This window comes from Tamlana sedimenti (assembly GCF_038148895.1).
Taxonomy (GTDB): Bacteria; Bacteroidota; Bacteroidia; order Flavobacteriales; family Flavobacteriaceae; genus Tamlana.
Genome location: NZ_JBBVGQ010000001.1, coordinates 1,325,726 through 1,438,132, shown reverse-complemented (window position 1 = coordinate 1,438,132; position 112,407 = coordinate 1,325,726). Strand labels below are relative to the sequence as shown.

The window sequence follows — 112,407 nt, the reverse complement described above, 5'->3', positions numbered from 1 at the left end:
TAGTCCATAGGATGTTCGCAATGGTCAAAAATCAAAAATTATATGATTTTAATTTGCAAATGTCATAGATATCATTGTGGTTTTGTGCCACACCAAAATAAAAGTATAAATAAAACGGCTGAATTTCGGCGGAAGAATCTTGCGGATGATTCCACAACGAAATCATAGCCGAGACCGTTAGCAGCAATTTGAACTGACCTATAAAGAATGAAATACTTCATAACATTAATATTACTCATTACAATTTTGACTTACGGACAAATAATGGAAACTGAATTTCCTCTTGTACTGAATTTTGCATTGGTTGTTTCAATTTTGCTAACAACAGTTCTTTGGGAATATTCTGTTCTGAATAAAAACTATGAATCCGACTTTAAAATGCGAAGTCAAAGAAAGGTAATTGGCATATTTGAATTAATAAACGCAATTGCTTGGACATTGTTACTGTCTTTTAGCAATGACAGTTATAAAGATGTAATATTCTTAATTTTAATATTTTGGACATTTCCAGTAACTGAATTGATGATGTGGCTCATTTACAAAAAGAAAAAACCATTTACACTTTTCATCAAAGACAATGAACTAATTTTAAATAAACGTTGGAATCAAAAACGGAATCTGACTGAACTCACTCAAATCCAATTTGACCGATTTAGTAAAAATTTAAAACTTGATTTCAAATCAAAATCTGGAATTTCAATAAAAACAACGGAATACAAAACTGACGAAATTAAAACTCTATTAGGAATTTTAATTGAGAAATCTGAAAATGAAGTTTTCATTCCGAATAATTATGAACCGAAAATAAAAAACAGCTGCTAACAAAGTGTATAATTAATTGCGGCTGAATTTCCTCACCGGAAATTCAATCTTATTAATTATCTTTTCACAACATCGGAAAAGAACTCGCGTCCTTTTCCCGCAAAAAATCATACACAAATACGTTAGGTGTCATTTGAATGAAACATTTTGCAAACATCATATTACTGCTTCTGATTTTAACTTCTTGCCAAAACAAAAAGGAGAATAACGGAATTGCCAAAACTGAACTAAAAGAACAAATCAGTGAACCGTATTCGAACATAATCCTTTTTGACAATTTTGACAATGAATTAATTCTTGACACTATTTCAGAAAGAAGGGAATCGCAATTTTCACCAGTTTATATTGGACAAATAATGGATTCAATTGAATTATGCTATAAAACTTCAAAAATCGGACATAGAATTGAGGATGTTGATTGGGGAAAATATAGAAGTCCAAAGGCAACCGACTTAAATATATTCATTGACACAACAAAAACAATCGGATTTCCAATGTGGATTTGGGAATATTATAAAGCACCTGAACATCGCGCAAATAAAAAGTCATATCCTATCTTTATTAAAAACCAAAGTTCTGACACTTTGAGTATCGGATTTGGAGATGTATTACCTATGCTGACAGAAGCACAAGACTCGATTGGAAATTGGAAACAAGTTGAGAGACAATTTATATATGATTGTGGAACAGGTTTGACTGAATTCTATCTTCCACCAAATCAAATTGCAATTTCTGCTTTGAGACAAAACTATGGAACGAATAAAACAAAATTTAGAGTACGATTTCGACTTGGAGAAAACGAAATTTACTCGAACGAAATAAACGGAAAAATCAATAACTGAATAAAAAAAACGCCACCTAACAATGGCTATAAGTAATTGCTTGCTCTCGCCTACTTCTGAAAATCCTCGCGGATTTTCAGTTTGGTGTGTACTTGCAAAGTTAAGTGCTAAACCAAGCAACTACTCATAGCCTAGACCGGTGGCAATAATTTGGAAATGATTCGAATTTGGTGTATATTTACATCAAATTATTAGATTATGTCGAGACAAAGTATATCATTTACAAAGCCGAACGATGAATGGCTAAAATCCCAAGTGGACAATAAAGAGTATTCAAGCAAAAGCGAGTTAGTTAACGATTTGATTAGACAAGCCCGAAAACAGCAAGTTCAAATTGACTGGATTCGAGCTAAAATTGAAAAAGCTGAAAATAGCGGATTTACGAATGACAGTAAAGAAAATATTTTAGCTCAATCAAAGTCTTTGCTAAATGGCTAAATACAAATTGACAAATGAAGCGAAAAATGACTTGATACGGATTCATCATTACGGAGTTGAAAAATTTGGAATGGCTCAAGCTGACAAATATTTCGAATCGTTTTTTGAATATTTCGACATTATTGCCGAGCGACCTTTTTCATTTGAATCGGTTGACTATATAAAAAAGGGATATAGACGATGCGTATGTGGTGTTGATAGTATTTATTATAAAATTAACGAAAACATTGTCGAAATAATAGCAATCGTCGGAAGACAAGATTTGATTGAAAAATTATAATTGAATAATAAAAAACTGTTTGTAACAATGGCTAGAGTAATTGCTTGTTCTCGCGTACTTCTTAAAATCCTTGCGGATTTTCACGCAACGAAACCAGAGCCAAACCGCAAACACCATCCTGCAGTATATAACTTTGCCTATGATTCATTGCGTTCGCGATAAAATCGCTCTATGGGTTGTTTAAGGCCATTCTAGGCATGATAAGAATTTTCAATTACTTTTTAAGTTCCAGTTTTTCGGCAAAGTAATCGCAAAAATCTTTCATTGTGGCCGTCATTTTTTCATCTTGCGTGGCGCGGTTAAAGGTGTCGCTCATGGCCACCAAGGTTTGATGGAAAAACACCTTCATTTCATCAACCGGCATATCTTTGGTCCATAAATCTATGCGCAAGGTTTCTTGTGCTTTGGCATCCCAAACGGCCAACATCATGGCCTTGGCCTCTTCATTGGTTATACCGCCATCTTGAGCCGTCCAATGTAATTTTTCAGGCACACGGTTTTCATCCAATTCAACGCTAAGCTCTATTTTTGAAGTTGTATTTTTTGCCATTATTTACGAGGTTTAAATTTTGAGTTGTTAAAAATGTCTTCGCTGCTTTTAATCAGCATATCCTTAAAGGACACATCATTGTTTTCCATGTAAGCACGTACAATTTGCCAACCTATGTATTGCCCTAATCGCCCTGGCGAATCAGTATCTATTTCTTCCAAATAAAACTTGGTAAATGGCGCAGGATTTATAAATCGGCCAGGAAGCTGGGCATCTGTGCTGTATAACATTTCGCGCTCAACAAAATAACGCCAAATATAGCTTTCGTTGGCTATGGCCCAATCCATTTCGGCATTGCTGTACCCTATTTTTTCGGCATCGGTTTTGAACGGGATGACCTTGTCTTTAAAATAAAGGAGTTTACCGGTGTAAACCATTTCATCCAGCAAGCTTTTTCTTTTGGGTTGAAAAGTGAATTTCTCGGCATAGGCATTGGCCAAATCAACAGCAATTTGCTCCTTTTTCAAATCTGCTCTTAAATATTTTGGAATGGCACCGTAAAACTCATGGTCGCTTCCCAAATATGAATCTAAGGCAATCACCACGATGGTATCGGTTACTATAACCCTATTTCTGTAATCTACATCGTTGGTTACGGTAATAACTCTTGGCTCACTAAACTCTGGAAAATAATATTTTAAATGGTTGAACAACGATTCAATTTCAACTTTGGTGTCCTTAAAATCAGCAAAAGCCTTTTTGGTCTCATTGAATAACTGCATTTGCAATGTATCTGCCTTTTTTGCCAACCAAAACGAGTCTGTGAATGTTTCGGAAAACATGAATGGGTAGTCCGCTTTTAATTTGGGAAGGCTTTGGGCATCTACTTCGGCAAAAAGTCTATCGAAGCGTTCTATTTTAACTTGGGTGTTTATTTTGGCTATTTCATGTTCCGTGGCACTATCATTTTTACAGGAATTTAAGACTAGCCCGAGCAACAGAACATATAAAACAGATTTCATGCAAAACTTAAACGTCATAAATTTTTATAAATTGAGCGTATAGGTTATTTTTGTTTGCAAAGGTACTATTCTTAGAATTAAATTCATTCAACATGCAAACAGAAAAAGTTGTAGATTTTATTGTAAAATGGCTTAAAGATTATGCCACAAATGCAGGTGTAAATGGTTTTGTAATTGGTGTTTCGGGTGGTATCGATTCCGCTGTTACTTCTGCCCTATGTGCCAAAACGGGAATGCCTCTTTTATGTTTAGAAATGCCCATTCATCAGGCTCCGACACAGGTTAGCAGGGCCATGAACCATATTGATTGGTTAAAATCCAACTTTGAAAAAGTAAGCATGACACAGGTTAACCTAACCCCTGTTTTTGATAGTTTAATTGATGCTTTACCCGATGTTGACAACGAAGAAGACCGTTTTATGTCGTTAGCAAATACACGTGCTAGATTGCGCATGACCTCTCTATATTATTTTGCTGCCCTGGAAGGACTTTTGGTTGCTGGCACTGGCAATAAAGTTGAAGATTTTGGCGTTGGCTTTTACACAAAATATGGTGATGGCGGTGTGGATTTAAGCCCGATTGCCGATTTGCTTAAAACCGAAGTTTATGAAGTGGCCAAATTTTTAGGGATAAACCAAGAAATTATTGATGCAGCCCCTACTGATGGCCTTTGGGGCGACGACAGAACTGATGAAGATCAAATTGGGGCATCCTATCCAGAACTTGAGTGGGCCATGAAAATGGATGGTGAAGGAAAAAAAGCAGATGATTTTGAAGGCCGCCAAAAAGAAGTCTTCAAAATTTACAAGCGTTTTAATAATGCCAATAAACACAAGATGATTCCTATACCTGTTTGCGAAATTCCCAACAAATTTAAGTAATTGTTGTAGGATGCTTAAAAAAGTATTACATTTATGGCAAGCTTATTCTCTCAACCCTACTATCTCTCAAAATAGTTTAAAAAAAAGCTTTTCATTATGATTAAATTATTAATAGCAGACAACCACCCAATTACGAGGAAGGGACTAGAGGTTCTTTTTTCGGCGACTCCCAACATAAAAGTTGTTGGAAGTCTTGACAATGGCGAAGCCATTTTAGAATTTTTAAAGAAAAATCAGGTAGACATTGTTTTAACCGAAGCTGATTTGCCAAAACTTAACGGCTTAACATTGCTTCGTTATTTGAAGAATGACTTTCCTGATGTTAAAACCATTATTTTAAGTGCACAACCCGAGGAAGTTTATGCCATTAACGCCATTAAAGCCGGTGCCAACGGATACATAAACAAATCGGAAAACGTCATCACCATAAGTGAGGCCATCAGTAAAGTACACGATGGAGGCATTTACTTAAGTAACGATTTAACCCAACAGTTGGCTTTTGGAACAAGAGTTAACAAAGGGGGCACTTTTTACAAGAAACTTTCTACCCGTGAGGCCGAAGTATTAAAACTTCTTACCATTGGTAAAAAGAACAAGGAAATTTCAAAAGAACTAGACATTAACGAAAAAACTGTTAGTACCTACAAAGCGCGTTTAATGCGCAAATTAAAGGTTACTAACTTAGTAGATTTAGTAAATCAGGCTAAATTAAGCAAAGAGGTATCATAATACCCTGTTTAATTTTCTAGAGAGAAGCATTTTAAGACCCGAATAGTCCTTTACTTCTTCAAGTACATCTCTATTCGAGTCTTTTTTATTTTGTAGCGTTTCTTCCTGAAACCCCTTTACCTTTTGATCTATTAAAAAGCAGCGTAAACTCAAAATGGTTTCGCTAACCAGTTGGGCCACGGTATTTGTTTTTTCCTTAGGGAAAATATTCATCCTGTTCCAGTTATCTAATGAATAACGCTCATCTTCCATTAAAATAGTAGTTATCTCGTTGGCCATATCTTGGTCAACTGAATTAATAAAGGTTTTTAAATCAAACTCAGTATCCTGGCTCAACCTATCTATAATCGTGTAATACAAGGTTTTAAACTGTGGATTTGAAAATTCCATTTCGTCGTCTTGCAAATCCAGATATATTTTTTCAAACACTTTAGCTTGGTGGATTACGGGCTCTAAAACCAATTCGCTCTTTTCATTTTCCTTATAAACAAAATCTTCAAAATCTTCTGTTCTATTTCCATAAAGCAATAAGACTTCAATAATTTTTCTTTCCAGCACATATTGCACATCAACCTTTTTTACGGGCTGTTGGTGTTTGATGACTTCAAAAGCTTTATGCTCGCTTTGGTACTTTTTATTTTCTTCTTGAAATTCCTTTTTATTGATTTGCGCCAAAGTACTGAATAGGACATCTTCACTTATATCCATAATCCTGGCACATTCCTGCACATAAATTTCCTTTTTTATACGGTCTGGAATTTTAGAAATACTGTTAACGATATCCCTTACCGTCTCTGCCTTTTTTATAGGGTCGTTCTTTGATTCCTCATACAATACTGAAGCCTTAAACTGAATAAAGTCTTTGGCATTTTCAGTTAAATACAAAGTGAGTTCTTCAAGCGTATTTTGTTTTGCAAAACTATCTGGGTCTTCACCTTCAGGAAATGAACAGACCTTAACGTTCATGCCTTGCTCCAAAATCAAATCGATACCTCGCAATGAGGCCCTCATGCCTGCAGCGTCGCCATCAAAAAGCACGGTAATGTTTTTGGTGAGCCTATTTATTAACCGAATTTGCTCCGAAGTCAATGCCGTACCCGAAGACGACACCACATTTTTTATTCCTGTTTGGTGAAACTGGATAACATCAGTATACCCTTCAACCAAATAACAATTATCTTCTTTGGCAATACTTTGCTTGGCATGGTAAATACCGTAAAGTACCTTGCTTTTGTGGTAAATATCACTCTCTGGGGAATTCACATACTTAGCCGCCTTTTTGTCGTTGATTAAAATACGACCACCAAAGCCCAAAACACGGCCACTCATACTTTTTATCGGGAACATAACACGACCCTTAAAACGGTCAAAACGCTTATCGTCCTTTACGATAGTGAGTCCTGTTTTTTCTAAATAATCGATATTATAACCTTGCTTTAAGGCTTCATCTGTAAAGGCCTGCCACTCGTTCAATGAATAACCTAAATCAAACTTTTTAATGGTTTCTTCGGTAAAACCACGTTCTTTAAAATAACTCAAACCTATGGATTTGCCCTGATCGGTTTTGTGCAATATCTTTTGAAAATAGCTATTGGCAAATTCACTTACTAAATAAAGGCTTTCGCGTTCGTCGGCCTTTTCTTTTTGCTCTGAGGTTTGCTCCGTTTCCTCCAATTCAATATTGTACTTCTTGGCCAAATACCTAATAGCTTCAGGGTACGTAAAATGCTCGTGTTCCATTAAAAACGAAACCGAAGTGCCCCCCTTGCCTGTTGAGAAGTCTTTCCAAATCTGCTTCACCGGAGACACCATAAAGCTTGGTGTACGCTCGTCACTAAACGGACTTAAACCTTTAAAGTTGCTACCGGCTTTTTTAAGTTGAACAAAATCACCAATAACCTCCTCAACCCTGGCGGTTTCAAATACTTGGTCTATGGATGATTGTGATATCAAATTATTTGTTTTGGTAAAAAAGAAGTTTGATTATTCAAATTTAATCCCCCTCATTAATATGATCAGAAATGCACGTAAAAGTAATATATTTTATAAATTTATAAAGCCCTATGAGACTAAACGTATAATTTAGTTGAAAATCTTCCACATGACATTAATCATGTTTTTTCTTGACCGCTTAAAGTAACTTATGCCTGTTTTTTAAAACCAACTACAGTTAACTCAAAATTAAAACATTTATGGAAGCACAAGCTAAAACATCCAACTGGTTAAGAATTATATTGGGATTATTTCTAATTATATATGCATTAAACCAATTTGTTCATTTTATACCGTTCACTTACGGCGACATGCCCGAAAACACGAGACATTTTATTGATGCCGTTGCCCACTATTTACCCTTTTTATACATCTTTGAAATTTTAATTGGACTATTATTGATTATTAACAAATGGACGCCTTTTATTTTAATTGTGTTGTTTCCGTTAACTATTTCATTCTTGGTCTTTAACATATCCAATAACGACTTAATTAAAATTTGGCCAGCAGTGATTGTAGCCTTTTTAAATGTATTGTTATTGTTAAATTACAAGAAAAAATACCAGCCTTTGTTTAGCTAAAAGTTTAAAACAAACATAAAACCCTCTTTTTTTTTTAAGAACTAAATGGCCGCTTTCATATTTGGGAGTGGCCATTTTATTTTGTTATAAATGCAGGCTAATCTTCTTTTTTGGAATTTTATAATTATTTACATCTTAAGTCAATAAAATCATATTATAGATTTTGAATCATTTATAATTATCCTTGAAAAATCCACGCCTAAAATTAATTTATAATAGAATTTTTATTATATTTTAAAGATTAATGAATTTTATTCAAGTAAAAGCCGAATTGATTGAATTTGCATTAGCAATTTATTAAATTTGATAAGATATTATTAGTCTATGGAAAACAACACTCTTTTCTCATCTTATGATAAGCTTCCTAAAACGTGGGACGAAATGTACAATGACGAAGCTAAATGCAGAACTCAATACGAAGGCTTTGTAAAATATCTTGAAGGCACCACCGCCGAAAAACTCACAAAAAAGGAAGACTTATCCAAACAATTATTCATGAACCAAGGGGTAACCTTTACGGTTTATAGCGATAACGAGGGCATTGAAAAAATATTCCCTTTTGATATTGTTCCAAGAATTATTACTGCCAAAGAGTGGACTAAAATTGAAATGGGCATCAAGCAACGATTAAAAGCGTTAAACCTTTTTATAAAAGACATATACCACGATCAATTCATTATAAACGACGGCATTATTCCTGCCGATTTAATATACTCTTGCCCTTATTTCTTAAGGGAAATGAAAGGTGTAAAAGTCCCCTACGATGTTTACGTCCATATTTCTGGGGTTGATCTTATTCGAAACAACGATGGTGAGTTCTATGTACTTGAAGATAATTTAAGGACACCTTCTGGGGTTAGCTACATGCTAGAAAACCGTGAAATTTCAAAACGTTTATTTCCAGGTATTTTACCAAAAAGTAAAGTTCGCTCAGTTTCTGAATACCCAAATATGTTGTACAAAAAGCTCAAGGAACTTTCCGATAAAGCGAATCCAAATATTGTTCTTTTAACCCCCGGCATTTATAATTCTGCATATTACGAACATACTACTCTAGCAAGGTTAATGGGTATTGAATTGGTAGAAGGCACAGACTTGGTTGTAAAAAACCATATTGTTTACATGAAAACCACCAATGGTTTGCAACAAGTAGATGTAATTTACAGACGCGTTGATGACGATTTCTTAGATCCATTAGAATTTAATGCGAAAAGTGTTTTAGGTGTTGCTGGTATTATGGCCGCTTACAGAAAAGGAAATGTTAACATTGTTAACGCGCCGGGCACTGGTATAGCTGACGACAAAGCCATTTATACGTTTGTACCCGATATGATAAAATATTACCTTCAGGAAGAGCCTATCTTAAAAAATATTGAGACGTACCAGTTGGGAAAACCTGAAGATTTAGAATATGTTACCAAGAACGTTAGAGATATGGTAATTAAAAAAACCGATGGCAGTGGTGGTTACGGAATGTTAATGGGTCATGAAGCCTCAGATAAAGAAATAAAAGAGTATCTTGACAACGTAAAAAAGAAACCTGAAAACTTTATTGCCCAACCCATTTTAAAACTTTCTACGGCCCCATGTTATATTGATGGCAAACTATCTCCTAGATGTATTGACTTAAGGCCTTTTGCCCTATCTGGAAGAGATGGAATTGACATTTGCCCCGGTGGTTTAACAAGGGTCGCTCTTAAAAAGGGATCTTTGGTGGTTAACAGTTCACAAGGTGGTGGCAGTAAAGATACTTGGGTAATAGATTAAAACGCATAACTAGTAATAAGTAAAATAATATATGTTAAGTAGAGTAGCAAATAACCTAATTTGGTTAGAAAGGTACATGGAACGCGGAAATGGAATTTTAGGTTTACTCAAGGTAAATTTTTATGCCAACCAAGACTCACCAGAGTTGTTCTCTTGGTCACCGATTATTAGAAGTTTTACCCCCTATGACAATGAATTTTACACCGAAGACCCTCTAGAATGCATAGAATTTATGGTGTTCAATACCGAAAACTCAAACTCTATTTTAAACATTGTAACCAGGGCTAGAGAAAATGCAAGAAGTGTACAAGAGCATATTTCAAGAGAACTTTGGTTATGCATAAACAGCTATTATTTATATCTTACGAACAAAAATTTACCAAAAAAATTAAGGGAAGAAGACCCAGTACAATTTCTTGAAGATTTAAGACGGTTTCATTTAATTTTTAATGGTACTAGTGATATTACGCAAGAGCGAGGACCTTCTTATTATTTTATGAACGTTGGTAAATTCTTGGAAAGGGTTATGTTAATTTCAGATTTTACAGCTTTAAAACTCCAGGAAATTGCCAATACTTCCGATAGTTTAGAAAAAAGCTTTTATTGGAAAAATTTGCTTTTATCCATTGGCGGATATCAACTTTATTTAAAAACGCACAAATCGTCTTTCAATGAAGATCACGTTATCCAAATGGTCTTTCAAGACAGGCTATTTCCAAGATCCGTTTATTACTGTATTGAAAAGTTAAACAGACATATTAATAGGCTTATTGAAGCAGGACAACTTGAAAGGAATAATTTAGAATTTTTATTGGGGAAATTGGAGAGCCAAATAAAATACACCACCATAGAAAACATAAATAACATTGGATTGGGCAATTTTATTGATGGCATAAAAGAAGACATCAGAAACATATCGCAAAACATTAACGCGGTGTACTTTTCCCAAACATAATTAAATACCGTCATGGCTACTTTTTTTATAAAACACATTACAAAATACACCTATTCCGATAAGGTTATAGATGGTGCTACATTTATAAGATTGCACCCAGTTAACGATGCCTTTCAAAAGGTGAACTCGCACTTTCTCTCCATTACCAATAACCCATTTATTGAAACATTTTATGATTTTTTCAATAATAGGGTAGGCACCTTTATGGTTACTGAACCTCATTATGAACTTAATATAATTTCTGAAATTGAAGTAGAAACCAGAGGCAGGTTATTCCCTGATGGTTCTGTTGATAATGAAAGTCAATGGGAAAATTTAGAATCCATCAAAAACAATGTAGAATTCATTGATTTTTTAAGACATAGACCATTTGAGGGAAGTCAAGAAGTTTCTGAACTTATTAAATCAAAAAAATTGAAATCGAAATCACCATATCAAGCAGCGTTGGAACTCTGCGAATATGTTTACGAAAACTTCGCTTATAAAAAAGGGATAACAAATGTAAAGAGTGAACTAGATGAAATTTGGAAATTGAAGGCAGGTGTTTGTCAAGACTTCACCAACATTTTGTTGCAAATGGTAAGGATGTTAGGCATCCCAGCAAGATACGTTAGTGGATACATTTGTACCACTGATGAAATGACTCGAGGGGATGGTGCCACTCATGCTTGGATTGAAGCCTATATTCCGTTTTATGGTTGGTTGGGTATAGACCCAACAAATAATGCCATTGCCGATGAAAACCACGTAAAATTGGCTATCGGAAGAAACTATAATGATTGCTCGCCAGTAAAGGGTGTATTTAAAGGTAATGCTGAATCAAAACTGGAGGTTTCTGTTGAAGTTAGAACCGAGAAATACCAAACAACTAACAAACCACCAGTAAATGCTAGTTTAGATAACAGCAACAGTTTTCAACGTAATTTGGAATTGAGGCAAAAACATCAACACCAGCAACAACAGCAATAACATATTGTTACTTTTTCCTATCAATAACATAATTCACCATAAGTTTTAGTGAATTCTTGTGTGCTGAATCTGGGTAACTTTCCAAAATTTTTAGTGCCTCTTCTTGAAATTGCTTCATCTTGGCAATGGCATATTCCAAACCGCCATTATTTTTAACAAATGCAATTACTTCTTTTACCCGTTTTGAATCTTTGTTGTGATTTTTAATGGAGTTAATTAGCCAACTTTTCTCCTTTTTTGATACTTGGTTGAGTACATAGATTAAGGGCAAAGTCATTTTTTGCTCTTTGATGTCTATACCCGTTGGTTTTCCTATTTGTGTATCACCATAGTCAAATAAATCATCCTTAATTTGAAAAGCCATACCTATAAGCTCTCCAAACTTACGCATAGTCTCTACATGGTTTGAATCTGGCTTTACCGAGGCAGCACCCAAACTGCAGCAAGCGGCTATTAATGTTGCGGTTTTCTGACGGATGATTTCATAATAAACACCTTCTGTGATATCAAGTTTCCTGGCTTTTTCAATTTGCAGCAATTCGCCCTCACTCATTTCCCGAACGGCAATTGATATAATTTTAAGCAAGTCGAAATCATTATTATCAATGGACAACAACAAGCCTTTGGACAACAAATAATCACCAATTAAAACCGCAATTTTATTTTTCCAAAGGGCATTTACCGAAAAGAAACCTCTGCGCCTGTTACTATCGTCAACCACATCATCATGTACCAAAGTAGCCGTGTGTATCAACTCAATAACTGAAGCACCGCGGTAAGTACGCTCACTAACCTCACCATTGGACACCATTTTGGCCACCAAAAACACAAACATAGGCCGCATTTGCTTGCCCTTTCGGTTTACTATGTAATGGGTAATTCTATTGAGCAAAGCCACTTTGCTGGACATTGAAAGTTGGAACTTTTGCTCAAAAAGATCCATCTCAAAGGCTATGGGCTGTTTTATTTGCTCTACTATTTTCATTGGAAACCCAAAGATAATATTTCAGATGAAACCATCATCTTTAGAAATAAAAATCTAATCAACTTTTGTTGGCCAATTGCCCGCATGCAGCATCAATGTCCTTGCCCCGGCTTCGACGCACAGTAACCGTAATATTGTTCGCCTCAAGAACACTTATGTACATATCCAATGCTTTGGAATTGGCCTGTTGAAACTCACCATCATCAATGGGGTTGTATTCAATAAGATTGACTTTGCTAGGGGCGAATTTACAGAATTCCACCAAGGCGTCTACGTCTTTTCTTTTGTCGTTTATGCCATCCCAAACAACATATTCATAGGTTATTCTGTTTTTGGTTTTGGCATACCAATATTGTAAAGCTTCACGTAAGTCACTTAAAGGAAAGGTCGCATTGAACGGCATAATGGAAGTGCGCACCTCATCAATAGCCGAATGAAGTGAAACGGCCAACTTAAATTTAACCTCATCATCAGCCATTTTTTTTATCATTTTTGGTACACCTGAAGTAGAGACTACAATACGCTTTGGCGACATACCCAAACCTTCGGGTGAGGTAATTTTGTCAATGGCTTTAATAACATTATTATAATTCATAAGCGGTTCGCCCATGCCCATGAACACAATATTGCTTAACGGCCTATTGTGATACAGTCTACTTTCATTATCTATGGCAACAACTTGATCGTATATTTCATCAGGATTTAAATTGCGCATACGCTTTAAACGCGCTGTGGCACAGAACTTACAATCTAAACTACAGCCAACCTGACTCGATACACACGCCGTTGTTCTGGTAGGAGTAGGTATTAAAACAGATTCCACAATTAAATCGTCGTGCAAGCGCACTGCATTTTTTATGGTACCGTCATGGCTACGCTGCATGGTATCAACCTTAATATGATTGATTACAAAATTGTCCTCCAACATTTGGCGTGTTTCTTTTGAAATATTGGTCATATCCTCAAAAGTGTGAGCAGATTTTTGCCACAGCCACTCGTAAACTTGATTGCCGCGAAATGCTTTATCGCCTTGCTTTACAAAAAAATCACGTAACTGTTCTTTGGTAAGTGCCCTTATGTCTTTTTTGTTGGTTTCCATAGATGTGCAAAAATAATGAATCGATTTACGATTTACGATTTTTGATTACGAATTATGATTCATTCAAACTCTGATGCTTACTTAGACCATCCCAATTTGAATGTGGTAACTCAAAGCCCGCGTTAGTGATTGAAGCAGGCTACAGTGTAGCGCGTAAAGCCCGACCCGCAGGGTAACGCCCAAGAAAAAAGCCTTGAACTAACAAGGCCTTAAATTTTTTACAAAATCAGCATGGCATCGCCATAACTGTAAAACTTATACTTTTCTTTGATAGCCTCTTCGTAGGCACGTTTTATAAAATCGTGACCTGCAAAAGCAGACACCATCATTAAAAGCGTGGATTTTGGCGTGTGGAAATTGGTAATCATGCAATTAGCAATGCTGAAATCGTACGGAGGGAAGATAAATTTATTGGTCCAACCATCAACTTCATTTAGCATTCCGTTTGAAGATACTGCGCTTTCAATGGCACGCATAGCTGTTGTACCCACGGCACAAACACGTTTCTTGTTTTTGATTCCTTTGTTAACTATTTCTACCGCCTTTGCATCAATTTTTAGCTCTTCGCTATCCATTTTATGCTTAGACAAATCTTCAACCTCAACTGGATTAAACGTACCTAGACCAACATGTAAGGTCACCTCTGCAAAGTTGACGCCTTTAATCTCCAAACGCTTCAAAAGATGTTTTGAAAAGTGCAGTCCGGCTGTTGGCGCGGCTACTGCCCCTTCGTGCTTTGCGAAAATGGTTTGGTAGCGGTCCTCATCCTCTGGTTCAACATTTCTTTTAATATATTTAGGAAGCGGTGTTTCACCAAGTTCATTTAATTTTAAACGGAACTCACGGTACGAACCATCATATAAAAAACGTAAGGTACGTCCGCGCGAGGTAGTATTATCAATGACCTCAGCAACCAAAGTGTCGTCATCACCAAAATATAACTTATTGCCAATTCTTATTTTACGGGCAGGATCTACCAAAACATCCCAGAGACGTTGCTCTTGATTGAGCTCCCTCAACAAAAACACCTCTATTCTTGCACCTGTTTTTTCTTTGTTACCGTACAATCTAGCAGGAAAAACCTTGGTGTTGTTTAAGATTAGAACATCGTCTTCATTAAAGTAGTCAATTAAATCTTTAAACATTTTATGTTCAATGGTTTGTTTTTTTCTGTCCAATACCATTAAACGAGATTCATCTCTGTTTTCCGCTGGATATTCTGCTAATAATTCGTTCGGTAAATCGAATCCGAAGTGTGATAATTTCATCTATTTATTTTTATTTAATTTTTGCAAAGTTGCAAATATACAATCTCAAAACAGGGGTTGTCAAGTAAATGGGTGATTATTATTTGGTTAATTGAAATCCGATGGATTTTAGATCATCCCAAAACGTTGGATAGGATTTTGAAACCACCATGGCGTCTTCTATGATAATGTTGGTTTTTAATGCCAAAGGTGCGAATGCCATGGCCATTCTGTGATCGTTATAAGTAGTTATTGAAACCATTTCCTTGATATTTGTTGAGGCCGAAAGGTGTAATGATTTATCGGTAATTTCAACTTGACCACCTAACTTTTTAATTTCGGTTTTTAAAGCAACCAATCTGTCCGTTTCCTTAATTTTTAGGGTGTGAAGACCCGTTAAATCACATTTTATTCCTAAGGCGAAACAGGTCACAGCAATGGTTTGGGCAATATCAGGCGCATTTTTCAAGTCTAAAGTTAAAGGTTCGAGATTTTTATTCACCTTTTTTAAGGTTACTGAATTTCCCTTAAATACCGTTGAAACGCCAAAATGTTTATAAATATCAACCAAACAAGAATCTCCCTGCAACGAGTTTTCTTTGTAGGAAGATAATGTTATTTCTGTTCCTGCAGGGCATAATGCCACAATGCTAAAGTAATATGATGCTGACGACCAATCGGATTCCACTGTCAATGTTTTTGGTTGAAGGTTTCCAGTGGATGGTTTTACAGTTATTTTATTATTTTGAAAATGATTTTCAACACCAATTTCATCCAATAAACTTAAGGTCATTTTTATATAGGGCACTGAAGTGATTTCACCTTCAAGGGTCAGTTCCAATCCATTTTCAAGTCTTGAAGCAATCAATAATAAAGCCGAAATATATTGACTGCTCACATTTGCCTTTAGCGAGACTTTATGTTTGGTCAATTTTTTTCCCTGAATTCTTATTGGTGGAAAGCCTTCATTTTCTTCGTAACTAATATCTACGCCAAGATCGGTTAATGCATCAACTAAAATTTTGATAGGGCGTTCTTTCATCCGTTTTGAACCGGTAAGTATGGTTTCCCTTCCCTCTTGAATAGAAAAATATGCCGTTAAAAAACGCATGGCTGTACCCGCATGATGGATATCAACCACTTTCTCAGAAGATGCCAAAGCCTTGGTCATTAATTCGCTATCGTCTGAATTTGAAACATTTTCAAGTTTAAATTCTGGATAGAGTGCCTGCAACAGCAATAACCTGTTCGATTCACTTTTTGAACCCGTTATTGTGATTTCAGATTGACGACTAGTGATTTGCGATTTATGAAGCGTAAAATTCATTGTAAAAAATTAAAATGTTTGATACCCAACACCGTCGAGCACAAAAAAAGCGCTTCTTAAAAAGAAGCGCCCAAAGATACTTATAATTTATTTTAATTTTTCGTTATTGTGGTGCCTATCGTGGTCTCGTTTTGCTTTCTTGTCCATTCTCTTATCAAAAGCTTCCTGCAAATTTACATTGGTTTGGTTGGCCAAACACAAAACGACAAAAAGCACATCTGCCAATTCTTCACCAAGGTCTTTGTTTTTATCGCTTTCCTTTTCGCTCTGCTCACCATATCTGCGAGCAATAATTCGCGCAACCTCACCGACCTCTTCGGTTAATTGTGCCATATTGGTGAGTTCATTAAAATAGCGAACACCGTGGTCTTTAATCCAATCATCAACTATTTTTTGAGCGTTTTTTATGTCCATTATACTTTTGTTAAAACTATTTGTTCTGATTCTTTTTCTACGAGTTTGCTAAAATAAGCTTTTAAAGCATCATAATAAATAGGGGATATAATGGCTTCATTAATTTCAGTATCTACTATAATTTGAATATTAGTCCCTCTAGCCTCCAAATTATATTTAAAGCCCCCTAAGTTTTCAGGCAATACCATAGCAGCGGGCTCGGGGATCGATTCTACTTTGTATCCCTCAGGCAAATTCACAATTACCATGTATTTAATGCTGGACGGATAACTAAAATCAATAGGAAATTCTCGCTTTTCTAACTTAAAGGGGTTCTCTTTTGACCTTAAAAAGAATAGTGGTGAAAAATATATTTTGTCGTCTATGACGTCTGCCTGACTTTCAATTGAAAATTTGTAGGACTCCATAACTGGTTTTGACAAATCATTTTCATTTTTAACCGAAAATTCTTCAATCTCCATACCACCATACTTATTTTCAAGATCCTCAAGGTACTGATCATGGTCGGTTTCAAGGTATCTTTTTCTATATGTCATAGCGTGATGATTGGTCTTTATAGACCTTATACTTCCTTCTAATCCGCCTACACTCGTCAAATTGACCATCATAGTCAATTTATCCTGCGATTTTTGTTTGGGGTATAAATTGATCGTTGATGAAGACTTATCTTCTCTAACAATTCTTCCTTCCCAATTTAAGGTTCTTAAAGGCAATACATTGGGTGTTCCATACTCATTTGTGGCATCTAATAAAATTACACCTTCTGGGGATTCAATGGCTGCAATAACATAATTATAGCCATCTAATGTTGGAAACAACGGTATTCCATTATTTCGTGTACTTATTAAAACAGGATTGGCATTTAAGCCAACATAGCGCAACATAGCTGTTAGCATGAGGTTTATTTCAGCTACATTGCCAGTTTTTGTTTGATAGGCTTTCTTTACTCCATCATCAGTATATTTCCCATAATACCTGTTCCATTTTACCTTCGATTTCACAAAATGATAAATCAATGCCGCTTTTTCCATAGGATTTGAAACGGATGCTACAAGCGCATCAACCTCATCTTCAAAATATCCTGTTTTTTCCAATTCGTTCCCAAAGGCAGAACTATCATAAATGGTTTTAACTACATCTTCCCAAGTGGTTGAATAATATTTGAAAGGTGACTGAGGAAAGCTTGTATACGATAATTCATATTTAACAGCAGAACGATAATTATCGATGTTATTTACAAAAGGCTCATCTTTTAATGCAGGTACGTCCTTAAAAGTATAATATGTTGAATACTTTACAAAATCCACAGATGTATTGGTGTAGGTTGTTATTGTGGGTCCACTTAGACCTGCACCGCTCATACCGCCTCCACCTCTCACTTTATCACTGAAAAGAATTTTACCCGAGCCTCTTTCCTGTCTTGGAGTTACCCTAAGAAATCCCTTTGGATTTATCTTAAAATTGAAATATTCTGGTGTTTCAAACACAGCATAAAGCTCCTTTACCGGTATGGCATGTTGAAATTCAAAGTTTTCTACATTCCAATAAAATGGTGAGTTAATCGTATATTTAAACTCAATAACACTTCCCTCCTTCAAATTGGGCATGGTAAACTTTTGTTGATTTCTATATTTGGACTCTTGTGTTTCAAATACCCCGTCCTTTTCCAACTTGGTTTCAACAATTTTGTCATCATCTAAATTGTAGGTATAGGCCTTTAATCCAACAACCTCTTCATTTTCATTATTGCTTACATGTAAATTGATGCTTTTTGTTGCATAACCAAAACCCTCTTTAGTATATATTTTTATTCGCTGATGTACATCTGTTTCTATATAAAATCCTTGACCCTGCCTGTACTCAATATGTGTTCTGCGGTATTTGTACAAATAGGCTGCTGAGGCAGAAGAATCTAACGGGCTAATCTTTTCCATTAGTTCTTCCTTTGAAACCTTACCAAATTTGTAGTTTTGACCATTTGAAATAAACGAAACAGAGAGCGATAGCAATAAAATTCTAATTTTCATATGAGGTATTTTTATAGTTGGGTTTTTATTAGTGCAATTTTTGAATTATCATACCGAGATACATCTTTGAAAAAAGACCTGAAGTCTTCATAGTCTTCTTTAGGAAATTCTCCGTCATTAACAACCCATTTTCTTTTGTAAACCACCGTACTGTCATTTTGTTTGATGAATTCAGCTTTATAGATACCAAATTTATTTTCGACCAAAATGTTCTTGGGCAAAGATTCTACTTCATAATCTAAAGGCAATGTAATCTTTACGTCGTCCTCATAAATAAAACCCCTTTTGATTTTTAATGGATATTTTCTGGTCTTATACCGATCTGGCACATGTGTGTTCCTATTCAATGCATTTACTGTTAGTAACATTCTATTCCCGGCCTTTTTTGTATAATTTGAAGCGTGAAAATCTATACTTTCCTTAAAGGCAATGTTTGTTTTATCATTTTTTAGGGTCATTTTATCAATTGTTACCGTATTAATGTACTTCCATCTCTTTTTATAATGTAAATCTAAATCGCGCTCTGCCTGAGTTTCCAACCAATACTTATCATCATATTGAATACCTTTTGAAATAATATTAGCTTTTGCATCAATGAATCCATCACTTGAAATGATATACTCCCCTTTAATATGTTGTGTATTCTCTTCTGTAGAATATTTTTTGGTGTGCTCAATTTTACCTCCCTCTGGGGTTATAACCAAAACATCTCTATCGTCCGTAAAATCTCCAATAAAACCAAATGGTAGCTTTTGACTGGTGCACTCCAACCAGATATTTTCTTCTGGGCTCGGTATATTTAGAATAACATGGTTTCCTTGCATTGCAGCAAAGTCACTCTCCAAACTTCTTTGAGAACTTCCTGCATAAACCACCGTATAGTTAGACTCTACGCCTACCGCCATTAATAGGGCACGTGTATAATTAGTTAAAGCCTTGCAGTCACCATAACCTAACCTGTCAACTTCAGAGGCATTAAAAGGCTTCCATCCACCAATACCGACCTGAACACTTATATACCTAACTTTATCCTGAACATACTGATAAATTTTCTTGGCCTTATCGATATCATTTGATTCATTCTTTACTAAATCCTTCACTGAATTTATTGTGCTTTCGGGCAAATCATAAGTGTTCGCAATCAAATCGCGGTACATCCAATGTCCAAAACTGTTCCAATCCATGACTTCAGCTGCAACACCTTCTAAAGTAAATTGCTGCGATGCAAATAATACTTTTGGGGCAATATCAAAAACTGGCGGGCTATAATCTTCAGGTTTAAATGCCTCAAGGTTTTTAACCCTGTACTTAATTTGTCCTTGGGCTTCTTCCTTTTGTATGTCGCAACCTTCCAAATTCTTTTCCTTTTTTCTTATAGTTATAGACTCTGGAAAACTAATGCTGTATGAGCTGCTTTCAACTCCAACATATGAATCTGTTAAAGGATTGAATGACGGAATAAAGGCAGTATTTTCTGTTGATGTTTCACAGACAAATTCAATAGTGTATGGGTACGAAATTGGAGTATATTCTAAATATTTAACCCTAGAATCAGAATACAGTGTACCACCGTCAACAGCACTTTCATCCTTAAAATCCTTCTTTTTAATTTTTTTAATAAGCGCACCATACTGATTATAAACCAAGGCCTCGAGTGTTATTATTTTTATATTATTATCATAATGCACGTAGGCATCAACATTGCTATTTCCCTTTTTATTTAAAACGGTAACTATACGTTTTCTTTTAACAAGCATTTCATCGGTAGATGTTAAACTGATTTCCGTATCATAAGATCTTACAACCGCGTTTGCATATTCATCCAGTTTTGCTGGAATGGTTAAACTCGAATAATAATTGTTTTGGGAAAATCCTTTAAGAAGAACAAAAAGAAGTAAAAACTTAAGTAGGTATTTTGCTTGCATAAGTTGGCTTTAGAGCTAAAAAAATAAAGGTAAATAAGAAATACTTTTACAAAGATGAGATTTGTCATGTTTGTAACCTACACCTTATTTCTTCATTTTAAAGTAAAAAAATCTTACGAGAAATATAAGAAAACAAGGGAATAAAATATATTTAATTTCGCTAAAAAGCACTTTTATCCCCCAACTGGAAAAAAATCGGCTTACCCCTAACGGTGAAACCTTGATTTCCCTAAAGGGAAAAAAGTAACGCTCGTTGCTAAATGGAATAAAAAAACCAACACCCCGACCGCCTGAAGTCATGGCATCCAAAATTCCATGCGATAAAGTCGATAAAAAAATGACCAAAAACCAAATGGACTTATACTTTCGTCCAACAGTAAACATTAATAACAGTGCCCATAAAATTGCAAAAAGGATGGAATGTGTAAACCCACGATGCCCAAATGGGTGTTCATAAGGCACACCTAACTTAAAAGCCAAAACATCAATATCTGGAAGGATAGTTGAAATAATAGCAGCAATGAGCAACCACTTAGTATTTTTTGAATCCAGTACTTTTGTAAGTGTAAAGCCAACGGCACCATGTCCAAAAATCGACGCCATTATTCCTTGTTTTTCGAGTCAATTATTATAGTAACTGGACCATCATTGAGCAACTCCACTTTCATGTCGGCGCCAAATTCCCCAGTTTGTACTTTCTTGTTTAAATCGGCCTCAAGTTGTTCTACAAAACGTTTATACAAAGGAATGGCAACATCTGGTTTGGCAGCTTTAATGTAACTTGGTCTATTTCCTTTTTTGGTTGATGCATGTAATGTAAATTGGCTTACCACGATGGCATCGGCATCAACATCGTTTATGGAGTTGTTCATTACCCCATTATCATCACCAAAAACACGCAGATTTGCTATTTTATTTGATAGCCATTTGATATCTTCTTGAGTATCATCATCAACAATACCCAACAAAATCAAAAGTCCCTTTTCAATGGAAGCCACTTTTGAACCATCAATTGTTACGCTTGCTTTTGAAACTCTTTGAACGACTACTTTCATTTTCTTAAATTTCGAGGGAACTTCTTTTAATTGAATACTGTTGCCTCAAACAGATTAAGGACTTTCCCAATTATCTGTTCTATAATTTTCATCCTCACCTTCTAAAATTTGCAAGTAACTTCGGTATCTTGAATATTCAACTTCGCCATCCTCCAAGGCCTGTTTTACACCGCATTTTGGCTCATTAACATGCAGACAATTGTTGAACTTACAATCTTGCTTTAATGCAAAAAACTCGGGAAAATAGTCACCAACCTCTTCCTTATCCATGTCTACAATGCCAAAACCTTTTATTCCCGGCGTGTCGATTATTTTAGCCCCAAAACTTAAATCGAACATTTCAGCGAAGGTAGTTGTATGTTGCCCTTGCATATGAAGTGATGAAATTTCCTTTGTCTTTAAATTTAAATCGGGTTCAATGGCATTTACCAAAGTTGATTTTCCAACGCCGGAATGACCAGAAAACATACTCACCTTATCATGCATTAACGCCTTAACCTTATCTACGTTTTTTCCCGATTTGGCCGAAACCCCAATACATTCATACCCAATTTTACGGTATACATGTGCCAAATAGCGAACCTCATTTAAGGTATCCTCATCATACGCATCTATTTTATTGAACAGGAGAATGGTTTTAACGGAATATGCTTCGGCTGTTACCAAAAACCGGTCAATAAAACTGGTTAGTGTTGGTGGATTATTTATGGTAATCATCAAAAAAACCTGATCTAAATTCGCAGCAATTATATGTGTTTGCTTAGAAAGGTTTACTGATTTACGGACAATGTAATTGGCACGATCGTGAATGTTATATATGATGCCAGACTCTTGGTTATTGTCGGTTTCAATTTCAAAATCAACCACATCACCAACGGCTATCGGGTTTGTACTTTTTATACCTTTAATTCTAAACCTCCCTTTTATACGGCATTCATAAGTATGCCCCAAATCGGTTTTTACTGTGTACCAACTTCCTGTAGATTTATAAACGCGTCCTGTCATTTAAAACAATAATAATGCAAATTAACAACATTTCAGTATAAGAAAAAGTTTATCTTAGGTGCTTAATCTTAAAAAAAGTCAACAACATGAAAAAAATTTTAATTGTATTAAGCATTACTTTATTTGCCTTTATTGAAACCAATGCACAGGTGGAATATAAGGTTGTAACCAGTGTAGAATCGATTGTTCCTAATGGACTTGGACGTTCAAGACTGATTAGCGCCAATGAGAAAAAAGATTACAAAGAATTTACCACCACCCAAACTGAGGATGATAATACCAGAAATAAATCAGACAGAAGCGAGATAAGGGTTAAAGATTTTGATGAAACTAAATTACTCAACTTTTACAACCTTGGCGGTATTCGTTTTCAAAACATTGCTGCTAACGATGCTTTAATAGAATCAAAAATCAATACCATGATTGAAGAAGGATGGGAACTAGCCTTTGTTACCAGTGCCGTTGAAAGTGAGGCCGGAAAAGGTGACGGTCAAGGTATATTCATTACACGTTTCATTTTTAAAAGAAATAAGCAATAACCTACAATTAATTAAAATAAAAAAGCCCCGCAATTGCAGGGCTTTTTTATGATGTTAACCATTAATAATCTTTTCTTGATGATTAATAGATTCTTGGTGAATAGCTTTGAACATTTTTAAAATAAACTCTTCACTCAATCCGTGTTGTTCACCCTCTAAAACCATTTTCCCTAAAATCTCGTTCCAACGTTTTGATTGCAAAACAGCCACGTTTTTTTGCTTTTTAAGTTCCCCAATACCATCAGCAGCCTTCATACGTTTACCCAGTAAATCAATAATTTGATTATCAACCACATCAATCTGAGCCCTTAAGGTACCAAGTGCCTTATTATAAGCTGCTTCAGAATCGGTTTCTTTTCTAATTTTCAAATCTTTCATAATTTGCACCAAGGTTTTTGGAGTTACTTGTTGTGCGGCATCACTCCACGCATTATCTGGATCGTAATGGGTCTCAATCATCAAGCCGTCGAAGTTCAAATCTAAAGCAGTTTGCGACACATCAAAAATCATATCCCTTTTACCAGTAATGTGGGAAGGATCGTTAATTAAAGGTATATCTGGAAATTTATTTTGAAACTCAATAGCCAATTGCCATTCTGGGTTGTTTCTATATTTAGTCTTTTCATATGTTGAAAATCCTCTGTGGATGGCACCAATATTTTTCACACCTGAAGCATAAATTCTTTCAATACCACCCAACCATAAAGAAAGGTCTGGGTTTACTGGATTTTTAATCAAAACAGGTTTTTCTGTTCCTTCAAGTGCATCTGCTATTTCTTGCATGATGAAAGGGCTTACGGTAGAACGCGCCCCAATCCACAACATATCAATATCATGTTCTAAAGCCAATTTTACATGGGCCGCATTGGCAACTTCGGTACATACTTTCATACCTGTTTCTGCCTTTACTTTTTGCAACCATTTTAAACCTAAAGCTCCAACGCCCTCAAACATTCCCGGGCGTGTTCTTGGTTTCCAAATACCTGCTCTAAAGTAATTTACATCAGTGTCCTTTAGCTCGTGGGCTATTTTTAAAACTTGATCTTCGGTTTCCGCACTACATGGTCCTGCAACAACTAACGGGTGATCTAAATTTAAATCATCCAACCATGCTCTCATTTCTTTTTTGTTTTCCATAATTTTACTCTTAACTAATTCCTTTTAAAATATCTTTTATGTAATTGGTATCTTTCATCTCATTGAAAATGCCTTCAAAATCATCTCGTTTCATCATGTCTTTAAAATGCGTGAGGTTTGAAATGTATTCTTCAAGCGTTTCAATAACGTTGCTTTTGTTTTGTTTAAAAATGGGCGTCCACATTTCGGGCGAACTTTTTGCCAAACGGACGGTTGAGGCAAATCCACTGCCAGCCATATCAAAAATGTCGCGCTCATTTTTTTCCTTTTCAATAACCGTTTTGCCCAACATGAACGAACTTATATGCGATAAATGAGATACGTATGCAATATGCTTATCGTGCGCTTCCGGATTCATATAGCGAATGCGCATGCCTATATCGGCAAACAATTTCAATGCTTTTTCTTGAAGTTTAAAGGTTGTTTTCTCCACCTCACAAACAATATTGGTTTTACCTACAAACAAACCGCTCATGGCAGCACTTGGCCCAGAATGTTCTGTACCTGCTATAGGGTGCATGGCCAAAAAGTTTCTTCGTTTTGGATGGTTTTCAACAGCTTTACAAATATCCAGTTTTGTAGAACCTGCATCAACAACCAATGCCGTGTCTGGTATTTTATCCAAAATAGTGGGCAATAGCTTTACAGTGGCATCAACTGGAATGGAAACAATAACCAAATCGGCATGGGCAATATCATCCAAGGTAGCCTTTTTGTCAATTAAATTGAGCGCCAAAGCTTCATCAAGGGTGGTTTCCTTTCTACTAATACCATGAATTACAACCTCAGGGTTATTATTCTTGATATCGATAGCCAAGCTACCGCCAATCAATCCAACTCCTATTGCATATATATTTTTCATCTTTACTTTACTCGTTCAATGGCTTCCTCTAAAGCCTCGGTTGATGCACATAACGAAAACCTGATATAACCCTCACCTTTACTGCCAAAAATGGTCCCTGGTGTGATAAAAATATGGTTCTCCTGCAATACTAAATCTATAAACTCTTCAGACTTAATGAATTCTGGCAATTTAGCCCAAACAAAAAGTCCAGAAGCATTTTTATCGTAGGTACAGTTTAAAGCATCAGCCAACTGCCAAACCAATTGGCGGCGTTCTTGGTACACATTGTTTAAGGTTGCAAACCACATGGTGGAGCAATTTAAGGCTTCAACGGCACCTTTTTGAATGCCGAAAAACATACCCGAGTCCATATTACTTTTTACTTTTAAAATATTGCTGATATGGGTGCTGTCTCCAACAACCATACCCACACGCCAACCTGCCATATTGAAGGTTTTACTCAAAGAATTAAGCTCCAAACACACCTCTTTTGCGCCTTCAACATTTAAAATACTTTTTGGTTCATTGTTTAAAATGAAACTATACGGGTTATCGTTAACAATTAAAATGTTGTGTTTTTTGCCAAAGGCCACAAGTTCCTCAAAAACATATTTTGTGGGTTTCGCGCCTGTTGGCATATGTGGATAATTTACCCACATAAGCTTGACTTTGCTTAAATCCAATTTTTCAAGTTCGTCGAAATTTGGCATCCAATTATTGGCTTCATCCAATTCGTATAAAATACCTTTTGCGCCCACCAATTTAGTCACCGATTGGTATGTTGGATACCCTGGATTGGGTATTAAAACCTCATCACCTTCATTAAGGTAAGCCATCGAAATGTGCATGATGCCTTCCTTGCTTCCCATTAGTGGCAATATTTCTGTTGCAGGACTTAAACTCACAGAAAAATGCGCTTTATAAAACTTGGCCATAGCTTCCCTAAGCTCCGGTAAACCCTGATAACTTTGGTACTTATGCGCATTTGGGTTTTGAAAGCTGGCCGAAATAGCTTCTACTACTTTTTGTGGTGGTTGCAAATCAGGGCTACCAATACCTAAATTGATAACAGGCTTGCCATCGGCAATCATCGAATTAACTTCTCTCAATTTTTTTGAGAAGTAGTATTCTTCAACGGTATTTAATCTGTTTGCTACTTGAATCATAGCTTTGCATTTTTATATTCCCCTAAAACCTTAAAGCCATCGGCCATAATATCAATCAACGATTTGGCTTTTTTAAAATCGCTGTATTCTTCAAAAGTAACATCAACAAAAAAAGCATATTTCCAAGGTTTTTCAATAATTGGCAAAGATTGAATTTTGGTTAAATTCAACTTGCAATCACTCATTACGTTCAAAATAGCCGCCAAACTACCACGTTTGTGGTTCGCTTCAAATTTCACCGAAGCTTTGTTTATTTGGTCTTCAGGCACCTCAGAATTTACCCGTTTTACGATAACAAATCGGGTTTCGTTATGTTTGATGGTTTGTATGCTGTGCGCCAAAATATCCAGTTCAAAAATTTCAGCAGCTGTAGCACTGGCAATGGCTCCAATACCTTTTAGCTTTTTTAGATGGATACGCTCTGCAACCTCAGCAGTATCTTTATCTTCAACCAATTTTATATGCGGAAAGTCCCTAAAAAACTCCTTACACTGCAAAAGTGCCATAGGGTGTGAATAGACTTCTTTTATATCATCAATGGTTTGGTTTGGCCATGCCATTAAATTATGCTGAATATCTAAATAATGCTCGCCTACAATGTGCAAACCATATTTATCAATTAAAGCATAATTTGGAATTATAGAACCTGCAATAGAATTTTCTAAAGCCATTACAGCCGCATCACTCTCTTTTGTAATTAAGGCTTCAACCACTCTATCAAATGTTAGGCAATCGATACAATCAACCGGTTTTTCAAAAAATTGCTGCGACACAATATGATGAAAAGACCCCTTAATACCTTGTATGGCTACTGTTTTAATCAAAGTTTTACTTTAGTTTTCTTTAAATCCCTTTTTCAATTGACTTCAACCACTTGTTGACAAAAAAAAGTCCCGATTTTCATCGAGACCCATACTTTTAATTTATGTTTATAAATTATACATACAACGCCTCGTTTCTTCCGCTAAAAAAGAAATAGTTGTTAAAATATGTATAATAAACTGTCGTTGTCATAATTACGGCGCTAAAGTAAATATTATTTTAAGAAATAAAAACACAATAAAATCTTTTTTTCACTTTTTTTAAAAGTTTTAAAGATTTTCAAGTAAATCCAACTTTACATTAGATAATCATTATTTTTGAAGAAAGTATTTTAAATATGTCCATAGAAGTAACAAGTGTTTCAAAGCTTTACGGAAAACAAAAAGCGCTAAACAATGTTTCCTTTAAGGTTGAAAAGCCTGAAATTGTTGGCTTTTTAGGACCCAATGGTGCCGGAAAGTCCACAATGATGAAAATTTTAACCACCTATTTAAATGCTGATAACGGCAATGCCAAGGTAAATGGATTTGACGTAACCATCAGTAACAAAGAAGTACAGCAAAGCGTTGGCTATTTGCCAGAACACAATCCACTTTATTTAGACATGTACATTAAAGAATATCTGTCGTTCAACGCAAATATTTACAATATAAATAAACACCGAATTGATGAGGTAATTGAACTTACGGGCTTAACACCTGAGGCCCACAAAAAAATAAGTCAACTTTCTAAAGGTTACAGACAGCGTGTTGGCTTGGCCAATGCCCTTTTGCACGACCCTGAGGTTTTAATTTTGGATGAGCCAACAACGGGTTTAGACCCCAACCAATTAATAGACATCAGAAATCTGATAAAAAATATTGGCAAGACCAAAACTGTTTTTCTATCAACCCACATTATGCAAGAAGTTGAAGCCATGTGCGACCGTGTTATCATCATCAACAAGGGTGAAATTGTTGCAGACAAAAAATTAAAAGACCTTAGGGATGAAAAAGAACAAGTGGTGGTGGTTGAGTTCGATTATCGTGTTGAAGATGCCTTTTTGTTGAAATTGCCTAAAGCCAAAAGTGTTGTTAACACTTTTGGCTTTGTTTATGAAATAACTTTTAAAACCTCTGAAGACATGCGCTCCTATGTCTTTGATTTTGCGCATGACAATAAGTTGAAAATACTTCAACTCAATCAAAAAAATGCAAGTTTAGAATCACTTTTTAGAGATTTAACATCTATTTAAAATCTAATTTTTTTAAAGATGACAATTGTCATCTTTATAACAGATATATGACAGTAATTTTGCCCAAAATATTTAAAAACCAAGAAAGGCTTTCGCTTTACAATTAACCTGTAATCGATTACCTTTGTAGCAAAATAAAATTAAAAATGAGTAAGGGAATTTACGTCGCCACACTAGAACCAAATAGCGGAAAATCTATTGTTGTGCTTGGCTTAATGCGTATGCTTTTGGGTAAAACTGCCAAAGTGGGTTATTTTAGACCCATAATTGAAGACACCGCAGATGGAGAGATGGACAACCACATAAATACGGTTGTTACCCATTTTGAAATCGATATTAATTATAAAAAAACATTTGCTTTCACAAGAAATGAAGTTTTAGACCTCTACAACAAAGGTAAGTCTGGGGATGTTATAGACCATATAATAAAGAAATATAAATACCTAGAGGAGCGCTTTGATATTGTTCTGGTGGAAGGAACCGATTTTTCGCATGAAAACTCAAGTTTAGAATTGGATATAAACATCCTTATTTCAAAAAACTTAGGACTTCCTGTTATTATAGTTACCCAAGGCGACGGTAAAGAACTTGCAGAAGTTGTTGACAATGTTCAATTGGCACACGATACGTACAAAGGTGAGGTAGATGTACTTTCCATCATGACCAATAAGATTAATCCTGAAGATATTTCTGCATTAAAACCTTTATTAAAATCGCGGATACAGGATGGTACAGATGTTACTGTCATTCCAAAAATCAAAAGTTTGGCAAATCCCACATTTAAAGAAATCGTAAAAGCACTTGATGCCAATATTCTTTTTGGAAAAGACTTGATTAATAACCAAACTGAAAATTTTAGTGTGGGTGCTATGCAACTCCGTAATTACTTAACACATCTTAAGGAAAATGCTTTGGTCATTACACCGGGAGACAGGGCAGATATTATTTTAGGAGCCCTTCAAGCCCATATTTCAAAAAATTACCCAAAAGTATCGGGCATTGTTTTAACTGGTGGACTCATTCCAGAAGACCCTATATTGAAGTTGATTGAAGGTTTATCTAATATTGTGCCTATTATAAGTGTGAAAGGCGGAACATTTTCTGTGACTAATGACATCGGCAAAATAAAGTCTAAAATTTATGCTGAAAACACAGAAAAGATTACTACCTCTATAGCCACATTTGAAAAACATGTTAATACAGAGAAATTAGCGAACGACTTAATCACTTTTAAATCAGAAATATTCACACCAAGAATGTTTCAATACAACCTGTTGCAACGTGCCTTAAAAAACAAAAAGCATATTGTATTGCCCGAAGGTTATGACGAAAGAGTTTTAAGAGCGGCAGCCCGATTAATTGATGCCCATGTGGTTGATTTAACGTTAATTGGTGAGGAAGAAAAAATTAAAGAGCAAATATCCAAATTTGATATTCCTTTAAATCTTGATGAAGTAAATATTGTTTTCCCAACCAAGTCACCTTATTTTGAAGACTATGTGAATACTTTTTACGAGCTTCGAAAACACAAAAACGTGAATTTGGATATGGCTCGAGATGCTATGGCAGATGTATCTTACTTTGCAACCATGATGATTTACAAGGGCCATGCCGATGGTATGGTTTCTGGTGCTCTGCATACCACCGCACACACCTTACGACCAGCGTTACAATTTATTAAAACTAAACCTGGTGTAAATATTGTGTCTTCGGTATTTTTCATGTGCTTAGAAGACCGCGTTTCTATTTTTGGCGACTGCGCTATAAACCCGAACCCAAATGCAGAACAATTGGCAGAAATCGCCATTTCATCAGCGCAAACAGCTAAAAACTTTGGTGTTGAACCTAAAGTAGCTATGTTATCATATTCTTCAGGCGCTTCAGGAAAAGGCGAGGATGTAGACAAGGTTAGAAAAGCAACAGAAATTGCAAAAACCATGGCTCCAGATTTAAAAATTGAAGGGCCTATCCAATATGATGCTGCCGTTGATAAGCGAATTGGAAAAAGCAAACTTCCAGATTCTGAGGTTGCCGGACAAGCAAGTGTATTGATTTTCCCAGACCTAAATACAGGAAACAATACCTACAAAGCTGTACAACGTGAAACGGGTGCCTTAGCCATTGGCCCTATGCTTCAAGGACTGAACAAACCCGTAAACGATTTAAGCCGTGGCTGCACCGCGGACGATATTTATAGCACCGTAATTATAACCGCTATTCAAGCTCAAGAACTTTAATATGCAAGTACTCGTTTTAAATTCAGGAAGTTCCTCCTTAAAATTTCAATTATTTTCTATGCCAGACCAAACCATTCTTTGTTCTGGACAAATAGAACGAATTGGTTTTAATGACTCCATATTTAAGTTTAAAAACCAAAAAGAATCCATTGAGTTTGAAACTCCAATTTTAAACCATAAGGCTGGCTTAAAATTGGTGTCGCAAAACTTATTGGACAAAAATATTGGCGTTATTACAACCCCTGAAGAAATAAACATAGTTGGGCATCGTGTGGTTCATGGTGGAAGCTCTTTTAGCAACACTACCGAAATAACCAAAACTGTTAAGGAAAAAATTAAAGCTCTAATTCCCTTGGCACCATTGCATAATCCTGCCAATTTAGAAGGTATTGAAGTGGCCGAAGATATTTTTCCCAGTGCAAAACAGGTGGCTGTTTTCGATACGGCATTTCACCAATCTATTCCAGAGCACGCTTATAAATATGCTATTCCCAACGAATTTTTAACCGAAAACAAAATTCGTTTATATGGTTTTCATGGCACCAGCCACAAATATGTTTCGGAAAAAGCTATTGAGTTTTTAGGAAAAACGGAATCGAAAATTATTACCATTCACTTGGGCAATGGTTGTAGTATGACCGCGATAAAAAATGGTGAAAGTATAGACCACTCTCTTGGTTTTTCGCCACTTGCAGGACTTATTATGGGTACGCGCTCTGGGGATATTGACCCTTCCATTATCTTTCATTTAAAAGACAAATTGGGCTATTCGCTAAAAGAAATCAATAATATATTGAACAAAAAAAGCGGCATGCTTGGGCTAACAGGCTACAGCGATTTAAGAGATATTGAAATTATGGCCGCCAAAGGAAACAAAGATTGCCAACTTGCGCTGCACATGAATGCATATAGAATTAAAAAATATATTGGAAGTTATGCTGCCATTTTAAACGGATTGGATGCGATTGTATTTACCGCAGGCATTGGTGAAAATTCAACTTTAATGCGCCAATTGGTTTGCGAAAACATGGACTTTTTAGGCATTGATTTAGATATTGAAGAAAACAAAATACGCTCAAAAGGCTTGCATGAAATTAACACTAAGGAATCTAAAGTAAAAATATTGGTGATACCTACAAATGAAGAATTGGAAATAGCCAAGCAATCGGTCGCCTTATTCAAAAATTAACTGACCTCTATAAACTTCTTCAACATTTACCAAAGGTGGCTTGTTGGCAGAAATAACATTGCCCAATCCTAAAATTTTGCCTTTAATTTCTTGTTGCGGATTAACAATCATATCATTGGAACTCCTGTTCCAAACGTTCACTTTTTGCACGATTAAACCACGCCCTTCAAATCTACAATTCCCATTTGAAAAAGTAATATTTAGATTATCGGTTTGCCCTTCAATATAGGCTATTGAAAGATTATTGAAAGTGACGTTCAACGTTTCATTATTTATTTTTAACCTAAAATCACCGACCGTATAGGCTTCCGGCATATTAAAATCTTCGGATAAAATAGTTAGGCTTGGAAAGGTTAATATTCCATCCGAGCTAACATCATACTGCGTGGAACTTCTTATTTCAACAAGATTAGCAGCAGTGACATACACTTTTGTTAATCCGTAATCTCTAACATAATTACAGGTGTTATTATCTGTTAGCACCAACCTGCCACCAATAACTTCAACCAAAACATCATTCATCAAATTCTCACCGGTCTGCACCACTACCTTCTGTTCACCCCCCTCTTTAATGATTAACTCAATGTCTCTATTTACCAAGATTTTATCAAAAGCAGCAACAGAGATTTCTTGTTGAACTATGTCTCCTGTATTTTGAAAGCAATCATTGGCTTTTTCGCTATCGCAAGCAAAAAACAAAACGCATGATATCGTGATAATTATTTTCCTCATAACCTTACTCCTATTCCAAATTCAACACCTTCCGCCCTTGCGCCATGAGACTTAAGGGTCAGCGCCCCAAACCATTTTTCAGAAAAATAGCGCTTAAGTCCAATTCTGATATAAGTTCTTCCCTCAAACTCAAAAGGATAGTATAGATAGTACCCGTATTGGCTAATAAGGGAGGTTTTACTAATAAAGAGTTCATGCCCGGCAAAAATCCCTACACGCTTATAATCTTCATCTCCAGAAACGCCTTTTTCGGGAAATGCGACACTTTCATAATAAATCAATTCCTTTAAAAAATTCGAAAAGAATACATCTGCACCAATATGCAAAGCACTTGTTTTATTGATGCGTTTATCGGCATAAGCCGACGCAACATACATGGCAAACTGGCCACTACCAATATAATCACTTTCGTTAATGCCACTTCTAAAAACCAGATTATATTTTATCGGCTCAGAGAACTGCTGATTCGCTTTTTTATCCAGCGTATGTTGGTATTCAATATTGTTGTCATCTAAATTATAATTCAGTCCAACATTAAAGGTAATTGAATTGGTTCCATTGTTGGGCGATTTAACATTGGCATTGGAATAATGAATAAGCGACAAGCCTGTTTGCAAACCAATTCTATCAAAAATATGCTCTTTTTTAAAATTAAGCATAACATAGGTACTGCTCATGAACTTAGTGCCAAAAGCGACATTTTTTACATTGTTTTCACGATTGAACGGATGTGTATTATAAGCCAAACCTTGACCAATACGAAACATTAAATTCCGTTTTAAAAAGTAAAAATTATAGTGTGCGTAAAGTCCATAATTATTGCCCAAAACATCATTCTTCAGGTTCTGATAAGCAAATGAAACACCATAATCTGGATAATTGAAACGCTGTTCCCAATCCTCAAAACCATAGGTTTTTTTGTTCCAACTAATGATAGTTCCCTCTGGATGGCCTTGTATTAAATGTAAAATCTCTGTGTTGTGAAGCGCGATATTTCCTCGGAAGTAATTAACGTCAACGTAAGACGAATGCGTTTTATCTTGAGCTAAAATAAAATTGAAGCATAACAATAAAACACAACTATAAAGTAACTTCATGATGGGGATTTCTATCCGCAAATGTAACGCAATATTTAAAACAACTTTGATGCTATTGCTTTAATATTATCGCTTTTGCCCATAGAATAGTAATGCAAAAAGGGCACTCCTGCCTCTTTTAACTCCTTTGATTGTTGAATGGCAAACTCAATGCCTACTTGCCTAACCGCTTTATTGTCTTTACAATCCTCAACAGCATCAATTAGGTCTTGGGGCAAATCTATTTTAAAAACTTGTGGCAAAATTTGTAAATGACGCTTTACGGCAATAGGCTTAATTCCGGGTATAATGGGAACTGTAATGCCAATCTCCCGTGCTTGGTCTACAAAGTCAAAATATTTTTTATTATCAAAAAACATTTGTGTAACCACATAATCTGCACCTGCATCAACCTTTGCTTTAAGTCGTCTTAAATCTGTAACTAAAGATGGCGCTTCCATGTGTTTTTCAGGATAGCCAGCAACACCAATACAAAAATCGTAATTGTGCTCTATCTCTACATCATCATGCAAATATTTCCCATTATTTAAATTCACTATTTGCTCCACCAATTCACTTGCATAGGCATTTCCACCTTTTGTTGGCACAAAATAAGGTTCATCTTTTCTCGCATCACCGCGTAATGCCACCACATTGTCAATGCCCAGATAGTGGCAATCTACCAAAACATACTCTGTTTCCTCTTTGGTAAAACCACCGCAAAGTAAATGTGGAATAGCGTCAACCTTGTATTTATGCATAATAGAAGCACAAATACCAACCGTTCCAGGTCTCATTCTAGTAATGCGTTTATCTAAAAGACCATTGCCCTTATCAACATAAACATATTCTTCCCTAGACGTTGTAACATCAATAAAAGGTGGATTAAACTCCATTAACGGATCGATGTTATCGTATAAATCCTGAATGTTTTTCCCTTTTTGAGGTGGTATTACCTCAAAGGAAAACAATGTTTTTCCTTTAGCTTGTTTTATGTGGTCTGTTACTTTCATTCCCTAAATCCCCAAAGGGGACTTTTTATTAATCACTATTTTTATTCTTTGGGCGTTACTACAAGGGTCGCGCTTTTCGTTACATGTCCTCGCTAGTGCCTCACTGTGGGCTTTACACTACAATCACTAACGCAAATTAAAGCAATAACATTTTAACAGCATCATAGTCTTCCTCATACTCTCAATAAATCCATCTGCCATCCGTATAATCTGTTAAAATATATTTTTCACTAACAGATTTAATTCTAGAAACAGCAACTAGTTTTTTAGAAAAAGTTGCAGAATACACATGTTCCAACTTTTCTTTGCCTTTATTGTCGTATCCATGAGATATCACATAACTGCCTAATGTTAATTCTATAAATTTTTGCCTCATTTTATGAATCTGCAATTACCGGATGCAACCACTTTTTGGCCTTTTCTTTATCAATGCCTTTACGCTTTGCATAATCCGTTACTTGGTCATCTGTGATTTTGCCCAACCCAAAATATTTTGCTTCTGGGTTTGCAAAATAATACCCCGAAACAGCAGCGGCAGGCCACATAGCCAAACTTTCTGTTAATTTAACTCCTATGATTTTTTCGACATCAAGCAACTCCCAAATAGTTTCCTTTTCCAAATGATCCGGACAAGCGGGATAACCAGGCGCAGGACGAATGCCTTTGTAACTTTCTTTTATCAGTTCGTCGTTACTCAAATCTTCATTTTCGGCATAACCCCAATGCTTAGTTCGTATTTGTTTGTGCAGATATTCAGCAAAGGCTTCGGCAAATCTATCAGCAATGGCTTGAGTCATAATGGCGTTATAATCGTCATGTTGCTCTTTGAAACTTTCGGCCAATTCTTGCGCTCCAAATATGGCCACACAAAAGGCGCCAATATAATCTGTTTTTCCTGTTTCCTGAGGTGCAATAAAATCGGCCAGTGCTATATTTGGAATGCCTTCACGCTTGCTTAATTGTTGTCTTAAGGTTCTAAAAACGGCAATTTCCTCACCTTTTTTCTTAACAGAAATATCATCTTCATTAATGCTATTGGCTTCAAACAAACCAAAAACGGCCTTTGGTTTCAATGACTGTTTTGCAATAATGTCTTTAACCATGTCTTGGGCATCAGCGTACAATTGGGTGGCATGTTCACCAACCTTTTCATCTTTTAAAATGTCTGGAAATTTACCGTGTAAATCCCAACTTCTAAAAAACGGACTCCAATCAATGTAAGGTTCCAATTCCTTTAAGCTTAGTTGCTTGAGCATTTGAACACCCATTTCTTTTGGTTTTACAATTTCGACTTTTTTCCAATCGATTTTATATTTTCTTTTTCTAGCTTCCTCGAATGAAATATACAATTTCTCCTTGCCACGCTTTAAAAACTTGGTTCGGAATTCATCATAATCCCGTTTTAAATCAGCCACATATTCTTTTGATGTTTTCTTGTTGAGTAAATCGCCAACAACGGTTACTGCTCTGGACGCATCATTGACATGAACCACAGCATTTTCGTACTGTGTATCGATTTTAACCGCGGTATGCGCTTTTGAGGTTGTTGCCCCACCAATAAGCAACGGGATTTCGAAATTTTGACGTTGCATTTCTTTAGCCAAATACACCATTTCATCAAGTGATGGCGTAATTAAACCTGACAATCCAATGGCATCCACTCGTTCTTTTATAGCTGTTTCTATAATTTTTTCAGGTGGCACCATAACACCTAAATCTACAATTTCGTAATTGTTACAAGCCAATACAACACTTACAATATTTTTACCAATATCGTGCACATCGCCCTTTACGGTCGCCATTAATATTTTACCAACCGGTTCAGCATCTTCCGATTTTTCAGCCTCGATAAACGGGTTAAGATACGCCACAGCTTTCTTCATCACACGAGCCGATTTCACCACTTGTGGTAAAAACATTTTTCCAGCACCGAATAAATCGCCTACAACGTTCATACCCGTCATTAAATGGCCTTCAATAACTTCTATTGGTGTATCGGCTTTTTGCCTAGCTTCCTCAACATCTTCAATGATAAATGCATCGATACCTTTAACCAATGCATGGGTAATTCTATCTTGAAGCGGATTTTCCCGCCAAGATAAATCAACCGTTTTTTCAACTTTTGTGCCTTTAACAGTTTCGGCAAATTCCAATAACCGTTCGGTGGCATCTTCACGCCTATCTAAAATCACATCTTCAACATGCTCCAATAAATCCTTTGGAATATCGTCGTAAACCTCCAACATGGTTGGGTTTACAATACCCATGTTCATACCCGCTTGAATGGCGTGGTATAAAAACACAGAATGCATGGCTTCGCGCACGGTATTGTTCCCTCTAAACGAAAACGATACATTACTAACCCCGCCACTAACACTAGCATTTTCTAGATTTTGGCGCACCCAACGGGTAGCTTCAATAAAATCGATGGCATTTCTGCGGTGTTCCTCCATACCTGTGGCCACCGGAAAAACATTCAAATCGAAGATGATATCTTCGGAAGGAAAGCCAACTTTGTTGACCAAAATATCATATGAACGTTTGGCGATTTCAATACGGCGTTCGTAGTTATCGGCTTGCCCCACTTCATCAAAAGCCATGACTATTACCGCTGCTCCATATCGTTTTATCCGTTTGGCTTCCCAAATAAATTTTTCTTCGCCTTCTTTAAGTGAAATGGAATTAACCACACATTTTCCTTGCACCACTTGAAGACCCGCTTCAATGATGTCCCATTTTGAACTATCAATCATGATGGGCACACGGCAAATATCAGGTTCGGCTGCAATTAAATTCAAAAAACGAACCATGGCTTCCTTTCCATCAATGAGCCCATCGTCCATATTGATGTCTATAATCTGCGCACCACCATCTACCTGATGACGAGCAACATCTAGGGCTTCATCAAACTTTTCTTCTTTAATGAGTCGAAGAAACATTCGAGAACCCGCAACATTGGTACGTTCTCCGATATTAATGAAGTTACTGTTTTCATTCAGAATTAGTGGTTCTAACCCTGATAGTTTCATGTATTTGGTTTGCTTAACTTTCATCAACTTTACTCATGTGATGCTGTAACTAGTTCAGCATGACGACGTGGTTTATATTTTGCTGCAATATTTGCAATGACTTTTATATGCTCTGGTGTTGTACCACAGCAACCGCCAATAATGTTTATTAAATTCTTTTTTAGATATTCTTCTATTTGCTCGCCCATTTCTTCAGGAGATTCATCATACTCGCCAAAAGCATTAGGCAAACCGGCATTTGGATGCGCAGAAATGGCGAAATCGGTTTTGTTGGCAATAGCCTCCAAATGTGGTTGCAATAAATTGGCCCCCAAAGCACAGTTAAACCCTACCGACAACAATGGAATGTGTGATACAGAAATTAAAAATGCTTCTGCCGTTTGCCCTGATAAAGTTCTGCCCGAAGCATCGGTAATGGTGCCACTTAACATGATGGGGATATCTATGCTTCGCTCTTCTTTTACCTCTTCAATAGCGAACAAAGCCGCTTTGGCGTTAAGGGTGTCAAATACCGTTTCGACCAATAAAATATCCACACCACCGTCAACCAACGCCTCAACTTGTTGTTTGTACGCCAAACGCAATTCGTCAAAAGTCACGGCTCTATAGCCAGGGTCGTTTACATCGGGCGACATACTTGCCGTACGGTTTGTTGGCCCTATTGAACCTGCCACAAAACGTGGTTTGTTAGGTTCTTTTTTGGTAAATTCATCCGCAACTTCTCTAGCCAATTTTGCCGATTGAAAATTAAGTTCATAAACTAAATCTTCCATTTGATAATCAGCCATAGCTATGGTTGTTCCTGAAAACGTGTTGGTCTCCACAATATCGGAACCAGCTTCAAAATACTTGGCATGAACCGCTTTTATGGCTTCCGGTTGCGTGATGGACAGCAAATCGTTATTGCCCTGCAATGGCGTTGGGTAATCCTTAAAACGCTCGCCTCTAAAATCCTCTTCGGTGAATTTATAACGCTGAAGCATGGTTCCCATAGCGCCATCCAGCACCAAAATCCGGTCTTTTAAAGCTTCTTTAATATTTGCCATTTTTATTTCTTTTAAAATCTTGCAGCATAAATCTGCGGTGCAGCTCTAAAAATCTGCATGTTACATATTATCAAGAAAAGTTGGGAAACACTTTCCGTTATCTTTCCTAAACTTTTAGCATTTTCACTAAAAGAACCTGAAACAAGTTCAGGTCTAGGTAGAATTTAGCACCTTCTTTAAAGCTAAAGGGTTGCCAAGGTTTCAACGGGTCTATTCCCTCTGCCTTTCTTGATAACATTTGGTACATTAATGAACATATTTACGCTTTCGCGGAAATAAAGCACAAAAGTAGTGACTATATTTTTGTTTTCCTATTTAATTTGAAAACTCTCCAGTTTGGAATTTATTCAAACAATGTTGATGATAAATACCTGTCGCCACGGTCGCAAATAATGGCCACAATTACACCTTCGTCAATTTGGTTTGCTATTTGTAAGGCGCAATATACAGAGCCACCGCTACTCATACCTGCAAAAACACCTTCTTCTTTGGCCAACCTAATTGTTGTGGCTTTAGCATCAGCCTCAGTTACTTCTATAACTTGGTCTACTTTTTTTCTATCAAAAAACTTAGGAACATATTCTTCAGGCCACTTTCTAATACCCGGAATTCTAGAATCATCATCAGGCTGTGCCCCAACAATAGTTACTTCTTTATTTTGTTCTTTCAAATAGGTTGAAACGCCCATTATGGTTCCTGTGGTTCCCATGGCTGACACAAAATGCGTTATTTTGCCGTTGGTAGCCTTCCAAATTTCCGGACCTGTGGTTTTATAGTGGGCTTTCCAGTTATCATCATTTTCAAACTGGTTTAACAATGTATAGCCTTTTTCATCACGAAGCTTAAATGCTAAATCACGCGAACCTTCAATACCAACATTTGCAGGTGTTAAAATAACTTCAGCGCCATAAGCCCTCATGGTCTTTACCCGTTCTTCGGTGGAATTCTCGGGCATAATCAATACCATATTCAAGCCTAAAAGTTTAGAAATAAATGCCAATGCAATACCTGTATTTCCGCTTGTTGCTTCAACCAAGGTGCCGCCTTTTTTGATGTCACCTCGTTTTAAGGCTTCATAAATCATATTAAAAGCGGGGCGATCTTTTACGCTCCCACCGGGATTGTTGCCTTCTAATTTTAGAAACAACCTCACCCCTTTTTTATTTATGAGATGCGTTGCTTCTACTAACGGCGTATTGCCTATTTGTCCGAGGATGCTATTTTCGAATTCCATTCTTTTTCGGTCTGATTTTTATTTCGGTTTGATAGGTTACTAATGAATTTTCAGGAACAGATTGTGTTATCCAAACGTTGGCGCCAATAACGCTGTTTGCACCAATAGAAATATCGCCTCCCAAAATAGTTGCATTTGCGTATATGCATACATTATCCTCAATAGTTGGATGACGCTTGGTTGATGCCAAACTTTTTGCCACGGAAATACCTCCCAAGGTGACCCCTTGATAAATTTTTACGTTTTTGCCAATTATTGAGGTTTCACCAATAACAATACCCGTACCGTGGTCAATGTAAAACGAGTCGCCAATGGTTGCGCCTGGGTGAATATCAATACCTGTAATTCCGTGGATGTATTCACTCATCATCCTTGGTAAAATATAAACGCCCAATTGATGAAGCGCATGGCTCAACCTATAAATTGAAATGGCATAAAACCCAGGATAAGCCAAATAAATTTCCTCCAAACTATGCGAAGCTGGGTCATTTTTTTCAAAAGCTATGGCATCTAAATCCAATTTCTTCCTGATGTTGGGCAAATCGGCCTTAAATTGTTGCCAAATGCTTTCGCTGTTTTCAATATTAAGTTTTGAAAGTATCTGGTAAAAAGTATTTTCTAAATATTCTTCTTGTTCTAATTCCTGTTGGCAATCAAACAAGGAATAAAACAACCTTTTCGTGAACGTCTTAACGGTATCTTTTAAACAAACATTATAACTTTTCATTACGTTAAATGGCTAAAATTTTGATTTCATAAAAGTAAAATTTATCCGTTTAAATCCTACTTATTTAAACATTAAATCCTGTAAGGTTTCCAAAGAAACCCTACAGGATCGATTATATATAAAAGCTTAGTTTAGTTAATAGCCTGTACAACCGCTTTAGGAGCTTCTTTTCTTGATCCATCAAAACCATCAATACCACTAACTGTTGTGTATTTTAATACATATTTTTTGCCTGGGTTGATGATTCTGTAAGCCGCTTGGCACATTAAAGTTGCCTCGTGGAATCCGCAAAGAATCAGTTTTAACTTTTCAGGGTATGTATTTACATCGCCAATGGCAAAAATACCAGGTATATTGGTTTGATAGTTTAATGAGTTATCCACTTTAATAGCATTTTTCTCAATTTCCAATCCCCAATTGGCAATAGGGCCTAATTTTGGTGACAACCCAAATAACGGAATAAAGTGGTCGGTTTCAATTCGAGAAGCTTCGCCATCCCTAACATAGGTCACAGCTTCCAATTTACCTTCACCATGTAGTTCGGTTACCTCAGCAGGTGTAATTAAATTGATTTTACCTTCTTGGGTCAAGTCCCTAACTTTTTCAACAGAGTCTAAAGCTCCTCTAAATTCATTTCTTCGGTGTATTAAAGTAACTTCGGAAGCGACATCGGCCAAAAAGATACTCCAATCCAATGCAGAGTCACCACCTCCAGAAATAACGACACGCTTGTTTCTGTAAAATTCTGGATCTTTAATAATGTATTCCACACCATTATCTTCAAAATCTTCAATTCCGTCAATTCCAGGTTTTCTAGGTTCAAACGAGCCTAATCCACCCGCAATGGCAACCACTGGTGCATGATGCTTTGTGCCTTTATTGGTTGTAACGATAAAAGAACCATCGTCTTGTTTTTCAATAGTTTCGGCACGCTCACCCAATGTAAATCCGGGCTCAAACTGCTTGCCTTGTTCCAACAAGTTTCTTGTTAAATCGCCTGCCAATATTTCTGGAAACCCGGGTATATCGTAAATTGGTTTTTTAGGATAAATCTCAGAACATTGCCCTCCAGGTTGTGGCAGTGCATCAATTAAATGACACTTAAGCTTTAGCAAACCTGCCTCGAAAACTGCAAATAATCCTGTTGGTCCTGCTCCTATTATTAGTATATCTGTTTTAATCATTTTTAAGATTCTTTTTCTCAATTAATCCTTTGGTGAATTCGTTCAGCGTTTCCACTTTCTCCTCGAAATCTCCTTTTATTGTTTTTCTATATTCATTTAAATTTTTTACTAAATCGTCCACATTTTCAGGGATGACATCCTCAAAAAACTGGCGTAAACGTTTAGCCGTTGTTGGTGATTTTCCATTGGTTGAAATAGCCACTTTTACGTTGCCTTTGGTTACGATACCGCCCATATAAAAATCACAATATGGCGGATTATCGGCTACATTAACCAAAATGCTCTTTTTTCGGCAATGCTTGTGAACCTTGATATTCACCTTAGGAATATCGGTCGTTGCAACAACAATATGCTTTCCTTTTAAGTACTTTTTTTTGTACTTCTTTTTTATCAGCTTGACATTGCCTTGTTTAGCCAACGAAACTGTCCCTTCCCGAAACATAGGAGCTACCATGGTTACGTGCGCATCTGGACTTGACTTTAAAAGGAATGTCAATTTTTCCTCCGCCACATTACCACCACCAACTATAAGAACGTTTAAGCTTTTAGCTTTTAGAAAAATGGGATATAAATTATTGCGTTCCATAATTTATTCCTTGGTCACTTCAGCACAAATGGAACTTAATACAGCTCTCTCCTTCACCACATCGCCAATAACAATAATTGCTGGTGAAGACAACTGCTTTTCAACAACAATCCCCTGAATTGTATTGATAGTACCTATACCAACATTTTCATCGTCTCTCGTTCCGTTTTGAATGATGGCAATAGGTGTATCTTGTTTGTTTTCTTCGGAAAAAATCCTAACAATATCATCCAATTTGTGCATGCCCATTAAAATGACAATCGTTGCGGTTGATTTTGCCGCCAAAGCAATATCATTGGACAGTTGATGTGCTTTGGTAGTTGCTGTAACCACCCAAAAACTTTCTGAAATGCCTCGCTTTGTCAACGGAATACCCTGATATGCTGGCACTGCCACCGATGATGATATACCAGGAACCACAAAGGTTTCCAGACCAAATGGCCTTACATAATCAATTTCCTCGGCACCACGCCCAAAAATAAACGGGTCACCACCTTTTAAACGAACTACATGCCCTTTTTCCTTGGCCTTGGAAACAATCAATTCATTAATTTGCTCTTGCTGAAATGCATAGCACCCCTTGCGCTTCCCCACAAAAATAAACTCAGCATCTTCTGAAGCATATTTTAAAAGAGATTCGTTAATAAGTGCATCATACAGGATAACATCAGCCGATTCAATAGCCTTAATTGCCTTAAGGGTAATCAAATCTTCATCACCTGGACCAGCGCCTACAACGGTTAATTTTGGGGTTTTAATACTCATACCTTATTAATTAAACAGCTTGCCTTTTTATAGTTTGGGCTTCTCTGTACGCCTTAACTTCTTCTAAAAACTGGTTTGCCGCTTTTATATATTTTGTTGCAAAATCTTCCGTAGGTGCAAATTTATTAATTTGATATATCAATTCAGAAAAAGAACTACCTAAATCAATCTTACCGGACTTCACAAACAACTCATCAAACTGGCTAATAATTCCCGAATGCGTGTTTGTTGATTTGTTTTCGGCCAACAATAGCGCTTTCGCGGAATTTACTAAAGAGCTGTACGCATGGTAAATAGCACTTGAATATACTTTATTTTCTAGTGATTCTTTAGCATTTTCAATTTTTTCTTCACTTTCAAAAAATAGTGTCGCAATCAAATCTATAACTACACCAGCACATTCGCCAATACCAATTTCCTTTACATATTCTTCTTTAGCACCCCAATCGATAAAATCATCTTGGGTTAAATTGGTAACATCTTGAAGGTCATTCAACAAATCGTAGAAATAGCGTTCTCCCGTTACCTTGTAATACTCAATAAATGATTTCCCGGTCGCATTTGCTTCAAAATCATTTAAAATTCTACGTAAAGCTTCTGGACCACGTTTACTCGGTACTTTCACTACTTTATCGGCAAACTGGCCGTTACCGTCCTTTAAATTACCGCCACCTAATAACACTTGCAGAGCAGGAGCAACCAATTTGTCTGGCGTCCGAACTGACATACCTTGAAAACCAATATTGGCCATGTTATGTTGTCCGCAAGCATTCATACATCCGCTAATTTTGATTACAACATCGTCATTCTTTAAATATTGTGGGTATTCAGCTTTAATAACGCGTTCCAACTCATCTGCAATACCTGTACTGCTAGCGATACCCAAGTTACAGGTATCTGTACCTGGACAGGCTGTAATATCAACGGCTTTGTTATAACCTGCTTCTACGAAACCTAATTTTTCCAATTCGGTGTAGAAAAATGGCACCAATTCTTCCTTAACAAAAGGAATGACAATATTTTGGCGCAACGACAAACGTATCTCTCCGGCGGCATATTTCTCAACCAAATCAGCCAATAACCTTGCTTTATCTGTATAAAAGTCTCCTAAAAGCACTTTTATACCTATGGCTACATAACCTTCCTGTTTTTGGGGAATCAAATTGGTTGACTTCCAAGTTTCAAAGGCTTTGTCGTCGTTAATTTTAACTGAAGGAATGCTTTTAAGGTTTATTGGTTTAGAGGCCTCATATGAATCTGCATCAATAGCTACAGACTTAAACTCAACAGCATGCTGTTCAGCGGCGACTAACTCTTTAAAAGCCTCTAAACCAATATCCTTAATCAAGAATTTCATACGTGCTTTGGCGCGACTTTTACGTTCTCCATGACGATCGAAAATCCTTAAAACACCTTCCATGATTGGAATAATCTTATTCGTCTCTACAAAATCATAAAGTACATCGGCATGTCGTGGTTGGGAACCCAGACCACCACCAATCATCACTTTGAAACCGCGAACACCATCTTTAATTTTGGCAATAAAACCAAGGTCGTGCATATATGACAACCCAGTATCTTCATCCGATGATGAAAAAGACACCTTAAACTTTCTTCCCATTTCTTGACAAATGGGATTTCTTAAGAAAAACTTATAAAGTGCATCAGCGTATGGCGATACATCAAAGGCTTCATTAACATCAATTCCTGCTGTTTCACTTGCCGTTACGTTTCTAACCGTGTTACCACAAGCTTCTCGCAAGGTTACATCATCACGCTCCAATTCTGCCCACAATTCTGGGGTTCTGTTTAAATCCACATAGTGGATTTGGATATCTTGACGTGTTGTGATGTGCAAACGTCCACGGGAATATTCATCCGAAACATCAGAAATTCTTCGTAATTGATTGCTCTTTACTTTTCCGTACGGCAATTTTATACGAATCATTTGTACGCCTTCTTGACGCTGACCGTAAACCCCACGTGCTAAACGTAGACTCCTGAATTTTTCTTCATCTATATTGCCGTTGTTGAAGAGCTCAATTTTTTTAGCTAATTCAATGATGTCCCTTTCAACAACTGGATTTTCTATTTCTGTTCTAAAACTCTGCATTTTCTTTTTTTATTGAATGAATCCTGCACCAACGGTATTGTTGGATTGTGGATCGATTATGATAAACGACCCATTAGTTCTATGATTTTTAAATTGATCATAGAAAATAGGTTTGTTTAATTTAAAGGTTACCGAAGCAATATCGTTAACCCCTAAACTGGTGACGCCTTTTTCAAACCCAGAATAATCTGGATGAATTTTGTGATTGATTCTGTCAACCTTTGCCAACACCTTATTAATTCCATGCTGAACAATGTATTTGCCACCGGTTGTTAATTCATCTGAATCCATCCAACACACGTTGGCTGTAAACTGCTTATCGATGGTGGGCAAATCATTTTCCTTAACAATCATATCACCACGGCTTACGTTGATATCATTTTCTAGAGTAATGGTAACTGAAGAACGTCTTGATGCCGTTTCGTACTTTTCATCATAGAAATAAATCTCCTTTATCTTAGATCTGGTTTTAGATGGCAACACAATAATATCGTCACCAACACTTAAATTTCCACCATATACTTTTCCTGCATAGCCTCTAAAATCATGAAACTCTTCAGTTTTTGGGCGAATAACATATTGTACTGGAAAACGAGGTGTACCTACATTAAAAATGTCCGCCTTATCCAATTTCTCCAAATGCTCCAACAAAGCCTCGCCTTTGTACCAAGGCATTTTATTAGAAAGGTGAACAACATTATCTCCTTTTAAGGCACTTACAGGAATAAAGGTGATTTTTTGGTCTTGGTAATCGCGTTTGCTCATCAACTCCTCAAAATCGGCTTTAATTTTATTGTAAACTTCTTCCGAATAATCCACCAAATCCATTTTGTTGATGGCTACTACAACATCTTTAATCCTCAATAAATTATTGATAAAGAAATGACGGTTGGTTTGCTCAATTACGCCTTTACGTGCATCAATCAAAATGATAGATGCTTGCGACGTTGAAGCTCCTGTCACCATGTTTCTTGTATACTCCACATGGCCTGGAGTATCTGCTATAATATAGCTTTTCTTTCCGGTTGAAAAATAAATATGGGCCACATCAATAGTGATTCCTTGTTCTCTTTCGGCTACTAAACCATCAGTTGCCAATGAGAAATCCAAATAATCGTAACCACGTTGTTTACTGGTTTTTTCAATAGCCTCTAATTTATCTGTAGTCAATGATTTTGTATCGTAAAGAATACGCCCAATCAACGTACTTTTTCCATCATCTACACTTCCCGCTGTTGCAATTTTTAATACTTCCATTTATTTTTTTGCTTAATGCTTTAAGCTTCTCGCTCAAGCAATCTAACTTTATCTTATAATTGACTTTTGACTAAAAGTACCCTTGTTGTTTACGTTTTTCCATGGCTGCCTCAGAGCGTTTATCGTCAATTCGGGCACCGCGTTCTGAAATTGTTGAATCTCTGATTTCCTCTACAACTTTTGAAATTGTTGAAGCTTCAGATAATACAGCTGCTGTACAACTCATATCACCAACGGTTCTAAAACGCACCATTTCCTCAATAACTTCTTCATGATCGTCTCTGTACACGACCTCATCATCTACAGACCAAATCAAACCATCTCTCAAGAATACCTTACGCTTATGCGCGAAATAAATAGATGGTATTTCAATGTTTTCTTTTTCTATATAAGACCAAACATCCAACTCCGTCCAGTTTGAAATTGGGAACACACGTACATTTTGTCCGTGTTCTATTTGACCGTTCAACATATCGAACAATTCTGGGCGTTGGTTTTTTTCATCCCATTGGCCAAAATCATCTCGTACTGAAAAGATTCGTTCCTTGGCCCTTGCTTTTTCTTCATCACGACGTGCGCCTCCAATACATGCATCAAATTTGAATTCTTCAATGGCATCCAAAAGTGTCGTAGTTTGCAATTGGTTTCTACTAGCGTATCTACCTGATTCTTCTTTTACTTTTCCTTGGTCTATGGAATCTTGAACGTTACGAACAATTAACTCCAATCCTAATTCTTCAACCAATCGATCCCTGAACTCTATGGTTTCAGGAAAGTTATGTCCCGTATCAATGTGCATTAAAGGAAACGGCACCTTTGCAGGGTAAAATGCCTTTACGGCCAATCTTACCAAGGTGATGGAATCTTTTCCTCCTGAAAACAGCAACACCGGTTTTTCAAACTGTGCCGCCACTTCTCTCATAATATAAATCGCTTCGTTTTCTAGCGAGTTGATATGTGATGTATCTTTCTTCATAATCTTATTTTTAAGCGTGCAAACCACACTCTCTATTCTCTAATGCTTTAGTTGGATCAAAATATTTAAATTCGTTTGGTAAATTATTTTCTTCTAAATAGCTATCTAGTTTTTCATCGGACCAATAATAAAACGGACTCACTTTTAGAACATCATCTTTGCTTAAACTGAAAATACCAATGCTATCTCTAAAAGCAGTTTGGCCTTGGCGTAAATTGGTGAACCACACTTTAGGCTTGTGTTCTTCCATAGCTCTTTTGAACGGCTCAAGTTTTACTTGCTCCGTGAAAAGCGCATGCTCTGGAGCATCAATGCTCGGAATGCCCATAACCACGTCACGATGTGCAGCCGTTTGTTTTGGAACATATAAAAAGATATTCAAATCTAAATCTTTGATTACCTGCTCTGCATGTCTGTATGTTTGTGGTGTGTTATAACCGGTATCGCACCAAACCACAGGAATTTTAGATTCAACTGAACTTACGGCATGTAAAATTGCCGCCTCGTAAGGCCTGAAATTGGTGGTTACAACAGCCTCATCATTAAGCTCAAATGCTTTTTTTATAATATCAGCGGGTGCAGCATCTTTAAATGCTTCGTTTAATTCTTTTATTTGATTTTCTGTAAACATCTTAATCTCTATTTATTTTCCCCATTTTATGGTATTCCAAACACGTTCATGGAAAAAATACAATACCATTTTTGTTATTAATTCTATACCTCCAATTGAAAACGCCAAATCCAATTTCCCAGTAATAACCCAAGAAATCAATATGGTATCTAAAGTTCCAATGGTTCTCCAGCTTAAAGATTTCACTACACTTCTAATTGGTTTTTCGCTAGTGCGGTCTTCTTTGTAGGAAGCCTTTTCTTTATCTTTTAATAACATTTGTCCAATCATTTGTCTTAGAATTATATTATTCCTACCAATTTAATAGGAATTACAAAAGTAATACTTTTTTTTAGATGACAAATAGTATTTACCACTTTTTAGAATAATGGAATAATTTTAAGATAAACGGAAGAAAATCAGCAATAATTGCCAATTATTTTGTGAAATCTTTATCAGTTTTCTTTTGATAAATCTTCTAAAGTTGTGTTTCTGAATACATTTAGTGTGCTATCGCGTACTTCAATCATTAACTTGTGCACACTGCATGCGTTCTCATCTGGGCAGTCATCGCACTTTTCGTAATAATTTAAACTCACGCAAGGCACCATGGCAATTGGGCCCTCAAGAACACGCATGACTTCGGTCATTAAAATTGCGGACGGTTCTTTTCGTAGATAGTAGCCCCCATGCTTTCCTTTCTTAGAGCCTAGAATACCCGCTTTTCGCAAGGTTAATAGGATGCTTTCCAAAAACTTTTGGGGTATTCTTTCGTTTTGGGCAATTTCACCAACCTGCACCGGGTCTTCCCCTTCTTGCCTCGCAATAAAGGTTAGCGCTTTTAGGCCGTATTTAGTTTTTTTAGATAGCATGGTGCTAATATAGGTAATTTAGTTTTTTTGATAACGAAGTAATTTTAGATAGTTTAACACTTCATAAGTTGTTCAAAAAATTAGCAAAACAAAATTCAAATAATAAAAAAAATGAGTTAAGACTTATTATCTTGCAAATACAAATTTTGATTAAAAATTAAAAATGTTAAACGAGAAAACAGTATTAGAAAATATTGACGGAATTCGTTTGCCTCTTCAAAATTTGTGCGTTACCCAAAAGGGTCGGGCTTTGCGTTACAATCTTTTTGCTCGTTCCTCACAAAAAGGATTTCCTCTTCAATCCCTAACGCAAAAACTCGCAGCATAATGAATGATAAGTTAAAAAATATGACTAGAGAAGATTTTATGGATTTCTTTCGTGATGATGAAAAGTTAAGCACACTTTCAACTGATGATAGGATTGAAATATTTCTACAAATACTTCCAGGTGGTTCAGATATTACAGAAGACCTTTTAAACGAGTTAATCTGTGACTATCAAGTAACTAATTTAGAAGTAAGTCAAGTTAAATAATGGCAAAGTCAAATAATTGGACAAGAGAACAAACTATTGTAGCATTTAATGTTTACTGTAAAATTCCATTTAAAAACAGTAGTAAAACACATCCAACGATAATAAAATATGCCAACATCATAGGTCGCTCACCTTCCGCTTTAAATATGAAGGTTGGTAATTTTGGAAGATTAGACCCTGAATTACAAAAAAGAGGAATTACAGGTCTTGCAAATGGCAGCAAATTAGAAGAAGTTATTTGGGATGAATTTCACGGTAATTGGGATGATTTGGCTTATGAAAGCGAAAAATTAATTTCTGAATTTCAAAACAAAACCATACTTGAAACCAATGAAATTGACCTAACAGATTTTCCAGAGGGAAAAGATGTTGAGCGTCTTGTTAAAACAAGAGTAAACCAAAACTTTTTTCGTTCTTCAGTTTTATCTTCTTATTATCAAAAATGTTGTATAACAGGTATCAATATTTCAGATTTTTTAGTTGCAAGTCATATAATTCCTTGGCGAACAAACAAAGAAGAAAGAATGAACCCAAGAAATGGTTTGTGTTTAAATTCTATTCACGACCAAGCATTTGATAAAGGATTTTTAACCATAACTTCTGATTATGAGGTTAAAATTTCTGATGCAATCTTTGAACATAAAGAAAATGAATCAATTGCAGATTTTTTTCTGAAATATAATAAACAAAAAATCTCACTTCCCGATAAATTCTTGCCTTCGCAAGAGTTCCTTAAATATCATTCTGACAATATCTTTCGCGGATAAGTTGCGTGAGGGATAGTAGTGGAAAGCCCACAGCGAGTTACGAGCGAGGACTTGTAGCGTATAGCCCGACCCTTGTGGTCACGCCCAAATATTTAAAGAAAAGGCTCTTTACCTTTTAAATGCAATTAAACAAAGTACAGAAAGAACTTTTTCGGTTCCTGTAATCGAAGAGTTTATGCAGTCTATTAACTGTATCTCTTTAAAAGCAAATTCTTCCGCAAAAACAGATATTACCATTGTTGTTCACGACCAAAGAACAAATCAACAACCAACTTTAGGATTTAGTATAAAATCGCAACTTGGAAGTCCTTCTACGCTATTAAATGCAGGTAAAACGACCAATTTCATTTACGAAATTAACTTTACGCATTTAACAAGAGACGAGATTGACCAAATAAATTCCATTGACACAAGGAGTAAGATAATGGACAGAATTACTCAAATTCAAAGTAAAGGTGGAATATTTGAGTTTGTGAAAACAGAGAGGCAAATATTTTCAAATAACCTTGTGCTTATTGATAGTTTGCTTCCTCAAATTTTGTCGGAAATAGTTTTTGATTTCTATACAACAGAATTTTCACATTTAACTGATTTAGTCAACCTGACAGCAAAGAAAAACCCATTAGAATTTGACATTGAGAATGAACATAAATTTTACGAATATAAAATCAAGCGTTTTTTAACAGATGTTGCACTTGGAATGATGCCCTCGCAAGTTTGGACTGGAAAATACGATGCTACAGGCGGATATTTAATTGTTAAAGAAAATGGAGATGTTTTGTGCTATCACATATACAACCGAAATGAATTTGAGGACTATCTGTTAAATAACACAAAACTTGATACTGCAAGTTCTTCCCGACACGGATTTGGAGAAATTTATGAGAAAAACGGACAGTTACTTTTCAAATTAAATTTACAAATCCGATTCATAAAATAGTTAACCCAACAATCTCTCAAAATCCGCAACTTATATTTTCAGTTTGGCTTCAAAAACAGTAATTGCTTTTCCTTTAATTTCAACTTGATTGCCCAAATTGGAAACACTGACCTGCCCCTGCCTTTTTGAAACTTGTAGTGAAAACATATCCTTTTTACCTAATTTTTTAGACCACAATGGGGTTAAGGCACAATAGGCTGAGCCCGTAACAGGGTCTTCGTTTATCCCCAATGAAGGCGCAAAACACCGAACTACAAAATCAACGTTTTCAAGTTTGCTTTTAGAAGTTATCATTAAATGCCCCAATCCATTGGTTTTCATCAACTCAAAATTTGGATTGGCGTTTTCAATATCACTTTTATCTTCAGAAATGGCAACAATCCAATTATAGTCACTTGCATAAACTTCAATGGGCTCAAAACCCACAATATTCTTAAAATTATCAGGCATGGCTATTTTGTTTAATGAATACCTTGGGAACACCATAGCCATTAAATCGCTATTCTTTGTAATCGTTAAATCGCCACCTTTAGCTTTAAAGTTTATGGACTCATCTTCACTCTTTATACCCAATTGATACATGACATGTGCAGAAGCCAAGGTAGCATGACCACAAAGCGGCATTTCGGTTGTTGGTGTAAAATACCGAATGTTAAAACCTTTATTGCTCGGCGTAACAAATGCTGTTTCAGACAAATTCATTTCGGTTGCCACATGTTGCATCAATTCGTCCGAAAACGAATCATCAACAATCATAACCCCTGCTGGATTTCCTTTAAATGCTTCATCTGTAAAAGCATCAACCTGATATATGGTTTTATTATCAACCACTTTTTAATGTTTTTAGTTTAAAGCTTGCTTTAAATCAGAAATAATATCATCTACATGCTCCAGCCCTACCGAAATGCGCACCATACCATCTGTAATTCCCACTGCTGCTTTTACCTCATCTTCAACCTTAGCATGTGTTGTACTGGCGGGATGGGTTACAATAGTTCTGGTATCGCCTAAGTTAGCAGACAATGAGCACATTTTTATGCTATCAAAAAAAGACCTTCCACCTTCAATTCCACCTTCAACCTCAAAAGCCACAATATTTCCACCAAGGCGCATCTGCTTCTTGGCAACTTCATATTTAGGATGCGACTTTAAAAATGGGTATTTAACCCATAACACTTTTGGATGGGCTTCTAAAAAGGTTGCAATCTTTAGTGCATTTTCACAGTGTTTTTCAACCCTAACGGCCAGAGTTTCCAGAGATTTTGATAATACCCAAGCGTTAAAAGGACTCATGGCTGGACCCGTAAGTCTTGAAAACAAATAAATCTCTCGAACCAATTCCTTGTTACCAACTGTTATTCCACCAAGCACACGGCCTTGCCCGTCCATTAATTTTGTTGCTGAATGAATCACTAAATCGGCGCCATGCTTAATAGGGTTTTGTAAATACGGCGTAGCAAAGCAATTATCTATCACCAACAACAAACCATGTTTTTTACAGATGGCGCTTAAATATTCCAAATCCAAAACATCCACCCCAGGATTTGTTGGGGTTTCGGCATAAATAAACTTGGTATTGGGTTGAATTAAATCCTCAACGGTTTCAACTTCATTTACATTAAAATAGGAGCACTCAATATTCCATTTTGGAAAATACTTGGTGAACAAACCATGTGTGGCCCCAAAAACAGAACTGCATGAAACTACATGATCGCCAGCGTCCAACAAGGTGGCAAAAGTTGAAAACACAGCGGCCATACCACTAGAAAAGGCGAAACCTGCTTCAGCTCCTTCCATAGCGCATACTTTGTCTACAAATTCGTTGACATTAGGATTGCTATAACGGCTGTACAAATCGCGTTGTTTTTCTTCAGCAAATGACGCCCGCATTTCTTCAGCATCATCAAAAACAAACCCCGATGTTAAATATAAGGGTACGGAATGTTCTGAAAACTGTGTCGTTTCCGACTGCGTTCGTATGGCTTCTGTTTCGAAATGTTTTTTCTCTTCTTTCATTTTATCTTCTTTAGGTTTCGACTGCGCTCAACCTGACTTTAATTTATATGTTTAGACAACCTTAAAATATCACCAAAAACTCCTCTTGCGGTTACCTCGGCTCCAGCTCCAGCGCCTTGAATGACAATGGGTTGCTCACCATAACTTTCTGTGAATATTTCAAAAATGGCGTCGCTTCCTTTTACATGGCCAAGGGTACTATCTTCTGGAATAGACACCAATTTCACTTCCAAATTTCCTTTGTCTTGTGATAAATCGCCCGACAAATCGCCGACATATCTTAAAACATGACCTGGTTTTTGGTTGTTCTTTATGTTTTGATACTGTTCATCCAACACATTCAGCTGGCTTAAAAAAGACTCCACCGAAATATCCCGATAAGCTTCAGGAATTAAATTTAACACCTTAACATCCTCAAATTCATTTTGCAAATCTAACTCTCTCGCAAGAATTAAAAGCTTTCTGGCCACATCATTTCCTGAGAAATCTTCTCGCGGATCGGGCTCTGTAAAACCTTTATCAATGGTTTCCTGAATAATTTCACTGAACGGTTTATTTCTAACGGAAAAATTATTGAACAAATAGCTTAAAGTCCCTGAGAAAACCCCTCGAATTCTGGTGATGTTTTCACCCGATTCGTGCAACAACTTAATGGTATCAATCAACGGTAAACCTGCACCAACTGTAGTTTCATACAAATATTGCTTATTATGCTCCTTCAAATGCACCCTCAAATCTTGGTAAAAATCATGTGAAATGGTATTGGCAATTTTGTTGGACGACACCAAATCAAAACCAGCTTCAACCAACGGCACATAATTTTGATAGAATGTTGAACTTGCCGTATTGTCCACCGCTATTAAGTTTTCCAAATGATGGTTTTTGGCAAAGGTTATGATGTCATTTACAGAAAGATTGTTATTGACCTCGGCAATATCCTTTTTCCAGTTCTTGGTGATTCCATTTTTGTTTAAAAGCACCTGTTTTGAATTGGCAATGGCAAAAATATTTAAATTGATACCTCTACGCTTTTCTATATCATCTTTCGATTTTAAAACCTGATTTATTAAAGCTCCGCCTACACCACCATGACCAAAAATGGCAATGTTTATCTTTTTGGAAATACCAAATACTTCCCCGTGAATAACATTAACGGCTTTGTGCAGCTGCGCTTTTTTAACCACCAAACTCACGTTTTTACCTGTTACCGTATTATTGAAAAGCAACGGTGTTATTTGGTTTTTTATAAGCGCATTGAATGGCTTGTGGAACGAGCTCAGTTCAATACCAACAATAGAAATGACCGCAACATCATCAACCACGTCAATTTTATTGACATCTTGAGAATAAAAATCACGTTCGAATTCACGTTCCAAAGCAATAACAGCCTGTGTTGCCTGATCGGCATTGATAATCAGTCCTATGCCTCGTTCCGAAGAGCCTTGCGACACAATACTCACGCTGATGCCGTGGTTACTCAAGGCACCAAAAATCCTGGCATCAACACCAATTTTACCAAGTAATCCGCGACCTTCCAAATTCAATAATGCTACATTATTTAAAACAGATAACGAGGTTACTTCCTTTGTACTAGGCTTTGCAGTAATCAAAGTACCTTCATCATTAGGATTAAAGGTGTTTAAAATGCGAAGGTTGATGTTTTTTTCAACCAAAGGTATTATGGTTTTGGCATGCAATACCGAAGTACCAAAGTTTGCCAATTCGTTGGCCTCGCTGTAAGACAGTTCTCTTATTTGTTGTGCATCGGCAACCAAATCTGGGTCGGCTGTGTAAATACCATTAACGTGCGTATAATTCTGCAATTCTTCGGCATCCAAAAAATTAGCGATTAAAGCTGCCGTATAATTGCTGCCATTTCTACCTAAAGTAGTGGTTTCATTTTTAAGATTGGACGCAATAAAACCAGTTATAATATTTACAAAATCTTTATTGGCCTTAAAATACGCTTGGGTATTTTCCTTTGACAGTTTAGATAAAGGTTGGGCGTTACCAAAAGCTTCATCTGTTTTTATCAAGGCTCTGGTATCGGTTGCTTTGGCCTTGATACCACGGTCCTTCAGCATGTGGGTTATGAGCTTTACAGCCAACAATTCGCCTTGTGCCAAAATGTTATCCTTGGTTTTTTTACTGTAATCGCGCAATAAGCTTACCCCTTCAAAAAGCTTTTCCAAAATTGAAAATTCCTCGGTAAAATCTACCGTTTTTGAAGGCTCATTTTGGTATGCTTTGAACGCTTCAAAATCATCTTGATAAGGCTCTCCTTTAATTGCCTTGTTCAGAATAGACTCTAAATCATCCGTTGCCGAGCCTCTTGCCGAAATAACCACACTAATGCGTTCTCCTGCATTTACTTTATCTTCTATAATTGAAAGCACAGTCTCCAAACCTTCTCCGTTTGCCAAAGACTTGCCTCCAAATTTTAATACTTTCATTCTTTTTCTTTTTGAATCTGGCACAAAAATGCCCTCAATAATTTTTTCCAGTTGTTCATACTCCATTAAAAAAGCGTCGTGACCGTGTACTGAGTGTATTTCGTTATAGGTAACATTGGGGTTGGTTAGCGCCAATTGTTTATGGGTTTCGCGGTTCTCTTCTGCGGTGAAAAACAAATCGGAATCCACTCCAATGATATGAATATTGCCCTTAATGTTATCCAATACATTAAAATCGTTTGTTCTGCCTTTGGTAACATCAATGGTTTTTAACAATTGATTCATTAATTTATACGCCGAAAGCTGAAAACGCTCTTGCAACTTTTTGCCATGGTGAAGCAACCAACTCTCCACATTAAAAATCTCTAAATCATCATTTTTTGAACGCTGAAAACGTTCCTTGAAAGACTCAGGCGTCCTGTAGCACAACATGGCGTGCATTCTGGCATCGTGCACTGGATTTTTGGAATTCAACAGAAACTGTTCCTGAATCTGACAATTGGCAATAAGCCAGTCGGTTGATTTCCAATCGGTAGCCACCGTAATTAAATGCTCGGTAAAATCAGGTTTATTTACCGCCATTTCCCAAGCTATGCCACCACCCAAAGATCCGCCGATAGCTGCAAAAATTCTTTCAATATTCAATATTTGAAGCCCTTGTAAAAACAAATTAGCCACATCCCTTGCAACAAAATCCTTGTAATTTTTAATAACAAAACCATCATAACCATTTCCGGGCACATTAAATGCCAAAATGGTGTACAACTTGGTATCGATTACTTTGCCATCGCCAATTAAATCTTTCCACCAGCCATCTTCACCAGCAACATTGCTATTTCCTGTAAGCGCATGGTTAACCAAAACCACTGGAGCACTCCCTAAAACTTGACCAAAAACTTGATAGCTTAAATTAATTTCAGGTATAGCTGCACCACTTTCGGTGGTGTAATTTTTAATGGTTATATGTTGAAGCTCGTTGTTCAAAATATGTTTATCGTTTTAAATATTTAATGCACAAAATTAACCCATATAAGCATAACCTTATAATTCTTGGGCAACTTAATAGAAGGATGTTAAAAAGAAATTTAAAAATTACATGGTGTAATTTCGGTTTGTTATCTATCCAAAAAATATTCTAAACACAGGTTAGAATTGGGTAGAATTTAGCACCTTCTTTAAAGATAAAGGGTTGCTAAGGCTTCAAAGGGTCTAATCCCTCCACCTTTCTTGATAACATTTTCAATAAGTCTTTGAACTTTGTGAATGCAAATATTCGTTCAGAAAAATTTAATATCCAAATTTTTTGGTGAAAATTTTGCCTCTAAGGAAATACCATTACTTCTCATGGCGCCTTTCATGAAACTTGTTTCTGATGACCAAACCAATGGGTCTATTTTGAATTTTGGATTCCAGCCATGAAATAATATCCAAATATAAAAATGCTCTACTTTGATAAGGATCATTTTCAAATTCCTTTAATTTTTTATGAAGTTTTATAAATTCATTTTTAACCTCATGCGGATAAATATCTCCCAAACCACGTAAAAACTTTATGAACTCTTTCTGCACTTCGTACAAATCTTCCATTTTAATTAAAAACTTGTATGTGCTTCTAATTAAGACATCTAAGTTGTAATCCAACCCTGCTTCATAATGCGCCACGAGATTTAAAATACGAGAAAAACACAGCAAATCTTCGCGCATTTGTAGAGATTTGTTGCTTATAATTTTATCTAAAAACTGAATGCACTTTTTGTTTTCGCCAGCGCCAAAATACATGCTGGCAATTTTGTAATAAAACACCATGATATGGTGCTCATCAATTCGGTTTTTGTAGTTCTTCAAACGGTCTAAAACCTCATCAATTAATGGCAACCCTTCTTCAAAACTTCCCTCTATAAAATGTAAATTGAACTTATTGTTGTAAACAAACAGAAAAGCTAAACTTTCGTTATTATCATCTAACGGGAACCATTTTTTCTTTGTTATTTCTTCTAATCGGTTAAGCGAAAACTTAAATTTTTCGTGCTGCCTTAAATAAAACAAAGCCTCCAACAAATAATGGTTGCCCCTTAAAAAAAATACAGGATTTAAAACAATCATATCTTTATTTTCATAAAAAAGATCAACCCATTTTGAGGCATATTTGTAACAAGACAAAAAATCTACGGTTAAAAAGCTATACCACAAATATGATTTGTAAAGCCAAAGTTTTTCCCTAAATCCAAGCTTATTGATATCGTACTTTGGAAGTCGGTCATTAAAATATTTGGTTATTATTTTATGTTCATCGTCATTTTTAACATAACCCGTTTTTAAAAATAACCCGTACAACTGAAGAGATAAATTTGAAAGTTTACTGGCCAAAACATTTTGCTGGCTCAGCTCTTTAGCCTGAATGGAAAGTTCGTCCGCCCGGTTACTTAAACTTCTAGTAATATACTGAGATTCAATAACTTTCTCAAGCTCCACAATTTCATATGCCACGTTTTTCTCTTCATTTGAAATAGCTAAGTTTTTTGCCTTATCCAAAATCTTCAAACTTTGTTTATACAACCCTTTATGGTAAAGAATAGTTGCAAAATCCAATTGCTCCCGAATCTGGATTCTAACATTTTGATGTGATGGGTTTAAGCGCAAACTGATTAAAATCTGTTTGTACAAGTGTGCTTTCAGATTAGAGAGTTGCTGCTTCTTAACAATTCCCTTTTTAAGGATTACGCCCTCGTCATAAACTGAAAGTTTATCAAGAATATTAAAAAGTGTCAAGAATTTTGAGTCTTCGTTCACCCCCAATCTTCCGACATAAAGTTTAAATTGTCGTTTTTCAGATTTTGACAACGATTTCACTAAAACAAACAGGTTATCTTTTTGTTCTTTTGTCATAGTTATATAACAGGTTGTAATATATTTATTATCAATACTTTAAGCAGATTATTAGTGCGTTTAACATCGTAAAAAATAGATATGGAATTCCATTTTTAAAAAACCAAAATATACATTCGTATCACAAAAAGAAAATTTATTTAAATAAATGTCTGATAATAAAGTCCAAATTTTTGACACTACTCTCAGAGATGGTGAGCAAGTTCCTGGCTGTAAGTTAAATACTGAACAAAAATTGGTCATCGCAGAACAGCTTGACCTGTTGGGTGTTGACATCATTGAAGCTGGTTTTCCAGTATCTAGCCCTGGTGATTTCAAATCTGTTGAAGCCATTTCAAAAATAGTAAAAAATGCTACGGTTTGTGGTTTAACACGATCTGTAGAAAACGATATAAAAGTTGCGGCCGAAGCTTTAAAATATGCTAAGATACCAAGGATTCATACAGGTATTGGCACTTCAGATTCGCACATACAGCACAAATTCAAATCCAATAGGGAAGCTATTATTGAACGTGCTGTTAACGCCGTTACCTACGCGAAATCGTTTGTAGAAGATGTTGAGTTTTATGCGGAAGATGCCGGTAGAACCGACAACGAATATTTAGCACGTGTTTGTGAAGCCGTAATTAAGGCAGGAGCAACGGTTTTAAACATTCCTGATACAACTGGTTATTGCTTACCAAGTGAATATGGAGCCAAAATAAAATACCTAAAGGAAAATGTAAAGGGTATTGAAAAAGCTATTCTATCCTGCCATTGCCATAACGATTTAGGCTTGGCAACTGCAAATTCCATTGCAGGTGTTATAAACGGGGCACGCCAAATTGAGTGTACCATTAATGGAATTGGCGAACGTGCCGGTAATACTGCTTTGGAAGAAGTGGTTATGATTTTAAGACAACATCCTTACTTGAATTTAGATACCAACATCAAATCTGAAATGCTTTATGGCATTAGTCATTTGGTATCGGACAGCATGGGTATTTACACCCAACCTAACAAAGCCATTGTTGGAGCCAATGCGTTTGCCCACAGTTCAGGAATACACCAAGACGGTGTGATAAAGAATCGTGAAACTTACGAAATTATTGACCCAAAGGACGTTGGTGTTACAGAATCAGCGATTGTTTTAACGGCTAGAAGTGGTAGAGCAGCTTTGGCTTATAGAGCAAAAAATATTGGTTATGAGTTAACAAAACTTCAGTTGGACGAAATCTATGCTAACTTTTTAGATTTTGCCGACAATAAAAAGGAAGTTGATGATAACGATATCCATTACATTATAGAAAACAGTAAAGTTTATAAAGAGATTACCTCTGCTTAATAAAATATGAAACATCCATAACTGAAAATTTGACAACACAAAAGCAGGATAGAATGGATGTTACATGTGACAATTAAAAGAGCAAAAAAAAACGAACACATGAAATTAAATATTGCCGTTTTACCTGGTGATGGCATTGGTCCAGAAGTTATAGCACAAGCCGTAAAGGTCTTGAAAGCTATTGCTATGGAATTCAATCATGTATTTACGTTTCAAAAAGCTTTGGTTGGCGCTAGTGCCATTGATAAAACGGGTACGGCGTTACCAAAAGAAACTATTGATATCTGCAAAAAAGCAGACGCTGTTTTGTTCGGAGCCATTGGAAAAACATCTTTTGACTTAGACCCTAATGCCAAAATACGTCCAGAACAGGGCCTTTTGGGTATTCGAAAGGAATTGGGTCTTTACACAAATATTAGACCCATAATAGCTTACGATGATCTATTGGGCAAATCTTCGTTAAAAGTAAAACAGATTAAAGACACCAATATTCTCATTTACCGCGAACTTACAGGCGGTATTTATTTTGGAGACAGAAGCTTAAGTGAAGATGGCAATACAGCGTCAGATGTTTGCACCTATCACCGTTTTGAAATAGAACGCATTGCTCATCAAGCATTTAAAGCGGCGCAATCTAGAAGAAAAAAACTAACCTTGGTTGATAAAGCAAACGTCTTGGAAAGTTCTAGACTTTGGAGACGTATTGTACAAGAAATTGCTCCGCAATACCCAGATGTAAAGGTAAACTACATTTATATTGACAATGCTGCCATGGAGCTCATCATCAGACCAAGACAATTTGATGTGATTTTAACCGAAAATATGTTTGGAGACATCCTCTCTGAAGAAGCCAGCGTTATTGTTGGTTCCATTGGTTTGTTGGCATCGGCTTCAATCGGAGATAATCATGCTATGTTTGAGCCTATTCATGGTGCTTATACCAAAGCAGCCAATAAGGGCATTGCCAACCCGATAGCCTCTATTCTTTCAGCTGCCATGTTGTTGGATCATTTTGGGTTGGACGAAGAAGCTTCTTTGGTAAGGGAAGGTGTAGACAAATCACTGAAACTTCATATTACGACACCAGATTTAAACAACAAATACGACAACATAAGCACCACTAAAGTGGGCGATTTTATTGAAGATTTTATCAATAATCCAGACGAGACCAATCTAAACTTTACTAACATACATTTAGGGCAATCCACAATTATTTAATTATTTGAGTTAGTCGCCAACAAATTAAACTTAACATTTTGGAGTCCTTAAAAGCGCATTTAACCATTGCGCTTTTTTAATGGAAAAAATTTAGTTGACTTCCAAAAAGCCCAAATACGTCTTTTACTCATTTAATTTAGTCAAACTTTGTATCTTTCATCCTCCAAAACTAAAAAAGCACATTATGGAAATTCTTGGGATAGATATTGGTGGTTCAGGAATGAAAGGAGCCATTATAAACTCCGAAACCGGGGATTTGATAACAGAACGCTTTCGGATTCCAACACCTTCTTCCCGAAAACCCAAGGCTATGGCCAAAACGTTTAAAGAAATTGTTGCACATTTTAACTATAAAGGTGCTGTGGGTTGCGGATTTCCATCCATCATAAAAAAAGGTATTTGTAAAGCCCCAGGAAACCTACACGAAAGTTGGGTAGGCGTAAATGCCGAAACCTTGTTTTCTGAAGCTTGTGGTTTACCCGTTACCGTTATCAATGACGCCGATGCCGCTGGTTATGCAGTAATGAATTATGGCATTGGAAAAGACAAAACAGGCTTGGTTATTATGGTAACTATAGGCACGGGATTGGGCAGTGGCGTATTCTTCAATGGCGAATTAATTCCGAATTTTGAATTGGGACAAATTCCTTACCGGAAGTATGAAAAAATAGAGCACTATGCCGCTGCATCCATTAAGGAACGAAAAGATTTAAGCTTTAAAAAATGGGGCAAACGGTTTAATATTTTTTTAGAGTTGATTGAAACTATTTTTTGCCCTGACCATATTATTTTAGGTGGTGGCACATCAAAAGATTTTGATGAATTTAAAAAATGGATAAAAATTGACACACCCGTTATTCCAGCTGAACTAGGCAACCATGCCGGTTTAATTGGCGCAGCGGTCGCCACTATGCATCCTCAAGTAAAAAATTAAGTCTCAATTGGGAAACTTAGCTCGAATTTTATCCAAACACAAATTATGGATACTGCCCGCATGTGTATGCTTTTTTGAAGTATCGGGCACATACGTACCATCTTGAACTTGTCCACCAATTTTCTGGTAAGCTTCCCTGAAGGTTTGACCTTCTTCAACTAAAGTATTGATGTTATCAACAGTAAAAAGATACTTGTATTTATCGTCGTTGATATCTACATCCTTTACAATTATTTGCTGAATTGAATAATTGAAAATATCCAGAATATCCTTTATTTCCTCAAAAGCGGCAATCATGTTTTCTTTTAGCAGTTGAAAATCCCGATGGTAGCCACTTGGTAAATTATTGGTAATTAGAACCATTTCTGTTTGCAAAGCTTGAATTTTATTGCACTTACCTCGAATAAGTTCAAAAACATCCGGATTCTTTTTATGCGGCATAATGCTACTTCCTGTGGTCAATTCATCTGGAAAAGAAATAAACCCGAAATTTTGGCTCATATACAAACAAACATCCATGGCAAAACGTGCCATCGTATTGGCCAAACTACCTAATGCCGCCGAAATGGTACGTTCGTTTTTACCACGACCCATTTGGGCCGCCACCACGTTGTATTTTAGGGTTTCAAAGCCCATTTCTTTGGTGGTTAGTTCTCTATCTATTGGGAAAGAGCTACCGTAACCCGCTGCCGAACCCAAGGGGTTTTGGTCGACCGTTTTTATGGCTGCATTCAATAAAAACACATCATCAACCATGAGTTCTGCGTACGCTGAAAACCATAAACCAAATGACGATGGCATGGCCACTTGTAAATGCGTGTAACCAGGCAATACCTTGTCCTTATAAGTTTCAGCTTGACTTAAAAGAGTGTCAAAAAGGGTTTTTACTTTTTCTTTTACCAATGCCAAATTCTCCTTATAATATAATTGGCATGCTACTAAAACCTGGTCGTTTCTGGAACGCGCGGTATGAATTTTTTTTCCGACATCACCCAAAGTTTTGGTGAGTTCGAATTCTATTTTGGAATGCACATCTTCAAACTGGGCATCGATAACAAAAGTGCCCTCTTCAATTTTCTTCTCTAGATTTTTTAATCCGCGTAACAACTCAACCAACTCTTGCGCTGTTAAAATACCAACTTTTTGAAGCATTTTGGCATGAGCTCTCGAAGCGATAACATCGTATTTTGCAATATGAATGTCTATTTCCCTATCGTTGCCAACTGTAAATTGTTCTATTTTTTTATCAATTGATATGCCTTTATCCCAGAGTTTCATTTATTATATTTTTGTCATTCCCGCGAAGGCGGGAATCTTTTAATTATTACTTCTTTGCTGATTCCTGACTTCGCAGGAATGACCAAATCGCTAAACGATTACCCGATTTAACAATTCCACATAAATTTGTATTCCTTCTTCTATTTCGCTTATAAAAATGTATTCATCTGCCGAGTGTGACCGTGTGCTGTTGCCCGGACCGAGCTTTAACGATGGGCAACTCAACACTGCTTGGTCTGACAATGTTGGCGATCCATAAGTTGTTCTTCCCAAAGCAATACCCGCTTTAACCAAATCGTGGTCCATCGGAATAGACGATGAATTTAATCGCAAACTACGTGGTGTAATTTTTGTACATGGTGATTTCCTCTGTAAAATTTCGGCGATTTCAGCATTGGTATAAGCATCGTTTACACGCACATCAATCACTAAATCTACGTCCGCTGGCACCACATTATGTTGTGAGCCTGCTTTAATTTGGGTTACCGTCATTTTTACATCCCCCAAGGCTTCAGAGGTTTTTTCAAACTTAAAATCCTTAAACCATTGCAATACTTCAATGGTGTTGTAAATGCAGTTATCGTCATTGGGATGCGCTGCATGACTTGGCGTTCCTTCAACTTTGGCATCAAAAACCACAAGGCCTTTTTCAGCCACAGCTAGATTCATCAAAGTTGGCTCCCCAACAATGGCAACATCAACCTTTGGAATTACGGAAAGCATACTGTTCAATCCATTCGGGCCACTGCTTTCTTCTTCCGCTGAAGCAACCAAAACCAGATTATATTTTAAATCCCTTTTATCATAAAAATAGGTGAATGTTGCTATTAACGACACCAAGCAACCGCCTGCATCGTTACTTCCCAAACCATATAATTTACCATCTTCAACGATGGCTTTGAACGGGTCCTTTGTGTAGGCACTATTTGGTTTTACAGTATCGTGATGTGAGTTTAAAAGTAGGGTTGGCTTGCTTTTGTCAAAGTCTGTATTGACCGCCCAAACGTTGTTTTTGTTGCGCTTATAGTCAATATTATAACGCTTCATCCAAGCTTCAATATATGATGCCGTTTTATCTTCTTCTGATGAAAAAGACTGCGTTTCTATTAATTGTTTTAATAGAGAAATCGCATCGTTTGTTAAATTTTCTAACGTCATCTTATAAAGTTATTCTCGTAAAATTGTCATTTTCTTTGGTCAACATATTGGTGTTGCCCATATTGATTGTTTTTACGCCATTTTTTATGGCATCAAAACAGTTTTCCAATTTAGGAAGCATACCATCTGCAATAATTCCTTCATCCAATAATTGCTGATATGCTTTTGAATCGATATGTTTTACCACTGAATTTTTATCGTTGATATCTTTTAAGACACCATTCAATTCAAAACAATAATAAATGGATGTGTTATATAAATGGCTCATACCAATAGCAACCTGAGAGGTTATTGTATCTGCATTCGTGTTTAACAACTGACCATTGCCGTCGTGGGTTATGGCACAAAAAACAGGGGTGAAATCGGCTTGAATTAATTTATCTATGGAATTATAAGCCACTTCTTTTACATCGCCAACAAAGCCAAAATCGACTTCCTTAACCGGACGTTTTTCAGATTTAATGCTGTTAATATCGGCTCCCGTCAAACCAATGGCATTGGTGTTTAAGGCTTGAAGTTTTGCCACCATATTTTTGTTTACCAAGCCACCGTAAACCATGGTGATGACCTCCAAAGTTTCGGCATCGGTAACACGTCTACCATTTACCATTTTAGACTCAATACCCAATTTTGAAGCAATGGCTGTAGCTCGTTTTCCGCCACCATGCACCAATATTTTCTTGCCATCCAAATTTGAAAACAATTCTAAGAAGTTATTTAAAGCATTTTCGTCTTCAATGATGTTTCCTCCTATTTTTACTATGGATAGTTTTTCCATTTTTATACTGTTAGACTCTAGCTTTTAGCTTTAGCATCAAAATGCCATTTGCTAAAGGCCAATAGCCAATTATAAATCTTCCAATATTTTTTTAAGCACTAATTGTGCTGCGTAGGTTCTATTATTAGCCTGTTGAATGACCAAAGAGCTATCACTGTCCAACACCGCATCTTCTACAATTACATTTCGTCTTACGGGAAGGCAATGCAAAAATTTTGCATTACCCAATTTTTCTTTGGTAATCATCCAATTGGGGTCGGTATTCAATACTTTTCCGTAGTCTTCATAACTGCTCCAGTTTTTCACATACACAAAATCAGCATCTCTAAAGGCCTCATATTGATTGTGCAAAATAGGCGTACTACCTGTAATTTCAGGATTCAAACTGTAACCTTTGGGGTTGGTAATTACAAATTCTACATCCATTTTTTGCATGGCCTGTGTAAAGCTATTGGCAACCGCATGAGGCAGTGCCTTAATATGCGGTGCCCAACTTAAAACCACTTTTGGCTTTTTAGTTTTGGCATGCTCTGAAATGGTAATAGCGTCGGTTAAACCCTGTAATGGATGGCCCGTAGCACTTTCCATATTTACAATCGGTACTGAGGCGAATTTTTTAAACGAGGTTAACACCTGTTCGCTTTCATCCTTTTCCTTATCAATTAACGTTGGAAAAGCGCGAACAGCAATAACATCACAATATTGTGAAACAACGGCAGCAGCTTCTTTTATATGTTCTGCCGTATTACCATTCATAACGATTCCGTCACCAAATTCTATTCCCCAAGCATCGCCCGAAACATTCATCACAATAGGATTCATCCCTAAGTTTAAAGCTGCCTTTTGGGTGCTCAAACGCGTACGCAAACTGGAGTTGAAAAACAACAAACCTAGTGTTTTGTTCTTTCCCAATTCAATATGGTTTAACGGATTTTCCTTTAATTGTTTAGCTTCCTCAATCCATGAATTGATATTATCTATATCGTGTATGGAGGTGTAATGTTTCATTTTATTTAATATTTTTTAAATGCCGAAGTAAAGCTTAGACTATGCTTAGCCTTATAATACAGCATGACCACTTATGTCATTTTATTTTGGTAAACGGCACTTTATTTTCTAAAGAGTTAAGTATGAAATCATCTTTCAACCCGTTTACAATCCATGTTTCAATGTTGGCATCTTTAGCTACTTCAGCTGCCTCAATTTTTGACTGCATGCCTCCGCTGCCGTGCGATGACTTAGAATCGACTACTTGCCTCATCAATTCATCAAAATCATCAACCAATTCTATAGTTTTAGACTCACCGTTTTCCATAGATTCCTTGGTGTAAATACCGTTGGTATTTGTGGCAATTATGAACAAATCTGCTTTTAGCAACGATGCTGTTAAAGCCCCCAATTTATCGTTGTCACCAAACTTAATCTCGTCGGTAGCCACGGTATCATTTTCATTGATAATAGGAATATAATTATTGTTGACCAACACATTTATGGTATTAACAATATTTTTTCGGCTTTCCTTCTTTTCAAAATCGGAATACGACAACAAACACTGTGAGGTCAACAAACCATATTCCCTGAAAATTTCTTGATAAATTCTGATTAAATGTGGTTGGCCAATTGAAGCCAGTGCCTGTTTTACAAAAACTTCTTTTTGCTTACTTTCCAATTTCACAAATTGTTTAGCCACCGCAATAGCCCCAGAACTTACAATAACAAACTCACAGGTGTCTTGAAGTTGCGCTATTTGATTGGCAATATCTTCAATTTTCCCTCGGGAAATGTTATTGGTTTCTTTTGTAAGCGTATTGGAACCAACTTTTAGTAATATGCGTTTCTTTTTCTGCATCCCTACCTTATTTGTCCGCTACCGTAAACGTACCACTTGTTTGTTACCAAATGCTGCAAACCTATTGGCCCGCGTTGGTGCAATTTATCTGTACTGATTGCCAATTCCCCTCCCAAACCTAGTTGACCACCATCCGTAAAACGAGTTGATGCATTGTGGTAAACCGCAGCGGTATCTACGTTTTCCATAAAGGATTTAGCCTCAGCTTCATTGGTTGTAATGATCGATGAAGAATGCCCACCAGAATATTTATTTATCATGGCAATGGCTTCTTCTGTTGAAGCAATTTCACCAATAACGATTTTATAATCCAAAAACTCTTCAGACCAAATAGATTCTGAAGGAATTAAAGCCACATCATCAAATTTTGAAACTGCCCCATCACCCAAAATTTCAACATTGTGTTCTTTCAATTTTGAAATCAAATTCTTGATGAATGTTTCTTTATTGGGAAGGTATTTATCAATTAAAACCTTATCTAAAGCATTACACGCTGAAATTTTTGCCGTTTTAGCATTGATAATAACTTGCAATGCAATATCCAAATCGGCTTCTTTTTCAACAAAAACAAAGTTGTTTCCCCGACCGCTAATTATGACTGGACAGGTAGCATGTTCTTTTACAAAAGCGATCAAACGCTCACCACCACGAGGCACAATTAAATCAACTTGTTGTGTTGGTTTTTCAAGAAAAGCTTGGGTTTCTGTCCTGTTGAACTGCAAATATTCCACCCATTCTGTTGATGCCCCTTCTTCCTTTAAAGCCTCATGCCACAAGTCGACAATTTTTAAATTTGAATTTGTGGATTCCTTTCCGCCTTTCAATAAAATTTTATTTCCAGATTTGAATGCAATTCCAGCAGCTTCAACCGTTACATCTGGTCGCGATTCATAAATAATTAAAACCGTGCCGAAGGAAGCCGTTTTGTTATAAACTTGCATACCGTTGTCATGTTTAAAACTGAAGCGCTCCACGCCAACGGGGTCGTCTTGCGAAGCTAGATGAGTCACAGCTTTAATCATTTCGTCAACTTTTGCATCATCAACCTTCAAACGGTCGTACATAGAAATATCTTCGCCTTTGTAGGCTTCTAAATCCCCTTTGTTTATTTCTATTATTTGTTTTCTCTCACGCTCCAAAAGTTCGGCCATTTTAAGCAATACGGCATTTCTGGATTCTATTTTTAGTAAGGTATTCATTCTTTAATTTTCTGTTTACTTTGGCTGCTAACTAGCAACTTCAGCGGTCTTCTCCATTTCCTCCAACACATCGATTAACGCTTCAAAAAAGTGGTTGATGTGGTCCTTTTTAATGGTTAAAGGAGGTAATATTCTAAGCAATTTTTTGTTTGATGCACCACCCGTAAAAATATGCTGTTCGTAAATTAATTTTTTTCTTAGCGCACCAACTTCAAAATCAAATTCCAACCCGAGCATCAACCCTCTTCCTTTTATATTTTTTATCTGCGGAATTGTTTTGGCCAACTTTATAAAATATTCGGACATGGCATTTACATTATCCATCAAGTTTTCATTTTTAATAGCATCCAAAACGGCTATTCCAGCAGCACAAGCCAAATGGTTTCCTCCAAAGGTAGTTCCGAGCATACCGTATTTGGCTTCAATACTTGGGTGAATCAAAATCCCGCCAATTGGAAATCCGTTGCCCATACCTTTTGCTATGGAAATAATATCTGGCGTGACATTGTAATGCTGAAACGCAAAGAATTTTCCTGAACGCCCATAACCCGATTGAACTTCATCAGCTATAAACATAGTGTTGTTTGCTTTACATAAGGCATAAACCTGCTCGAAGAAATCTGCCGTGCCTTGGTCCAATCCGCCAACACCTTGAATAAATTCCACAATAACTGCACAAACATCACCTTTTTCAAGTTCGGCCTTAACGCCTAAAACATCATTCAATTCTAAAATAGTGACCTTTTGCTGTGCGTTTAATGGTGCAATGATATTTGGGTTGTCGGTTGCGGCCACAGCAGCTGATGTTCTTCCATGAAAACCATTTTTAAAGGCTACAACACGCGATTTGCCTGTTTTAAACGAAGCTAATTTTAAGGCATTTTCATTGGCTTCTGCACCTGAATTGCACAAAAACAATTCATAATCTTTGCAGCCTGAAAGAGCCTCAAGTTTATCAGCCAACTCCACTTGTAACGGATTTTGAATGGCATTGGAATAAAACCCAAGTTGGGCAACCTGATATGAAATTGCCTTAACATATTTTGGATGTGCATGACCAATTGAAATTACGGCATGCCCTCCGTACAAATCTAAATACTCGGTTCCTGTATTATCATAAACATAAATGCCCTTGGCAGAAGCTGGGGTTACATCATACAACGGATAAACATCAAATAACGGCATTTTAGTTCTATTTTAATTGATTAATTTTTTCATATGAAGCCACAATACCTTGAATCAAAGCAGAGCTTAACCCTTGGTGCTCCATAGCATTTAAACCTTCAATAGTACAACCACTTGGCGTTGTTACTCGGTCGATTTCTTGCTCAGGATGTCTTCCTGATTCTAAGAGTAAACTTGCTGCACCGTAACATGTTTGTGTGGCCAATTCATGGGCTTCATGGGCTTCAAACCCCAATTGAATAGCGCCTTGTGTTGTTGCCCTTACCAAACGCATCCAAAATGCGATACCACTTGCGCAAATTACTGTTGAAGCTTGAATCAATTCTTCTGGAATAACCAATGTTTTTCCCAATTGATTGAAAATATCTTGTGCTAAAGACACTTTATCTTGAGCCACATTATTTGCCGCAATACAAGTCATGGATTTACCAATGGAAATCGCCGTATTTGGCATCACACGAATAATATTTTTATCGCTTCCAATAATGCTTTCAATACGAGGAATTTCCACGCCTGCTGCCACTGAGATAATAATGTGTTTATCGGTTATTTTTGGCAACACACTTTCTAAAACCTTGTCGATATGTTTTGGCTGTAGCGCAAAAATCACCATATCAGAATGTTCTACGGCGAGGTCATTATCGTTGGTTACGGTAACATTTTCCAATGTTGCATAGGCATCCACATTGGTCGTGTTCTTGTCGCTCAAATACAACGAGGTGAACGAATTGTTTTTAATAAGCCCTTTTGCTATTGAACTTCCTAAATTACCTGTTCCTATTATGGCTATTTTCATGATTAATTTGTGGTTTTTGGTTTCTGGTTATTAGAAATACGTTGCTTTTAAATGTAAACCTGTTGTTTCTTCCAAACCAAAAATTAAGTTCATATTTTGTATTGCCTGTCCTGAAGCACCTTTCAATAAGTTATCAATTATACTAGTTATTAACAATTTGCCCTTATGCTTATGCAAATGAATTAAGCATTTATTGGTATTCACTACTTGTTTTAGATGCAAAAAATCATCAGCAACGAATGTGAATTTGGCATCTTCGTAAAACGTATTATACATGTCTTTGCCCTCTTCAACAGTACCTTCAAAATCAGTATAAACCGTTGCAAAAATTCCTCTTGAAAAATTTCCTCTATTCGGCATGAACAAGATATCTGATTTAAAACCATTCTGTAATTGCTTTACCGATTGGTTGATTTCACCTAAATGTTGATGCGTAAAGGGTTTGTAATAAGAAAAATTATTATCCCTCCATGGAAAATGTGATGTTTCGGACAATGATGTGCCTGCACCCGTAGCTCCTGTAACGGCATTAATGTGAACGTCGTTATTTAACAAACCTTTGTTTGCCAATGGCAATAACGCCAACTGAATTGCCGTTGCAAAACATCCAGGATTAGCAACGTAATTTGCTTTTTTAATAGTTTCTCGTTGTAATTCTGGTAAGCCGTAAATAAAGGTTTTGCCTTCAAATAATTTATCAGCTTCCAGTCTGAAGTCATTACCTAAATCAATGATTTTTGTATTATCTGAAAATTTATTCGTCGATAAAAACTTAACCGAATTTCCGTGCCCCAAACACAAAAACAATACATCAACATTTGGGTTTACGGCATCTGTGAACTTCAAATCCAAATCTCCTTCTAAATCTTGATGGATTTCGCTAATCTTGTTTCCTGCATTGGACGTGCTGTACACAAAGTTTATTTCAGTCTTTGGATGATTAATCAATAATCTAATCAATTCACCTGCCGTGTAACCTGCACCTCCAATTATCCCTACCTGAATCTGTTTCATTTTTGTAGTTTTTTCAACCTATCTGATGAGATGCTGAAACAAGGCTTCGACTGCGCTCAGCCTGACAGTTCAGCATGACAACGAAAGTTGATTTTAATTTGAATTTACCTGTTGATATATTTTATTTTGGTTGCCAAAGATTTTTATAAATCCTTTGGCTTCATCGGCTGTCCAACCTTTATTTTCTTCACCGTAACTTCCGAACTTAGCACTCATTAAATCGTGTTCTGAAGAAATACCATCCAATGAGAAGTGATAAGGTTTCAATGTAACCGTAACATCGCCAGAAACTTTATCTTGACTACTTTGTAAATAGGCTTCCATATCACGCATCACAGGATCTAAATATTGCCCTTCATGCAAATGCATACCATAAAAACTGGCAATATATTCCTTGTGTTGCAATTGCCATTTGGTTAGCGTATGCTTCTCCAAAAGATGGTGTGCTTTTATTGTTATCAACGCAGCTGCAGCCTCAAAACCAACGCGACCTTTTATACCAACAATGGTATCGCCAACATGAATATCCCTGCCAATAGCATAGGCAGAAGCTAAATTATTAAGTACTTCAATATTTATTTCTGGAGCATTCTCAATGCCATTTACAGCAACCAACTCACCTTTTTCAAAAGTTAATTTTACCTTTTCATCTTCGGTATGTTTTAACTGTGATGGATATGCTTCATTAGGCAACGGTTTATTTGAAGTCAATGTTTCCGAACCGCCAACACTAGTTCCCCAAAGTCCTTTATTAATAGAATATTTAGCCTTTTCCCAAGACATATCTATACCGTTCGCTTTTAGATAATCAATCTCCTGCTGCCTAGTTAATTTTTCATCTCTAATTGGCGTTATAATCTTGATGTTTGGCGCCAAAGTCTGAAAAATCATATCAAAACGCACTTGATCATTACCAGCACCGGTACTACCATGGGCAATATATTCTGCATCAATACTTTTTGCATATTCTATAATTTCAATAGCTTGAATAATACGTTCTGCACTTACCGATAATGGATACGTATTGTTCTTCAATACATTTCCAAAGATTAAATATTTTACTACTTTTTGATAAAAGGTCGCAACGGCATCAACATTTTTATATGTTGAAACGCCCATTTTGTATGCGTTGCTTTCTATGCGGTCTATCTCAGATTTTGTAAACCCTCCCGTATTAACACTTACCGCATGCACATCGTATTCTTTTGATAAACTTACGGCACAATACGATGTATCCAATCCTCCACTATAAGCTATGACTAATTTTTTCTTCATTTTAAATTCTTTGTCATTTTCACAAACTCGAAAATGTATTACTCTTTATTTTTTTCTTTATTAAGAAACATGGTTTCTTTAATGTGCTTTAATCTTTTGAAAACCTTTTCCTTTATGATTTTGTGAACTCCTTTGGCTTTTGGGTCGTACAACATTCCCGTACACAAACACATCTTTCGGTTGGTTCGGGTTAAAACATCATAGTTTTTACAGGTTTGGCAACCGTCCCAAAAAGTCGGATCATCTGTTAATTCAGAAAATGGCACGGGTTTATAGCCCAAATCACTGTTCATTTTCATCACCGCCAATCCGGTAGTAATACTGAACACTTTTGCATCAGGAAATTTATTTCTTGAATGCTCAAAAACTTTGTGCTTTATTTTCTTGGCAAGACCCACACCACGATAATCTGGATGCACAATTAAACCTGAATTGGCCACAAACTTACCATGACCCCATTTTTCGATGTAACAAAACCCTGCAAATTTATCGCCATCTAAAGCGATAACGGCATTGCCATTCTCCATTTTTGTGGCGATATATTCAGGAGTGCGTCTGGCAATACCTGTACCTCTTACGGCTGCAGACTCTGCAATGGTTTCGCAAATTATTTCGGCGTATTTTATATGTGATTTATTGGCTATAACAACCTTCATTTCCTAGTTTCTGTTGAGTTTTCAATTTATTTTATTTTTCCTTTGGTTGAACTGGACACACCTAATTCAATAAAATTAAACATACCCTTACGGGCGACGGGGAAAATCACGGCGTATAGACTTGTGGCTAATTAGCAAATTAACTGTATTTTTAAAAGGTATGAAAATATTTTTGGACACTATGAAAAAAATTAAAATTACGTTTTGGGTTTAGCTAATAACAATTAGATGCGGCGATTGCGCACGGGCAAACCGGATGTAGAACAACGTATTTTAGTTTTTAATGTTTTCATGATGTAAAATTATAATTTTATTTGTTAAAAATAACTATTGCACAACCACTTTTTCAATAAAATTATTAATAATAAAGCTTTACAACCCTTTGGGTTGCAATATTTCATCCTTTTTTTATTTTATTTAAACGATTCAACAAGGCCCTACTAATTTCTTGCTTGCTCAACAAGTTTTTAATCTACAATAAACTTACCACGCATAAGCGCATAATGTCCCGGAAAACTGCATAAAAACTCGTAAGTTCCTGCCTCGGGCGCATCAAATTCAATGGACGTTACCTGTCCACCTCCAATCATGTTGGTATGCACTAAAACCTCATCTGAACCCTTTGGAATGTAATTGTTTTCTTTTTGGGTTGCTGCTTTATTGCCGAATGCGACTAAGTCCGTTCCCTGTTTTAGCAAAACAAAATTATGTCCCATCACATTAACATCTAATTTTCCAATATGACGTAAAGTTAATTTCACTTTTTGTCCTGCTTTCACCTTAATCTCTTTTAGGTTAAATTGCATGGCATCATTTCCTATGATAACAATATTGGCAATATTATCGTTTTGTTTCACTTCTAATTCAGAAGAACTTGTTTTCTCATAAGAAAAACCCTCTTTCTCTTTCTTCTCCTTACCTCCACAATTCAATAATAGCAAACCAAAAAAGAATATAAGTAGCTTAAAATTAATAGTTTTCATTTTTATTTATGTTTTATTTTTAAACCTGTATTCAGTTTACAGTATATAATCAGTACTTATAAAATTGGATGTTTTATGCTCCAAAAGCTCGGTTAAAATGGCGTTATTATACGCATTGTCTTTAGAGGCCACAAAAGTTCTTATGGAAAATGAGCGCAACGCATCGTGCACACTAAGTGTACCAAATGCAGAATCCTTTCTTCCTGTAAACGGATAAACATCCGGCCCGCGTTGGCAAGAGCTGTTTAAATTTACACGACATACTAAATTTACCAAAGTATCTATAAGTGGCGATAAAGTTTGAATGTTTTTGCCGAACAAACTAACCTGCTGTCCGTAATTAGACTCTGCCATATCGTTTAGAGGCTCTTCAATATCTGAAAAGGAAAGCACCGGAATTACAGGTCCAAATTGTTCTTCTTGAAAAACACGCATGTCTTTGCTAACTGGGTACAAAACCGCAGGGAAAATAAAATTCTCCGAAATTTCGCCACCTTTTTCATTTAAAACCTTGGCGCCTTTATTAACAGCATCATCTATTAATTCTTGAATGTAAGCTGGTTTATCTTCCTCTGGAAGCGGAGTTAATTTAACACCTTCTTCCCAAGGGTTTCCAAATTTCATCCGGTCTACTTTATAGGAAAATCGTCTATTGAATTCTTCCACAACAGATTCGTGAACGTATAAAACTTTTAATGCTGTACAACGCTGCCCGTTAAAAGAAAGGGTTCCTGTGATGCATTCTTCAACCGCCAAATCCAAATCTGCATCTGGCAATACAATGGCTGGGTTTTTGGCTTCCAATCCTAAAACCATGCGTAGTCTGTTTCCTTTAGGATGTTGCGCCTGAAGAGCATTGGCCGACTTGCTATTTCCAATTAAAGCCAGTACATCTATTTTTCCAGATTTCATGATTGGTGTTGCCAAAACACGACCACGACCGTAAATAATGTTTACCACTCCTTTTGGGAAGCTGTTTTGAAATGCCTCTAATAAAGGTGAAATAAGTAGCACCCCTAATTTTGCCGGTTTAAAAATAACCGTGTTCCCCATAATCAATGCAGGAATAAGCAAGGTAAACGTTTCGTTAAGCGGATAGTTATAAGGGCCTAAACAAAGTACCACGCCGAGTGGCCCACGACGGATATGTGCATAAACCCCGGAGTTTTTTTCAAATTTTGCAGAATCTCTATCAATTTGCTTGTAAGCCTCGATGGTATCGTAAATATAATCAACGGTTCTATCGAATTCCTTTTCAGAATCCGGTAGGTTTTTTCCAATCTCCCACATTAAAAATTTTACCGTTTCTTCTCTTTTGGTCTTCATTTGCCTGACAAACTTTTCCATGCAAGCAATTCTATCAACCACCTTCATTGTTGGCCATAAGCCTTGTCCATTATTATAAGCTTTTACAGCTGAATTTAAGGCATCCAAAGCCTCCTCTTCACCCAACTGAGGCACAGTCCCCAATAATGTTGGCTTATATCTTTCAGTAGAGGAAATTGTAGAATAAACCTCTGCAGTATCGCCCTCCCAATGCTTTAACTCGCCATCTACCAAATAGGTGTTTTGATGAAATAAAGATTCCATTTTAAATGCTTCTGGAATGTCTTGAAATGAATTTTTCATGAGATAGTTGGTTTGAAACTAGAAATTTACCACTTTTTCGAATGATTTCCAGATTTGTTTTTTATAAAATCAAAGTAATGAAATTTTAGTTGGAAAAAACAGAAAACACCAAACCAATCTAGAGGATTTACACTAAAACGTTTTCGAAAACTCGAGACTCATGTTAATATTTTTTGTCTTTCGCAATCCGCTAACCCTATTCCATGAAGCAACTACACAAAAGCAACATTATCATTAAATACTTGGGTAAATATAATTGCAAAAAAATCTTATATTAGACCTACAATGATTCTATCACTTTAATGTCGCTAAAATAAATCTTGAATGCAAAAAACCAATTTAGATGGTGGCACAAATTTTCATTGACAATCAACAAAAAAAAACTGAAAATGAGACAAACACAATCAAAACTAATGTTGCTCACCCTAATCTTATTTGTTCAATTCACTGGATATAAAATTAGTGCGCAAGAACAGGAAAAGGAATGGATTTCTCTTTTTAATGGCAAAAATTTAACAGGATGGAAACAACTTAACGGCGCAGCCAAATACCAAGTTGAAAACGGCGAAATAATTGGTATAACCAAAACAAACACCCAAAACAGTTTTTTATGTACAGAAAAACTGTTTACAGATTTTATTCTTGAATTTGATGTTATGGTAGATCCAACTGTCAATTCTGGTGTTCAGTTCCGTTCCAATAGTTTTAAAGAGTTTAGCAATGGCCGGGTACATGGTTACCAATTTGAACTAGACCCAAGCAATCGAGGTTTTAGCGGAGGCATTTACGATGAAGCCAGAAGAGGCTGGCTATATCCAATGTCTGTAAACCCAAAAGCACAAGAAGCTTACAAAAATGGTATCTGGAATAGTTGCAGAATTGAAGCTATAGGCAATTCAATTAAAACATTCATCAATGGTATACTGTGTGCCAACTTGATTGATGATGTTACCAACGAAGGCTTTATTGCTCTTCAAGTGCACAGTATAAATTCTGATGAATTGGCAGGAAAAACCATTAAATGGAAAAACATTAGAATAAAAACCGATAATTTGAAGCAATCACAATGGGCAATTAATCCAAATGTAAAAGAAGTTAGTTATTTGGTGAACACTTTAACTGAGCATGAAAAAGACCATGGGTGGCGATTATTATGGGACGGTGAAACCAATAAAGGGTGGCGTGGTGCAAAACTAGACCATTTTCCAAAATCCGGATGGGAAATTAAGGATGGAATACTTACTATTTTGGAAACCAATGGAGGAGAATCAACGGGTCCTGGTGACATTATTACAGAAAAACTTTATAGTAGTTTTGAGCTAGAGCTCGAATTTAAAATCACAAAGGGGGCCAATAGCGGAATAAAATATTTTGTAGACCCCGAACTTAATAAAGGGATGGGCTCGGCAATTGGTTGTGAATTTCAAATTTTGGACGACGTGAACCATCCAGACGCAAAACTTGGTGTTAATGGCAACAGAACTGTTGGCTCACTCTATGATTTAATTGCAGCTGAAAACCTTTCAGTCCCAGGAAGAGGGAAACAGTTTAAAGGCATTGACAAATGGAACAAAGCAAGAATAATTGTTAAAGGATTAAAAGTTGAGCATTGGCTAAATAATGAAAAAGTTGTAGAATACGACAGGCATTCGCAAATGTTTAAAGCCTTAGTTGCTTACAGCAAGTATAAAGTATGGCCTGATTTCGGGCAATGGATAAGTGGCCATATCTTACTTCAAGACCATGGCAATACCGTACATTACAGAAGTATTAAAATAAGAGAATTAAACTAATAAGACATGGGTTCAACTAGACGGAATTTTATAAAAAAAGCTACGGCAGGCACTCTTGGTGTAGCGTTAACTGGAGGAATAAACAGTGTCTCGGCTAAAAATTATTCACGAATAATTGGAGCTAATGACAGAATTCAAGTTGCTATTCAGGGTTTGGGGAGACGTTGGGGCGCTTATATTGATGCCATTGTAAAAAAAAGTAACAATATAGAATTGATTTACCTATGCGATGTTATGAAAAAACAGCGCGAAAATGCAGCAAAAAAAATTTCAAACCATATAGATTACAAGCCTAAACTTGAAAATGACATTAGGGCTATATTAGATGACAAAAAAATAGATGCCATATTTATGGCAACACCAGATCATTGGCATGCTCCAGGAGCATGTATGGCAATGCAAGCCAATAAGCATGTTTATTTGGAAAAACCTTGTAGCCATAACCCAAAAGAAAGTGAACTACTTGTAGCTTATCAAACTAAATACAAAAAGCTTGTTCAAATGGGCAATCAACAACGCTCATCAAAAGAATCAACCGAAATCATTAACGATATTCATAACGGAATAATTGGCAATCCTTACAAAGCCATTGCGTTTTACACAAACTCAAGGGGCGAAGTACCTTTACCTAAAAAATCTGCTCCACCCGAAGGATTGGACTGGGAACTTTTTCAAGGCCCTTCTCCGCGAAAAGACTATATGCATGACACCTGGGACTATAACTGGCATTGGTACGGTTGGGATTTTGGAACCGCTGAAACGGGCAATAATGCTACACACGAACTCGATATTGCTCGTTGGGCATTACAGGTTGATTACCCCATTTATGTTGATGTGTATTCGGGTAAATTTCAATACCCAAATGATGGCTGGGAAATGTACGATACTATGGAGGCTACCTTTAAGTTTTCTGGTAACAAAACAATTCAATGGGACGGGCAAAGCAGAAACGGATATGATAAGTACGGTGCAGGAAGAGGTACAATAATTTACGGCTCAGAAGGCTCGGTGTTTATTGATAGAGATGGTTACAAGCTGTTCGATTTAAAAGGAAAACTTATAAAAGAAAATATAACTAAAGGAATTGAGGACGGTATCACTTTAGGTGGTGGTGGTGGACTTACCACAATGCATTCTGAAAACTTTTTTCAAGCCATAAGAGGTAAAGAAACATTAAAATCTCCAATAAATGAAGGCGTTGTAAGCCAAATGCTAACCCATTACGCCAACATTGCATCCAGGATAGAAAAACCATTCGAGGTAGATGAAAATACAGGCAGAATATTTGATAGAGATGCCATGAAACTATGGTCTAGAACATACGAACCAGGTTGGGAAATAAAGCCTGTTTAATAAAGTTGAAATAACATGAAACGTAGAGAATTCATAACAAAAGGGGGGTTGGCCACAAGTGCAGTTATAGCCAGAACATCATCTTTAGGGGCTTTTTCAAAAAGCATTAGCACTAATAACACGATTAACATTGGCGTTATAGGAACAGGAGATAGAGGAGGAGGCCTTATTCCTATTCTTAATGAAATAGAAGGCATAAATGTAGTTGCCGTTTGCGACACGCTTCCATTTAGATTAGAGGAAGGTTTATCTAAAACTTCAAATAAAGCTAAAGCCTATACAAACCATAAAAAACTCCTAGAAAACAAAAATGTTGATGCCGTTTTGATTGCAACTCCGCTTAGCTCTCATTCTGCTATCGCAAACGACGCGCTTGATGCAGATAAACATATTTACTGTGAAAAAACCATGGCCATGGGGTTAGATGAAATTAATGGCCTAGTAAAAAAAGTTTCCTCCTCAAAATCTATTTTTCAAACTGGGCATCAATACCACAGCTCCAAACTTTATAACCATGTTGTAAAACTATTGAAAGAGGGTGAAATAGGCGAAATAACATCATTTGAATGCCAATGGAACCGGAATTGGAATTGGAGACGACCAGTACCAGACCCGAAGTTGGAACGAGCGATTAATTGGAGAATGTACAGAGAATTTTCTGGAGGTTTGGCAGCAGAACTTTGCTCACATCAAATTGATTTTGCCAATTGGGTTTTAGAGGAAAACCCAAAAAAGATAATGGGCATTGGCGGCATAGATTATTGGAAAGATGGAAGGGAAACGTTTGATAATATCCACCTGTTGTTTGATTACCCAAGTGGCGTAAAAGCAACGTTTACTTGTTTAACCAGCAACAGCTTAGATGATTACCAAATTAAAGTAAACGGCAGTAAAGGCACACTTTTCTTAGACTACATAAAAGCTTGGATAAGCTATGAGCCTAATGTAAAAAAAGAGTTTATTGAAGTTGACGGCGTTTCTGGAGCAACATCAAATCCAAATTCTCAACGACAAATCTATCCACTTAAAGTATCACATTTAGATCCTAGCAAACAAGCACTTGTAGATTTTCGGGATGCCATTTTAGATAACAAACAGCCTATTTCAAATGTTTTTACCGGTGCAAATACAGCCAAGGCAGTTCAATTATCTTTAGATGCTATGTATAATGATAGCATTCAGTATTGGAAATAAGTTTAAAGTTTTAAACCAAAAACTGAAACAAATCTGGCTTGTCATTTAAATAGTCGCCATAAAAATTGTGCTCTTTCATTTTGGCAATTAAGGGCTTTAAATCGTCGGCAGATTTCAATTGAACCCCAACCACGGCTGAACCATTTTCCCTATTGGTTTTTTTGGCGTATTGAAAATAAGTGATGTCGTCATTTTTTCCCAAAATATCGACTACGAATTCCTTTAATGCTCCTGCACGTTGTGGAAAATTTACAATAAAATAATGCTTCAAATTGGCATATAACAGCGCCCTTTCTTTGATTTCCGGCGTTCTTATAATATCATTGTTGCTACCGCTAACCACACAGACCACATTTTTATCTTTTATTTCTTCGGCATAAAAATCCAGAGCAGAAATACTAAGTGCCCCAGCAGGCTCAACCACAATGGCATCTTTATTATAAAGTTCTAAAATGGTTTCACAAACCTTGCCTTCCGGAACGGTTGCCATGGCATCCAAATTCTTTTTACAGATAGCAAAATTTAAATCGCCCACGCGTTTCACCGCAGCACCGTCAACAAACTTGTCGATTTCACCGAGCTCGGTATTTTCATTGCTTTTTATTGAAACGGTCATTGAAGGCGCACCTTCAGGCTCAACACCAATAATTTTAGTGTTTGGTGACAATATTTTAAAAACGGTTGATAAACCTGAAGCCAATCCGCCTCCACCAACGGCGACAAAAACATAATCTATTGGCTCTTTTGCTTGTTCCAAAATTTCTAAGGCTATGGTGGCTTGGCCTTCGATAACTTTTTCGTCATTAAATGGATGGATGAATGTTTTTCCCAACTGCTCACATTCTGTAATAGCAGCGTGATAGGCATCGTCAAAAGTATCACCAACCAATTTAATTTCTATAAAATCTTCACCAAACATTTCAACCTGTTCCACCTTTTGGCTTGGGGTTGGGGCTGGCATATAAATGGTTCCCTTAATCTTCAAAAGCTTGCACGACAAAGCAACACCCTGTGCATGATTACCAGCACTTGCACAAACTACACCACTTTCGGCCTCTTCTTTTGTTAATGAACTTATCTTATTATAAGCACCTCGAATTTTATATGATCGCACTTGCTGGAGGTCTTCGCGCTTAAAAAGAATATTGGCACCAAATTTCTTGGAATACCTTAAACTTGGACTTAAAGGGGTAACTGCCGATACCTTTTTAATGGTTTCGGCTGCACGTTTTACATCTTCTATTTTAGGAAAATAAGTTTGCATTTCCAGCTTCATCTTTTCACTTTAAAATTAAACATTTCAACAATTAAAAAAGCCTGCCAGATTTTAAAATCCAACAGGCTTTCACCATCAAATTTAGTTTAGTTTAGTTGTTTGTTTAATGGTTTATACTATTGGTTTCATAGCCGTCATCGATGCTCTTAAGAATCTTCCAACCTTTTCAACTGGATGCTCTCTTAAAGCTTTGTTCACAGCAATTAATTTAGCATTATCAACGGCTTTACCGTTATCTTTTGAATAAGCTTTACCTATTACATCGGTATCAATTTTCTTCATAAAATCACCCAATAAAGGCTTACAAGCATGATCGAACAGGTAACATCCGTACTCGGCAGTATCAGAAATTACACGGTTCATTTCGTATAGCTTCTTTCTAGCAATGGTATTGGCAATTAGCGGTGTTTCATGTAACGACTCATAGTAGGCTGATGCGTCAATGATACCTGAATCTACCATAGCCTCAAAAGCCAACTCAACACCTGCACGCACAAGAGCGACCATCAATACACCGTTATCGTAATATTCTTGCTCGGTAATTTCCATGTTTCCAGCTGGAGTTTTTTCAAAAGCAGTTTCGGCTGTTGCAGCTCTCCATCCCAATAAATCTTTGTCATCATTAGCCCAATCTTCCATCATACCTGCAGAAAAACGACCTTCAATAATGTCATCCATGTGTTTTTGGAACAACGGACGCATGATATCTTTTAATTCTTCTGACAACTCGAACGCCTTAATTTTTGCTGGGTTAGACAAACGATCCATCATATTGGTAACACCACCGTATTTTAAACCTTCGGTTACGGTTTCCCATCCATATTGGATTAGTTTTGAAGCATAACCTGGATCGATTCCTTTTTCAACCATTTTATCGAAACATAGGATAGAACCTGTTTGCAACAGGCCACAAAGAATGGTTTGCTCACCCATTAAATCTGATTTTACTTCAGCAATAAAAGATGATGCCAATACACCTGCTCTGTCACCACCGGTTGCAACAGCATAAGCTTTAGCTTGCGCCCAACCTTTTCCTTCTGGATCATTTTCTTCGTGTACGGCAATTAATGTTGGCACACCAAAACCTCTTTTGTATTCCTCGCGAACCTCAGAACCTGGAGACTTAGGTGCTACCATAATTACTGTAAGGTCTTTACGGATTTGCATGCCTTCTTCAACAATATTGAATCCATGGGAATACGCTAAAGTAGCTCCTTTTTTCATCAAAGGCATTACCGCGTTAACCACGCTAGTGTGTTGTTTATCTGGTGTTAAGTTTAAAACTAAATCTGCAATTGGAATTAACTCTTGGTAAGTGCCTACGGTAAATCCGTTTTCGGTTGCATTTACAAAAGATGCACGTTTTTCTGCAATGGCAGCATCACGTAAAGCATAAGAAATATCCAATCCAGAATCTCTCATGTTAAGCCCTTGGTTTAAACCTTGAGCCCCACAGCCAACGATTACTACTTTTTTACCTTTTAATGCATTTACTCCATCAGCGAATTCAGAAGTGTCCATAAATCTACACTTCGATAATTGATTTAATTTATCTCTTAACGATAGCGTGTTAAAATAATTTCCCATTTTAATTTTATTGTTATTATTGGTTTGTTTATTGGTTATTAAATGCCGTAAGCATTTCTGTTATTTTCATTTCGTCTTTGGTTACCGCAATTCTACCAGAACGCACAAATTGCATGATACCGAACACATTCAAATCTCTTCGTAAAGATTCTATTTCGTTTCTTCTACCTGATTTTTCAAGCACAAAAAACTCTTTGTTTACAGTAACAATTCTGGTATCGCTTTCTTTGATGATATTTTGAATTTGAGGTTCATCAAACAATAAATCCGACTTAATTTTAAACATACAAGATTCCGTAAAAATAGTTTGATCATCTGTATGATAGTAGGCTTTAATGGTTTCAACCTGCTTTTCTATTTGCCTTACAATTTTCATTGCTTGGGTTTCTGTAGTATTCACCACAATCACAAAACGGTTAACACCATCAATCTCTGACTGTGAGGTCGTTAAACTTTCAATGTTGATATGTCGCCTTTGAAATATCGCTGAAATACGGTTAAGTAAACCTATATTGTTTTCGGTGTAAACCGATATGGTGAATGTTTTTATGTCTTCGTTCATCTTTGTAATCTTAGCTTAATCTGATATCTGAAACTGATGCCCCTGAAGGTATCATTGGGAACACATTGTCTTCTTTCTCAACACAAACTTCAAGGAAATATGCCCCTTCTGAAGCCATCATTTCTTTAACGGCGTCTGCCAATTCCTCACGCTTGGTTACGCGCTGGGCACTGATGTGATACCCTTTAGCGATGGTAACAAAATCTGGATTGGTCATTTCGGTTGATGCGTAGCGTCTATCAAAAAACAACTGTTGCCATTGGCGAACCATCCCTAAAAATTCGTTATTTAAAACAACTATTTTTACAGGAACCTTAGTTTGGAAAATGGTTCCCAATTCCTGAATATTCATTTGATAACCACCATCACCGATAATAGCTACAACATCGCGCTCTGGCGCAGCCATTTTAGCACCGATAGCCGCTGGAAGTGCAAAGCCCATGGTGCCTAAACCTCCTGAAGTAATGTTACTTTTTGTAACGTTAAACTCTGAATACCTGCAGGCTATCATTTGATGTTGCCCAACATCTGAAACAATGGCTGCATTACCTTTGCTTTCAACATTTATTTGCTTTAACACCTCGCCCATAGTTAACCCTTGTTTGATTGGGTGAAGGTCATTTTTAATTACTTTTTCAAACTCAATAGCATATAAATTCTTAAACTCTTGCAACCAACCTTCATGAGAATTTTCATTTAAAGCGTCCAAAAGCAAAGCCAAACTTTCCTTAGCGTTACCAAGAACAGCTACATCTGTTTTTACGTTTTTATCAATCTCAGCAGGATCAATATCAAAATGGATTATTTTGGCTTGTTTTGCATAGGTCTTTAAATCACCGGTAACACGGTCGTCAAATCGCATTCCAATGGCAATAAGTACATCGCACTCATTTGTCAATTTATTTGGCGCATAATTTCCGTGCATGCCTACCATTCCAACATTTAATGGATGGGAAGTTGGCAACGCCGAAGCACCCAAAATAGTCCATGACGCTGGAATTCCCGTTTTTTCAACAACCGCCTTCAATTCTTCTTCAGCTTGACCTAAGATTACGCCTTGCCCCCAAACGATCAAAGGTTTTTTGGCATTGTTAATCAATTCCGCAGCAGCATTTATGGCTTCTGGTTTTGTTTTTGGTACAGGCGTATAACTTCTTATACCCTTACACTTTTCATACTTAAAATCAAGTTGACTTACTTGAGCATCTTTCGTGATATCTACCAATACCGGACCTGGCCTTCCGCTTTTGGCAATGTAAAAGGCTTTCGCCAAAGCCTCAGGAATATCGGCTGCTTTTGTAACCTGACAGTTCCATTTGGTTACTGGTGTAGAAATACCAACAATATCGGTTTCTTGGAAAGCATCACTACCTAATAAATGTGAAAACACTTGACCTGTAATGCAAACCAAAGGTGTTGAATCTATCTGTGCATCGGCTATACCAGTAATTAAATTAGTAGCTCCAGGACCTGAAGTAGCCATGGCCACACCTACTTTACCCGAAATTCTGGCATAACCTTGAGCAGCATGTGCTGCACCCTGTTCGTGGCGCGTCAGCACATGGTGAATTTGGTCTTGATACTTAAACAATTCGTCATACACGGGCATTATAGCACCTCCAGGGTAACCATAAAGAATATCAACGCCTTCGGCCAATAAACATTTTATAATAGCCTCGCTACCTGTAATTCTCTCTACTTTATCTGCCACTTCTTTTGTTTTGTTTACGGTTTGTGTTTTCATGTTCTCAACGTTTAATGATGAGATTCCTACTTACGCAGGAATGACAATTAAAATGCATCCGTCACACAGCCTTTTGAAGCTGATGCCACTGATTTTGCATATTTATATAAAATTCCTTTTTTATGTTTTAATTCTGGAGCAACCCATTTTGCTTTTCTTTCTCCCAATTCTTCATCTGAAACCAATACATTTATGGAATTATCTTCTGCACTGATTCTTATTCTATCGCCCGTTTTCACCAATCCAATAGTTCCTCCTGTTTGCGCTTCTGGGGTAATGTGCCCAACTACAAAGCCGTGCGTTCCACCTGAAAAACGCCCATCTGTAATCAATGCTACCGATTTTCCTAAACCAGCACCCATAATTAGTGACGTCGGTTTAAGCATTTCGGGCATACCAGGACCTCCTTTTGGGCCCACATATCGGATGACGACTACATCGCCTTTTTCAACTTCTCCCTTTGAAATTCCTGTATTAGCAGCTTGCTCGCCATCATACACCACGGCTTTACCTTCAAACACCAAGCCTTCTTTTCCTGATATTTTAGCCACAGCTCCTTCAGTTGCCAAATTTCCATAAAGAATCTGAAGATTTCCTGAAGATTTAAGCGCCTTATCTATAGGATAGATAACATCTTCTTCTTCGAACTTAAGCGGCTCGACATCCTTTAAATTTTCAGCTAAAGTTTTTCCTGTAACGGTCATACAATCACCGTGCAAGTAACCATTATCCAATAAATATTTCATTACGACAGGCGTTCCACCAATACCGTGGACATCTTCCATTAAGTATTTTCCACTTGGTTTTAAATCGGCAATCAATGGTGTTCTATCACTCACACGTTGAAAATCTTCCAATGTAAAATCGATATCCGCCGCATGCGCAATAGCCAAGAAATGCAATACGGCATTTGTAGAACCTCCCAGTGCGTTTACTAAAGCAATAGCATTTTCAATGGATTTTTTTGAAATGATATCCAAAGGTTTCAAATCCAGTTCCAAAAGGTTTTTTATTGCAATGGCCGTTCTTTCGCTTTCTGATAATTTATTCGGGTTTTCGGCAGGAATTGACGAGTTGTAAGGTAATGCAAACCCCATACACTCAATGGCCGAAGCCATAGTGTTTGCGGTGTACATACCACCACAAGCTCCCGCCCCTGGAATAGCTCTTTTTATAATTTCCCTGTACTCTTCCTCATTAATCTCACCGGCCACTTTTTGTCCCAAAGCTTCAAAAGCAGAAACAATATTTAGTTTTTGTCCTTTATAGTTTCCTGAAGCGATAGTTCCGCCGTACATCATAATTGACGGACGATTTAAACGCAGCATAGCAATAACGGCACCAGGCATGTTTTTATCGCAACCAACAACAGAAATTAACGCATCGTAACTTTGGGCGTTCATTACCGTTTCGATAGAATCCGCAATAATATCGCGAGATGCCAGAGAATAATTCATCCCCGAAGTCCCCATTGAAATACCATCACTCACACCAATGGTATTGAACCCTAAACCAACCAATCCAGCTATTTTACACTCAATTTTTACCTCAGCGGCCAAATTATTCAAATGCATGTTACATGGGTTGCCATCGTATCCTGTACTGGCTATACCAACTTGGGCTTTGTTCATGTCTTCATCCGTTAAACCTACGGCGTATAACATGGCCTGCGAGGCCGGTTGAGATTCATCTTGTGTTAGTCTTTTACTGTGTTTATTTAGTTCCTTCATTTTAGTTATGAATAATTCAGTGCTTTAATTCGTTTTTTGTTTGGTATTCTAAAATTTTAAGATTTTTAACAAGAATTCCCCAAAATAGCCCAAATAATTTTCGAAATTAATTGATTGATTACTTATCAGGCTCTACCATTGCTAGATTGGGTTAAACTCACGACTTCAAAAACCTACTTAATCATTTGAAAAACAAGTAATTAATCTATTATTTTTATGATGTTCAAAATGAAAAAAAAAGCATTAAAAAGCCCTCCAATAAGTAGGAAGGCTAAAAATGTATTTTTATTCTTTTATACCACCCTACTAGCCCAGTGAAATAATGACACCGACAACCGTAAAAATGATATTTGATACTTGCTTTTTCATTTGGTGCCGCAAATATTTGCAAATAATTTTTAACTACCAATTATTTTGGAAAAAAAGCGGGGTATGACGAGGCCATTTCAATAAATAGATTGAATTGGTGCTGGGTCTATTTTTTAGGCAAATATTAACGTCCATTTTCCATTATTTTTTTACTTTTGCCCAACCAAAAACAATAAGAGGAAAGATTTGACTGATTGCAACCTCTTTGTGGCGTAACAGATACGGCACAAGCAAAAATGCTAAAGGCAGTGCACACTTCCTTGGACGTTATCCGTCAAATCTTGCAATAAAATAAAAAATATGGCTTATTTATTTACTTCAGAAAGTGTTTCTGAAGGTCACCCAGACAAAGTTGCAGACCAAATTAGCGATGCGTTAATCGACAATTTTTTAGCTTTTGACAAAGAATCCAAAGTAGCCTGCGAAACTTTGGTTACAACAGGACAAGTTATTCTTGCTGGTGAGGTTAAATCGCACACCTATTTGGATGTTCAAAAAATTGCGCGCGATACCATCAATAAAATTGGCTACACCAAAGGCGAATACATGTTTGATGGTAATTCTTGTGGTGTGCTTTCGGCTATCCATGAGCAATCTGAAGACATTAACCAAGGTGTTGACCGTGGCAAAAAAGAAGAGCAAGGTGCTGGCGACCAGGGCATGATGTTTGGCTATGCCTCCAACGAAACGGAAAACTTTATGCCATTGGCCTTAGATTTATCGCATAGAATTTTAAAGGAACTTGCTGCATTGCGCAGGGAGAACAAAGAGATTACTTACCTGCGCCCAGACAGCAAAAGCCAGGTAACCATTGAATATAGCGACGACAATATTCCGCAACGTATTGACGCCATAGTGGTATCGACCCAGCACGACGATTTTGCCGATGACGAAACCATGTTGGCAAAAATCAGAAAAGACGTTGTTGATATCTTGATTCCGCGAGTGGTTGCTAAACTTCCTGAATCCATTCAAAAATTATTTAACAGCGACATAAAATACCACATCAACCCAACAGGAAAATTTGTTATCGGTGGCCCCCACGGCGATACCGGGTTAACAGGCCGTAAAATTATAGTGGACACTTATGGCGGAAAAGGCGCCCATGGTGGCGGGGCATTTTCTGGAAAAGACCCAAGTAAGGTAGACCGTAGTGCTGCTTACGCGACGCGCCATATCGCCAAAAATCTAGTGGCTGCTGGTGTTGCCGACGAAGTTTTGGTACAGGTTAGCTATGCTATTGGCGTGGTAGAACCTATGGGTATTTTTATTGACACCTATGGCACTTGCCCGTTTAATATGACAGATGGTGAAATTGCTGAAAAAGTTTCTGAGATTTTTGATATGCGTCCGTTTGCCATAGAAGAGCGCTTAAAACTACGTTCGCCCATGTACAGTGAAACGGCTGCTTATGGCCATATGGGTAGACAAAACGAAACTGTTACCAAAACCTTTTCACAGCCTAACGGCGAAACCGTTACACTTGATGTTGAATTGTTTACTTGGGAAAAGCTGGATTATGTTGAGAAAGTAAAAGCAGTTTTTGGGTTGTAAAAATTTATCCAATTAAGAATTAATAAAAAAGCCTTATGATTTTTCATAGGGCTTTTTTATTGGCCATTATTGACTTTGTAAAAAATTTCAACTACCTTCGTTTAACTACCGATACAGATAATTAAAAAAACCCATATCTTAAAGTTAAACGAACTTACTAAAAATAAAACCCAAAACTTCCGGTAACCCCAAATTTTCGGGCATTGGGGTATAGTTGAGCATCTTTATAATTTCCCCTAAAATTAAAGTCTATTCTAAACACTTTAAAAATATTACCAACACCCAAACTATATTCGTAATAAGGTTTGTTTGATGGTGCCACCAAATCAATGTTATTGGGGTTATTGGTGGTGTTTAAGGCAATATTTTCATCTGAAATCTCGCCCCAAGCCCCACGTAAGCTCACAATTTCGCGCAAGTTTAGTTTTCGTAAAAAAGGAATTCTTGAAAACAGGCGGCCATTAAAATTATGCTCAAAATGAAACGAGGCATAAGTATCGGTTACAAACTCATAAAAATCGAGTTGCGAAAAAGTATTGTAAATTGAAAAATACGATTGGTTACCGGGGATAACGCTCAACAAACCAAGTGGCACTTCGCCAAAGGTTTTACCGGCCTCTAATGTTGTGGTTAATCTACCGAAACCGCCAATTTGCCATGGCTGAACATAAGAAAACTGCAATTTGGTATAATCAAAATCACTATTCAAAACCGATTTATCGCCTAAACTCACTTGGGCAAACAAGCGGGCAAAATCGTCGTTGGCAATTCGTCGTTCCACACCAAAACCGGTCATTTTTCGTTTTGGAAAATATGAAAGCGACAAAGTAGACTCAAACTGCTTAATCTCAGAAGCCACTCCAGTAGCCGTATTATAGTCTAAACTAAAGGTTGACGAAGCGGACTCCAATGTACGGTAATTGCCCCCCAATCTAAAAATGACGTTGCGCCAAGGCTCCGCTTGCACTGCCAAACTCGTTAAATTGATGGTGGTTAGTTTATCGTTGACACTTGTTCCAACCACTGCCGACGAAGCCAGACTCCTTCCCAAAACATCAGTACTAGTGGTTAAACTAGCACCTATTTGCTCTACATCGCGCCTATTGCCTCCAGAAATTATGAGTCGGCTTTTTCTATCAATCAGCCATTTGCCCGAAATACCATATTTAAACTTATCGTCATCAAAACCATAGGCCAAAAAACCTTCCAATCGCCAAGGGTCATTGGGTCCAAAATAGGTACGCCCACCTGTTCTTAGCCGTAAACCTTCCACCTCATTAAATCCAAAAGTTGAAAAAATAGGCCCGTAATCCAACGGTAAGGTATTGAACTCAATATAACCCGATGCCAAAATGCTTCCTAAATTGTAAAGCCGTTTAAACTTCTTAACAGTTTTTAGGGTGTCCAACATTTTGTAAACGCCCTTTTCGTCTTTGTTTAGTTCTTCCAAACGGTTTTCTGACCAAAAGCTTTCATCTCTATTATAAACATCCTCGTGATAGTTGGTGACTTCCTTTTCGTAGAATTTCTTATCCAACTCAATGTCAAACTTGTAATTATCGTAAAGCGTGGTTCGCTTTCCATAAATGCCTCTGGATTTTTCTTTTTTATTGAATGCAAAGTCACTCATCATATAATCGCGCTTTACAAGGAAAAGAGAATCGTTCAGCACTTCAAATTCCTGTTCAATATATATTTCTTTAACCCAGTTAATATTGGCACTTTTTGAAGCCTGAAGATTAATTTCCTTGATGGCATACGTGGTATCGGCCACCCAAAAATCACCCTTAAAGGTTAGTTCGTTTTTACGCCTCGGGTAGTAAATGATGTTGTAGCACCACTTATTATCTATAAAGGCGCTATCAGAAAGCACATAATTATAAGTACTAACACCCGTTCTGGATAATGGACTCACAAAACTTTTATCAAAGAATTTCAGATAGTTATCGTAAACATTAAAATCGGAATACAGGTCATCAACAAAATCAATAATCACTTGGTTATCGCTGAAACCAGAGTTTTTGTTTCCTTTTAATACTTCTTTTGTTTTACTCATCACATTATCGCCGTAAACTTGCGAAACCGCTTCGTTTATAAACATGGGCAAATAGGTTTTGCCAGTAACCCTAGAAGTGTCCACTTCATTAAAAACAAACTCCATACCTTTAAACATCTTGCTTCTAATCAGGGCGCTATCAATGGTATTTAAATCGAATTCAACCTTTTCATACTTATCGTATTGATATTGTTTAAATTGTTTTAGGCCATTACTGCGTTTATTTGCCCATATTTTTTTAAGCAAATCTATGGCCGGATTGTTCTTTTTGGGCTGTTTACCGGAAATAATCACAACTTGATCTAGTTGGGCAGCTTCTTCCTTTAAAATAAATTTCAAATCGTAATTCACCTTTTTTTCCAAAGGAATATTCAATGTTTCGTAACCGATAAAAGATACGGTCAAGGCATCCCATGTTTCATCAGATTCTAAATAAAACCGCCCATCTTCATTGGTAATGGTTCCTGTTGTTGACCCTTTAAAAATTATAGTAGCAAAAGCAACAGGGGTGTCGAATTCATCAAAAACATAACCGCTGACCTTTGTTTGGGCAAAGGCAGAAAAAATTCCGAAAAAGAAAATGAAAATTAGCAGTTTTAGGTTCATTCAGGGTAACGTATTAAGAAATGGGGTAATGGGGTTTTAGCGCAAATATACAAATAGACTATTTAAGTTTTATAAAACAAAAAACTTCATTAACATTTACGCCAATGAAGTCTTTATATTCTCTAAAGAATTGTTTCCTATAATTTATACATTACCTTTTTAACCGCCTTGATAACATCTTCATGATTTGGCAACCATTCTGCCAACAATACTGGTGAGTAAGGTGCAGGTGTATCGGCTGTATTTATTTTTACAACTGGCGCATCTAAATAATCAAATGCTTCAGATTGAACTAAATAAGTGATTTCAGTAGCTACGTTGCCAAATGGCCAAGCTTCTTCAAGCACTACCAAACGGTTTGTTTTTTTAACAGAATCCACAATGGCTTTTCTGTCCATAGGGCGAACGGTACGCAAATCAATAATTTCACAAGAAATGCCTTCCTTTTCAAGTTCGTCAGCTGCTTTAAAAGCTTCTTTTATTATTTTTCCAAAAGAAACGATGGTTACATCGGTTCCTTCTCGTTTAATATCTGCAACACCAAGTGGCACAATGTATTCGCCTTCTGGCACTTCACCTTTATCGCCATACATTTGCTCACTTTCCATGAAAATTACTGGGTCATCATCACGAATGGATGCCTTTAAAAGTCCTTTGGCGTCATAAGGGTTTGAAGGTACAACCACCTTTAAACCTGGTGTGTTGGCAAACCAGTTTTCAAATGCTTGTGAATGCGTTGCTCCCAATTGTCCTGCAGAAGCTGTTGGGCCACGAAAAACAATAGGGCACTTAAACTGCCCACCAGACATTTGTCTGATTTTTGCGGCGTTGTTTATAATTTGGTCAATTCCAACTAAAGAGAAGTTGAAGGTCATGTACTCTACTATAGGGCGGTTTCCTGTCATAGTTGAACCGATGGCTATCCCCGCAAAACCAAGCTCTGCAATAGGCGTATCGATTACACGTTTAGGGCCAAATTCGTCCAACATACCTTTTGAGGCTTTATAAGCTCCGTTATATTCGGCTACCTCTTCACCCATTAAGTAAATGCTCTCATCTCGGCGCATCTCTTCGCTCATGGCTTCGCAAATGGCTTCTCTAAATTGAATTGTTTTCATTAAAAAAATTTTAAATGGAGAAGCAAAAATAACAATAAAAGGCGGATGTTCTAGTAACATTTTTTTAAAATTTACTATGCACGCATAGTAAATATTCAGAATAAAATAATTACCTTCGTATCCTGAAAAAAATAAGACCTTTTAACTTCAAAATATTATGAAAATATTAGTGTGTATAAGTCATGTACCAGACACTACATCAAAGATTAATTTTACCGATGGCGACACCAAATTCGACACAAATGGTGTACAGTTTGTCATCAACCCAAATGATGAATTTGGCTTAACCCGCGCCATGTGGTTTAAAGAAAAACAAGGTGCAACGGTTACCGTTGTAAATGTTGGCGGTGCTGAAACTGAACCTACTTTACGTAAAGCCTTGGCTATAGGCGCCGATGCCGCCATTCGTGTAAATACGGCAGCTACCGATGGGTTTTCAGTGGCTAAACAATTGGCCAATGTGGTTAAAGATGGTGGCTACGATTTGGTTATTGCTGGTCGCGAATCTATAGATTACAATGGCGGTATGGTTCCCGGCATGTTGGCTGGCCTAACAGGAGCCAACTTTATAAATAACTGTATTGCTCTAGAAGTTGATGAAACTGCTGCAAAAGCCACTCGAGAAATTGATGGCGGCAAAGAAACGGTTTCAACTTCATTGCCTTTGGTTATTGGTGGACAAAAAGGTTTGGTAAACGAAAGTGATTTGCGCATACCAAATATGCGAGGTATCATGATGGCAAGACAAAAACCATTGACTGTGGTTGAACCTGTTAATGCCAATGCTGAAACCACATCGGTTTCCTTTGAAAAACCTGCTCCAAAAGGTGCGGTTACATTGGTATCTCCAGACAATTTAGACGAATTGGTAAACCTACTTCACAACGAAGCCAAAGTGATTTAGCTGGCTAAATCATTCCGAACTTGTTTCGGAATATTTTAAAAAGTCAGAAGAAATAATAATGAGTTCCTGAAACACGTTCAGGAAAAAAATTAAAGAAATTTTTATGTCAGTTTTAGTATATACAGAATCAGAACAAGGTAAATTTAAAAAAGCAGCTTTCGAAGTTGCTTCCTACGCCAAAGCAGTTGCCTCCCAGCTCGGAACTACGGTAACAGCTGTAGCCATAAATGTGAACGACACTTCAGCATTGGGTAACTATGGTGTGGACAAAGTTTTAAACGTAAAAAACAGCCAGTTAGATAAATTTAATGCCAATGCATTTGCTTCAGTCATCAAACAGGCCGCAGAAAAAGAAGGCACTAAAGTGGTTATTATAAGTTCTAGTGCAGATAGCAAATATTTAGCGCCTCTATTGGCAGTGGGCCTAAATGCAGGTTACGCATCCAATGTGGTTGATGTACCTTCCAGCACCAGTCCTTTTACAGTAAAACGTTCGGCATTTACCAATAAAGCATTCGAAAACACCCAAATTAATACCGATATTAAAATTGTTGGGGTTTCAAATAATTCACATGGTTTGGTTGAAAGTGGCGGCAGCGCTTCTTCAGAAGACTTCTCTCCTTCCATTCCAGAATTAAAGGTTAAAGTAGAATCTGTTGATAAGGCAACTGACAAAGTTACCATTGCCGATGCCGAAATTGTTGTTTCTGGCGGAAGAGGTTTAAAAGGCCCTGAAAATTGGGGCATGATTGAAGAACTGGCTGATGTTTTAGGTGCAGCTACCGCATGCTCAAAACCTGTTTCAGACTTAGGTTGGAGACCCCATAGCGAACACGTTGGACAAACAGGGAAACCCGTAGCTTCAAATTTATACATCGCCATAGGTATATCTGGAGCAATTCAACATTTGGCCGGAATTAATGCATCGAAAGTAAAAGTGGTTATCAATACAGATTCTGAAGCGCCCTTCTTTAAAGCCGCAGATTACGGCGTTGTGGGTGATGCTTTTCAGGTAGTTCCAGAACTCATCGAAAAATTAAAAGCTTTTAAAGCGCAACAGTAAATCGGCTCGATATAAGTAAGCTATGCTTATAAATCTCTTTTACCGAGTAATTTATTATTTTTATAAATTGTATAGTCCTTTTTAACTGCTTAAATTAGCATTTTATATATAATTGTGTCTTGGCACTTGGTAAAGTTCTAATTTAAACAGTTCTTTGCGTTTTTAATAAATTATGAGTTTAGTACGATTAAACATAAAAGGTATTTCCTATAGCCAAACCCAAAATGGCGCTTATGCACTGATTTTAAATGAAGTAGATGGCGAACGAAAACTCCCTATCGTTATTGGCGCTTTTGAGGCACAATCTATAGCCATAGCTTTAGAAAAAGAAATTAGCCCGCCACGACCTTTAACTCATGATTTATTTAAAAATTTTGCTGATCGATTTGACATCGTTGTAAAACAAGTCATTATTCACAAATTGGTTGATGGCGTTTTTTATTCCAGTTTAATTTGTGAACGAGACAAAATTGAGGAAATCATTGATGCCCGAACCAGTGACGCCATTGCTTTGGCACTCCGTTTTCAGGCACCTATTTTCACATATAAAAACATACTTGATAAAGCGGGGATTTATTTAAAAGTGAACCCTAAAAAGGACGAAGAAAAAGAGGGCGCTGAAGATAGTATTTTAATGGATGAACTAGTTGCAAACGAGCTTGAACCCAAAGCACCGCGTGAAAATCTAAAAGGAAAAACCCTTGAAGAACTCCAAAAATTGCTTGATGAAGCTGTTGCCAAAGAAGACTACGAAAAGGCGGCACACATTCGAGACGAAATTTCCAAAAGAGAATAATACCACTTTATAACATATGAGAAAATTGCTTTTGTTTTTTGTTGCTCTATTTTTATTTTTTACTTCACCAACAGTAGCTCAAGACATTCAACAAAGCAAAATAACTGAAGAAACGACATCCAAGACAGATTTAATTTTGGTGGATTCCAGTCAATCGGTCTCCAATCAATTAAAATCCGTTGATGTACTCGAACTAGAATCCAAAAAGCCTTCCGCTAACTCATCGGAAATAATACCAAGCCAAGGTTTCTCAATGGGCAGTCTTTGGCGCGGAGTTATCGGTATGATTTCATTGGTATTTATTGCCTTTTTATTTAGTAGTAATAAACGGGCTATAAACTGGAAAGTTGTTGGTATCGGGCTGACATTTCAACTTCTAATTGCCATTGGTGTTTTAAAGATTCCTTTTATTAAAAACATTTTTGAATTTATTGGAAGCCTGTTTGTTCAGGTACTTGAATTCACACGAGCCGGCAGTAAATTCCTTTTTGAAGGCTTGGTTGTAGACATGGACACCTTCGGATTTATTTTTGCTTTTCAAGTGCTTCCAACCATCATATTCTTCTCAGCGTTAACCTCAGTTTTATTCTACTTGGGCATTATTCAAAAAGTCGTAAAAGCCATGGCTTGGTTACTTTCAAAAACCTTGAAAATTTCAGGAGCAGAAAGTTTAAGTGTTGCCGGAAATATCTTTTTGGGGCAAACCGAAGCGCCGCTTTTAATCAAAGCCTACTTGGAAAAAATGAACAAATCTGAAATGCTGTTGGTTATGATTGGTGGTATGGCAACGGTTGCAGGTGCTGTTTTAGCAGCTTATATTGGTTTTCTTGGTGGCGATGACCCATCTTTAAGATTGTTTTATGCAAAACATTTATTGGCAGCATCTGTAATGGCAGCCCCTGGAGCCATCGTTATTTCTAAAATATTGTATCCACAAACTGAAGATGTAAATACCGATGTATCTGTCTCTCAAGAAAAAATAGGTTCAAACTTTTTAGATGCCATTGCCAATGGCACAACTGAGGGGTTAAAATTAGCTGTAAATGTTGGGGCTATGTTATTGGTTTTTGTCGCCTTTATTGCCATGTTCAATGGTATTTTGGGATGGGTTGGCGATATAACCTATTTAAACGGCTGGATAGCCAATAACACGTCCTATGAAAGTTTGTCTTTAGAGTTAATTTTAGGTTATGTGTTTGCGCCTTTAATGTGGCTTATTGGTGTTGCACAGGAAGATATGGCGCTTATGGGACAGCTTTTGGGCATAAAAATCGCTGCAAGTGAATTTATCGGATATATTCAATTGGCTGATTTGAAAAATGTAGGCAGTAGTATTCATCTAACTTATGAAAAATCCATAATCATGGCCACCTATATGCTATGCGGATTTGCAAATTTTGCCTCTATCGGTATACAAATTGGCGGAATTGGTTCTTTGGCACCTGGGCAACGCAAAACCCTTTCCAGATTCGGAATAAAAGCCCTCATAGGCGGAACAATTGCTTCATTAATTTCTGCCACCATTGCTGGGATGATTATTGGGTAAGTAACTTATCACAGAAGTAATTAGAAGTCACTTATTTTAGCCATTACATCATCAAAAGACAAAATTTTCAATAAAATGGACATTTTACACACTACTTTTTGCTGATTTACACCTCATATTTGTTGATAATTATCATTTATTTTACAATCTTGTATCGATCAACTAAACTCTATAAACAACTATTATTACCATAAATTAATAGTATTGATTAAAAGCTAATGAAGACGAAAACATTTCCATTCAAAAAATTTTACCTTATACTAATAAGTTTGTTTCTCACAAACAGTTTATTCTCTCAGGATATTACCAGCGGTTTAGCACTGCGATACACTTTTAGTAATGCTACAAACAATATTGTTTCTGACGAATCAGCAAATAATTATAGTGCAATACTCAGAGGGAATGCTACGATTTCCAATAAAGATAATAACACCACTCTTAGTTTAGATGGTGGTGAAAATAATTACCTTGAAATAATAAACACAAATAACCCAGGTAATTTATTTGGAAGCTTATCGGAGTTTACTATATCGGCATGGGTATATATTAATGCAAATTCAACTTGGTGCCGTATTTTCGATTTTGGGTCTGGGACAAACAATTATTTATTTCTGGCACCTCAAGGAGGTTCTGGAAACGTGCGTTATGCTATAAAATACAATGGAACCGAAGTATCTATAGATGGTAGTAGCGCTTTGGCTATTGGCGAATGGGTTCATGTAGCAGTTAGCTATTCAGGGAGTACAGCAAGAATTTATGTAAATTCTGTTTTAGATGGCCAGGGAACCATACCCTATTCTCCGGCAACACTTGGCACAAATAATTATACGCAAAATTATTTAGGAAAGTCCCAATGGCCAGACCCTTATTTCAATGGAAATATTACTGATTTTAGAATCTATGATCGTGCACTTTCGCCAGCTGACATTAATGAACTTATATTAAATCAGTTAAGGACAAGTTTACAATCTGTTATTGATGTTGCTGAAGCATATCAAAATCCTTCAAGCGAATTAACAAATGGGATAGTAGATGCTCAAACGATACTTGCCAACGCAACATCTGCATCAGAGCTTGAGCTTGCTATTGAAAATTTAAATGATATTATATTACAATTTGAATATAACTCTGCTTCCCCAAGCAACCCTTATGACATAACATATAAAATTGTAAACCCAAGTTTTGAATCATATTTTGAAGGCTGGACCAATATTGGAATGGCATCTCAAACTAATACTGCCTTTCCGCTTAAAGATGGCAATATTTATGTTGAGAAATGGGTAACGTCAGGAAGTCAAATTCCAAATGTAAGTGTACAACAGACCATAACCGGATTGCCTACCGGGTTTTATAGCCTAACAGTTGCTGCTGGGCTTATTCAACAGTCAGGTGCTGGAGGTACTCCAACAGGTGCACATATTTTTGCAGGCGATAATACCACAGCAGTAGATACTTTTGGAGACCGTAGTGTTGACTTCTTCTTGACAAACGAAACCGTAACGATTGGTTTAAAAGCAGAAAATGCCTCAGGAAATTGGCTAAGTTGCGATAATTATAGATTACAATACAAAGGTTTTGATATTGCTGACGCAAAAACTTATCTCCAAGATTTAATCGATGCTGCAAACGCTCTATTGCCTGAAAAAATTAATGATGGAAGTCGCACAGAACTTGTAAACGCAATAGATTATGGAGAGCAAACCATAGCAAACTCATCAGCTACCCAAGAGGAAATTGCAAATGCTATTCAACTATTAATTGATAAAACAAAGAATGCTCAGGCTTCTATTGATGCTTATAATGGCTTACAAGATGCAATTGATGAAGCAACAATCATTTATGGAGATGGTAGTGGCAATGAAGCTGTAGCGCTACAGGATGCTACTAATACGGCCATAAATGTAAATAATGACTTGTCTGTGAGTACGCAAGCAGTAAATGATGCGATTAATGATTTAAACTTAGCTATTTTTAAATACCAGTTAGCAAATCCAACAGATACTGCTCCAACAGTTGTTACTAAACCTAATTATGCAAGAGGAGCAACTATGGCATTTGGCCGAAGTACGATTACTGGAATAGCGCTCACATCACTTAAAGAACATGGATTTTGTTGGAGTACAAACGAAAACCCTTCAATTACAGATAACAGAACCACAAAATATTTTACTAACAATGGAAATATTTATCATTTAGAGAATCTAGAACCATCTACTGTCTATTATATGAGGGCTTATGCCTTAACAAATGGAAATGCAGTAGGCTATGGAGAAGTAGTGAAGTTTATTACAATTCCAAAAGGAACAGTGAGTTATTCACTAAGGAGTGGCATGCCAGGCGATGTGCTAACAAGAATTGATGAGGCAATGTCAACAGCTGTTAGATATTTCAATGATCTCACTAGTATTCAAGGGCATCATTTGTCTGCAGGCTATTCATCTGGGGTTCCAACTGCAGAAGCCTCATACGGCGGTTACATGACCTTTGGACCAAACGCATCTTATCAGAGAACTGGAACAGCTCTACATGAAATGGGGCATACCATAGGTGTAGGAACCCACAGTATTTGGTATGGACCTTCTTCCCCATTAAGGGAAACAGGCTCTAGCGGACTTTGGCTAGGTAATAGAACAGACGCAGTTATTCAGTTTATTGAAAATAACACCAATAGTCATTTAACCGGTGACTCAGTCCATATGTGGCCTTATGGTATTAATGGAGCACAAGAAGATAACGGAAGTGAGTTTTTATATATAGCCAATGCCCTTGTACATCAAGCTCTTGGAGAAGACGGTTTGCCTCCAACAGGAACCTATGCTACTCCTTCGTACACTCTTAAGTTGAACAATGACACTGCTAAGTACTACATAAAAAGCGAAGGGATATCAACAGGACGGAATACTGCTTTTATAGCTGTTAATGACACAGGCAATCTAGTAAATGAAGTTATGACTCCAGACGAGGCATTAAATAATGATAAAGCCGCGTGGCACATAAATTTTAATCCAACCAATTCCTATTATACTATAAAAAATGTAGCTACAGGAAGCTATTTTACTTATAAAACCACTGGGGCCAATGGGTTTGGAACAGCAACAAGAACAAATCCTGCTTCAAATGATTATTTTCAAATGATGCAAGCGCGTGTAGAAACTACTGTTACAGTTGGAAGCAAAACGTATACGGGTAAAGGTTATTGGATAATTCATCCTGAGAGTCAACAATTCCCAACGACCTTCTCAGCAACGTCGAATACAACAACTACAACAAGTTCATTCAACATTGCAAATTCTGCAACTTTTCAACGCTGGTTATTGATGGATTCTGAAGAGGTTCAATCATTAAGCTCATTATTAAGTGTTGAAGATGAATCATTATCAACATTAAAAGTTTACCCAAACCCAACCTCAAGTAATCTAACAATACAAGGAAACGATGATTTTTTAGTAGGTGCTAAATTAAATATCTACGATATTACAGGTAGAATAATTACAAGCAAAAAACTAATCAACAATACTGCCGAACTAAATATAAATGCTTTCCCTTCTGGGATTTATTTGATGAAAATAACTAATAATGGGCAAACTCTTGTAAAACGCATTTCTAAAAAATAACACGTTTTAAAATCATAAAATCTCGAAAAAAACCTCATCTAAGAGATGAGGTTTTTTTTAAATCTAAAATCACATCTCAAACCTGAAGCGTTAATAACTTTTTAATATTTCAAGTTTAAATCCTATAAAAAATACTTCTGTTTTTATTTAAATTGCACGACGGATTCTTGAAGTTCAATCCACACTAAACCTTAAAAAGATTCCTGCCTTCGCGGGAAATATTATGAAGCAATACCACGACTTAGTAAAACACGTTTTAGAAAACGGCAACGAAAAAGGAGATCGCACAGGAACTGGCACAAAAAGTGTTTTTGGCTACCAGATGCGATTTGATTTAAGCGAAGGGTTCCCTATGGTAACCACAAAAAAACTACACTTAAAATCTATTATCTATGAGTTGTTATGGTTTTTAAAAGGTGACACTAACATTAAGTACCTTACAGAAAACGGAGTGCGGATTTGGAACGAATGGGCAGATGAAAATGGTGATTTAGGCCCTGTTTACGGCCACCAATGGCGCAACTGGAACAGTGATGAAATAGACCAAATTAAAGAGGTTGTACACACTTTAAAAAACAACCCAAACAGTCGCCGATTATTGGTTTCTGCATGGAATCCTTCCGTGCTTCCGGACACCTCAAAATCGTTTAGTGAAAATGTTGCCAATGGCAAGGCTGCTTTGCCTCCGTGCCATGCATTTTTTCAGTTTTATGTAGCTAACGGAAAATTGTCTTGCCAACTATATCAGCGTAGCGCCGATATCTTTTTGGGCGTTCCGTTTAATATTGCATCGTATGCATTATTTACGATGATGATGGCCCAAGTTTGTGGTTATGAGGCTGGTGAGTTCATTCACACCTTTGGCGATGCCCATATTTACAGCAACCACTACGAGCAATTGGAACTACAACTATCCAGAGATCTAAGACCATTGCCAAAAATGATTTTAAACCCCGAGGTAAAAGATATTTTCAGCTTTACTTTTGATGATTTTACATTGGTTGACTACAATCCACACCCACACATAAAAGGTGTTGTGGCTGTTTAAATGCAATAAAAAAGGCTTTCCAAGATGGAAAGCCCTTTAATTTTTTTTTCAGTCTTGCTTATAAGTTTATTACGCCGTTTTCTGCACCAGCAAAATCATTCCATGCATAAGCATCGGCAGCTTCGTCGTTAACGTAAACACCGTCAACAATATATTTAAACTCGTAAGAGTTTCCAGTTTCTAAATCAAAAGTACCCTTAAAAGTACCACTTTTCAATTTTTTAAGCGCTGATTTCTTAGCATTCCAGTCATTGAAAGAACCAACAACAGAAACTTTTTTTGCATCTTCCGCATCAATAGAAAAAGTAACTTTACAAACAGGTTTGCTTTTCAAATATTGTTTTTTAATAGCCATAATTTTAATTTTTAATTGTGTTGTTCAAGTGTTGTTATATGCCACAAATTTATGAAACAATTCCCTAGAGACCATTATTTATATGGCTTTACCTTTAAGAATTATCAATTTGTTAAAATGTAATCGATTAAAATTGAAGTCCATAAAAAAATAAGCGAAATATTTATTATTTCAACAATATAAAATCAAGCGTTTTCCACTGATTTTCAGGGGTTTTTGAGAAACAAAATTTTTATTGCTATTTTCTAGTCCCGTTATTGGTCAATCGCTATGATGTCAGCAAAAAAACTTTAACTTTACAGTCATTATTTTTAGCATATGTTTGGAAAGAGAAAAGCCAATCCACAAATAGATAAAGAGCAGTTAGAACTTATTGAAAATGCACAAAAGCGCATCAAGCAAAAAAAGCGTTTATACATTCATTTTGTTGTGTTCTTAATAGGTGCCCTGTTTTTAATTCTGGCCAATACGGTATTGGGCATCGGCAAGGATTTTACCATATTTGAAATCAACTGGTTTGTGTATGCTATCTTAATTTGGCTGTTTTTCTTTTTATACCATGCATTCAATGTTTTTGTAACCCATAAATTTATGGGAAAAGACTGGGAAAAGGCGCAATTGGAAAAATTGGTGGCCAAACAACAAAACCGAATTGAAAAACTAAAAGAAGGTTTTGTAAAAGAAGAAACGTTAATAGCGCAAAGCGAAGTTTACAATGACCTTGATACAAATACTCAAAAAGAAAATTCCAAAAAGAGCAAATCAGCACTGACCATTATTGCCGCTGCTGCAGAAAATGATGCCATTGGAAAAGGAAACCAACTTATATGGCATTTAAGCGACGACTTAAAACGCTTTAAATCTTTAACCAACGGGCACCACATTATTATGGGGCGAAAAACTTTTGAAAGTTTCCCAAAGCCATTGCCAAACAGAACCCATGTGGTTATTACCAGACAACCCAACTACAAAGTTCCGGCTGGTGTTATTGTTGTGAATAATTTGAAAGACGCCATTGACGCTTCAAAAAACGATTCTCAGCCCTTTATTATCGGTGGCGGAGAGATTTATGAGCAAGCTATGGGCATAGCCGATAAAATTGAATTGACCCGTGTTCATGCCACTTTTGAGGCCGACACCTTTTTTCCAAAAATTGATGAAACCATCTGGAAAGAAACCGCCAACGTTTTTCATAAAAAAGACGAAAACGACGACCACGAATTTTCGTTTATCACCTATGAGCGAAAATAAACATATTGTTGCGCTTTAATCAACAATTTGTGGTTTGAGAACTGATTAATTTTTTCAACAAAGCTCAATTTGTTAAAAAATTTGGACTACTTTAGATTATCAACACCTAAAGTCCAATCAAATAGAACTTAAATTTGATTAGTTTTTTCATCATCATCTACTTATTGGCCACACTCGGCATTGGGTTTTGGGCCTCAAAAAGAATAAAAACATCTGGCGATTTCACCCTTGCTGGAAAAAACCTAACCACATCTTTTGTTGCGGTAACCTTATTTGCTACATGGTTTGGCAGCAGCCAAATCATGGGGAATCCCGGTTATTTCATCCAAGACGGATTTTCTTCATACGTCACCTTAATTGTATCCGGAGGAATTTGCTTGTTTATAGTTGGGCAATTCTACGCACGCAAATTGTATCGGATGAATATCGTTACCGTAAACGATTTCTTCAGAATAAAGTACAACAAAAAACTTGAGCTAGCTTCGTCAATATTGATGACCTTCGCATACCCGCATTGGATTGCTGCCCAATTCGTTGCCTTGGCTTATTTATTTAATGCCGTTATGGGCGTTCCCATTACCTACGGCATTTTTATAGGTGCCACCATTGTGGTTTTGTACACCTACATTGGTGGTATGTGGGCCGTAGCTTACACCGATATGGTTCAAAGCATCATGATTCTTTTGGGCTTATCCATCCTTTTATTTGAAACCTTGAGCCGAACAGGAGGCATCGGACCTATTTTTGCAAGTCAGCCCAAAGAATTTTTCAATATTTTCCCAACTGGAGGGCTTGATGAATGGTCAGATTACATTGCACTTTTATTGGCTTTTGTAGTTGGGGCCATACCAGTACAGGAAATATACCAACGTGTGTTTTCTGCAAAAAGTGAAAAAGCTGCCCGAAACGGTCTTTTTCTCGGGGCAATTCTTTTAATTCTTATCCCCAGCATCCCTCTGTTAATTGGCTTGGGCGGTATTCAATTATATCCTGAATTAATTGGAGGTAATGATTATCAAAGTGTTATTCCAAATTTGGTAAACGCTATGACCAGCACACCTGTGCAAATACTTTTTTATGGGGCTATGATATCTGCCATTTTAAGCACCTCAAGTGGCGCCATGCTAGCTCCTGCAACGGTAATTGGAGAAAACCTTATTAGGCCATACGCCAAAAGCCTGTCGGATAAACGCCTACTGCTTTACACAAGATTAAGCGTTATTTTAATCGCTATTCTTTCCTGTTATTTTGCATTTGACGATACAGATATTGTAGGGTTGGTTGAAGCATCTTTAAGCCTAATTTTAGTTTGTCTTTTTGCGCCTTTTACCTTTGGTTTGTTTTGGAAAAAGGCTTCTGTTATTGGGGCGTGGTCTGCGATTATAATTGGCGGACTCACTTGGCTGTTTTGCTTTATTTATGATACTCGAATTGACGCCACCATTTATGGAACTGTTTCCAGTTGCTTAAGTATGGTTATTGGAAGTATTCTTTTTCAAGATAAAACCAATAACAAACCGAAATAAATTAGTTTAAATTGGTCTTGTAAAAAAATTCAACTAAATTCGTTTCGCTAAGTCATTAAAACAAAACATATCACCAAGTTCTGTACAAGCTGAAAAATGATAGTTAAAAACAAAAATTTAGATATTCCTCACGGAAATACAGTTATTTGGAGATACGTCGGATTGGATAAATTTCTAGACCTATTAATTTCTCAAGAATTGTTCTTTTCTAATGCTGCAAAAATGTCTGATAAATATGAAGGACTTATTCCAAAACGCAATCAAGACTATTTATTAAAATCAATTAAAAGTAATGGCCTTTCAAGAGAAGAAGCCGAAATTGAAAGACAAATAAGATTAAGACAGATACATTCCCTCAAAAAATTAACGCTTTTAAATTGTTGGACAATAAGCCAAAATGAATCTTACGCTTTATGGAAAATCTATCTCGGTGGCTCAAAATCTGGAGTAGCGATTAGGACAACTGTTGCAAAACTTACAAAAGCAATTAAAAACGGAAATGACTCTTTTAAAGAAGATATTTTTATCTCTAAAGTAAAATATACTGACTTTATAAAAGAAGAGCCTGAAAACAGATTTAATGTTATAACAACCAAAAATAAATTTTACGATTACGAAAAGGAATTAAGACTTTTTATATTTCATTATCCCCAATCAGAGGGCGGAATTAATCCACCATACGACGTTTCTGTTGGGAGAAGACTAAGAATTGACTTAAGCGAATTAATTGACGAAATTTATTTAAGCCCATTTGTTGGAAAATGGTTTGACAAAACCATAATTGAAATTTTAAATAAGGTAAATCCAACATTGAGTCAAAAAATTAAAAATTCAGAAATATTAGATGTATAATAGCAAGCACGCAACAATGAATAACTCGAACTGACAGTTATACGAGATCATTTAACAAAACTCTCAGAATTCCCAAAATCATAAACCACTATTTCATTAGCTTTAAACTATGCAAAAAGCAGTTTTTTTTCGGTTTCAAAAAAGCATGGTAACCTTTTTTATGTTTGTTTTTTTGCTTAACTCTTGTCATTCAACTTTGCAAGGCGAATGGCATAGCTCGGTTGTTGGGCAAAACATTAATTACACCATAAACAACCCCAAAACTCCAGCAAAAGATTTTGAAGGTGGTTATGCAACCATCATTTATTTAGAACATTTGCCACTCGATAAAATCGGGCAAAATACCAACAAACAAGATATTGATTGGCTATTAAACCAAGGTTATCGGGTTATAGAACTCGATTATAAAAATCACCCCAATGCAACAGCCATCAAAATAAACGAAGACATTATTGCCATAAACAATTCTATTGATGACGGTGATTTTTGTGGGCTGACCGACTGTTCTGTTTACCAAACCTATGTATTGTTTGAGGGTTACCGCATTGCCAGAAACGTGCCCTATTTTAAGGATGACCCAACCGTTTACAACACACCAAAAGAATACACCTATGGCGATATGCTAAATATGGATATTGTTTATCCATCAAATCCCTCAAAAAAAGTGCCCGTAATTTTGTCCTTTTCTTACAGCAACAGTTATGCAACGTTTAACCCTGAAACGGGCGAACTAACCGATACCAACAAAAACAAGCGTACCTATTTAAAATATACCTTTTCTGGGTTTAACGATTCGTTTTTGGAAGGACTACCGGCACATGGCATGGCATGGGCCATAGCAGACCATCCCAAATATTGCTCGTGGGATAAAGGCAAACCCAAAGGTGGTGAGCCAGAAACTTATAAATCATATCAAACAAACCCCGATGCCGCCCAAAAGGTAAAATCGGCCATCCGAATGTTACGGGTTGAAGGTGAAAAATTAGGACTTTCAACTAACATGGGCATATACGGGTTCTCCCGTGGTTCAACATCTGGGTCTATTGCTATAGGCGACAAAAAAGTTCCTGAATTTGAAAATGCAGGTTTTCATTTGGGCGTTTCGGACAACGTGCAAGCCGCTGCCCTCGGGCCGGGTGTTTTTGATTATACCCAAATTTATAATGTTTTAAACGATGGCGACCATAATCTTGAAACCCGTTGCCCATGGGCTTGGGGCGATTTAGAAAACAACCGGTCTTTATGGGAAACCATGGGCGCAAGTTATTTGGTGGAATCTTCTAAAACGGCTCCTGTGCTGTTTTTTTATAACCAAGATGACGAACCGTATTACCAAGACCAGATAATACATTTTAAGGCAAAATTGGATTCATTAAACGTGCCCAATTCGACTTTAATTAATTATGGCAAAGGGCATTCCGTTCCTCAAAACTATAAGGATTTAACCGTGCTTTACAACTTTTTTAAAACCCATTTAAAATGAAATGGATATTCTTTTTATTGATTTCAATTGGACTTTTTTGTTGTTCAGATTCAAAACAAATCAATGTTTCCATAAACGCTGATGCAGCCTGTTTTTTAGAGGGAAATGACAGCATCCTCAAATATCAAATTACCGAAAAATCTTTGAATGGCAAATACAAAAGAGCCAATTATATTCATCCAATCTATTCATTAAATAGTGAAGTTTTAACTGAAGATTTCCCTGAAGACCATCCGCACCACCGGGGCATATTCTGGGCATGGCATCAATTATATATTGGCGACAAACGCATAGGCGATGGTTGGGAAATTAACCATTTTAGTTGGGATGTGGTTTCTGTTAAAGAACTTCCTCAAAGCTCTTCCACGAAAGCCATTCAAGCCGAAGTTTTATGGAAATCAGATTTGTGGCTGGATTTCGAAGGAAATGAAAAACCTTTTGTAAAAGAAGTAACAATCCTGAAAGTTTATCCCAAAACAGAAAATTATAGACCTATAGATATTGAAATAACGTTGTTGGCTTTAGAATCCAATATGCGCATGGGCGGTTCGGAAGACGCTAAAGGCTATGGTGGATTTTCACCAAGAATTAAGTTGCCAAATGATGTTGCTTTTACCAGTTCAACAGGCCATGTCACCCCCGAAAATTTGCCTATAAAAGCAGGCCCTTGGATGGACATTTCAGGTTCATTTACTGAAATTGAAGAGCCGTCAGGAATTACTATTTTATGCCATCCGAACAATCCCAAACCCATTAACCAATGGATTTTACGCAAACAACGTAGCATGCAAAATGCCGTTTATCCTTTTCCCGGGGCAGAACCTGTTATCCTTTCACAAACGCATCCTACCATTTTAAAATATCGTTTGATTATCCATAGCGGTGATGCCAAATCTTTGGATATAAATTCCATTTACTCGGATTATAAAATTCAATAAAAACCAATGCGATTTCCCTAATTTTGCACCATGGTAAAAGAAATTCAACTTCGTGTTTCATTAAAAGAGGAAGAAATTAGTGGCATTTTAGTTTTAAAATCGGCCGAAAAATTGGCGATTGACAAGACTGATATTTCGGGCATTAAAGTCCTGAGAAAATCCATCGATGCCAGAAAACCCAATATTGTCTTCAACTACAAAGTAGCGGTTTTTATAAACGAAGATGCACCCAAAACTTCAGAATACCATTTTGATTACCAAGACGTTTCAAAAGCCAAACCCATTCACATAATTGGTTTTGGCCCTGCAGGCATGTACGCCGCACTGCGTTGTATTGAGTTAGGTTTTAAACCCATTGTTTTAGAGCGTGGTAAAAATGTAAAAGACCGTCGCCGAGATTTACGCGCCATAAACCAAGAGCATTATGTAAACGAAGACTCCAATTACTGTTTTGGTGAAGGTGGTGCTGGCACATATAGCGATGGCAAACTCTACACCCGAAGTTTAAAGCGTGGTGACGTAAGACGCATTTTTGAAAACTTAGTTTATCATGGCGCTACAGAGCAAATTTTGGTAGATGCCCATCCGCATATTGGCACGAATAAGTTGCCAAAAGTGGTTCAAAATATACGGGAAACTGTTTTAAAACATGGTGGTGAAATTCATTTTGAAACACGTGTTACCAACTTTAAAATAAAAAACAATAAAATATATGCTCTCGAACTTCAAAATGGTGAAGAGATTGCCGTTGAAAAAGTAATTTTGGCTACAGGACATTCGGCAAGGGATATTTTTTATTTGCTTCATAAAAAACACATTGCTATAGAAGCTAAATCGTTTGCTATGGGTGTACGGGCAGAGCATCCGCAGCATATCATCGATTCCATTCAATATCACTGCTCCGGTGAGCGACCAGAGTTATTGCCTGCAGCATCTTACAGTTTGGTGGAACAGGTCAACGACCGAGGTGTTTATTCTTTTTGTATGTGCCCTGGTGGATTTATAGTTCCTGCTGCAACGGCCAATGGCGAAGTGGTGGTTAATGGCATGTCACCATCAAAACGGAATAATTTATATGCCAATTCCGGTATTGTTGTTGAAATAAATGTGCAAACCGATTTGCCCAAATACGAACAATTTGGCCCACTTAAAGGATTAGAATACCAAAAGAACTTGGAGAAATTGGCCTTCACTGCTGGTGGAAGAAGTCAGACTGCGCCAGCACAACGACTTACCGATTTTGTTGAGGGCAAATTTTCAAACACATTGAATCCCTCATCATACCAGCCGGGTTTAAATTCAGCGCCGCTTCACTCACTTTTGCCTAAACTCATAGGAAGCAGATTGCGAAAAGGCTTTGATGCCTTCGGAAGAAAAATGAAAGGCTATTATACCGAAGAAGCCAATATTGTGGGCGTGGAATCCAGAACCTCATCACCAGTTTCCATACCAAGAACGGAGCAATTGGCACATCCGCAAATAACCAATCTTTATCCTTGCGGTGAAGGCGCAGGTTATGCTGGCGGCATTGTTTCAGCTGCTATGGATGGTGAACGATGCGCAGAAGCAGTTTGTGAAACGCTTTAAATTTTTATTCTTATGACTGAAAAGCAAAAAATGCTTGCCGGGGAAATGTACAATCCATCAGACCCCGAATTAATGAAAGAAAGACATGCTGTTAGATTATTATTTCAAGAATTTAACCGTTTAGATGAAAACCATTTTGAAGAACGAAAAGCTGTTCTTTATAAAATATTTAAAAACGCTGGAGAAAATTTATATGTAGAGCCACCCTTTTATTGTGATTACGGCAGCAACATTATTACTGGTAAAAATCTTTTTATGAATTTCAACTGCTGCATTTTGGATGTGGCCAAAGTAACCATCGGTAACAACTGTATGATTGGGCCTTATGTACAAATTTATACGGCAACACACCCTTTAGAGTTTAAAGCACGAAATGGCGGTAAAGAATATGCCAAACCCATAATTATTGGTGACAATGTATGGATTGGTGGTAACGCTACCATTTGTCCTGGTGTTACCTTGGGCAATAATGTGGTTGTTGGTTCTGGTGCGGTGGTAACAAAAAGCTTTCCAAATGACGTAGTTATTGCGGGAAATCCTGGCAAAATAATTAAAACCATAAATAACAACTAATTACATTCTTAATATTATTCCTATTTTTGCAGCATTAAAAACTAACTAAAATGAACGCATATATTTTTCCAGGTCAAGGTGCTCAATTCTCTGGAATGGGTTTAGACCTCTACGAAAATTCCCCATTAGCACAAGAACTATTTGAACAAGCCAATGGCATTCTTGGTTTTAACATTACCGATATTATGTTTGAAGGGTCTGCCGACGATTTAAAGGAAACCAAGGTAACCCAACCTGCCATATTTTTGCACTCGGTGATTTTGGCCAAAACATTGGGCGACAGTTTTAAGCCCGATATGGTTGCTGGCCATTCACTTGGTGAATTTTCAGCATTGGTGGCTAATGGCGCTTTAAATTTTGAGGACGGTTTGAAATTAGTATCACAGCGTGCTATGGCCATGCAAAAAGCTTGTGAGCTACAACCCAGCACTATGGCAGCTGTTTTAGGATTGGACGATGACATTGTAGAAAAAATATGTGCTACAACCGAAGGTATTGTTGTGGCCGCAAACTATAACTGCCCTGGCCAATTGGTGATTTCCGGAGAAGTTGAAGCCATCAACAAAGCTTGTGAAGCTTTAAAAGCGGAAGGTGCTCGTCGTGCTTTGGTATTACCTGTTGGCGGAGCATTCCACTCACCTTTAATGGAGCCTGCCCGTGAAGAACTGGCCGCTGCCATCGAAAACACAACCTTTAGCAAACCTAATTGCCCAATTTACCAAAACGTTACGGCTAACGCAGTAATTGATGAAAATGCTATAAAAACAAACTTAATTTCTCAATTGACTGCTCCTGTAAAATGGACGCAGTCTGTTCAACAAATGATTGCCGATGGCGCTACTTTATTTACAGAAGTTGGCCCTGGAAATGTGTTACAAGGCTTGGTTAAAAAGATAAACAGGGACGCCGAAACAGCTTCTGCAACTTTTACAACCAATAGCTAAATGAAGTTAACGAAACGCTCCATCTACATTATTGCTGTTATTGTTTTAACCATAGCTGCAGACCAAATATCAAAAGTTATTGTAAGGGAAACCATAATTGGCAGAACAGAATTTAATCCTGGTGAACGCATTCCATTAATTGGCGATGCCTTAATATTAATGAATGTTGAAAACACTGGGGCTTTTCTAGGTATGGGAAGCGATTTGAATCCTACGTTAAGAATTATATTATTGCTTATTTTGCCCATTCTTGTCCTCGGATTTGTTTTACGCTATATCATAAAAGATAAATCGTTGGACAACTGGTCACTTTTTGCATTCGCCAGTATTATTGGTGGAGGAATCGCTAATGTTTTTGACCGCATCGTTTATGGTTCAGTTACCGATTTCTTGTTTATAGATTTGGGAAGCGTTTTTAAAACTGGCATTTTCAACCTTGCCGATTTATCAGTAACAACTGGAATGATTATTTTGGTTGTGATAAGCTTTAAGAAGAAAAAGAAAACCGCTGAATAAAATAAAAAAAAGCCGAGATGTTTATCTCGGCTTTTTTTTATTTCATGATTTGCAAATTAGTCTTTACTTCTAACCACTTGCTCCCACTTCCAAGCGGAACGCATGGCATCATCAAGGGTTAATTTTGTTTTCCAACCTAATTCTTCATTTGCTTTAGTAGTATCCGCATAAGCCGAAATAATATCACCTTCTCTTCTTCCAACAATTTTATAGTTTAATTTTTCACCAGAAACCTTTTCAAAAGCTTGAACAACTTCTAAAACAGAACTTCCTTTTCCTGTCCCTAAATTAAAGGTTTCATAGTTTGCTTTATTCTTATTTTGCAACAAACGCTCAAGTGCAACAACGTGGGCCTTT

99 protein-coding genes and 2 riboswitches (1 of these 101 running past the window's edge) are annotated in these 112,407 nt (G+C 36.8%); of the genes, 39 read left to right on the top strand and 60 right to left on the bottom strand.

Going from position 1 to position 112,407, the window contains the following annotated elements:
* The first annotated feature begins 207 nt into the window (after positions 1-207).
* The 4 genes from WJN01_RS06300 (at position 208) to WJN01_RS06285 (ending at position 2,382) form a co-directional block, all read left to right on the top strand.
* On the top strand, positions 208-822 hold the full coding sequence (locus WJN01_RS06300) for a hypothetical protein (protein WP_445196279.1): 615 nt from the start codon (positions 208-210) through the stop codon (positions 820-822).
* Positions 823-959: 137 nt separating this feature from the next.
* On the top strand, positions 960-1,664 hold the full coding sequence (locus tag WJN01_RS06295; RefSeq protein WP_445196278.1) for a hypothetical protein: 705 nt from the start codon (positions 960-962) through the stop codon (positions 1,662-1,664).
* A gap of 198 nt (positions 1,665-1,862) precedes the next feature.
* Positions 1,863-2,102, top strand: a complete 240-nt coding sequence (locus tag WJN01_RS06290) for a ribbon-helix-helix domain-containing protein (protein WP_250434359.1) — start codon at positions 1,863-1,865, stop codon at positions 2,100-2,102.
* Positions 2,095-2,382, top strand: coding sequence for a type II toxin-antitoxin system RelE/ParE family toxin (locus tag WJN01_RS06285; RefSeq protein WP_445196277.1), 288 nt, complete (start codon positions 2,095-2,097; stop codon positions 2,380-2,382). Before WJN01_RS06290 ends, WJN01_RS06285 begins: the two co-directional genes overlap by 8 nt.
* A 214-nt stretch (positions 2,383-2,596) precedes the next feature.
* Here the strand turns inward: WJN01_RS06285 and gldC are convergent, their stop codons facing one another.
* Together gldC and gldB are read right to left on the bottom strand one after the other, a co-directional pair.
* A complete protein-coding gene (gene gldC / locus WJN01_RS06280; RefSeq protein ID WP_445196276.1) occupies positions 2,597-2,932 on the bottom strand; it encodes a gliding motility protein GldC in 336 nt (111 codons plus the stop codon).
* Positions 2,932-3,894 carry a gliding motility lipoprotein GldB gene (gene gldB / locus WJN01_RS06275; RefSeq protein WP_445196275.1) on the bottom strand — a complete coding sequence of 321 codons (963 nt, stop codon included), beginning with the start codon at positions 3,892-3,894 and terminating at the stop codon, positions 2,932-2,934. Before gldB ends, gldC begins: the two co-directional genes overlap by 1 nt.
* Before the next feature lie 92 nt (positions 3,895-3,986).
* On the opposite strand from gldB, the gene nadE reads away from it, so the two are divergent.
* Both nadE and WJN01_RS06265 read left to right on the top strand, forming a co-directional pair.
* Positions 3,987-4,775: an NAD(+) synthase gene (nadE, locus tag WJN01_RS06270; protein WP_445196274.1), complete on the top strand. Its 789-nt coding sequence runs from the start codon at positions 3,987-3,989 to the stop codon at positions 4,773-4,775.
* A 96-nt stretch (positions 4,776-4,871) separates the two neighbouring features.
* A complete protein-coding gene (locus tag WJN01_RS06265) occupies positions 4,872-5,504 on the top strand; it encodes a response regulator (RefSeq protein WP_445196273.1) in 633 nt (210 codons plus the stop codon).
* Here the strand turns inward: WJN01_RS06265 and dnaG are convergent.
* Positions 5,499-7,457 carry a DNA primase gene (gene dnaG / locus WJN01_RS06260; protein WP_445196272.1) on the bottom strand — a complete coding sequence of 653 codons (1,959 nt, stop codon included), beginning with the start codon at positions 7,455-7,457 and terminating at the stop codon, positions 5,499-5,501. The genes WJN01_RS06265 and dnaG overlap by 6 nt on opposite strands.
* 239 nt (positions 7,458-7,696) lie before the next feature.
* On the opposite strand from dnaG, the gene WJN01_RS06255 reads away from it, so the two are divergent.
* The 4 genes from WJN01_RS06255 (at position 7,697) to WJN01_RS06240 (ending at position 11,768) form a co-directional block, all read left to right on the top strand.
* On the top strand, positions 7,697-8,077 hold the full coding sequence (locus tag WJN01_RS06255) for a hypothetical protein (RefSeq protein WP_445196271.1): 381 nt from the start codon (positions 7,697-7,699) through the stop codon (positions 8,075-8,077).
* Positions 8,078-8,401: 324 nt separating this feature from the next.
* Positions 8,402-9,844, top strand: a complete 1,443-nt coding sequence (locus WJN01_RS06250) for a circularly permuted type 2 ATP-grasp protein (protein WP_445196270.1) — start codon at positions 8,402-8,404, stop codon at positions 9,842-9,844.
* A gap of 31 nt (positions 9,845-9,875) precedes the next feature.
* Complete coding sequence (locus WJN01_RS06245) at positions 9,876-10,799, top strand: alpha-E domain-containing protein (protein WP_445196269.1); 924 nt, start codon at positions 9,876-9,878, stop codon at positions 10,797-10,799.
* A gap of 12 nt (positions 10,800-10,811) precedes the next feature.
* Positions 10,812-11,768: a transglutaminase family protein gene (locus WJN01_RS06240; protein WP_445196268.1), complete on the top strand. Its 957-nt coding sequence runs from the start codon at positions 10,812-10,814 to the stop codon at positions 11,766-11,768.
* Between the two features lie 7 nt (positions 11,769-11,775).
* Here the strand turns inward: WJN01_RS06240 and WJN01_RS06235 are convergent, their stop codons facing one another.
* The 10 genes from WJN01_RS06235 to rsgA form a co-directional block, all read right to left on the bottom strand.
* The gene (locus WJN01_RS06235; protein WP_445196267.1) at positions 11,776-12,753 is read right to left on the bottom strand and encodes a polyprenyl synthetase family protein; all 978 of its coding nucleotides are present in this window, start codon (positions 12,751-12,753) and stop codon (positions 11,776-11,778) included.
* 58 nt (positions 12,754-12,811) lie between these two features.
* The gene (rlmN, locus tag WJN01_RS06230; RefSeq protein WP_445196266.1) at positions 12,812-13,852 is read right to left on the bottom strand and encodes a dual-specificity RNA methyltransferase RlmN; all 1,041 of its coding nucleotides are present in this window, start codon (positions 13,850-13,852) and stop codon (positions 12,812-12,814) included.
* A 218-nt stretch (positions 13,853-14,070) separates the two neighbouring features.
* The gene (gene queA / locus WJN01_RS06225) at positions 14,071-15,120 is read right to left on the bottom strand and encodes a tRNA preQ1(34) S-adenosylmethionine ribosyltransferase-isomerase QueA (protein ID WP_445196265.1); all 1,050 of its coding nucleotides are present in this window, start codon (positions 15,118-15,120) and stop codon (positions 14,071-14,073) included.
* 79 nt (positions 15,121-15,199) lie between these two features.
* Entirely contained in the window at positions 15,200-16,426 is a 1,227-nt protein-coding gene (locus WJN01_RS06220; protein ID WP_445196264.1) for a 3-phosphoshikimate 1-carboxyvinyltransferase, read from the bottom strand.
* A gap of 87 nt (positions 16,427-16,513) precedes the next feature.
* Positions 16,514-16,840 carry a nucleotide pyrophosphohydrolase gene (locus WJN01_RS06215; protein ID WP_445196263.1) on the bottom strand — a complete coding sequence of 109 codons (327 nt, stop codon included), beginning with the start codon at positions 16,838-16,840 and terminating at the stop codon, positions 16,514-16,516.
* The gene (locus WJN01_RS06210) at positions 16,840-18,867 is read right to left on the bottom strand and encodes a DUF3858 domain-containing protein (RefSeq protein WP_445196262.1); all 2,028 of its coding nucleotides are present in this window, start codon (positions 18,865-18,867) and stop codon (positions 16,840-16,842) included. The genes WJN01_RS06215 and WJN01_RS06210 overlap by 1 nt, the downstream gene beginning before the upstream one ends.
* A gap of 11 nt (positions 18,868-18,878) precedes the next feature.
* The gene (locus WJN01_RS06205; RefSeq protein ID WP_445196261.1) at positions 18,879-20,792 is read right to left on the bottom strand and encodes a DUF3858 domain-containing protein; all 1,914 of its coding nucleotides are present in this window, start codon (positions 20,790-20,792) and stop codon (positions 18,879-18,881) included.
* A gap of 84 nt (positions 20,793-20,876) precedes the next feature.
* Entirely contained in the window at positions 20,877-21,395 is a 519-nt protein-coding gene (locus WJN01_RS06200) for a metal-dependent hydrolase (RefSeq protein WP_445196260.1), read from the bottom strand.
* Entirely contained in the window at positions 21,395-21,847 is a 453-nt protein-coding gene (gene dtd, locus WJN01_RS06195) for a D-aminoacyl-tRNA deacylase (RefSeq protein WP_445196259.1), read from the bottom strand. The genes WJN01_RS06200 and dtd overlap by 1 nt, the downstream gene beginning before the upstream one ends.
* A 54-nt stretch (positions 21,848-21,901) precedes the next feature.
* Positions 21,902-22,852, bottom strand: a complete 951-nt coding sequence (gene rsgA / locus WJN01_RS06190) for a ribosome small subunit-dependent GTPase A (protein ID WP_445196258.1) — start codon at positions 22,850-22,852, stop codon at positions 21,902-21,904.
* An 86-nt stretch (positions 22,853-22,938) separates the two neighbouring features.
* Here rsgA and WJN01_RS06185 point away from each other — a divergent pair, with 86 nt between their 5' ends.
* Positions 22,939-23,391, top strand: a complete 453-nt coding sequence (locus tag WJN01_RS06185) for a hypothetical protein (protein ID WP_370478623.1) — start codon at positions 22,939-22,941, stop codon at positions 23,389-23,391.
* Positions 23,392-23,445: 54 nt separating this feature from the next.
* On the opposite strand, the gene WJN01_RS06180 is transcribed toward WJN01_RS06185, so the two are convergent.
* The 4 genes from WJN01_RS06180 to WJN01_RS06165 are packed head-to-tail and all read right to left on the bottom strand — an operon-like array spanning position 23,446 to position 27,362.
* Positions 23,446-24,528: a chorismate mutase gene (locus tag WJN01_RS06180; RefSeq protein ID WP_445196257.1), complete on the bottom strand. Its 1,083-nt coding sequence runs from the start codon at positions 24,526-24,528 to the stop codon at positions 23,446-23,448.
* Positions 24,529-24,538: 10 nt separating this feature from the next.
* Positions 24,539-25,390, bottom strand: a complete 852-nt coding sequence (locus WJN01_RS06175) for a prephenate dehydrogenase (RefSeq protein ID WP_445196256.1) — start codon at positions 25,388-25,390, stop codon at positions 24,539-24,541.
* Between the two features lie 2 nt (positions 25,391-25,392).
* Positions 25,393-26,538, bottom strand: a complete 1,146-nt coding sequence (locus tag WJN01_RS06170; protein WP_445196255.1) for a pyridoxal phosphate-dependent aminotransferase — start codon at positions 26,536-26,538, stop codon at positions 25,393-25,395.
* Entirely contained in the window at positions 26,535-27,362 is an 828-nt protein-coding gene (locus WJN01_RS06165; RefSeq protein WP_445196254.1) for a prephenate dehydratase, read from the bottom strand. The genes WJN01_RS06170 and WJN01_RS06165 overlap by 4 nt, the downstream gene beginning before the upstream one ends.
* Positions 27,363-27,697: 335 nt before the next feature.
* Here WJN01_RS06165 and gldA point away from each other — a divergent pair, with 335 nt between their 5' ends.
* From gldA to WJN01_RS06150, 3 genes are all read left to right on the top strand, one after another.
* Positions 27,698-28,594, top strand: a complete 897-nt coding sequence (gene gldA / locus WJN01_RS06160; protein ID WP_445196253.1) for a gliding motility-associated ABC transporter ATP-binding subunit GldA — start codon at positions 27,698-27,700, stop codon at positions 28,592-28,594.
* 146 nt (positions 28,595-28,740) lie between these two features.
* Entirely contained in the window at positions 28,741-30,831 is a 2,091-nt protein-coding gene (gene pta / locus WJN01_RS06155) for a phosphate acetyltransferase (protein ID WP_445196252.1), read from the top strand.
* Position 30,832: 1 nt separating this feature from the next.
* Positions 30,833-32,020 carry an acetate/propionate family kinase gene (locus tag WJN01_RS06150; protein ID WP_445196251.1) on the top strand — a complete coding sequence of 396 codons (1,188 nt, stop codon included), beginning with the start codon at positions 30,833-30,835 and terminating at the stop codon, positions 32,018-32,020.
* On the opposite strand, the gene WJN01_RS06145 is transcribed toward WJN01_RS06150, so the two are convergent.
* The 17 genes from WJN01_RS06145 to WJN01_RS06065 all read right to left on the bottom strand — a co-directional run bounded on the left by WJN01_RS06145 (position 32,006) and on the right by WJN01_RS06065 (position 49,240).
* Positions 32,006-32,752, bottom strand: coding sequence for a head GIN domain-containing protein (locus WJN01_RS06145; RefSeq protein ID WP_445196250.1), 747 nt, complete (start codon positions 32,750-32,752; stop codon positions 32,006-32,008). The genes WJN01_RS06150 and WJN01_RS06145 overlap by 15 nt on opposite strands.
* The gene (locus tag WJN01_RS06140; protein ID WP_445196249.1) at positions 32,749-33,849 is read right to left on the bottom strand and encodes an acyloxyacyl hydrolase; all 1,101 of its coding nucleotides are present in this window, start codon (positions 33,847-33,849) and stop codon (positions 32,749-32,751) included. Before WJN01_RS06140 ends, WJN01_RS06145 begins: the two co-directional genes overlap by 4 nt.
* Before the next feature lie 35 nt (positions 33,850-33,884).
* Positions 33,885-34,841, bottom strand: a complete 957-nt coding sequence (gene metF, locus WJN01_RS06135) for a methylenetetrahydrofolate reductase [NAD(P)H] (protein ID WP_445196248.1) — start codon at positions 34,839-34,841, stop codon at positions 33,885-33,887.
* Between the two features lie 181 nt (positions 34,842-35,022).
* A complete protein-coding gene (locus WJN01_RS06130; protein WP_445196247.1) occupies positions 35,023-35,217 on the bottom strand; it encodes a hypothetical protein in 195 nt (64 codons plus the stop codon).
* A 1-nt stretch (position 35,218) separates the two neighbouring features.
* Complete coding sequence (gene metH, locus WJN01_RS06125) at positions 35,219-37,894, bottom strand: methionine synthase (protein WP_445196246.1); 2,676 nt, start codon at positions 37,892-37,894, stop codon at positions 35,219-35,221.
* A 5-nt stretch (positions 37,895-37,899) separates the two neighbouring features.
* Entirely contained in the window at positions 37,900-38,916 is a 1,017-nt protein-coding gene (locus WJN01_RS06120) for a homocysteine S-methyltransferase family protein (protein ID WP_445196245.1), read from the bottom strand.
* Positions 38,917-39,010: 94 nt separating this feature from the next.
* Positions 39,011-39,154, bottom strand: a riboswitch (SAM riboswitch).
* 105 nt (positions 39,155-39,259) lie between these two features.
* Positions 39,260-40,150: a cysteine synthase CysM gene (gene cysM, locus WJN01_RS06115; protein ID WP_445196244.1), complete on the bottom strand. Its 891-nt coding sequence runs from the start codon at positions 40,148-40,150 to the stop codon at positions 39,260-39,262.
* A complete protein-coding gene (epsC, locus tag WJN01_RS06110; RefSeq protein ID WP_445196243.1) occupies positions 40,134-40,877 on the bottom strand; it encodes a serine O-acetyltransferase EpsC in 744 nt (247 codons plus the stop codon). The genes cysM and epsC overlap by 17 nt, the downstream gene beginning before the upstream one ends.
* A 131-nt stretch (positions 40,878-41,008) precedes the next feature.
* The gene (locus WJN01_RS06105) at positions 41,009-42,061 is read right to left on the bottom strand and encodes an NAD(P)/FAD-dependent oxidoreductase (RefSeq protein WP_445196242.1); all 1,053 of its coding nucleotides are present in this window, start codon (positions 42,059-42,061) and stop codon (positions 41,009-41,011) included.
* Positions 42,054-42,647: a precorrin-2 dehydrogenase/sirohydrochlorin ferrochelatase family protein gene (locus tag WJN01_RS06100; RefSeq protein WP_445196241.1), complete on the bottom strand. Its 594-nt coding sequence runs from the start codon at positions 42,645-42,647 to the stop codon at positions 42,054-42,056. The genes WJN01_RS06105 and WJN01_RS06100 overlap by 8 nt, the downstream gene beginning before the upstream one ends.
* Positions 42,648-42,650: 3 nt before the next feature.
* Positions 42,651-43,412 carry a uroporphyrinogen-III C-methyltransferase gene (cobA, locus tag WJN01_RS06095; protein WP_445196240.1) on the bottom strand — a complete coding sequence of 254 codons (762 nt, stop codon included), beginning with the start codon at positions 43,410-43,412 and terminating at the stop codon, positions 42,651-42,653.
* A gap of 10 nt (positions 43,413-43,422) precedes the next feature.
* Positions 43,423-45,525: a ferredoxin-like domain-containing protein gene (locus WJN01_RS06090; RefSeq protein ID WP_445196239.1), complete on the bottom strand. Its 2,103-nt coding sequence runs from the start codon at positions 45,523-45,525 to the stop codon at positions 43,423-43,425.
* Positions 45,526-45,534: 9 nt separating this feature from the next.
* On the bottom strand, positions 45,535-46,782 hold the full coding sequence (locus WJN01_RS06085) for a sulfate adenylyltransferase subunit 1 (RefSeq protein WP_370478656.1): 1,248 nt from the start codon (positions 46,780-46,782) through the stop codon (positions 45,535-45,537).
* A 70-nt stretch (positions 46,783-46,852) separates the two neighbouring features.
* Complete coding sequence (gene cysD, locus WJN01_RS06080; protein WP_370478658.1) at positions 46,853-47,758, bottom strand: sulfate adenylyltransferase subunit CysD; 906 nt, start codon at positions 47,756-47,758, stop codon at positions 46,853-46,855.
* A gap of 10 nt (positions 47,759-47,768) precedes the next feature.
* The gene (locus WJN01_RS06075) at positions 47,769-48,389 is read right to left on the bottom strand and encodes a phosphoadenosine phosphosulfate reductase domain-containing protein (protein WP_445196238.1); all 621 of its coding nucleotides are present in this window, start codon (positions 48,387-48,389) and stop codon (positions 47,769-47,771) included.
* Positions 48,390-48,401: 12 nt separating this feature from the next.
* Positions 48,402-48,659: a DUF2061 domain-containing protein gene (locus WJN01_RS06070; protein ID WP_370478661.1), complete on the bottom strand. Its 258-nt coding sequence runs from the start codon at positions 48,657-48,659 to the stop codon at positions 48,402-48,404.
* Between the two features lie 164 nt (positions 48,660-48,823).
* Positions 48,824-49,240 (bottom strand): RrF2 family transcriptional regulator, encoded by a 417-nt coding sequence (locus WJN01_RS06065; protein ID WP_370478662.1) that lies wholly within the window; start codon positions 49,238-49,240, stop codon positions 48,824-48,826.
* Positions 49,241-49,567: 327 nt separating this feature from the next.
* On the opposite strand from WJN01_RS06065, the gene WJN01_RS06060 reads away from it, so the two are divergent.
* From WJN01_RS06060 to WJN01_RS06050, 3 genes are all read left to right on the top strand, one after another.
* Positions 49,568-49,774, top strand: a complete 207-nt coding sequence (locus tag WJN01_RS06060) for a hypothetical protein (RefSeq protein WP_445196237.1) — start codon at positions 49,568-49,570, stop codon at positions 49,772-49,774.
* The gene (locus tag WJN01_RS06055; RefSeq protein WP_445196236.1) at positions 49,774-50,541 is read left to right on the top strand and encodes an HNH endonuclease; all 768 of its coding nucleotides are present in this window, start codon (positions 49,774-49,776) and stop codon (positions 50,539-50,541) included. The genes WJN01_RS06060 and WJN01_RS06055 overlap by 1 nt, the downstream gene beginning before the upstream one ends.
* 88 nt (positions 50,542-50,629) lie before the next feature.
* The gene (locus WJN01_RS06050) at positions 50,630-51,481 is read left to right on the top strand and encodes an HpaII family restriction endonuclease (RefSeq protein WP_445196304.1); all 852 of its coding nucleotides are present in this window, start codon (positions 50,630-50,632) and stop codon (positions 51,479-51,481) included.
* 30 nt (positions 51,482-51,511) lie between these two features.
* On the opposite strand, the gene WJN01_RS06045 is transcribed toward WJN01_RS06050, so the two are convergent.
* The 4 genes from WJN01_RS06045 to WJN01_RS06030 form a co-directional block, all read right to left on the bottom strand.
* Positions 51,512-52,312 carry a PhzF family phenazine biosynthesis protein gene (locus tag WJN01_RS06045; RefSeq protein WP_445196235.1) on the bottom strand — a complete coding sequence of 267 codons (801 nt, stop codon included), beginning with the start codon at positions 52,310-52,312 and terminating at the stop codon, positions 51,512-51,514.
* Between the two features lie 12 nt (positions 52,313-52,324).
* A complete protein-coding gene (locus tag WJN01_RS06040; protein WP_445196234.1) occupies positions 52,325-53,497 on the bottom strand; it encodes a trans-sulfuration enzyme family protein in 1,173 nt (390 codons plus the stop codon).
* A 38-nt stretch (positions 53,498-53,535) separates the two neighbouring features.
* Positions 53,536-56,934, bottom strand: coding sequence for a bifunctional aspartate kinase/homoserine dehydrogenase I (gene thrA, locus WJN01_RS06035; RefSeq protein ID WP_445196233.1), 3,399 nt, complete (start codon positions 56,932-56,934; stop codon positions 53,536-53,538).
* 128 nt (positions 56,935-57,062) lie between these two features.
* A riboswitch (SAM riboswitch) is annotated at positions 57,063-57,187 on the bottom strand.
* Between the two features lie 98 nt (positions 57,188-57,285).
* Positions 57,286-58,836: a hypothetical protein gene (locus WJN01_RS06030; RefSeq protein ID WP_445196232.1), complete on the bottom strand. Its 1,551-nt coding sequence runs from the start codon at positions 58,834-58,836 to the stop codon at positions 57,286-57,288.
* 148 nt (positions 58,837-58,984) lie between these two features.
* Between WJN01_RS06030 and WJN01_RS06025 the strand changes: the two genes are divergently transcribed.
* From WJN01_RS06025 to ppgK, 3 genes are all read left to right on the top strand, one after another.
* On the top strand, positions 58,985-60,160 hold the full coding sequence (locus tag WJN01_RS06025) for a 2-isopropylmalate synthase (protein ID WP_445196231.1): 1,176 nt from the start codon (positions 58,985-58,987) through the stop codon (positions 60,158-60,160).
* 99 nt (positions 60,161-60,259) lie between these two features.
* A complete protein-coding gene (gene leuB / locus WJN01_RS06020; RefSeq protein ID WP_445196230.1) occupies positions 60,260-61,378 on the top strand; it encodes a 3-isopropylmalate dehydrogenase in 1,119 nt (372 codons plus the stop codon).
* 184 nt (positions 61,379-61,562) lie between these two features.
* On the top strand, positions 61,563-62,312 hold the full coding sequence (gene ppgK / locus WJN01_RS06015) for a polyphosphate--glucose phosphotransferase (protein WP_445196229.1): 750 nt from the start codon (positions 61,563-61,565) through the stop codon (positions 62,310-62,312).
* 3 nt (positions 62,313-62,315) lie between these two features.
* Here the strand turns inward: ppgK and argH are convergent, their stop codons facing one another.
* The 13 genes from argH to WJN01_RS05950 all read right to left on the bottom strand — a co-directional run bounded on the left by argH (position 62,316) and on the right by WJN01_RS05950 (position 76,112).
* The gene (gene argH / locus WJN01_RS06010) at positions 62,316-63,590 is read right to left on the bottom strand and encodes an argininosuccinate lyase (RefSeq protein WP_445196228.1); all 1,275 of its coding nucleotides are present in this window, start codon (positions 63,588-63,590) and stop codon (positions 62,316-62,318) included.
* Between the two features lie 90 nt (positions 63,591-63,680).
* The gene (locus WJN01_RS06005; RefSeq protein ID WP_445196227.1) at positions 63,681-64,748 is read right to left on the bottom strand and encodes a M20 family metallo-hydrolase; all 1,068 of its coding nucleotides are present in this window, start codon (positions 64,746-64,748) and stop codon (positions 63,681-63,683) included.
* A gap of 1 nt (position 64,749) precedes the next feature.
* Positions 64,750-65,526 (bottom strand): acetylglutamate kinase, encoded by a 777-nt coding sequence (gene argB, locus WJN01_RS06000; RefSeq protein WP_445196226.1) that lies wholly within the window; start codon positions 65,524-65,526, stop codon positions 64,750-64,752.
* 69 nt (positions 65,527-65,595) lie between these two features.
* Positions 65,596-66,534 (bottom strand): N-acetylornithine carbamoyltransferase, encoded by a 939-nt coding sequence (locus tag WJN01_RS05995; protein ID WP_445196225.1) that lies wholly within the window; start codon positions 66,532-66,534, stop codon positions 65,596-65,598.
* A gap of 76 nt (positions 66,535-66,610) precedes the next feature.
* The gene (gene proB / locus WJN01_RS05990; protein ID WP_445196224.1) at positions 66,611-67,375 is read right to left on the bottom strand and encodes a glutamate 5-kinase; all 765 of its coding nucleotides are present in this window, start codon (positions 67,373-67,375) and stop codon (positions 66,611-66,613) included.
* Between the two features lie 2 nt (positions 67,376-67,377).
* On the bottom strand, positions 67,378-68,574 hold the full coding sequence (locus tag WJN01_RS05985; RefSeq protein ID WP_445196223.1) for a glutamate-5-semialdehyde dehydrogenase: 1,197 nt from the start codon (positions 68,572-68,574) through the stop codon (positions 67,378-67,380).
* Between the two features lie 27 nt (positions 68,575-68,601).
* The gene (locus tag WJN01_RS05980) at positions 68,602-69,759 is read right to left on the bottom strand and encodes an aspartate aminotransferase family protein (protein WP_445196222.1); all 1,158 of its coding nucleotides are present in this window, start codon (positions 69,757-69,759) and stop codon (positions 68,602-68,604) included.
* A 7-nt stretch (positions 69,760-69,766) separates the two neighbouring features.
* Complete coding sequence (gene proC, locus WJN01_RS05975; RefSeq protein WP_445196221.1) at positions 69,767-70,555, bottom strand: pyrroline-5-carboxylate reductase; 789 nt, start codon at positions 70,553-70,555, stop codon at positions 69,767-69,769.
* Positions 70,556-70,585: 30 nt separating this feature from the next.
* Positions 70,586-71,569, bottom strand: coding sequence for an N-acetyl-gamma-glutamyl-phosphate reductase (argC, locus tag WJN01_RS05970; protein WP_445196220.1), 984 nt, complete (start codon positions 71,567-71,569; stop codon positions 70,586-70,588).
* A 93-nt stretch (positions 71,570-71,662) separates the two neighbouring features.
* Positions 71,663-72,844 (bottom strand): argininosuccinate synthase, encoded by a 1,182-nt coding sequence (locus WJN01_RS05965; RefSeq protein WP_445196219.1) that lies wholly within the window; start codon positions 72,842-72,844, stop codon positions 71,663-71,665.
* 38 nt (positions 72,845-72,882) lie between these two features.
* A complete protein-coding gene (locus WJN01_RS05960; protein WP_445196218.1) occupies positions 72,883-73,500 on the bottom strand; it encodes a GNAT family N-acetyltransferase in 618 nt (205 codons plus the stop codon).
* A 467-nt stretch (positions 73,501-73,967) separates the two neighbouring features.
* Complete coding sequence (gene azu, locus WJN01_RS05955; protein ID WP_445196217.1) at positions 73,968-74,483, bottom strand: azurin; 516 nt, start codon at positions 74,481-74,483, stop codon at positions 73,968-73,970.
* 36 nt (positions 74,484-74,519) lie between these two features.
* Complete coding sequence (locus WJN01_RS05950; protein ID WP_445196216.1) at positions 74,520-76,112, bottom strand: NADP-dependent glyceraldehyde-3-phosphate dehydrogenase; 1,593 nt, start codon at positions 76,110-76,112, stop codon at positions 74,520-74,522.
* Between the two features lie 389 nt (positions 76,113-76,501).
* On the opposite strand from WJN01_RS05950, the gene WJN01_RS05945 reads away from it, so the two are divergent.
* From WJN01_RS05945 to WJN01_RS05935, 3 genes are read left to right on the top strand one after another with little or no spacing between them, the layout of a single operon-like run.
* The gene (locus WJN01_RS05945) at positions 76,502-77,905 is read left to right on the top strand and encodes a 3-keto-disaccharide hydrolase (RefSeq protein ID WP_445196215.1); all 1,404 of its coding nucleotides are present in this window, start codon (positions 76,502-76,504) and stop codon (positions 77,903-77,905) included.
* Positions 77,906-77,911: 6 nt separating this feature from the next.
* On the top strand, positions 77,912-79,258 hold the full coding sequence (locus WJN01_RS05940) for a Gfo/Idh/MocA family protein (protein WP_445196214.1): 1,347 nt from the start codon (positions 77,912-77,914) through the stop codon (positions 79,256-79,258).
* 15 nt (positions 79,259-79,273) lie between these two features.
* The gene (locus WJN01_RS05935) at positions 79,274-80,452 is read left to right on the top strand and encodes a Gfo/Idh/MocA family protein (RefSeq protein WP_445196213.1); all 1,179 of its coding nucleotides are present in this window, start codon (positions 79,274-79,276) and stop codon (positions 80,450-80,452) included.
* Positions 80,453-80,462: 10 nt separating this feature from the next.
* On the opposite strand, the gene ilvA is transcribed toward WJN01_RS05935, so the two are convergent.
* The 5 genes from ilvA to ilvD all read right to left on the bottom strand — a co-directional run bounded on the left by ilvA (position 80,463) and on the right by ilvD (position 87,351).
* Entirely contained in the window at positions 80,463-81,728 is a 1,266-nt protein-coding gene (gene ilvA, locus WJN01_RS05930; RefSeq protein WP_445196212.1) for a threonine ammonia-lyase IlvA, read from the bottom strand.
* Between the two features lie 111 nt (positions 81,729-81,839).
* Positions 81,840-83,315, bottom strand: coding sequence for a ketol-acid reductoisomerase (ilvC, locus tag WJN01_RS05925; protein ID WP_445196211.1), 1,476 nt, complete (start codon positions 83,313-83,315; stop codon positions 81,840-81,842).
* A 28-nt stretch (positions 83,316-83,343) separates the two neighbouring features.
* Positions 83,344-83,877 carry an acetolactate synthase small subunit gene (ilvN, locus tag WJN01_RS05920; protein ID WP_370478700.1) on the bottom strand — a complete coding sequence of 178 codons (534 nt, stop codon included), beginning with the start codon at positions 83,875-83,877 and terminating at the stop codon, positions 83,344-83,346.
* A 10-nt stretch (positions 83,878-83,887) separates the two neighbouring features.
* Positions 83,888-85,621: a biosynthetic-type acetolactate synthase large subunit gene (gene ilvB, locus WJN01_RS05915; RefSeq protein ID WP_445196210.1), complete on the bottom strand. Its 1,734-nt coding sequence runs from the start codon at positions 85,619-85,621 to the stop codon at positions 83,888-83,890.
* 47 nt (positions 85,622-85,668) lie between these two features.
* Complete coding sequence (ilvD, locus tag WJN01_RS05910; RefSeq protein ID WP_445196209.1) at positions 85,669-87,351, bottom strand: dihydroxy-acid dehydratase; 1,683 nt, start codon at positions 87,349-87,351, stop codon at positions 85,669-85,671.
* A 669-nt stretch (positions 87,352-88,020) separates the two neighbouring features.
* Here ilvD and metK point away from each other — a divergent pair.
* On the top strand, positions 88,021-89,274 hold the full coding sequence (gene metK, locus WJN01_RS05905) for a methionine adenosyltransferase (RefSeq protein WP_445196208.1): 1,254 nt from the start codon (positions 88,021-88,023) through the stop codon (positions 89,272-89,274).
* A gap of 157 nt (positions 89,275-89,431) precedes the next feature.
* On the opposite strand, the gene WJN01_RS05900 is transcribed toward metK, so the two are convergent.
* Positions 89,432-91,936 carry a DUF5686 and carboxypeptidase-like regulatory domain-containing protein gene (locus WJN01_RS05900; protein WP_445196207.1) on the bottom strand — a complete coding sequence of 835 codons (2,505 nt, stop codon included), beginning with the start codon at positions 91,934-91,936 and terminating at the stop codon, positions 89,432-89,434.
* A gap of 137 nt (positions 91,937-92,073) precedes the next feature.
* Positions 92,074-93,054, bottom strand: coding sequence for a pyruvate dehydrogenase complex E1 component subunit beta (locus WJN01_RS05895; RefSeq protein WP_445196206.1), 981 nt, complete (start codon positions 93,052-93,054; stop codon positions 92,074-92,076).
* A gap of 157 nt (positions 93,055-93,211) precedes the next feature.
* Between WJN01_RS05895 and WJN01_RS05890 the strand changes: the two genes are divergently transcribed.
* The 6 genes from WJN01_RS05890 (at position 93,212) to WJN01_RS05865 (ending at position 102,025) form a co-directional block, all read left to right on the top strand.
* On the top strand, positions 93,212-93,958 hold the full coding sequence (locus tag WJN01_RS05890; protein ID WP_445196205.1) for an electron transfer flavoprotein subunit beta/FixA family protein: 747 nt from the start codon (positions 93,212-93,214) through the stop codon (positions 93,956-93,958).
* 103 nt (positions 93,959-94,061) lie between these two features.
* A complete protein-coding gene (locus WJN01_RS05885; RefSeq protein WP_445196204.1) occupies positions 94,062-95,021 on the top strand; it encodes an electron transfer flavoprotein subunit alpha/FixB family protein in 960 nt (319 codons plus the stop codon).
* 172 nt (positions 95,022-95,193) lie between these two features.
* On the top strand, positions 95,194-95,817 hold the full coding sequence (locus WJN01_RS05880) for a bifunctional nuclease family protein (protein WP_445196203.1): 624 nt from the start codon (positions 95,194-95,196) through the stop codon (positions 95,815-95,817).
* A 16-nt stretch (positions 95,818-95,833) separates the two neighbouring features.
* Positions 95,834-97,363, top strand: a complete 1,530-nt coding sequence (locus WJN01_RS05875) for a NupC/NupG family nucleoside CNT transporter (RefSeq protein WP_445196202.1) — start codon at positions 95,834-95,836, stop codon at positions 97,361-97,363.
* A 269-nt stretch (positions 97,364-97,632) separates the two neighbouring features.
* Positions 97,633-100,977 (top strand): T9SS type A sorting domain-containing protein, encoded by a 3,345-nt coding sequence (locus WJN01_RS05870; protein ID WP_445196201.1) that lies wholly within the window; start codon positions 97,633-97,635, stop codon positions 100,975-100,977.
* A 223-nt stretch (positions 100,978-101,200) separates the two neighbouring features.
* On the top strand, positions 101,201-102,025 hold the full coding sequence (locus tag WJN01_RS05865) for a thymidylate synthase (RefSeq protein WP_445196200.1): 825 nt from the start codon (positions 101,201-101,203) through the stop codon (positions 102,023-102,025).
* 58 nt (positions 102,026-102,083) lie between these two features.
* On the opposite strand, the gene WJN01_RS05860 is transcribed toward WJN01_RS05865, so the two are convergent.
* Positions 102,084-102,380: an isoamylase early set domain-containing protein gene (locus WJN01_RS05860; protein ID WP_445196199.1), complete on the bottom strand. Its 297-nt coding sequence runs from the start codon at positions 102,378-102,380 to the stop codon at positions 102,084-102,086.
* Between the two features lie 318 nt (positions 102,381-102,698).
* Between WJN01_RS05860 and WJN01_RS05855 the strand changes: the two genes are divergently transcribed.
* The 9 genes from WJN01_RS05855 to lspA all read left to right on the top strand — a co-directional run bounded on the left by WJN01_RS05855 (position 102,699) and on the right by lspA (position 112,050).
* Complete coding sequence (locus WJN01_RS05855) at positions 102,699-103,631, top strand: dihydrofolate reductase (RefSeq protein WP_445196198.1); 933 nt, start codon at positions 102,699-102,701, stop codon at positions 103,629-103,631.
* A gap of 134 nt (positions 103,632-103,765) precedes the next feature.
* Entirely contained in the window at positions 103,766-105,157 is a 1,392-nt protein-coding gene (locus WJN01_RS05850) for a high affinity choline transporter 1 (RefSeq protein ID WP_445196197.1), read from the top strand.
* 96 nt (positions 105,158-105,253) lie between these two features.
* Positions 105,254-106,009: a hypothetical protein gene (locus WJN01_RS05845; RefSeq protein WP_445196196.1), complete on the top strand. Its 756-nt coding sequence runs from the start codon at positions 105,254-105,256 to the stop codon at positions 106,007-106,009.
* A 145-nt stretch (positions 106,010-106,154) separates the two neighbouring features.
* Positions 106,155-107,492 carry an alpha/beta hydrolase family protein gene (locus tag WJN01_RS05840; RefSeq protein ID WP_445196195.1) on the top strand — a complete coding sequence of 446 codons (1,338 nt, stop codon included), beginning with the start codon at positions 106,155-106,157 and terminating at the stop codon, positions 107,490-107,492.
* Positions 107,489-108,430 carry a DUF6807 family protein gene (locus tag WJN01_RS05835; RefSeq protein ID WP_445196194.1) on the top strand — a complete coding sequence of 314 codons (942 nt, stop codon included), beginning with the start codon at positions 107,489-107,491 and terminating at the stop codon, positions 108,428-108,430. Before WJN01_RS05840 ends, WJN01_RS05835 begins: the two co-directional genes overlap by 4 nt.
* Before the next feature lie 30 nt (positions 108,431-108,460).
* Positions 108,461-110,017: an NAD(P)/FAD-dependent oxidoreductase gene (locus tag WJN01_RS05830; protein ID WP_445196193.1), complete on the top strand. Its 1,557-nt coding sequence runs from the start codon at positions 108,461-108,463 to the stop codon at positions 110,015-110,017.
* A gap of 12 nt (positions 110,018-110,029) precedes the next feature.
* Complete coding sequence (locus tag WJN01_RS05825; protein ID WP_445196192.1) at positions 110,030-110,590, top strand: sugar O-acetyltransferase; 561 nt, start codon at positions 110,030-110,032, stop codon at positions 110,588-110,590.
* Positions 110,591-110,640: 50 nt separating this feature from the next.
* The gene (gene fabD, locus WJN01_RS05820; protein ID WP_445196191.1) at positions 110,641-111,534 is read left to right on the top strand and encodes an ACP S-malonyltransferase; all 894 of its coding nucleotides are present in this window, start codon (positions 110,641-110,643) and stop codon (positions 111,532-111,534) included.
* On the top strand, positions 111,535-112,050 hold the full coding sequence (gene lspA / locus WJN01_RS05815; RefSeq protein ID WP_445196190.1) for a signal peptidase II: 516 nt from the start codon (positions 111,535-111,537) through the stop codon (positions 112,048-112,050).
* Positions 112,051-112,106: 56 nt separating this feature from the next.
* On the opposite strand, the gene galE is transcribed toward lspA, so the two are convergent.
* Positions 112,107-112,407, bottom strand: the end of a protein-coding gene (galE, locus tag WJN01_RS05810) for a UDP-glucose 4-epimerase GalE (protein WP_445196189.1). Its footprint extends 725 nt past the window's final position; the window shows 301 of its 1,026 coding nt (coding positions 726-1,026); the start codon falls outside the window, past its right edge; the stop codon is at positions 112,107-112,109.

Excerpts from the sequence above, each read along its gene's own strand:
- WJN01_RS06090 (WP_445196239.1), bottom strand. The coding sequence starts at position 45,525 with ATGCAGAGTTTTAGAACAGAAATAGAAAATCCAGTTGTTGAAAGGGAC.
- WJN01_RS06245 (WP_445196269.1), top strand. The coding sequence starts at position 9,876 with ATGTTAAGTAGAGTAGCAAATAACCTAATTTGGTTAGAAAGGTACATG.
- WJN01_RS06065 (WP_370478662.1), bottom strand. The coding sequence starts at position 49,240 with ATGCTATCTAAAAAAACTAAATACGGCCTAAAAGCGCTAACCTTTATT.
- WJN01_RS05895 (WP_445196206.1), bottom strand. The coding sequence starts at position 93,054 with ATGAAAACAATTCAATTTAGAGAAGCCATTTGCGAAGCCATGAGCGAA.
- WJN01_RS06100 (WP_445196241.1), bottom strand. The coding sequence starts at position 42,647 with ATGGAACGCAATAATTTATATCCCATTTTTCTAAAAGCTAAAAGCTTA.
- WJN01_RS05840 (WP_445196195.1), top strand. The coding sequence starts at position 106,155 with ATGGTAACCTTTTTTATGTTTGTTTTTTTGCTTAACTCTTGTCATTCA.
- WJN01_RS06220 (WP_445196264.1), bottom strand. The coding sequence starts at position 16,426 with ATGAATTTTACGCTTCATAAATCGCAAATCACTAGTCGTCAATCTGAA.
- pta (WP_445196252.1), top strand. The coding sequence starts at position 28,741 with ATGAGTAAGGGAATTTACGTCGCCACACTAGAACCAAATAGCGGAAAA.
- WJN01_RS06005 (WP_445196227.1), bottom strand. The coding sequence starts at position 64,748 with ATGACGTTAGAAAATTTAACAAACGATGCGATTTCTCTATTAAAACAA.
- WJN01_RS05860 (WP_445196199.1), bottom strand. The coding sequence starts at position 102,380 with ATGGCTATTAAAAAACAATATTTGAAAAGCAAACCTGTTTGTAAAGTT.
- WJN01_RS06240 (WP_445196268.1), top strand. The coding sequence starts at position 10,812 with ATGGCTACTTTTTTTATAAAACACATTACAAAATACACCTATTCCGAT.
- nadE (WP_445196274.1), top strand. The coding sequence starts at position 3,987 with ATGCAAACAGAAAAAGTTGTAGATTTTATTGTAAAATGGCTTAAAGAT.
- ilvA (WP_445196212.1), bottom strand. The coding sequence starts at position 81,728 with ATGAAGCTGGAAATGCAAACTTATTTTCCTAAAATAGAAGATGTAAAA.
- WJN01_RS05830 (WP_445196193.1), top strand. The coding sequence starts at position 108,461 with ATGGTAAAAGAAATTCAACTTCGTGTTTCATTAAAAGAGGAAGAAATT.
- ilvB (WP_445196210.1), bottom strand. The coding sequence starts at position 85,621 with ATGAAAACACAAACCGTAAACAAAACAAAAGAAGTGGCAGATAAAGTA.
- WJN01_RS05825 (WP_445196192.1), top strand. The coding sequence starts at position 110,030 with ATGACTGAAAAGCAAAAAATGCTTGCCGGGGAAATGTACAATCCATCA.
- leuB (WP_445196230.1), top strand. The coding sequence starts at position 60,260 with ATGAAATTAAATATTGCCGTTTTACCTGGTGATGGCATTGGTCCAGAA.
- WJN01_RS06145 (WP_445196250.1), bottom strand. The coding sequence starts at position 32,752 with ATGAGGAAAATAATTATCACGATATCATGCGTTTTGTTTTTTGCTTGC.
- rsgA (WP_445196258.1), bottom strand. The coding sequence starts at position 22,852 with ATGACAGGACGCGTTTATAAATCTACAGGAAGTTGGTACACAGTAAAA.
- WJN01_RS05835 (WP_445196194.1), top strand. The coding sequence starts at position 107,489 with ATGAAATGGATATTCTTTTTATTGATTTCAATTGGACTTTTTTGTTGT.
- WJN01_RS06055 (WP_445196236.1), top strand. The coding sequence starts at position 49,774 with ATGGCAAAGTCAAATAATTGGACAAGAGAACAAACTATTGTAGCATTT.
- proB (WP_445196224.1), bottom strand. The coding sequence starts at position 67,375 with ATGCAGAAAAAGAAACGCATATTACTAAAAGTTGGTTCCAATACGCTT.
- lspA (WP_445196190.1), top strand. The coding sequence starts at position 111,535 with ATGAAGTTAACGAAACGCTCCATCTACATTATTGCTGTTATTGTTTTA.
- cysM (WP_445196244.1), bottom strand. The coding sequence starts at position 40,150 with ATGGAATTCGAAAATAGCATCCTCGGACAAATAGGCAATACGCCGTTA.
- WJN01_RS06120 (WP_445196245.1), bottom strand. The coding sequence starts at position 38,916 with ATGGCAAATATTAAAGAAGCTTTAAAAGACCGGATTTTGGTGCTGGAT.
- WJN01_RS06255 (WP_445196271.1), top strand. The coding sequence starts at position 7,697 with ATGGAAGCACAAGCTAAAACATCCAACTGGTTAAGAATTATATTGGGA.
- WJN01_RS06185 (WP_370478623.1), top strand. The coding sequence starts at position 22,939 with ATGAAAAAAATTTTAATTGTATTAAGCATTACTTTATTTGCCTTTATT.
- WJN01_RS06180 (WP_445196257.1), bottom strand. The coding sequence starts at position 24,528 with ATGGAAAACAAAAAAGAAATGAGAGCATGGTTGGATGATTTAAATTTA.
- WJN01_RS05940 (WP_445196214.1), top strand. The coding sequence starts at position 77,912 with ATGGGTTCAACTAGACGGAATTTTATAAAAAAAGCTACGGCAGGCACT.
- gldB (WP_445196275.1), bottom strand. The coding sequence starts at position 3,894 with ATGAAATCTGTTTTATATGTTCTGTTGCTCGGGCTAGTCTTAAATTCC.
- WJN01_RS06025 (WP_445196231.1), top strand. The coding sequence starts at position 58,985 with ATGTCTGATAATAAAGTCCAAATTTTTGACACTACTCTCAGAGATGGT.
- dtd (WP_445196259.1), bottom strand. The coding sequence starts at position 21,847 with ATGAAAGTAGTCGTTCAAAGAGTTTCAAAAGCAAGCGTAACAATTGAT.
- WJN01_RS05855 (WP_445196198.1), top strand. The coding sequence starts at position 102,699 with ATGTTTGGAAAGAGAAAAGCCAATCCACAAATAGATAAAGAGCAGTTA.
- queA (WP_445196265.1), bottom strand. The coding sequence starts at position 15,120 with ATGAAATTATCACACTTCGGATTCGATTTACCGAACGAATTATTAGCA.
- proC (WP_445196221.1), bottom strand. The coding sequence starts at position 70,555 with ATGAAAATAGCCATAATAGGAACAGGTAATTTAGGAAGTTCAATAGCA.
- WJN01_RS06040 (WP_445196234.1), bottom strand. The coding sequence starts at position 53,497 with ATGAAAGAAGAGAAAAAACATTTCGAAACAGAAGCCATACGAACGCAG.
- gldC (WP_445196276.1), bottom strand. The coding sequence starts at position 2,932 with ATGGCAAAAAATACAACTTCAAAAATAGAGCTTAGCGTTGAATTGGAT.
- WJN01_RS05945 (WP_445196215.1), top strand. The coding sequence starts at position 76,502 with ATGAGACAAACACAATCAAAACTAATGTTGCTCACCCTAATCTTATTT.
- ilvN (WP_370478700.1), bottom strand. The coding sequence starts at position 83,877 with ATGAACGAAGACATAAAAACATTCACCATATCGGTTTACACCGAAAAC.
- WJN01_RS05885 (WP_445196204.1), top strand. The coding sequence starts at position 94,062 with ATGTCAGTTTTAGTATATACAGAATCAGAACAAGGTAAATTTAAAAAA.
- argB (WP_445196226.1), bottom strand. The coding sequence starts at position 65,526 with ATGGAAAAACTATCCATAGTAAAAATAGGAGGAAACATCATTGAAGAC.
- WJN01_RS06030 (WP_445196232.1), bottom strand. The coding sequence starts at position 58,836 with ATGACAAAAGAACAAAAAGATAACCTGTTTGTTTTAGTGAAATCGTTG.
- WJN01_RS05845 (WP_445196196.1), top strand. The coding sequence starts at position 105,254 with ATGATAGTTAAAAACAAAAATTTAGATATTCCTCACGGAAATACAGTT.
- metH (WP_445196246.1), bottom strand. The coding sequence starts at position 37,894 with ATGAAAGTTAAGCAAACCAAATACATGAAACTATCAGGGTTAGAACCA.
- WJN01_RS06265 (WP_445196273.1), top strand. The coding sequence starts at position 4,872 with ATGATTAAATTATTAATAGCAGACAACCACCCAATTACGAGGAAGGGA.
- WJN01_RS06070 (WP_370478661.1), bottom strand. The coding sequence starts at position 48,659 with ATGATTGGACAAATGTTATTAAAAGATAAAGAAAAGGCTTCCTACAAA.
- rlmN (WP_445196266.1), bottom strand. The coding sequence starts at position 13,852 with ATGGAAACCAACAAAAAAGACATAAGGGCACTTACCAAAGAACAGTTA.
- WJN01_RS06210 (WP_445196262.1), bottom strand. The coding sequence starts at position 18,867 with ATGAAAATTAGAATTTTATTGCTATCGCTCTCTGTTTCGTTTATTTCA.
- WJN01_RS05935 (WP_445196213.1), top strand. The coding sequence starts at position 79,274 with ATGAAACGTAGAGAATTCATAACAAAAGGGGGGTTGGCCACAAGTGCA.
- cobA (WP_445196240.1), bottom strand. The coding sequence starts at position 43,412 with ATGAGTATTAAAACCCCAAAATTAACCGTTGTAGGCGCTGGTCCAGGT.
- WJN01_RS06290 (WP_250434359.1), top strand. The coding sequence starts at position 1,863 with ATGTCGAGACAAAGTATATCATTTACAAAGCCGAACGATGAATGGCTA.
- WJN01_RS05890 (WP_445196205.1), top strand. The coding sequence starts at position 93,212 with ATGAAAATATTAGTGTGTATAAGTCATGTACCAGACACTACATCAAAG.
- azu (WP_445196217.1), bottom strand. The coding sequence starts at position 74,483 with ATGAAAACTATTAATTTTAAGCTACTTATATTCTTTTTTGGTTTGCTA.
- WJN01_RS06235 (WP_445196267.1), bottom strand. The coding sequence starts at position 12,753 with ATGAAAATAGTAGAGCAAATAAAACAGCCCATAGCCTTTGAGATGGAT.
- WJN01_RS06140 (WP_445196249.1), bottom strand. The coding sequence starts at position 33,849 with ATGAAGTTACTTTATAGTTGTGTTTTATTGTTATGCTTCAATTTTATT.
- gldA (WP_445196253.1), top strand. The coding sequence starts at position 27,698 with ATGTCCATAGAAGTAACAAGTGTTTCAAAGCTTTACGGAAAACAAAAA.
- ppgK (WP_445196229.1), top strand. The coding sequence starts at position 61,563 with ATGGAAATTCTTGGGATAGATATTGGTGGTTCAGGAATGAAAGGAGCC.
- WJN01_RS06085 (WP_370478656.1), bottom strand. The coding sequence starts at position 46,782 with ATGGAAGTATTAAAAATTGCAACAGCGGGAAGTGTAGATGATGGAAAA.
- metF (WP_445196248.1), bottom strand. The coding sequence starts at position 34,841 with ATGAAAGTAACAGACCACATAAAACAAGCTAAAGGAAAAACATTGTTT.
- argC (WP_445196220.1), bottom strand. The coding sequence starts at position 71,569 with ATGAAACAGATTCAGGTAGGGATAATTGGAGGTGCAGGTTACACGGCA.
- WJN01_RS05960 (WP_445196218.1), bottom strand. The coding sequence starts at position 73,500 with ATGAAGGTTGTTATAGCCAATAAATCACATATAAAATACGCCGAAATA.
- WJN01_RS06250 (WP_445196270.1), top strand. The coding sequence starts at position 8,402 with ATGGAAAACAACACTCTTTTCTCATCTTATGATAAGCTTCCTAAAACG.
- WJN01_RS06075 (WP_445196238.1), bottom strand. The coding sequence starts at position 48,389 with ATGTTTACAGAAAATCAAATAAAAGAATTAAACGAAGCATTTAAAGAT.
- WJN01_RS06300 (WP_445196279.1), top strand. The coding sequence starts at position 208 with ATGAAATACTTCATAACATTAATATTACTCATTACAATTTTGACTTAC.
- WJN01_RS05900 (WP_445196207.1), bottom strand. The coding sequence starts at position 91,936 with ATGAACCTAAAACTGCTAATTTTCATTTTCTTTTTCGGAATTTTTTCT.
- WJN01_RS06285 (WP_445196277.1), top strand. The coding sequence starts at position 2,095 with ATGGCTAAATACAAATTGACAAATGAAGCGAAAAATGACTTGATACGG.
- WJN01_RS06150 (WP_445196251.1), top strand. The coding sequence starts at position 30,833 with ATGCAAGTACTCGTTTTAAATTCAGGAAGTTCCTCCTTAAAATTTCAA.
- WJN01_RS06215 (WP_445196263.1), bottom strand. The coding sequence starts at position 16,840 with ATGGACATAAAAAACGCTCAAAAAATAGTTGATGATTGGATTAAAGAC.
- cysD (WP_370478658.1), bottom strand. The coding sequence starts at position 47,758 with ATGAAGAAAGATACATCACATATCAACTCGCTAGAAAACGAAGCGATT.
- WJN01_RS05865 (WP_445196200.1), top strand. The coding sequence starts at position 101,201 with ATGAAGCAATACCACGACTTAGTAAAACACGTTTTAGAAAACGGCAAC.
- ilvC (WP_445196211.1), bottom strand. The coding sequence starts at position 83,315 with ATGGGAAATTATTTTAACACGCTATCGTTAAGAGATAAATTAAATCAA.
- WJN01_RS05985 (WP_445196223.1), bottom strand. The coding sequence starts at position 68,574 with ATGAATACCTTACTAAAAATAGAATCCAGAAATGCCGTATTGCTTAAA.
- WJN01_RS06060 (WP_445196237.1), top strand. The coding sequence starts at position 49,568 with ATGAATGATAAGTTAAAAAATATGACTAGAGAAGATTTTATGGATTTC.
- WJN01_RS06130 (WP_445196247.1), bottom strand. The coding sequence starts at position 35,217 with ATGAGGCAAAAATTTATAGAATTAACATTAGGCAGTTATGTGATATCT.
- WJN01_RS06170 (WP_445196255.1), bottom strand. The coding sequence starts at position 26,538 with ATGATTCAAGTAGCAAACAGATTAAATACCGTTGAAGAATACTACTTC.
- argH (WP_445196228.1), bottom strand. The coding sequence starts at position 63,590 with ATGAAACTCTGGGATAAAGGCATATCAATTGATAAAAAAATAGAACAA.
- WJN01_RS06175 (WP_445196256.1), bottom strand. The coding sequence starts at position 25,390 with ATGAAAAATATATATGCAATAGGAGTTGGATTGATTGGCGGTAGCTTG.
- WJN01_RS05965 (WP_445196219.1), bottom strand. The coding sequence starts at position 72,844 with ATGAAGAAAAAATTAGTCATAGCTTATAGTGGAGGATTGGATACATCG.
- WJN01_RS06105 (WP_445196242.1), bottom strand. The coding sequence starts at position 42,061 with ATGATTAAAACAGATATACTAATAATAGGAGCAGGACCAACAGGATTA.
- WJN01_RS06295 (WP_445196278.1), top strand. The coding sequence starts at position 960 with ATGAAACATTTTGCAAACATCATATTACTGCTTCTGATTTTAACTTCT.
- WJN01_RS05880 (WP_445196203.1), top strand. The coding sequence starts at position 95,194 with ATGAGTTTAGTACGATTAAACATAAAAGGTATTTCCTATAGCCAAACC.
- epsC (WP_445196243.1), bottom strand. The coding sequence starts at position 40,877 with ATGAAAAGTTATAATGTTTGTTTAAAAGATACCGTTAAGACGTTCACG.
- WJN01_RS06200 (WP_445196260.1), bottom strand. The coding sequence starts at position 21,395 with ATGGCGTCGATTTTTGGACATGGTGCCGTTGGCTTTACACTTACAAAA.
- ilvD (WP_445196209.1), bottom strand. The coding sequence starts at position 87,351 with ATGAAGGAACTAAATAAACACAGTAAAAGACTAACACAAGATGAATCT.
- WJN01_RS05980 (WP_445196222.1), bottom strand. The coding sequence starts at position 69,759 with ATGCCGTTATTTGATGTTTATCCGTTGTATGATGTAACCCCAGCTTCT.
- metK (WP_445196208.1), top strand. The coding sequence starts at position 88,021 with ATGGCTTATTTATTTACTTCAGAAAGTGTTTCTGAAGGTCACCCAGAC.
- WJN01_RS05950 (WP_445196216.1), bottom strand. The coding sequence starts at position 76,112 with ATGAAAAATTCATTTCAAGACATTCCAGAAGCATTTAAAATGGAATCT.
- fabD (WP_445196191.1), top strand. The coding sequence starts at position 110,641 with ATGAACGCATATATTTTTCCAGGTCAAGGTGCTCAATTCTCTGGAATG.
- WJN01_RS05875 (WP_445196202.1), top strand. The coding sequence starts at position 95,834 with ATGAGAAAATTGCTTTTGTTTTTTGTTGCTCTATTTTTATTTTTTACT.
- WJN01_RS05995 (WP_445196225.1), bottom strand. The coding sequence starts at position 66,534 with ATGAAACATTACACCTCCATACACGATATAGATAATATCAATTCATGG.
- WJN01_RS06205 (WP_445196261.1), bottom strand. The coding sequence starts at position 20,792 with ATGCAAGCAAAATACCTACTTAAGTTTTTACTTCTTTTTGTTCTTCTT.